Origin of the sequence: Stenotrophomonas sp. OVS01A, from assembly GCF_019969775.1 — a bacterium.
Classification (GTDB): domain Bacteria; phylum Pseudomonadota; class Gammaproteobacteria; order Xanthomonadales; family Xanthomonadaceae; genus Stenotrophomonas; species Stenotrophomonas indicatrix.
Map to the genome: position 1 here is coordinate 566207 of NZ_JAHXYV010000001.1, position 114748 is coordinate 680954.

A 114748-nucleotide genomic window follows, 5' to 3' on the forward strand; every position below is an offset into this window, starting at 1 on the left:
GGTTTCGAGGTCTGCCGCCGGCTGCGGGCCCTGCCGGGGCCGGTGGCGCAGGTGCCGGTGATCTTCCTGACCGCCCGCAACGACGAACTCGACCGCGTACTGGGCCTGGAGCTGGGGGCGGACGACTACATGGCCAAGCCGTTCTCGCCGCGCGAGCTGGTGGCGCGGGTGCGTGCCCGGCTGCGGCGTGCCACGCCCGCTGCGGTGGCGCCGTCCGTCGAGAGCGGCTGGCAGGAACACGGTGCCTTCGCCATCGATCGCGATGGCCGCCGCATCCGCTTCCAGGGCCATCCGCTGGACCTGACCCGCTACGAATATGCGTTGCTGGAGGCGCTGCTGCAGCGCCCCGGCGCGATCCTCAGCCGTGCCCAGTTGATGGACCGTGGCTGGGACAGCGCCGCCGACAGCGCCGACCGCACCGTCGACACCCACGTCAAGACGCTGCGCGCCAAGCTGCGTGCGGCCGGCGCCAGCGGTGAGCCGATCCGCACCCATCGCGGCCTCGGCTACGCCCTGGAGGTCTGACGCGTGCGTCTGGTCCTGAAACTATTCCTGGGGTTCTTCCTGATCGTTGGCATCGCCGCGTTCTTCGTGATGCGCGTGTTCGTCAACGAAGTGAAGCCGGGCGTGCGCCAGGCGATGGAATCGACCCTGGTGGATGCGGCCAACGTGCTGGCGGAAATGGCCGCCGCCGACGTCAAGGCCGGCACCATCCGCAACGGCACCTTCACCCGCAACCTGGCGAAGGCCCGGCAGCGCGACCTGAAGGCGATGGTCTGGCGCTTCCCCAAGCGTGCGCTGGACTACCGGGTGACGATCACCGACGCCAAGGGCATCGTGATCTACGATTCGCTGGGCCGCGACGTGGGCCGCGACAATTCGCGCTGGAACGATGTCTACCGCACCCTGCGCGGCGAATACGGTGCGCGCTCCAGCCCGGAAACGCCGGGCGATGACAGCAACACGGTGATGCACGTGGCCGCGCCGGTGTACGACCCGGTCGACGGCAGCACGCTGATCGGCGTGCTCAGCCTGGCCCAGCCCAACCGCAGCATCGATCCGTTCATCGCCGCCAGCCAGCGCGCCATCATCGAGCGCGGTGCGTGGCTGATCGGCCTGTCGGCGCTGGTGGGCGTGCTGGTGACGATGTGGCTGACCAACGGCCTGGGCCAGCTCAGCCGCTATGCGCGTGCGGTCAGCGCCGGTGAACCGGTGCCGCCGCCGAAGCGGCGCAGCGACGAGATCGGCGATCTTGGCCAGGCGCTGGAGACCATGCGGCGCAAGCTGGAAGGCAAGGCGTACGTCGAGCAGTACGTGCAATCGCTGACCCACGAGATGAAAAGCCCGTTGGCGGCGATCCGCGGTGCCGCCGAACTGCTGCAGGAGCCGATGGCCGACGCCGACCGTGCGCATTTCGCACGCAGCATCGTCGACCAGCAGGAACGGCTGACTGAAACCATCGACAAGCTGCTGGCGCTGGCCGAGGTCGAGCAGCACGGCTGGTTGCAGACCCGTGATCCGATCGCCTTGCCGGTGCTGCTGCAGGAAGCCGCGGCGGCGGCGCAGGTACGCGCGCAGGCCGCAGGTGTCCAGCTGCATATCGAGCAGGTCCCCGACCTGCGCGTGCAGGGCGATGGCTATCTGCTGCGGCAAGCGCTGCACAACCTGATCGACAACGCCATTGCGTTCTCGCCGCCCGGGGCACAGGTGCAACTGGATGCCCAACTGGACGGGCAGGGCGTACGCCTGCAGGTTGCCGACCGTGGCGCGGGCATTCCCGACTACGCACGCGAGCGCGTGTTCGAGCGCTTCTATTCGCTGGCCCGACCCGGCACCGGCCGCCGCAGTTCCGGCCTCGGCCTGCCCTTCGTGCAGGAAGTCGTGCGCCTGCATGACGGCCGTGCCAGCCTGCAGCCGCGCGAAGGCGGCGGCACCGTGGCCAGCCTGTGGCTGCCGCTGGCGATACCGGGCCAACGTCTGCGGCGCTGACTTCACACCCGCTTCAAATTCGCCACAAACCCTGCTCACCGCAGCCGTCCATCCTGCAGTCCTCTCCAACGAGGACGGACGATGAAATCCCTGAAGATGCTGCTGCGGTTCGCCATTGTCGGCGGCCTGATCCTGCTGCTGCTGATCCCGCTGTTCCTGATCCGCAGCGTCATCACCGAGCGCAGCGCCTATCGCGAAGAGGCCTACTCGCGGGTGGCCGAAAGCCGTGCCGGTACCCAGCGCGTGGTCGGGCCGGTGCGCGTGGTGCCGTGGTCCAAGCGCGAGCAGGTGGAAGTGGTCGATGCGCAGGGCAACAAGAAGACCGAGCTGCAGACCACCCAGGGTTACTGGTTGCAGCCGCCGGCCACCCTGCAGATCAGTGGCGAGCTGCTGCCCAGCCAGCGCTCGGTCGGCTTGTTCAAGGTGCCGGTGTACAGCTGGAATGGCCAGCTCAAGGCGACCTTCAGCGAGGACGACTACCCGGAGCACGATGGCATGACCTATGGCGAGGCCTACATCGCGCTGGGCGTGTCCGATGCACGTGGCCTGGTTGGTACGCCGAACCTGCGGGTTGATGGACAGCAGGTCAAGCTGCTGCCGGGCGTGGCCGGCGCATCCGCACTGGGACGTGGGCTGCATGCACCGATCGCGGGCATCGCCCGCACCGGAGGCACCCTGGCGGCCAGCAGCGTGGAACTGGAACTGCAGCTCGATGGCAGCCGCTCGCTGTCGGTGGTGCCGGTGGGCGATGACAACCAGATCGCGCTGCGGTCAAGCTGGCCGCACCCGTCGTTTGCCGGTGCGTTCCTGCCGAACGAGCGGCGTGTGGATGCACAGGGCTTCGATGCACGCTGGGCAGTGTCCTCGCTGGCATCGGACGCACAGCAGCGACTGCGCGAGGGCGATGACCTGGATGCGCAGGCGGTGCAGGTTTCGCTGGTCGACCCGGTCGATACCTATACCCAGGCCGACCGCGCGTCCAAGTACGGCGTGCTGTTCGTGGTGCTGACGTTCGTTGGTTTCATCCTGTTCGAACTGATCAAGTCGCTGCGCATCCATCCGCTGCAGTACCTGATGGTCGGCCTGGCGCTGGCGATCTTCTTCCTGCTGCTGATCAGCCTGTCCGAGCACATCGCCTTCTGGCAGGCCTACCTGGTTTCCGCGCTGGCCTGCATCAGCCTGCAGGCGGTGTACCTGGCCAATGTGCTGGGTCACTGGAAGCGGGGCCTGGGCTTCGCCGCGATGCTGACGGTGCTGTACGGCGCGCTGTATGGGCTGCTGGTCTCGGAAAACAATGCACTGCTGATGGGCTCGCTGCTGCTGTTCGTGATCCTCGCGCTGGCGATGTGGGTGACCCGTCGGGTTGACTGGTACGCCCTGGCCGAGCAGAAGTAAGGAGCACGCCATGGGCTGGCGCCAAGGATTGCAGCAACGGGCACGACAGGGCATTCCCGCGCTGTTGGAGGTGGATGCACTGCTGCAGGCCCATGGGGTACTGGCGGCCTTGCCGGGGGCACGGATCGCGCCCGGCCTGGTCCGCTTCCAGCTGGCCGCCGTCACCTGCGAAGGATTGCAGCGGCGCGGGCTGGACTGGTTGCGGGAGGCGCGGCACGGACGCGGCGCGCTCGCCGGCAAGGTGCCCCGTTACCGGCCATGGAAGGCCGGGGCGGGGGCATTGTCGGAGATCGGCATCGATGGGCTGCCGGCAGACTGGCCGGAACATGCGGCGGTGTTTGGTTGCAGCAGCATCGACCAGCGGCACTGGCTGCTGCTGTTGCCCGAACGCGCGCAGCTGTGGCTGGGGTGGAAGGGGTGACAGCGGAAGGCCCATCCACGCGTGGCGTGGTTCTACGGGGCCTCTGCTGGGTGCGGACCTTGGTCCGCACCGCTCTTCGGTGGGAAGGCGCCATCCACGCATGGCATGGATCTACCAGATGCCCATGACCGATGGGACGGGGGCCGGGCGCCGCGGCTGGCTAGACTCGAGCGGATGATGATCGAGCCGAAGGGCAGGGGTGCGGCGTGTTGACGTGGAGCGGGCTGAAGTGGGGCGTGCTGGCAGTAGCGCTGGCGATGGGTGGCAATGCGGTGGCGCAGCAGCGCGAGCCGGTGGACCTGGACATGGTCGGCAAGATCCGCCAGCAGGCGTTCCACAAGTCGCAGGTGATGGATACCTTCAGCTACCTCACCGAACGCATCGGGCCGCGCCTGACCAATTCGCCGGCGATGGGGCGTGCCAACGCCTGGACCCGCGGCAAGTTCAGCGAATGGAAGCTGGACAATGTCCATGACGAAGCCTTCGACGAATTCGGCCGTGGCTGGGAATTCACCTCGGCCAGCGTGGAGATGCTGGGCGATCGCGTGCAGCCACTGCATGCGCTGCCCAAGGCGTGGACGCCGGGCACCAATGGCCCGGTCGAGGGCGACCTGCTGCAGGTGGACATCAAGAAGCCCGAAGACATCGAGAAATATCGCGGCAAGCTGCGTGGAAAGATCCTGCTGCTGGGCGAGGCACGCGAATACAAGCGCGGCACCGACGCCGATTCGCACCGGCACGACGCCACCTCGCTGGAAGGCCTGCAGGAATTCACCCTGCCCAAGGACAAGGACGTGGCCGCCGACCGCGCCAAGCGGGTCAAGGAATACCAGGAGAAGCAGGCGCTGGCGGCGAAGGTCAACGCATTCTTCGTTGAAGAAGGCGCGCTGGCCTCGATCAGCATCAGCAGCTGGGACAACGGCATCATCCGCGTGGCCGGTGGCGGCTCGCGCAAGGCCGGTGAAGCGGTCGGCATTCCCGAACTGGCGATGATCGCCGAGCACTTCAATCCGCTGGTACGCGCGCTGGAAGCCAAGCAGAGCGTGCGCCTGCGCGTGGATGTGGCCGCACGCTTCACCGACGAGGCCGACCAGCCCGGCTACAACACCCTGGCCGAGATCCGTGGCAGCAGCAGGCCGGACGAGGTGGTGATGATCGGCGCGCACCTGGATTCCTGGCACAGCGGCACCGGCGCGGCCGACAACGCCGCCGGCGTGGCGGTGATGATGGAGGCCATGCGCATCCTCAAGGCCAGCGGCGCCAAGCCCAAGCGCACCATCCGGGTTGCGCTGTGGAGTGGCGAGGAACAGGGACTGATCGGTTCGCAGGCGTACGTGGCCAAGCACTTCGGTCGATTCCCCGAGCCCACCGACCCGGCGCAGAAGGCGCTGCCGGCCTCGCTGCGCGAACCGACCGGTGCCCTGCAGAAGACCCGCGACTACGGCAAGTTCCAGGTCTATTTCAACATGGACAACGGCTCGGGCCGCTTCCGTGGCATCTACGCACAGGAAAACCTGGCGGCGATGCCGATCTTCGAAGCCTGGCTCGCCCCGTTCCATGACGTGGGTGCAACCACCGTGGCCACCCGCAACACCGGCAGCACCGACCACATCAGCTTCGACCGCATCGGCCTGCCGGGCTTCCAGTTCATCCAGGACAAGCTGGACTATTTCAGCAACGTCCACCACAGCCACCTGGACACCTGGGACCACGCCGAACCGGAAGACCTGAAGCAGGCCGCGGCCATCGTTGCCTCCTTCGCCTACCACGCTGCCATGCGCGAGCAGCCGTTCCCGCGCAAGCCCGAGCCCTGAAGAAGGGACGGAGGGGATCAAGTCGTGTTTCCCCTCCGCTGCATCGGCGTTCTCCCGGGAGCGCGGCAATAGTGACTTGCCCCCCTCCGTCCCCTTTTTCCGCAGGGGGCGGAGGGCTGGTAAAATCGGGGGATACCCGTTCCTCGAGCCCTCCATGACCTGCCGCACCCGCTTCGCCCCCAGTCCCACCGGCTACCTGCATATCGGTGGCGCCCGCACCGCGCTGTACTGCTGGCTGGAGGCCCGCCATCGTGGCGGCGAGTTCGTGCTGCGCATCGAGGACACCGACCGTGAACGCAGCACCCAGGGTGCGATCGATGCGATCCTGGAGGCGATGGAGTGGCTGGGCCTGGACTACGACGAAGGCCCGTTCTACCAGACCGAGCGCGTCGCCCGGTACAAGGAAGTGGCCGAGCAGCTGATCGCCGACGGCAAGGCGTACTACGCCTACGAAACCCGCGAAGAGCTGGACGCGATGCGCGAGGCCGCGATGGCCAGGCAGGAAAAGCCGCGTTACAACGGCGCTGCCCGCGAGCAGGGCCTGCCGTACAGGGACGACCCGAACCGCGTCATCCGCTTCAAGAACCCGCTTGAAGGCACGGTGGTGTTCGATGATCTGATCAAGGGCCGCATCGAGATCGCCAACAGCGAGCTGGATGACATGGTCATCTTCCGTCCGGACGGCTACCCCACCTACAACTTCGCGGTGGTGGTGGACGACTGGGACATGAAGATCTCCGAAGTCATCCGTGGCGACGACCACATCAACAACACCCCGCGCCAGATCAACCTGTACGAAGGCATCGGCGCACCGGTGCCGAAGTTCGGCCACATGCCGATGATCCTGGACGAGCAGGGCGCCAAGCTGTCCAAGCGCACCGGCGCGGCCGACGTGATGCAGTACAAGGACGCCGGCTACCTGCCTGATGCGCTGCTGAGCTATCTGGCCCGTCTGGGCTGGTCGCACGGTGACCAGGAACTGTTCAGCCGCCAGGAACTGATCGACCTGTTCGATGTGAAGGACTGCAATTCCAAGGCCTCGCGCCTGGACATGGCCAAGCTCGGCTGGGTCAACCAGCACTTCCTGAAGACCGAGGAGCCGGCCGCGATCGTGCCGCACCTGGTCTACCAGCTGCAGAAGCTGGGCCTGGATGTGGCCGCTGGCCCGGCGCCGGTGGACGTGGTGATCGCCCTCCGCGAGCGCGTGCAGACCCTGAAGGAAATGGCCGAGAAGGCCGTGGTCTGGTACCAGCCGCTGAACGAATACGATGAAGCGGCCGTGGCCAAGCACTTCAAGGCCGGTGCGGAACTGCCGCTGGGCAAGGCCCGCGAGCTGCTGGCGGCCCTGCCGGAGTGGACCGCCGAGGCCGTTGGCGTGGCCCTGCACGATGCAGCCGCCGCGCTGGAAATGGGCATGGGCAAGGTCGCCCAGCCGCTGCGCGTGGCCATCACCGGCACCCAGGTCAGCCCTGACATTTCCCATACCGTGTACCTGGCCGGCCGCGAGCAGGCCTTGAAACGCATCGATGTGGCCATCACCAAGGTAGCAACGGCCTGAGCCCTGCGGCCCACGCCCGAACTGGAGAACGCGCATGTCCGCCAAAACCGCCTGTACGGCCCCGCACCACCATGTCCACGACGCTTCTGATTTCGTGGCGGTGGTCGAGCGTGTCTCGCGCGAGCGCGGGCTGCGCCTTACCCCCATCCGCGCCAACGTGCTCAAGCTGATCGCCGAGGCCGGCAAGCCGGTCAAGGCCTACGAGCTGCTGGAGTGGGTGCGCAACGGCAAGGGTGTGGGCGCTGACGCCCCGCCCACCGTGTACCGCGCGCTCGACTTCCTCATGGCCAATGGCTTCGTGCACAAGCTGGAATCGGTCAATGCCTTCGTGGCCTGCCACCACCCCAGCAGTGCGGCCCATTCGGTGCCGTTCCTGATCTGCAACAGCTGCCACAGCGCGGTGGAACTGGAAGACCGTGAGATCGTGACCCAGCTCGAAAAGCGGGCCAAGGAGCTCGGCTTCCAACCGCAGGCACAGACATTGGAAGTACACGGACTCTGCGCCCGCTGCGCAGGCTGATGCGAGGGTAGTGCCGGCCGCTGGCCGGCTTCCTCGGGAATGGGGTCAGATCCCTTTGCCAGTGGCAAAGGGATCTGACCCCATGTCACAACAACGCAGCCGAGCTTGGCTCGACTCCACCGGGCCGGCGCCCTAGTCCATCGGCTTGGTCGCGGTATCCACCCGCACGATCACCGACATGCCCGGCCGCAACCGCGCCGCCAGTTCCTGGTCCCCGTTGATCGAGATACGCACCGGCAGCCGCTGCACCACCTTGGTGAAATTGCCGCTGGCATTGTCCGGGCGCAGCACGCTGAACTCCGACCCGGTGGCCGGCGCGATCTGCTCCACGCGTCCGCGCAGCACCTGGCCCTGGAACGCATCCACCGAGAACGAGGCGGGCTGCCCGATCTTCATCTGCCAGGTCTGGCCTTCCTTGTAGTTGGCCACCACCCACAATGCATCGGGCACCAGGAACAGCAGCTGCGAACCGGCGGCTACGTACTGTCCCACGCGCACGCTGGCTTCGCTGATCTGCCCGTCGCGCGGCGCATGGATCACCGTATTGGCCAGGTCGATGCGGGCCAGTTCGAGCTGTGCCTGCGCACTTTCCACCTGCGCTTCCAGGCTCTTGCGCGAGACCTGGGTCGAGACCAGGGTTTCTTCGGCGATGCGGATCTGCGCCTGCGACTGCTGCACGCTGGCCTGCGCCGAGGCCTGGCTGGTGCGGAACTTGTCGCGGTCGTTGATGGACACCAGCTGCTGCGCCGCCAGTTCCTCGTAGCGCTTGGCCTCGTTGCGCGAGCGCTGCAGCTCGGCCTGGCCGGCCGACAGCGTGGCCTGCGCCGCAGCGATCTGCGCGCGGTTCTGCGCCTGCGACTGGTCCGAATTGGCCAGGGCCGCGCGCGCGCTGTCCAGAGTGGCCTGCGCCTGCGCCACCCGCTGCGCGTAGATGCGGTCGTCGATACGCAGCAGTGGCTCGCCCTGCTTCACGTGCTGGAAGTCCTTCACCAGCACGTCGGTCACATAGCCGTTCACCTGCGGCGCCATCACCGTGATCTGCCCGCGCACGTAAGCGTTGTCGGTCACCATCACGCTGCTGGTGAACGGCCACAGGTGCCAGGCGCGCAGGATCAGCGCGATGCCCAGCAGGGCCACCACCACCATCACCACCACGCTGCGCGAACTTGGTTTGAGGTACTTCGGCGCGGCGGCGGGCGCGGCAGGCGTCGCCGCCGGTGCCGCATCGGTGGGCGGCGGCGGGGTGACGTTCTCGGCAGCGTCGGTGTCGTCTGGACGGGGCGGGACGGGAGGCATGACGGTGGACTCAGCGCGGTGCCGCGGTCGCAGCCGCAGCGGGGGAGGAAGGATGGCGCTTGCGCCATTGTTTGCGTACGGCGGTACGCAGCGACAGCAGCAGCAACCAGCACAGGAAACCGATTGCCAGCCAGCCGCTCAGGGTGAACACATCGTTGAAGCCTCGCACGTTGGCTTCGCGGCGGGTGGTCTGCGCCAGCTGCGCGCTGCCCTGGGCACTGCGCAGCACCGGGTCGGTGATCTGCGCTGCGTACAGCTGCTGCTGGATGCGCAGGCGCTGTGCCACCACCGGGTCGGCTGGATCGAGCTGGCTGGTCAGCGCGCTGGAATACAGCTGCTCGCGATGCAGCTGGAACGTTCCCAGTACGGCCGAGCCGGCCAGTCCGCCCAGCGTCTGCGTGATCGACAATGTCACCAGGAAGGTGATCATGTGGTCCACGCCCTGTTTCAACGCGGCGGAAATGCCGAGCATGATCAGCGGGCCCATGAACATGCCGGCGCCCACCGACGCCAGGAACTGGCTGATGTAGAAGTCGTGCGGGCGATCCAGGCTGGTGCGGTGCTGGTCGAAGAACGCGGCGGCACCCAGCAGCAGGATCGCCATCAGCAGCTGCGCAATCAGGCGCTTCGGGCCGAAGGTCAGTGACGCACCGGCGATGCCGGTGACCACGCCGGCCAGGATCACCACGAACAGCGGCCGCATCTGGTCCGGTCCCATGCCCAGCGTGCGCATCAGGTTGACCACGCCGTAGGACTGTTCAGTGGTCAGGAAGCGGATCAGGAAGGCGCCGACGATGAAGTGCATCACCGGCAGGGTCGACAGCCAACGGATCTGCAGCAGCGGGTTGCGCCGGTAGTGTTCGATGATCAGTGCGGTGGTGGTCAGCACGATGGAGGCGATCAGCGCCCAGCCCAGCCACGGCGTGTTCAACCACCAGCGCGTGTAGCCCTGGGCCAGCACCACCACCAGCAGGGCGACGGCAGGCGCGAGCAGGGCGAAGGTGAGGAAATCCAGCGGTTCGAAGGCCTTGACCTGGATGCCCGGCGGCAACTTCAGCACGACCACGGCGGCAAACGCGCACAGCGCCAGCCCCGCTTCGAACGAATACAGCTGGTGCCATTGGCCGGTATCGACCAGGCCGGGCGAGACGATCCAGGCAATCGGCACCGCCAGCTGCGACAGGCCGACGCCGATCACCAGCAGGTTGCCGGTGAATCGCCGCGGCAGCGCCTGCAGCATGTACAGCGTCCCCAGCGTCGAACAGGCCGCGCCGGCGAAACCGCTGGCGGCGCGGGTCAGCATGGTGGTCTCGAAACTGCCGACGAACAGGTGCAGCACCGCCAGCGCCGCGTACAGCCCCAGGCCGATCTCGGCAAACAGGCGGATGCCGTATTGCTGGCGGAACTTGAAGGCCAGCAGGTTGGCGGTCACGTTGACCATGGCGTAGGCAGCCACCAGCCAGCTGCCCTGGGTGGGGGTGAGCGCAAGCTGCCCCTGCAGGAAGGGCAGGTTGGCCGTTACCAGCGCGTTGCCAAGGCCGCCGGTGATGGCCACCAGCAGCGACACCAGTGCATAGGCTGCACGCCGATAAGGCGGGTGCCAGGGCATCGACGCCGAACCAGGCATGGTCGGCTTCTCGTGCTCCTCCCAATCCGGAACCGGCTTGAGGTACGGCTGCACCATCAGCGTTCCCCGCTGGCTGCTCCCTGGAGTCCCCCGCGCAGCAGCTGCAGGGCACGCCCGGCCAGCTGGGCGCGCTCATCGCGGGTCTTGCCGCGCAGGGCCGCGCCCAGCATGCCCGAGATCAGTGAAATATCCGTCTTCTCCAGGTCGGGCCGGCACAGGCCAGCGGCCTTGGCGCGGGCGATGGGGGCTTCCAGCAGGTCGCGCACGGTCTCGCGTGCGGTGCGCATGGCTGGGACGTCCGAATCGACCGCGCGCCAGTAATCGGCCAGTGCCGGCGAATCGACGATGCGCTGGGCCATGCCTTCAAACACCTCGAACAGGGCGTCGTCGCGGTCGCCAAGCTGCTCGACCTGGCGGCGGATGCGGTCGACCGTGCGCTGCAGCAGCGCCTGGATCAGCGCGGTGCGGTCAGGGAAATTCCGATACAGGGTGGCGCGGCCGACTTCGGCACGCTCGACCACCAGGTCCAGCGGCGCGGTGACGCCGTGTTGGCCGAACACATGGTCGGCAGCATCGAGGATGAGGGCTCGGCGGGCAGCGGCATCGGCACGTTGGGTGGTCATGGCTTCATTTTCGGACACAAATGTCCGGATGGCGAGAGACAGATGGCGACGGGATTGTCCGCTTGTTGTCGTACGCACATCTTTGTGACGGATGCGTGAGGGTCGATCGAGGTCATCAAAAAAGACGGGGGGCCAACCTGGCCCCCCGGGAGAGAACGACAGCATGCCGCCGTCAAAGTCAGTAGATCCACACCATGCGTGGATGCACGTCAGTAGATCCACGCCATGCGTGGATGCACTTCAGTAGATCCACGCCATGCGTGGATGCCTCATCAGAAGAACGCGCGGATCCCGAAGGCGACACCACGACCCGGCAGCGGCGAGTAATCCTTCAGCAGCGAGGTATGCGGACGCACTTCGCGGTTGGTCAGGTTGCTGCCATCCAGGAACAACTCGTAGCTGTTGCTGTCGCTGCGGTCCCAGCGGTAGGCCAGGTGCGCATCGACCAGGGTGTAGCCGTTGCTCGGCTCCTCGTTCTGCGCAACGTCCTTCTGCCGGCTGTAACGCACCGCGCCCACCGAGGCACGCCAGCCATCCTTCGCCCAGCGCAGGTCGGCGCCGACACGGGCCGGGGCGATGCGCGGCAGGTAACCGGTGTTGGCCAGTTCCACGCTGTAGTTGTGGTTGTGGTCACCGTGCGGCACGGCGATGTCCAGGGTACGGCTGCCGTTGCCGTCCAGCTTGGCCTGCACGTAGTCGCCGAACACGCGCAGGTCCCAATCACCGGCGCCGCCTTCGAACAGGTGCACCAGCGCTTCGGCTTCGGCGCCCTTGAACACCGCGTCCTGCTGGGTCCAGGTGCGCACCGGCAGGCTCTCGGTGATGCCGGTGTCGGCCAGGTAGATGAAGTCCTTGAACCTGGTCTGGTAGATCGCGGCAGAGAAGTCCAGGCGCTCGCTGTGGGTGTGGATGCCCAGTTCGATGCGTTGGCCGCGCTCGGTCTTCAGGTTGGCATCACCGATTTCCAGCGAACGGGTGGCGATGTGCGCACCGGCGGCGTACAGCTCCTCATTGGTCGGTGCACGCTCGGAGCTGTCCACGCCGATGCGCAGGTCGACCGCATCGTTGAGCTTCCAGATACCGGCGGCCGACAGGTTGGTGGCGTCGAACTTGCGGCGGCGGTAGTCGCCGGTCGGGTCCAGCTTGACCTGGTCGTGGCGACCGCCCAGTTCCAGCTTGAACGGGCCGAACTGCTTTTCCTGCAGAACGAACAGGCCGATGTTCTTGGTTCCGGTATCGGGCACGAACGCTTCTTCGCCCTTTGCGCCGAAATCGCTGTTGCCGAACTGCAGGCCGAAGGCGCCGTCCCAGCCGCCGATCTGCTGCTGCACCGCTTCCAGGCGGCCTTCGATGCCGCGGTTGGTGAAGCGGGTGGACGGCGTGCCGGCTTCCAGCTCCACGTGTTCGTAGTCGGTGTAGGCCACGCGCGCGTTGACGTTCTTCAGGAACGCTACCGGGTTGTAGATGCCGGCCTTGGTCTCGAAACGGTTCTGCACCATGTCGATGCGCACGTCGTGCTCTTCACCTTCCTCCTCCTCGCCATGGTCGTGGTCGTGACCATGGTCGTGGCCATCGCCGTCGGCATGCACGTGGGCGCCGTTGGGGATGCCGTAGTTGGTGCGGTAGGTGCTGGCCGAGGCGCCGAAGTAGCCGCCTTCGCCCAGCCAGGTGGCGCCGACGCCACCGGCGCGGGTGCGGATGGAACTGTTGTCCAGGCGGCCGCGACGCGGCTCTTCGCCTTCCTCGCCCGCGTGGTCGTGGTCATCGTGGTGGTCTTCCAGGCCGTCGATCACCGCGTAGCCGGGAATGCGGAAATCATCGCCATTGCGCACCAGACCATCCACGTGCAGCACGACATTGCCGCTCACGCCGTCCAGGCGGAACATGCCGCTGCGTTCGTCGTTGACCGAATTGCCACGCAGCTCGGCACGGCCGCTGAGCGGACGATCCGGCAGTTCGCGCGCAATGCGCCCATCGACCACGTTCACCGCACCGCCGATCGCGCCGCTGCCGAACAGCAGGGTAGCCGGGCCTTTCAGTACTTCGATCTGGTCGGCCAGGAACGGCTCGATGCTGGTGGCATGGTCGGCGCTGACGGTGGAGGCGTCCATGTTGCCCATGCCGTTGGACAGCACGGCCACGCGCGGACCTTCCTGGCCACGGATGATCGGGCGGCCGACGCCGGGGCCGAAGAAGGTGCTCTGCACGCCGGGCAGCTTGGCGACGGTGTCACCGAGGGTGCCGGCCTTCTGCTCATCGAGGCGCTCACCGGCCAGCACTTCAACCGGCCGCGCCAGCGATTCGGCATCACCCTGCAGCGGCGATGCCGTGACCTGCACCGAGGACAGCTCGGTCAGGTGGCGGTCACGATGCGAATCATCGTCGGAGGCCGCAAAGGCGACGGAGGGCAGCAGCGCAGCAAGCGCCAGGGCCAGGGAATGCGGCTTGAGGCGAGGGTGACGGGAGGGCATGGGCGGTCCTTTGTTACATTGTATCAATCGGGTGGCGCACGAATCCCGTCGGCGGGACAGGGGGAGGGGAACCGTGCGGGTCGGGAAACGATGTTATATTATTCCATAACGATTCGCCGCCCTGCTGGAAGTCATGCCCTTGCCCTCACGCCTGCGCCACCTGCTCGATCGCTTCGGCGCCACCGGTTCGATGCTGTGCGCGGTGCACTGCGCGGTCATTCCGCTGCTGCTGGCCGCTGCCCCCTCGCTTGGCCTGTCCTTCTGGCTCAGCGATGGCGTGGAGAAGGCGCTGGTGGTGTTCGTGACCCTGCTGGGCTTGTTCAGCCTGGTCTGGGGCTATCGGCGGCACGGTGCGCTGCGTGCGCTGGCGTTCCTGATTCCCGGCTTGGTCGCGTTGTGGGCCGGCGTGCTGTACGACCCGCTGCACCACAACGCGGTGCCGCATGCGGTGGTGATGACCTTGGGCGGCCTGCTGGTCGGCATCGCACACCTGGTCAACCTGCGCCTGAACCACGGCCACGTGCATGACGCCAGCTGCGCGCACTAGGCGCTCCGTGGTAGGCTTTCCGATCGTGCGCGGGGGCGCCCAGCAAGGCGGCCCCGCCGAACCCGTGTCAGTACGGGGTAACCAGATTTCACATTTGAGGAGTTGAAGACATGGGTAAGGGTGACCGCAAGACCGCCAAGGGCAAGCGCTACAACGCCAGCTACGGCAACGCCCGTTCGCACACCGCGAGCAAGGTCGCCGTAGGCGCCGCCGCCCCGGTTGCCAAGAAGACCGTGGCCAAGGCTCCGGCGAAGAAGGCTGTGGCCAAGAAGGCAGTGGCCAAGGCCGGCTGATCCGCCGACCGACCGGTCCAAAGAAAAACGCGGCGCTCGGCGCCGCGTTTTTTTTTGACCATGGCCAGGGCATGGCGCCGCGATCAGCGCAGGGTTTTCTGCAGCGTCTGCGCGTTGCCATCGTTGGCCGCTTCCGGCACCTGCAGCAGGTGTGCCAGCAGCGGGTAGACGTCGACATTGTCGAAACCGTCGATCACCAGGCCTTGCCGGAATGAAGGGCCACGGGCGACGAACACCGCGCGCATCGACGGCAATGCGTTGTCGTAGCCATGTGAGCCGCGATCGGCGTGCTCGCGCTTGGCGATCTTCTCGCGCGTCAGCGCGTCCCAGCCTTCATCCATCTGGCAGACGATGGCCGGCACGCGCGGATGGGTGCCGTAATGCCAGCGGGCCGGCAGATTCTCCTTCTTCCAGCATTCGTAGTGTGCGTGGCGACCGAGCAGGGCACGCTCGGCCTCTGCTTCGCGTCCCACCTCCGGCGTGAAGCCGACCGACTGGCCTGCGCTGACGTTGCGCGCGATGGCAGGGTCAACCATCGATTCGAGGGCGATCACCTGGCCCTCCGGCACCGACGCCATGCCGTGATCGGAGACCACGATCACGTTGGTGCTGTCGGCCAGGCCTTGCTGCTGCAGGCCATCGAGCACCTGGCCGATGACCTGGTCGGCATGCACGATGGCCTCGGTGTACTGCCTGGATTCGGGGCCAAAGTTGTGGCCGGCCTTGTCCACGTGCTCCATGTACAGCGTGGTCAGGCGCGGCGCATCGGCATCGGTCTGCGACAGCCAGTCGAGCACTGTCTGCGCACGCTGCTCCAGCGGTTCCTTGGCATCGTAAATGCGCCACTGGCTGGGCCGTGTACCCTGGATCTCGGCTTCGCTGCCCGGCCATGAGGTGGTGGCGGTGCGCACACCGACCTTCTCGGCACCGACCCAGATCGGTTCGCCGCCCCACCATCCGCTGGTGGTCACCGCAGCGCGGTCGTGCAGCGCGAAGCGACCGAGCGCGGCATCGTCCATGCTGTTGTTGATGATGCCGTGGTGGTCCGGACGCAGGCCGGTGACCAGTGTGTAGTGGTTGGGGAAGGTGAGCGAGGGATAGGAGGGCGTCATCCAGCGCGCACGCACACCACCGTCGATGATCCGCTGAAGGTTCGGGGTTAGGCCGCGATCCAACGCATCGGCGCGCAGGCCGTCGATGGAGATCAACAGCAGCTTCGGCGGGCTGGCGGGCGGCGTATTCGCCTCCGCAGCAGGTGCAGCGATGGTTGTCGAAGGCGAAGGCGTGGTGGTGCATGCGGCCAGGGGCAGCAGCAGCGCCAGCGTGCAGGTCAGGCGTACGGAAGTCATCCGGCCATGATAATCCGCAGCAATGACGTACCCAAGACACGCCAGCGCGCCTGTGGCGCGCTGGCGTGTCCGCGCATTTCACCTTATCCCCGCGCCCTTGAACAACAAGGGGGCTCTTCTCCAAGCAGATTACGGATGCTTCCATCCACGCATGGCGTGGATCTACCGGAACGAATCAAACCGTCACCGGGAACCTGTCGAAGGCGGGGCGGTGTCGGATTGCGGGGTGTCCGCGGCATGGATGCCGCGGCCAAGCCTACAAGGACGTACTTGCGGCGACCCCGCAATCCGACACCGCCCGACCACCCACGGATAGCCCGCTTTGGACGTTGATGTTGATGTTGACGTTGATGTTGCTCTGGCTTGTAGCGGGTGCAGGGCGCAGCCCTGCCTCCAACCCTCATGCAAACAGCGGTGCCTGTCGCTGCTCCAGCCGCAACAACGCCGCTTTGGTTTCCAGGCCGCCACCGAAACCGGTCAACGTACCGTTGCTGCCGATCACGCGATGGCACGGCAGCACGATCGGCAACGGATTGCGGCCATTGGCCGCGCCGACCGCACGGGTCGCCGTCGGCTGACCCAGCTGCTGCGCCAGCTGCAGGTAGCTCCAGGTCTGGCCGAAGGGAATCAACGCCAGCGCGTGCCAGACGCGCAGCTGGAACGGCGTGCCATGCGGTGCCAGCGCCAGGTCGAAACCGCTGCGCTCACCGTGCAGGTACTGCAGCAACTGTTCGCGCGCCTCCGGCAATGCGCCGGGCGCGTAATGCCAGTGCTCGCGGCCGCGCGCAGGATGGCGGTTTTCCGGGAACAGAACGTGGGCCAGGCCATTCTCATCCCCGGCGATGGTCAGTTCACCGATCGGTGTATCGAAGCGATCGAACAAGAGGTTCATGAGGGTTCTCCAACGAAAGTGCCGGACAGGTGCCACAGATGCAGCACGGCATAGGCGCGCCATGGTCGCCATGATTGCGAACGGGCCTCGGTGGCACGTTCGCTGAGGCGCTGGCCCTGTGCATGGCCCAGCACCTGCTGCAGCACCAGGTCACCGGCGGGGAAGGCATCAGGCTGGCCCAGCCCGCGCAGGGCAATGTACTGCGCCGTCCACGGGCCGATGCCGGGCAGGGCCACGCAGCGGGCGACGAATTCCTCCAGTGCCTGCCCCGGCCCGAAGTCCAGCTGGCCGCTGGCGCAGGCTGCGGCGAGGGCGCGCACGGTGGCGGCGCGGCTGCGTGGCAGGCCGATCAATTCCAGCGGCGCGTCGGCCAGTACGTCCGGCGCTGGAAACTGACGGTCGAATTCGGACGGCATGCCGGGCAGGTGCGCACCGTAGGCATCGACCAGCCGGCGCGCGAACGTGGTGGCCGCGGCCACGCTGACCTGCTGGCCCAGTACCGCGCGCACGCCCACCTCGAAGCCGTCCCATCCGCCTGGCACGCGCAGGCCGGGGCGCTCGGCGATGCCGCGCGCCAACAGCGGTTCATCGCCCAGCGCTGCGTGCACCTGCTGCAGGTCGGCGTCCAGGTCGAACACACGGCGCACGCGGCGCACGATGTCCGGAATCAGGCGTGGGTCGACCGCGCCCAGTTGCAGGCGCAGCTCGGGCCGCTTCGGGTCGGCGGTGACGCGCAGCAGGGCGGGGCGCTCGGCTGTGCCCAACACGCGCTGGTAACTGTCTTCCCCGATCAGTTCGATGCCGGGCAGGCTGCGCTTGCGCAGGAAGGCCAGCATGCGGGGGAAATCCAGCGGCGGTCGATAGCCCAGGCGCAGCACCAGCCCGCCATCGTCGGCGGCCAGGGGATGGTGTTGGCGGCGAAGTACGGTGGGCGCCATGCCGCAGCCCTGCAGGAATGCCGTATTGAAGCGGCGCAGGCTGTTGTAACCAGCGGCCAGTGCCACGTCGGTCACCGGCAGCGTGGTTTCGGTCAGCAGCTGCTTGGCCAGCAGCAGGCGATGGGTTGCGTGGATCTGCCCTGGCGTTGCGCCCAGCCGTTCGACGAACAGGCGTTGCAGCTGGCGTGCGCTGAGGCCGATCTTTCCTGCCAGCTCGGCCACCGGCTGGTCCTGCAGGAAGCCGGCATGGATCAGCGCCAGGGCACGCTGCACGGCCTGTCCGGCCAGCGCCTGTTGTGCCAGCGGGGCCAGCTCGGGGCGGCAGCGCAGGCAGGGGCGATAGCCGGCGGACGCAGCGGCCGCTGCCGTGGGGAAATAGGTGATGTTGCGCGGCTTCGGTGGCGGCGCCGGGCACACCGGCCGGCAGTAGATGCCGGTGCTGCGCACGGCGGTGAAGAATACGCCGTCGAAGCGCGCATCGCGGGCCAAGCGGGCGCGATCGCAGGCGGCAGTGTCGAGGGCGAGTGCGGTATCCATGGCGCCAGTCTAGGCGCCTGCGGGCGGTAGTACTCGCCATATTCGGACATGGATGCTGGAGGGGCTTGGCCGGGCTGCGCCCGGCACCCTCAACAGCAACAGCAACAGCGGGCTATCCGTGGGATGGCGGGGTGGGTCCGGTTGCAGGGGACGCTGCAAGTACGTCCCTGTAAGCTCGGTCGCGCCATCCATGGCGCTCACGCCCCCGCAACCGGACCCACCCCGCCTTCGACAGACTTCCGCGAACTGTCGAAATGGCATGGCCTGCTCTTGGTGGGTGTCGACCTTGGTCGACATGTAGATCCACGCCATGCGTGGATGGGAAGGTGGAAGACACTGGAATGGGAAATGACGGTGCGTGAGGGTCAGAACAGGTTCAGTGGCGGGCGCTGAATGCGCGTCGTGGACGGGTAGACTGTGGTTCTTGCCTGTCTGAATCCGGTTGCCCGATGTCCGCCAAATTCCGCTGGTTGCCCCTGTTATTCCTGGCCCTGGCGGGCTGCAGCCAGTTGGAGAACCCGGGCAACGTCACCGCGGCCGACAAGGCCACGCGGGCTCCGGCCAGCGATGGCGAAAACATGGTGTCGATCAATGCCGCCGATGCGCCGCCACCGCCGGCACAGGCGCGCAGCCGGGCTGATCGGCCCTGGCCGCAGGCGCAGCTGGAAAACGGCAAGGCCTGGGTCAGCTGCACCACCGATTACGCCGGCGACGGCGGCGATGGCATTGAACTGGAAGGCCTGCAGCGCGAACAGCTGAAGCAGGCGCTGGCGCCGTGCGCCGTGCGTGGCCTGCTGCGCGTGCGTTACAACGGCAAGATCAACCCCGGGTTTGCCGAGATGATGTGGCGGCTGGCCGTGGTCGCCGACGAGCTGCAGATCCACAAGCGCATCCTGGATCTGGATTCCAGCGGTGGCCAGGTGGAATCGGCCATCGTTGCCGGCGACAGCATCGGCGAATCCGGCTGGACCATCTGGGTGCGCGAGGGCTCGATCTGCCACAGCGCCTGCGTGTTCGTGCTGGCTGCCGGCGACAACCGCCTGTTGACCGGCAAGGTCGGCATCCACCGCATGATGCGCATCAGTTCCAAGGCCACTTCGCGCGCGGAACTCAACCGCGAGCTGCACGAGGTCTATGACAACGTGAAGGATTATCTGCAGCGCAATGGTGTGGCGGTGGGTGTGGCCGACCTGATGATGACCGTGCCCAACCGCAGCCTGCGCCTGCTGACGGCCGAAGAGCTTCGCCAGTACGGCCTGGACGGGACCAACGCCGTGCAGGACGACCTGGAACGGATCAAGCAGATGCGTACCTGCGGCGACGACTTCGTGCAGCGCAAGGATGCGTTCCTGGTGGCGTTCGACCAGCAGTGCAAGCGCGACGGTGCCGACATGGAATCGATCAACAGCTGTGGCCAGTCGCTGAAGCAGCGCTTCGGCTTCCCCGACCCGGTGTGCCCGGAGGAAAGCCCGCTGTCGGAGATCGACGTGGCTACGCTGCCACCGGCACCGCCGGAGCAGCCGCCGGTGGCCGAGCAGCTGCCCGCGGCATCGGCGGCACCGGCGGCGCAGGCCGAGGCGGGTGCGGTGGAAGGCAGCGTCCAGGCGCGCTGACGGCCCACTCACTGCGCTGGCGTAGACTGCGGTTCTTTCCATCGAACCGGCGGTGTCCATGAAGCGCGTGCTCCTGCTGCTGTCCCTGTTGCCCCTGGCTGCACTGGCGCAAACGCCGGCGCCGGCCACGCCCGCACCGGCCCCGGCTCGCCCCGCGCCGAGCGCACCGACGGCCGCGAAGCCGGCGACCGCTGCCACGCCGGCGCTGAGCCCGGCCCAGCAGGCGCAGGTGCAGAAACAGGACGCGGAAATGGGCAGTGCCGCATTGAAGGCCGCGCAACTGGTCGACGCCAATCGGGCCGGTGAGTTGTGGGACGGCGCCTCGGCGGTTGCCCGCCGCGCAGTGCCCAAGGCGGCCTTCGTCAGCCAGCTTGCGGCAGACCGCACGCGTCTTGGCGCGTTGGCCGGGCGTGGCCAGCCGACCATCACCCGCGTGAAATACGCTGCAGGTGCTGCCGTGCCCGAGGGCCTGTACATCAACGTCAGCTTCCCGACCCGTTTCGCCAACAGCGCGCAGCCGGTACGCGAGCTGGTGTCGTTCCGCTTCGACGAAGACCAGACCTGGCGCTTGGCCGGCTACAGCCTGCGCGCATCCAGCCCCTGACGGAGATCGACGATGGCTACCGAACTGACGATGCTGGCGTGGGCGATGCTGCTGGGTTTCGTCTACATCTTTGCCGCCTCCACCGTGGTCACCCACGAGCGCGGGATGAAATGGAACGCTTCTGCACGAGACGATTCGTCCAAGCCGCTGAGTCCACTGGCTGGACGACTGCAGCGGGCGCAATCCAACTTCTTCGAGACCTTCCCGTTCTTCGCCGCCGCTGCGATTGCGGTGGTGCTGGCCGGGCGTGGCAGCGACACCACCGCGCTGGCGGCGCAGGTCTACTTCTGGGCGCGCGTTGTCTACCTGCCGCTGTACGCAGCCGGCGTGCCCTATGTGCGCAGCCTGGTCTGGCTGGTGTCGATCGTGGCGATCCTGGCGATGGTGTTCGCGCTGCTGTGACGCGCAGCTGATCCAGATCAAGGCCGGTCAGGCACGCAGCGCTATGCTGGCCGCGACTGGATCAACGGCAGGAGGCGCGCATGCGCAGGATGGATGTGGTGGTGGTCGGTGCCGGACCGGCCGGGCTGTGCTTTGCGCGCGCGCTGGCCAGCACTGGCCTGCAGGTGGGGCTGGTCGAGGCACAGCCGCGCCAGGCCCTGGCCGAGGCGGCCTTCGACGGCCGCGAAATCGCCCTGACCCATGCCTCGCGGCAAAGCCTGGAACAGCTTGGCCTGTGGCAGCGCCTGCCCGAAGCCGAGGTTGCCGAACTGCGCGACGCGCGGGTGCTGAACGGAGGTTCGCCCTTCGCGCTGACCTTCGCCAGCAGCCAGGTAGATGGCCAGCCGCTGGGCTGGCTGGTGCCCAACCATTTGATCCGCCGTGCGGCCTGGCAGGCGGTGCAGGGCCAGAACGGGCTGGAATTGTTTGATGGCCGCAAGGTGCAGGCGGTACGCGCCGACAGCCAGGGCCACGTGGTGCGCCTGGACGATGGCAGCGAGCTGCATGCGCGGCTGCTGGTATGTGCCGACAGTCGCTTCTCCGGCACCCGCCGCATGCTCGGCATCGGTGCGCAGATGCGTGACTTCGGCAAATCGATGCTGGTCTGCAGGATGCAGGTCGAGCGCGATCATCACCACACAGCATGGGAGTGGTTCGGCTATGGCCGCACGATGGCGCTGCTGCCGCTCAACGAAGGCCAGGCATCGGCGGTGATCACCCTGCCGCCGCGGCAGATCGAAGCGCTGCTGGCGATGGATGAGATCGCTTTCGGGGAGGCCATCAGCGGCTTCTTCGAACACCGCCTGGGACGCATGCAGCCGGTGGCCACGCCACAGGCCTATCCCCTGGTCGGGGTGTATGCGCACCGCTTTGTCGGCGAACGTTCGGCACTGATCGGTGATGCCGCAGTGGGCATGCACCCGGTCACCGCACACGGTTTCAACCTGGGCCTGGCCAGCGCGCAGCGGCTGGCGCAGGGCATCGCCGAGCAGCAGCGGCGTGGAGCGGACATCGCCGCGGCCGGCATGCTGGGCCGCTACCAGCGGGGGCATCGGCTGGCGGCGCGGCCGCTGTATGAAGCGACCAATGCGATTGCCAGCCTGTATACCGACGACCGCCGTCCGGCGCGCCTGTTGCGGGCGGCCGGGTTGCGGGTGGCGCAGGGGGTGGCACCGTTCCGGCAGTTGATTGCCGCCCACCTGACCCAGCGCGTGGCCTGACGGCCACGCGGTGACTTACGCGGCGGCCAGGACGCGGATCTGGCTGTCGTTGAACTCGACCACCTGGCCTGCGCGGATCTTGCAGGCCTTGCGCAGCTCGACCTCGCCATCGACCAGCACCAGGCCTTCGCTGATGACCATCTTGGCTTCGCCGCCGCTGGTGACCAGGTCGGCAAGCTTCAGCAACTGCTTGAGTTCGACGTAATCGCCGTCGAGGTCGAATTCGAGGATCTGCATGGAACGGGTTTCCTGGGGCAGGCGCTGCAGGACAGGGGCCCGCGGCGGTAAAATGGGCGCCTATTGTGCGCCACGGCGGGCCGTAACGGCATGCCGTTGGCTTCCTGTACACCTTGTTCAGGCACAGTGCGGTATCATTCCGCTCTGAGCGAGTAAAACCTCAGCTCCAACCGAGCAGCGCCAGGGCACGCGATAAGAAGGGCGCCCAAAGCGCGGAATCCCCCTTTTTTTTCGCCTGCCATGCTCGTGGCAGTGCCTTCGGAGTTCCCCATGTCCCAAGAAACCCAAGCGCAGCTGCAGTTCGCGCAGCTCGGCCTGTCCGATTCTGTCATGCAGGCTGTCACTGCCATCGGCTACGAAACGCCGTCGCCGATCCAGGCTGCCACCATCCCGGCGATGCTGGAAGGCCGCGACGTGCTGGGCCAGGCCCAGACCGGTACCGGCAAGACCGCGGCCTTCGCGCTGCCGGTGCTGTCCAACATCGACCTGCAGCAGATCAAGCCGCAGGCCCTGGTGCTGGCCCCGACCCGCGAGCTGGCCATCCAGGTTGCCGAGGCGTTCCAGTCCTATTCCTCCAAGATCCCCGGTTTCCGCGTGCTGCCGGTGTACGGCGGCCAGCCGTACGGCCAGCAGCTGACGGCCCTGCGCCGCGGCGTGCACATCGTGGTCGGTACCCCCGGCCGCGTCATCGACCATCTGAACCGCAGCACGCTGGACCTGTCCGAGCTGAAGACGCTGGTGCTGGACGAAGCTGATGAAATGCTGCGCATGGGTTTCATCGACGACGTCGAAGCGGTGCTGAAGAAGCTGCCGGAGAAGCGCCAGGTGGCGCTGTTCTCGGCCACCATGCCGCCGGCCATCCGTCGTATCGCGCAGACCTACCTGAAGGACCCGGTCGAAGTCACCATCGCGACCAAGACCACCACCTCGGCCAACATCCGCCAGCGCTACTGGTGGGTGAGCGGCATGCACAAGCTGGACGCGCTGACCCGCATCCTCGAAGTCGAGCCGTTCGACGCGATGATCGTCTTCGCGCGCACCAAGGCCGGCACCGAAGAGCTGGCCAGCAAGCTGCAGGCCCGTGGCCTGGCCGCTGCCGCCATCAACGGTGACATGCAGCAGGCCCAGCGTGAGCGCACCATCGCCATGCTGAAGGAAGGCAAGCTGGACATCCTGGTCGCCACCGACGTGGCCGCTCGTGGCCTGGACGTGGAACGCATCAGCCACGTGCTGAACTACGACATCCCGTACGACACCGAAAGCTACGTGCACCGCATCGGCCGTACCGGCCGTGCCGGCCGCAGCGGTGAAGCAATCCTGTTCGCCACCCCGCGCGAAAAGGGCATGCTGCGCCAGATCGAGCGTGCGACCCGCCAGCCGATCGAAGAAATGCAGCTGCCGAGCGTGGAAGCGGTCAACGACAACCGCATCAACAAGTTCACCTCGCGCATCACCGAGACGCTGGGCCAGGGCGGCCTGGACTTCTACCGCCAGCTGCTGGAGCGTTTCGAGTCCGAACAGAACGTGCCGGCCATCGAAGTGGCCGCCGCACTGGCGAAGATGATGCAGGGCGATACCCCGTTCCTGCTGCAGCCGCCGGTGCGTGCACCGCGCGAAGAGCGTGCGCCGCGCGAGCGTTTCGAGCGCACCGAGCGCCCGGAACGTGGCGACCGCAACGAGCGCGGCCCGCGCTTCGAGCGTGGCCCGCGTCGTGACGATGCCGAGGGTGGCTTCGAGCAGCGCCCGCGCCGTGACGTGCCGCCGCGCGGTGCACCGGAGCAGGGCATGGAGACCTACCGCATTTCGGTCGGCCACCAGCATGGCGTGAAGCCGGCCAACATCGTCGGCGCCATCGCCAACGAAGCCGGCCTGGAAAGCCGCTTCATCGGTCGTATCGACATCCACGACGACTTCTCGCTGCTGGATCTGCCGGCACAGATGCCGTCGGACGTGCTTACCCACCTGCAGAAGGTCTGGGTGTCCGGCCAGCAGCTGCAGATGCGCCCGTTGGCGGCCGGTGAAGAGGTCAATCCGGCGCCGCGTCCGTTCAAGCCGCGCTTCGACAAGCGTGGTCCGGGCGGTCCGGGTGGCCCGGGAGCTCCGCGTCGCAGCGGTCCGGGTGGCCCCGGCGGCGACCGCGACAGCCGTCCGCCGCGTCGTGATGGCTTCAACAAGCCACGTGGCCCGCGCAGCTTCTAAGCCGCGCTGAAGTAGACGAACAACGCCAGCCTCCGGGCTGGCGTTGTTGTTTGCATGGCGCCAGGGCGGCTCGGCCGCCGCTGCCGATCACCGGCCGGGTCCGGTTTCGCATGGCCCACACATCTGCGGTTCTAGGCTGGCGCGGTTCCGTAGGAGATTGTCACCGCAGCACATTCGGGGGATCCAGGATGGGTAGAAGTGGCATGGACCAACAGCGTCGACGGGTACCGATGACCCGCGGGCTGGGACTGCGATTTGCGCTGTTGACGGGCATGGCGATCGGCTTGGTCGCGCTGTCGGCTGTGATCCAGGAGCTGCAGGCGGCATCGACCGCATGGATCGCAGGGCAGGGCTACTGGTCGCGGGGGCAGCAGGACGCCACCGCAGCGCTCAGCCGTTACCTGGCGCGTGGCCATCTGCAGGATCTGCAGGATGCCCAACGGGCACTGCAGGTTCCGTTGGGTGACCTGCAGGCCCGCAAGGCGCTGGAGCAACCCGAACCGGACGAGGCGACAGCCCGCGCCGGTTTTCTGCGTGGGGGCAATGCCCGCGCCGACATTCCGCGGCTGATCTTCTCGTTCCGCCATGCGCGCAACGTCGGAGCCTTCCGCGAAGCCACCTGGTTGTGGCGGCAGACCGACGCAAACCTGCTGGCCATGCAGTCGCTGGCGGAGGAACTGCAACGGCGCCATGGCTCGGGGCCGCTGGACGAGGCGACCGTGGATGACTACCTGCATCGGCTGCGTGGCATCGACCACCAGCTGCGCGGGCAGGCGCAGGCGTTCTCGCAGGCACTGCTGCGCATGGCCCGCGCGGTGCGCATCGCGACCCTGGCCGTGGGCGGCCTGTCGGTCCTGCTGATCAGCCTGATGGCGGTGGCCCTGGCGCGCCGGGTGGGCAAGGACCTGACCGAGCATGAGAGCCGCTTCCGGGCTGCCTTCTACCAAGCCAACGTCGGCATGCTCAAGCTGGATGCCGGCGGCCGGGTGGTGGAGGCCAACCAGGCGATGGCCGACATTCTCGACCATCGTCGGGACGTGCTGCTGCAGATGTCGCTGGCCGAGCTGCTGATGGAGGGCGAGCTGGTGATCGATGAGAGTGGCCACATCGACTGGGAGCGCCAGCTGCGACCGGGCGAGCTGCGCTTCCGGCGCCGCGATGGCAGCCTGGTGTGGGGGCGCTGGAGTGGTACCGGCGTGCGCACTGCCAGCGGCCGCCTGTCGGTGTTCGCCATCGTCGAGGATGTCAGCCAGAACCATGCCCTGGCACGTGAGATAGAGCACCACGCCAGCCATGACCCCCTGACCGGCCTGATCAATCGTCGGGAGATCGAGCGCCTGCTGGAAAAATCGCTGCTGCAGGTCCGCTCCGACGGTGGGACCCATGCTCTGGGCTACATCAACCTGGACCACTTCAAGCTGGTCAACGACAGCTTCGGCCACGCGGCCGGCGACCAGATGCTGCGCAGTTTCGCCGAGTACCTGGTCGGCGCGGTGCGCGATGGCGACTGGGTCGGCCGCCTGGGGGCGGACGAGTTCGCGGTGTTCCTTGCCCGCGCCAACCAGGATGAAGCCAAGCGCGTGTTGCAGCGGCTGATCCGCAACCTGGGCCAGGCCACGTTCCCGGTCAGCGAGGGCAGCCCCCAGTTGAGCTGCAGTGTCGGCGTGGTCGAAGTGACAGCCGAGGCGCCGGACGTGAACTGGTTGATGAGCGCGGCCGACAGCGCGTGCTATGCGGCCAAGCAGGCCGGTCGCAACCGCGTGCATTGCTTCAACGAAAACCGGCTGGCGCTGGAGGAGCGACGGCTGGAGGCCGAACGCCTGCAGGGCGTCAGTCGCGCCATGGCCGAGAACCGGATGCTGTTGTATGCGCAGCGCATCGCCAAGGTCGGCGATCCGTCCTACCTGCACTACGAGGTGCTGGTGCGCATGCGTGACAGTGAAGGCGTACTGCACCTGCCGGGCCAGTTCATGCCTGCGGTGGAGCGCTACGGCATGGCGGTGGTGCTGGACCGGCACGTGCTCGGCCTGCTGTTCCGCCACTTGCAGGTGTGCCCGGCGCACGTACGGCAGCTGGGCCTGTGCAACGTCAATGTATCGGCCCAGTCGATCGCCGAGCCGGGATTCCTGGCCTTCGTCTGCGACCTGCTGGAGCGCAACCGCGCGCTGGCGTCCAAGCTCTGTTTCGAGATCACCGAAACCGCGGCCATCGGTAACCTGAGCCAGGCGCGTGCCTTCATCGACGCGGTCAAGGCGCGCGGCTGCCGGGTGGCGCTGGACGATTTCGGCTCGGGGCTGTCCTCGTTCGGTTATCTGCGGCAGCTGTCGGCGGACATGCTGAAGATCGATGGGGCGTTCGTGCGCGACATGGACACCGATCCGGTCAGCCGTGCCAGCGTGCGCGCGATCAGCGAGCTGGGCCGCGAACTGCAGATGGAGGTGGTGGCCGAGTGGGTGGAGACCACCGAAATTGCCGAGGCGCTGGCCGGGATGGGCGTGCAGGGGCTGCAGGGTTATGCCATCGAACGGCCGCAGCCGCTGGAACGGCTGACCCTGGCTGACCTGCGACCGATGCGGTTGGCCGGTACGCAGGGGCCATCGGCTGTCGGCTGAAGGTGCTGCGGCCGGGCGGCGCCCGGCACCCGCTGTAGTGCCGGCCGCTGGCCGGCAACCTCAACAGCAACAGCAACAGCTGCATTCCGTGGGATGGCGGGGTGGGTCCGGTTGCGGGGGACGCCGCAAGTACGTCCCTGTAGGCTCGGTCGCGCCATCCATGGCGCTCACGCCCCCGCAACCGGACCCACCCCGCCTTCGACAGATTCCGGCTGCTGTTGGTGGGTGTCGACCTTGGTCGACACGTAGATCCACGCCATGCGTGGATGACATCCAATCCATTCATTGATTTCGAAACGGTATGAACATCCATCCACGCACAGCGTGGATCTACCAGATGGCGGGACACTGTCAGGGGTGGGGCGGTATGGGCAGGCAGGACCGTTGGCGCCATGGGCCCGAGGCATGCCCTCGGGCGGGTTGGGCAGGACGCCCAACCCCGGTCTTGCCGTGTGCGCAGGACGGCGCACACGAGCAAGGCGCCATCGAGCCCCCATGGATGGGTTTACGGCGTGTCCTGCCTGCCCATACCGCCCCGCCCACCTCGGTAGCCCGCAGTTGCTGTTGCTGTTGAGGTTGCCGGCCAGCGGCCGGCACTACAGCGGGTGCCGGGCGGCAGCCCGGCCAATACCCCCGCCACTTTGGTCTACACATCGGTGGTGCATTCCGCTGCGATAATGCCGCCAGGGGCGACGCGCAGTGGGCGCGGACGTAAGCAGGAACAGGACGTGGCGTGGGCGGCAGGCAGGTGCGTTTGGAAACAGGGGCGGTGCTTGTCCTGCTGCTGGTGTGGTTGGCGTTGCCGTGGCTGGGCCATGCGCGCAGCGTCGACGCTGGCCGCGATTACCTTCTGGTCGGCACCGCGACAGCCGAACCTACGCCACATCGCGCGTGCACGCCGGAGATGCTGGCCGGGCCGCGCCAGCAGACACGGGTGAATGCACCCCCAGAAGGCTGGTCCGGCGAGCCGCAGGCGCTGGATGTCTTCAACATCTTTGCCGGCGAAGTGCGGCTGCAGCACGGTGATCGCGAGATCTGCGGCAACATGCAGGATGCGCGCACCCGCGATTCGCGCTTTCGTGCGGGCATCGGCATGGTGGCGGTACCCGCTGCCGGCAGCCACGAACCCTTCCTGGTCTCCTGGCAGACGCCGCTGAAGGCGCGCTGGGTTCCCACATTGCAGCTGGGTGCGCCCAGCCCGGTGCAGCAGAACGACACTGCCCGGCTGCTGGTGCGCGCCGCATGCATCGCCGTGGCAATCGCGCTGGCGCTGTCGGCGCTGATGGCCTACCTGACCACCCGCGACCGCAGCTTCCTGATGTATATCGGTGCCACCCTGGTGCTGGTGCTGTGGCAGTCGATCCTTGGCGGCCTCAGCGGCTATCCCGAGCCCTGGCTGCGCGTCGGCGGGCGCGGTGACTGGTGGCTGCTGGCGCTGACTGCAGCGACCCAGGCACTGGTGTTGCCGGCGCTGTGGCGCCTGAACGGCGGTGACCGCGTGCTGCCACGTTCGCGCGCGGGCCAGCAGCTGGTGTTGTGGTCCCTGCTCACGCTGGCGGCACTGGTGCCGTGGTTGCAGCGCGATGGACTGGTCGTGGTCGCACAGGTCCTGCAGTGGAGCTTCATTGCCGGCTGCGCGCTGTCGTTGGCGATGGGCATCTGGGCCCGGTTGCGCGGCGATGTCTGGTCGCTGGCCGGACTGGCCGCACTGGCGCCGATGCTGGTGCTGATCGTGGCCGACGCCGCCAGCGCGCATTGGTTGATGGAATACCGGGTGGAGGCCCTGCAGCTGGCGGTCACCTGGCTGCTGATGATGGCGGCCTATGCGCTCAACCTGCGCCTGGGCCGGCTGCGCCAGCAGCGCGATGAAATGCGCCAGCTCGCCGAGACCGACATGCTGACCGGCCTGCCCAACCGCCGTGCCGGCCTGCAGCAGCTGGCCCAGCATCTGCAGGGCGGCGAGCGTGAGAGGGGGCCGCTGGTGATCGGCTTCCTCGATATCGATCTGTTCAAGGACATCAATGATCGCCATGGCCACGAGATCGGCGACCAGGTGCTGGTGGCCGTGGCCCGCGCGCTTCGCGCCGCTGTCCGCAGCGAGGACCAGGTGGTGCGGATGGGGGGCGAGGAGTTCCTGCTGCTGTTGCCGGGCATGCCGCGTGAGGTTGCGGCCACCCGCCTGGAACGCCTGCGCCAGCGCATCACCGAGACCTGCCGGGACCTGCAGGTGCCCGCTCTGGAGGTGACCGCGAGCATCGGCATGGCACAGTGGCGACCGGCCGAAGATGACCTGGCCGCGCTGCTGCGGCGCGCCGACCACGCCATGTACGTGGCCAAGCGCAGTGGCCGCAACCGGGTGTTCGATGGCGAAACCGAAGATCCGTTGACCACGGCATGAGGCGGGAAGGGCGGTGATGCCGGATAATGGGGCGATGACCAGCCGACTCAACAAATACATCGCCGACACCGGCTTCTGCTCCCGACGCGAGGCCGATCGCCTGATCGCCGCCCGCCGGGTCACCGTCAATGGCCATGCCGCCGGCACCGGCGCGGTGGTCGGCGAGGATGACAAGGTGCTGGTCGACGGCCAGCCCCTGCGCGTGCGCACTGCCCGCAAGCCGGGCGCCCGCCGCCACGTGTACATCGTGCTGAACAAGCCGGTGGGCGTGACCTGCACCACCGAAAGCACGGTGAAGGGCAACATCGTCGACTTCGTCGGCCATGAACAGCGCATCTTCCCGATCGGCCGCCTGGACAAGGAGTCCGAAGGCCTGATCCTGATGACCAGCAACGGCGACATCGTCAACCAGATCCTGCGCGCCGAGAACGGCCACCAGAAGGAATACCTGGTGGCGGTTAACAAGCCGGTCACCGACGAATTCCTGCGCGCGATGGCCCGTGGCGTGCGCATCCATGACCAGATGACGCTGCCGTGCAAGACCTCGCGGATCGCCAAGTTCGGTTTCCGCATCATCCTGCAGCAGGGCCTGAACCGGCAGATCCGACTGATGGCGGCCGAGTTCGGCTACCGCGTGACCCAGCTGCGCCGCGTACGTATCGACAACATCAAGATCGGTGCACTGAAGCCGGGCCAGTGGCGCAACCTGACCGAGCAGGAGCTTCACGGCCTGTTGCCTCAGCAGCAGGACTGGTAAGCAACGGCCGGTAGTGCCGGCCGCTGGCCGGCAACTGCACGGTGCTGGCAATGAACATCAGGGAGCCGACCAACGGCCGGCACTACCGGAATGCAGATTGGCCGCCCGCATCCGCTAGACTTTGCGGCGCCCTGCCGGAACGTGACGCTGCATGATCAAGCCCGACAAGCCCGCCAACGAAGCGCTGCGCCTGGAGGCGCTGTACCGCTACCGGATACTCGATTCCGAGCGCGAACGCTCGTTCGATGACCTGGTGGCCATCGCCAAGGCGGTGTGTGGCACGACCATGGCGGCCGTGACTCTGATCGACGTCGAGCGCCAGTGGTTCAAGTCGATGCAGGGCATCGACGCGACCGAGAACCTGCGCAGCGAGTCGATGTGCGGCCACGCGATCCTGCAACCGCAGGAAATCATGGTGGTCGAGGATGCATTGCAGGACGTCCGCTTCCACGACAATCCGGTGGTGACCGGCGACCCGCATGTGCGCTTCTATGCCGGTGCGCCGTTGATCAGCAGCGACGGCCTGCCGCTGGGAACCCTGTGCGTGTTCGACGCGCGGCCGCAGCAGCTGGCGACCGACAAGGCCGAAGCGCTGGCCGCGCTGTCGCGGCAGGTGATGGTGGTGATGGAGCTGCGCCGTTTCGCCCTGGATATCCAGCGGCACATGCTTGAGCGCAACGATTACGAACGCCTGCTGTCGGAGTATCACGATGTGCTGCTGGCCCAGAATGCCGATCTGGCCGAACAGAGCCGTACCGACGCCCTGACCGGCCTGCCCAACCGGCGGGCACTGGCAGCGGCGCTGGACGAGGCGGTGATTGCCGTCGATGGCCGCGACCGGCAGACCTGCGTGGCCCTGCTGGACATCGATCATTTCAAGCACATCAATGATTTCCAGGGCCACGCGACCGGCGACCGGGTGCTGGCCGAACTGGGGGCGCTGCTGCGCTCGCACTTCGCCGGTGGGGGTCTGGCCGCGCGCTATGGCGGCGAGGAATTCGTGGCACTGATGCCGGACGCTGACCTGCGTACCGCCGAACTGCAATGCGAGTTCCTGCGGGTAGCCGTGTCCAACCTGCCGCTGGGCTTCCCGGTGACCATCAGCATCGGTGTGGCACAGCACCAGCCCGGTGAAACGTCTGACCAGACCCTGGCCCGTGCCGATGCCGCGCTGTACCGGGCCAAGGGCGCCGGCCGCAACCGGGTGGAAGTGGCGCCCTGACCGCCCGCGCGGCTGCGGTGGATCCACGCCATGCGTGGATGGCCCGGGCCTTTGCGTGCAGTCGCAGCCATTGCGATATCCATACGGCACCCTCAACGTCTCACCGCAAGGACGTCGACCATGCTGCAGACCCTGGCCATCGCCAATTACCGATCGCTGCATGCGCTGGTGCTGCCGATGCAGCGGCTCAACGTGGTCACCGGCGACAACGGCAGTGGCAAATCCAGCCTGTACCGCGCGCTGCGCCTGCTGGCGGAAACCGCCCAGGGCGGTGTTGCAGCGGTACTGGCGCGGGAGGGTGGATTGGGCTCGGCGCTGTGGGCAGGTCCGGAAAAGATCGACCGCCGCGTGCTGTCCGGTGAGATCCCGCTGCAGGGCGGGCCGCGCCAGGAATCGGTGGGGCTCAAGCTGGGCTTCGCCACCGATGAATTCGGCTACGCCATCGACCTCGGATATCCGCCACCGAGCCGATCAGCTTTCGCGCTGGACCCGCAGATCAAGGCTGAAGCGATCTGGGCAGGGCCGTTCCTGCGCAGCGCCAATCTGCTGGTCGACCGCCGCGGTGCGCTGGTGCGGCAGCGGCACGCACGCGGCTGGGACCTGGTGGATGATCGTCTTTCACTGTTCGACAGCCTGTTCACCCAGGTGGGCGATCCGCAGCGCATGCCGGAAGCCATCACCTTGCGCGAGTACATCCGCCGTTGGCGCTTCTACGACCACTTCCGCAGCGATGCCGATGCACCGGCGCGACAACCGGCGATGGCGACCCGTACCCCGGTGCTGCACCACGACGGCCGCGACCTCGCCGCCGCCTGGGTGACGATCCTGGAAATCGGCGATCCGCAGGCGCTGGCACGGACGATCGAGGATGCATTTCCGGGAGCGACGGTCAGCTTCGAGGAACTGGATGGCCGACTCGCGCTGCGCTTCCACCAGCCCGGTCTGCTGCGGCCATTGTCGATGGCCGAATTGTCCGACGGCACGCTGCGGTTCCTGTTGCTGGCCGCGGCCCTGCACACGCCACGGCCGCCGCCGCTGCTGGTGCTCAACGAGCCGGAGACCAGCCTGCATCCGGACCTGCTGCCGGCGCTCGCACGGTTGATCATCGCCGCCAGTGCACGCAGCCAGGTCTGGGTGGTATCGCACGCCACGCGCTTGATTGCCGCGCTGGAACAGGCACCGCAGTGCCATTCAATGCACCTGCACAAGGAACACGGGCGTACGCTGCTGAGCGGGCAGGGCCTGCTGGATGCACCGGCCTGGCATTGGCCGCAGCGCTGAGACGGGTGCCGGGAAGATCCACGCAATGCGCGGACGCGCTCAATCGGCGATGTTGCGCGCTTCGGATGTTCCGAGGATTTCCGGATGCTGCACGCGCTTGCGGCGGTTGAGCAGCGGATGCAGGAACACGGCACCGACGATGATCGCCACGCCCAGGTAGAACCACGGGGTGACTTCATGCTGCTCGCGCAGCAGCACCACGGCCAGCAACACGGCGTAGACCGGTTCCAGGTTGGTGACCAGCTGCACGGTGTAGGCGCTGAGGTGGCGCAGCGCGACCAGGGCCAGGGCGAACGGCAGCAGCGTGCAGACACCGGCCAGCACCAGCAGCAGGATGCCGTCGTGCAGGTCGGGAACGATCCACAACGGGCTGGCCAGCGCTGGCAGCAGGTACGGCATCAGCGGTGCCAGCAGGGTCAGGGTGATGGTGCCGGCGCCCAGCTCCAGCGCGGTGACCGTCAGCGGATCGGCATGGCTGACCATGCGCTTGTTGAGCGAGCCGAACACTGCCACCAGCAGGGCCGAGAGCGCGCCGATCAACACGCCCAGGCGCATGCCGTCGGGCACGCCACCCACCACCAGCGCCACACCGGGCAGCACCGCCAGGCCGAAGGCCAGTTCGCGCAGCTGGAAGGGACGCTTGGCCACCCAGGGCTCGATGATCGAGGTGAACACCGGTGCCAGGGCGATGCAGGTGGCGGCAACCGAGGCATTGGCCAGCTTCACCGCGCCGTAGAAGGTCAGCCAGTGCAGGGCCACCAGCGCGCCGATACCGGCATAGCCGGCGACCAGCCGCAGCGGCAACGTGCGCAACCCGCGCCAGACCCGCGGCAGCAACGCCAGCATCGCCACCACCAGCAGCATCCGCCACCACACCAGCGGCAGCGCCGGCAGGGTGATCAACTTGCCGAGGATGGCGGTGACGCCCCACAGCAGGACACAGAAGTGGATCTGCCAAAGCGCTTTGCGGGTGTCGGGTGTGCTCATCGGCGTATTGTGAGGCAAGCCGCATCGGCGGGCGATGCCTGTGGCATGCTCGCGGCGTTGCCACGAGGGAGCCGTGCATGCCTGCTGCCCGTTTTCTTCTGCTGCGCGGCTGGGCGCTGTTGACCGCGCTGGTCGCGGCAGCATCGCTGCTGCTGCAGTTTGCCCTGCTGATGCGCGGCATCGGCGCCAGCCTGGGACCCGGCGTGGCGAGCCTGCGCTTCTTCAGCTACTTCACCATCCTCAGCAATCTGGCCGTGTGCCTGGGCTGCCTCTGGCTCTGCAGCGGCCGCGCACTGCGACCTACGGTAGCCGCCACCCTGGCACTGTGCATCGGCGTGACCGGCCTGATCTATCTGCTGGTGCTGCAGGGGCTGTGGCAGCCAACTGGCCTGCAATGGTGGGCCGATGCCGGCTTGCACTACGTGGTGCCGCTGCTGTATCTGGCCGGTTGGGCGGGGCTGCTGCCACATGGTGGCCTGCGCTGGCGTGCGTTGGGTGTGGTCCTGCTGGTGCCGCTGGCCTACCTGGGCTGGGCGATGCTCACGGCCTCGTGGCTGGGCAGCGCACCGTATCCGTTCCTGGAAGTACAGCGGATCGGTTCGCGTGCATTCGGCCTCAGCGTGCTGCGCGTCGGCGGGGTGTTCGTGCTGGGCTGGACACTGCTGTGGGCAGTGGACCGCTGGCGCCGTCGATGACCCGCTGCAGTGCCATCGCCGCCGCCGGATTGCGCACCTTGCCGGCGCCGATGCACAGCAGGTAGACCTCGCGCGGCGCGGCCGGGGACGGTGCGGCCAGGCAGGGCAGGTCGTCCACCGCCTCACCCCGGGCCCAGCACCGCGCGCGCGTGGCCCAGCGCTGCTGCATCGGCTGGGGAAGACCTTCGGCCAGTCGGGCCTGGCTGCGTTTGATCCGTGCATAGACGAAGCCCGCGGTGATGTCGCCATGCAGTGGCGATTCGTCGCTGTCTTCGATCACCAGGGCCACGCCATGCCGGCGCGCCGCTTCCACCAGTTCCGGCCCATGGACGCTGGCGTTGCGCACCTCCAACGCATGCTGCAACCCCGTTCCATCCAGCTGCCTGGGCAGCTGTGCCATGAAGGCATCCAGCGCTGCGGCATCCGCCGGGTGTTGCGGGTCGAACTGCCAGAGCAACGGGCCCAGCCGGTCGCCCAGCGCGACGGCCGCCTGCAGGAACGCGCTGGCCGCCTCGATCGTGGACGACAGGTCGCGACGCTGCACCAGATGACGCGGGGCCTTCATCGAGAACCGGAAACCTTCCGGCGTCTGCGCTGCCCACTGCGCGCACTGGGCCGCTGTCGGGGTGCGGTAGAAGGTGCCGTTGATCTCGATGCAGCGCAACGCACGACTGGCATAGGCCAGCTCTTCGCGCTGGATCAGTCCTGGCGGATAGAAGGCGCCCCCACGCCATTGCGGGAACACCCAGCCGCCGATACCGCAGCGGACCGGCGCCACAGACGCTTGCCGTGCCGTCATTGCGTGTGTTCCGCCCGCCACGGATCGTAACTGCCGAACCACCACAGGTAGCCTTCCGGGTCGGCGCAGGCATAGCCACGTCCACCGTAGGCCTGGTCGGCAATGTCGATGACGATGCGCGCACCGGCAGCCTTGGCCCGGGCATAGTGGGCGTCGACATCGGTGACGATCACGCAGGCACTCTGGGTCTGCCGGCCGCCGACTTCATCGGGCATCACCGCCAGCTTGGCCCATTCGCCGCTGTTGCTGGCAGATCCGAGCATGATCATGCCCTGGCCGAATACCAGCTGCGCGTGATGCACCGTATCGCCGTCGGCATGCACGGCCTGCGCGTGGAAACCGAACGCGCGCTGCAGCCAGTCGATGGCCGCCAGCGCATCGCGGTAGCGCAGGCACGGAATGATGGTGGAGCCGCTGCTGCTCTGGCCGTTCGCACCCATGGCACCCCTCCTATGGCACAGGGCAGGCTGCACCCGGGGCCGTTACCATCGCGCGAAACCCCGGTGACGGCCTGCACATGGCCGCTACCCCTGTTCGGAGATGGTGCTGGATGAAAACCTGGATCGGAGGAGCCGTGCTGCTTGCGTGCACGACCATGGCCAATGCGGCGACCCCGCAGCAGCTGCAGGACCTGGATGCGACCGTGGAGCGCGTGCGCGCGCAGTTCGACGTGCCCGGTATCGCCGTGGCCGTGGTCAAGGACGGGCAGGTGGTGCTGGAACGCGGCTGGGGCGTGCGTGAGCTGGGCAAGCCGGCGCCGGTCGAGGCCGATACCCTGTTCGCCATCGCCTCCAACACCAAGGCCTTCACTGCCACCTCGCTGAACCTGCTGGCCGAGGACGGCAAGCTGAAGATGGACGACAAGGTGATCGACCACCTGCCATCGTTCCGCATGTCCGATCCGTTCGTGACCGGGCAGATGACGATCCGAGACCTGCTTTCCCACCGCAGTGGCCTGAGCCTGGGCGCAGGCGACCTGCTGTTCTGGCCGACCACCTCCTACAGCAATGCCGAAGTCGTGCAGCGCCTCGGCCAGGTGCCGCTGAAGGGCGGTTTCCGCGAGCGCTATGCCTACGACAACATCCTGTATGCAGTCGCCCAGCAGGTGATCGAGCACGTCTCGGGCATGAGCTACCAGCAGTTCCTGCAGACACGCATCTTCGACAAGGTCGGCATGGCCGGCACGCGCTACAACGCCGATCACCTCAAGGCCGGCGACAACGCTGCGGTCGGCCACGCCAAGTACGATTTCAAGGACCTGCGCACCGTTGCACCGTTGACCTGGTCGAACAATGCCGGTGCCGGTGGCATCTATTCCAGCGCCCGCGACATGGCGCGCTGGATGCAGGTGCAGCTGGCCGAAGGCAAGCTGGCCGATGGCACTGCGCTGTTCACCGCCAAGAGCCAGCAGCAGATGTGGCAGATGATCACGCCGCAGACGATCCCGGCGCCGAGCGTGCCGGAGCTGGCACCGGCGCGGGCGAACTTCGCCGGCTATGGCGAGGGCTGGAGCCTGAGCGACTATCGCGGGCAGAAGCTGGTCTGGCACACCGGTGGCTGGCCGGGCATGGTTTCGCGGCTGACCCTGGTGCCGGGCGAGAAGCTGGGCGTGGTGGTGCTGACCAACCAGGAAGTGGGTGCGGCCTTCAATGCGATCACGCTGAGCGTGCTCGATGCCTACCTTGGCGGTGAAAAGCACGACTGGGTGGATGCCTATGCCAAGGGCGTGGCCAAGGGCCAGGACAAGGCCGACGAAGCGTGGGCCAAGCACCAGGCCGAGCGTGACAAGGGCAGCAGGCCGTCGTTGCCGCTGGCCGGGTATGCGGCCACCTACCGCGACCGCTGGTACGGCGACATGGTGGTGATGGCGGAAGGCAAGGGCCTGCGCCTGCGCTTTGCAAAGACCGCGCAGCTGAGCGGCCGTCTGGAGCACTGGCAGCACGACACCTTCATCGTGCGCTGGGACGACCGCTCGCTCAATGCCGATGCGTTCGTCAATTTCAGCCTGGACCCGGACGGAAAAGTGCGCGAGGTGCGCATGCAGCCGATCTCGGACCTGACCGATTTCAGCTTTGATTTCCAGGACCTGCTGTTCACGCCGGTGAAATGACGCCGCCGGGCGCGGCGCTACCGTTTGGCCGAGCGGACGGGTAGCGCCGGACCACGTCCGGCGAGCGCGTAGCGCGGTTGCAGGCGATCCGCCGGGCATGGCCCGGCGCTACGCGGAACCGGTGGTGATCGTCGGCCGGCGTACACACGCGGCGTGGGATACTCCGCCGGCTATCGATGGCGAGGGAATGCGATGTTCCGTTGGTTTGAATCCCTGATTCCGGTGTTTCCGCCCATTGACGGGCGCATGCCGCCGCGCACCGTGGTGCCGTTCTACCTGCACTACCTGCGGCCGGTGTGGCCGGTGCTGCTGGCCACCCTGGTCGCCGGCCTGCTGCTGGCGCTGGTGGAAGTGGCGATGTTCGATTTCCTCGGTCGCATCGTCGACATGGTTGCCGAGCAGCCCGGCGCGGACTTCTTCCAGCGCCATGCCGATACGCTCGGCTGGATGCTGTTCATCACCGTCATCGCGCGCCCGATCCTGGTCGGCCTGCACAACCTGCTGGTCAACCAGGCCATCGTGCCGGGGCTGAGCAATCGATCGCGCTGGCTGATGCACAACTACGTGGTGCGGCAGAGCCTGAGCTTCTTCCAGAACGACTTCGCCGGCAGCATGGCCAACCGGGTCATGCAGACCGGTACCTCGCTGCGCGAGTCGGCGGTGCAGATGGTCGATTCGCTGTGGTACATCGTGGTCTATACCGGCACCGCGCTGTACCTGTTCGCGCAGGCCGACTGGCGGTTGATGGTGCCGCTGATCCTGTGGCTGCTGGCCTACGTGGTGATCATGATCTACTTCGTGCCGCGCGCGAAGGAACGGGCCTGGATCGCCTCGGAGGCGCGCTCCAAGGCGATGGGACGCATCGTTGATGGCTACACCAACATTCCCACGCTGAAGCTGTTCGCCCATGGCGGCCGCGAGCAGGCCTATGTCGCCGATTCGATCCAGGAGCTGGCGGTCAAGCACCGCGCGCAGACCCGGATCACCACCGGCATGGACCTGACCATCGCCATCGTCAATGGTTTCCTCATCGCCGGCACCTGTGGCCTGGCACTGTGGCTGTGGAACGGCGGACACATCACCGTCGGCGCGATCACCCTGGCAACCGGCCTGGTGATCCGCATCCACAACATGTCCGGCTGGATCATGTGGACCATCAATGGCATCTTCGAAGACATCGGTACCGTGCAGGATGGCATCACCACCATCGCCCAGCCGCTGACCGTGCAGGACCGCGAGGATGCGGTGCCGCTGCAGGTGACTCGTGGCGGTGTGCACTTCCAGGATGTCCATTTCCACTACGGCAAGAAGGGCGGCGTGATTGCCGGCCTGGACCTGGTGGTGAAGCCGGGCGAGAAGATCGGCCTGGTCGGCCCCTCCGGTGCCGGCAAGTCGACGCTGGTGAACGTACTGCTGCGGCTGTATGACCTGGAAAGTGGTCGCATCCTGATCGATGATCAGGACATCGCCTACGTCACCCAGGAAAGCCTGCGCCAGCAGATCGGCGTGGTCACCCAGGACACCTCGCTGCTGCACCGTTCGATCCGCGACAACCTGCTGTACGGCCGTCCCGATGCGACCGACGCGCAGCTGCGCGCGGCCGTGGCCAAGGCGCGCGCGGAGGCCTTCATCGACACGCTGGTCGACGGGGAAGGGCGTCGTGGCTACGACGCACACGTCGGCGAGCGCGGGGTGAAGCTGTCCGGTGGCCAGCGCCAGCGCATCGCCATTGCCCGTGTGCTGCTGAAGGACGCCCCGATCCTGGTGCTGGACGAGGCGACCTCGGCACTGGACTCGGAAGTGGAAGCGGCCATCCAGGACAACCTGGACGAGCTGATGGGCGGCAAGACGGTGATCGCGATCGCCCATCGCCTGTCGACCATCGCGCGCATGGACCGGCTGGTGGTGATGGACCAGGGCCGGATCGTCGAGACCGGTAGCCATGCCGAGCTGATCGAGGCCGGTGGACTGTACGCGCGGTTGTGGGCACGGCAGACCGGTGGTTTTGTCGCCGCGGAGCAATGACCAACACCGCACGGTGGATGCGCAACAGATGCGTGGATGCATCGGTGGGAAGGCGATGTTCCGCAGGGGCGTATGAAAGGAAACGGGGCTGATTTCTTGCTGCCAACACCACGAAGAGGTGCGCCTTGAACATTACCGGCTTTCTTCTGATGGACCATGAAGGTGAGGAAATCGAAGCGGATGCGCATGGCAGCAACATCGCATTCCTCTGCTTCGACTGCGGGTATCCAGTCCTGGCCAGCACATTGGATGAGCAGCGCGGCAGCGACGAGGAACATCCATCCAGATGCCGCAGCTGTGGTGCCGGCTATTTTCTCGATGTCCGGCTGCACGCAGAAAAGCTCTACATCCACATGCTCTGAGGCGACGAGCATCCACGCATGGCGTGGATCTACTGCAGGATCCGGGTGGATGGGATGCGCCTGCACACATGGAAATGAAAACGGCCCGGGTCTCCCCGGGCCGTTTCCATTCAACTCACACCCGATCCATCACTCGATCGGCTGGTCCAGCATCAGCTGGCGTGCGAAGCGCACCGGCGGTGCGCCGTAGGACAGCATCTGGTCGTGGTAGGCCTTCAGGTTGAACTTGTCACCCTGCTTGTCCTGCATCGCCTTGCGGGTGTCGAAGTGTTCCTGCGCACCGACGAAGTAGGTCGGCAGCTGAGCCGAGGTCAGCTGCGCGCGCACCCACTTGCCCGAGGCTTCGCTTTCCTGCTGGAAGGCGTCGTGGGTCATCAGGTGCATCGCCTTCTCGCGATCCCAGTTGTCCACGTGCACACCCTGGTCGAGGATCGCGTTGGAAATCGTGCGCAGGTAGAACTTCAGCTGCACCAGGTGGAACAGCGGGTCGTTGTTGAGGTACCCCTGCTCCTGCATCATGCGCTCGGTGTAGACCGCCCAGCCTTCGGCGAACAGGCCCGAGCGCAGCACCGCGCGCAGGGTGGAGGGGAACTTGGCCGAATGCCAGCCTTCCAGATAGTGTCCCGGGGTGCCCTCGTGGATGCTCAGCAGGTGGATCATGCGCGAGTTGTATTCGCGCAGGAACGAATCAACCTGCTTGTCGTTCCAGTCGTCCGGAATCGGCGAAACCGCGTAGAAGGTCTTCAGGTTCTTGTCCAGCGGGCCCGGCGAATCGCAATAGGCCACGGCCACGCCACGCTGGAATTCCGGCATCAGGATGATGTCCACCGGCGCGTCGGGCAGGGTCATCAGGTCGTGCTCGCGGACGAACGCAGTGGACTGCTCCAGTGCGGCCTTGGCGTCGTCGACCACCTTGTCGCGCGCCGGCTTGTCAGCGTAGGCCAGCTCCAGCGCGGCCTCGATCGCCTTCTGCTGCTGTTCGTCGGTCGGCTGCGCCGGCATTTCCGGTGCGCCCGGCTTGTCCTTCAGCACGGTCTGCGCGATGCCGTACATGTCCTCGCGCACGCGCTTGAGTTCGGCGCGTGCACGCTCACCGATCTCCTGCCGCGACAGCGAGGAATTCAGCGCGAACTTGAGCTTCTGGTCGTACTTTTCCGCACCGATGCGGAAGTCGCCCTTTGCGTTCGGCACCAGGGTCTTGTCCAGCCAGGTCTGCTGTTCGTCCACTGCCTTCTTCAGGCCGTCGATGGCGGCCTGCAGGCGCTGCTGGTCGGCCTGCGGCAGCTCGCCGATGTGCGGGGTGATGAAGGTATCGACGATGCTGAGGATGCCCTTGTTCTGCTTGGCCACGGTCTCGGCATGGATCTTCGGCACGCGCGCCGGATCCAGGTTTTCGCGGGCCTGGGCGAAGATCGCCGGCAGTTTCTCCATGCGCGCGGTGGCGGCCTTCAGGCGCTCGGGCAACGGCGCGAACTCGCGTGCCATCAGGCCGTAGATCGCGCTGCCGGCAACGCCGTTGTACAGCTGCGGATCCCACTTGCCGGACTGCATGACCTCGGCATTCCAGATTTCCGACTGCAGCTGGTTGCGCAGGATCGCTGCATCCACCTGGTTTTCGCGGCCCAGCTTGGCCACCTCGATCTTGTCCAGCTCGCCCAGCAGGCCCTTGTAGGCGTCCACGGTCTTCTGCTGGCCGGCCGCGCTCAGGTCGTCGATCTCGCTGTCATAGCGGTGGTCGCCGATCTGGGTGGCGCTGACCGGGGACAGCTGCATCCAGGTATCCAGGGCACGCTTGGACAGGTCGGCGAAGGCGGCGTCGACCGCCGCATCTCCGGCCTGCTGGCTGGCGGCCGGGGTGGAACCGTTGGTCGGGGCATCGGCCGGCTGGCAACCGGCGAGGGCGGCGACGAGGGCGAGGGCAAGAAGATGCGGGCGCATCGGCATTCCTGTACGGGGTCAATCCTCGAGCATAGGCCCCCGGGGCTGCTTTGTCCCCGTGCCATAGGATTACCATGGGCGCATACAAGGACTCTCCAGCGGAGCGCGGGACATGGAATACCAGGGAAGCTGCCATTGCGGCAGGATCGCATTCACCGTGCAGGCCGACGCCCCCATCAAGGACGTCATCGACTGCAACTGCTCGATGTGCCGCCGCCGCGGCAGCCTGCTCTGGTTCGCCCCGCGCGAGGCGTTCCAGCTGGGCACCGATATCGCCGACGTGGCGACCTACCAGTTCAATACCCATAACATCGATCACCATCACTGCCGCGAGTGCGGCACCGCGCCGTACAGCGAGGCGGTGGATCCGCGCAGCGGCCTGCCGATGGTGGCGATCAACGTGCGCTGCCTGCCACAGGTGGAGCTGGGTGGATTGTCGATCACCGCGTTCGACGGAGCCTCGCGATGACGGCGCCTCGCGTGTGGACGCGCGTGGTTATCGTGCCGGCATTGCTGCTGGCGTTGGCGGCCTGTGCCAAGAACGGTGAGCGAGCGCAGGAGGCCGGCGCAGTCGCTGCCGATGCCGATGCCGCTGTCGCTTCGCCGGAAGGCGCTTTCCTGGCCTACGAGCACGATGTGCAGGTGCAGCTGGAAGCAGCGCAGATCGCCCCGCGCATCCAGCAGGTCGCGCAGGCGTGCCAGAACGCGAAGTTCGGTGAGTGCGCGGTGCTGCAGGTGGATCAGCGCAGTGGCGAACAGCCCAGTGGCGAAGTCAAGGTACGCATCGCGCCGAAGGGCGTGGAATCGCTGATCGGCCTGGCCGGCGAGGGCGGCAAGCTGCAGGCGCGCAACACGCGTGCCGAGGACCTGGCCCAGCAGGTGGCCGACACCGCGCTGACCAAGGCTCGGCTGGAGAAGGAGCACGCGCGGCTGCTGTCCTACCAGGACCGCGGCGATCTGAAGATCGAGGATCTGATGGCGATCACCACGCGCCTGTCGGAGATCGAGGCGGGGGTGGAGCAGGCCACCAAGGATGCCGCCCAGCAGCGTAGGCGCATCGATACCCAGCTGGTGACGATGCATTTCGACACCACCTCGGGCCAGCGCAGCCGCAGCGAGATCGGCGAAGCACTGAGCGAGTCGGGCAGCATCCTCAGCACCAGCGTGGCATTCCTGATCCGTGCTGCGGCGGCATTGCTGCCGGTGGGTCTGGTGGCGCTGGTGATGGCCTGGATCGTCCGTGCGCTGATCCGTCGCCGACGCCGCAAGCCCTGATCGAACCGCGCCGCGTATTCGCCGGGCATGGCCCGGCGCTACTGGCACAGACGGCGCATGGCCGGCGTTACCGTGGTGCCTCGAGCATCGGGTAGCGCCGGGCCATGCCCGGCGGACGCTCAGCCTTCGTCGGTCTCGTATTCGACGAACACATCCAGTTCCAGTGCCAGTTCCTGCACCGCATCGCGCACTTTCTGCGCGGTGCTCTCGTTGCCTACTTCCACTTCCAGTTCGTGGGTGCCCGGGCCGATGTCGTCGGACAGGCCGGCCGAGCTGGAATCATCGTCATCCATGTGCGGCATCAGGTCGTCGGTCTCTTCGACGTGTTCGATGCCTTCCAGGCCGAGCAGCAGGTCGCTGATCGCGCGGGCATCATCTTCGGTTCCGGTAATTCTCAGTCGCAGCAGGGCCATGGCGGAAGCACGTTGTGGGGTTCGCCTGCAGCCTAGCCAGCGCTGGGCAAAGATCGGGTGAGGGCGCAGTCAGCCGGATGTGCTCGGGCGGCCCAGCAGGCTGTCCGGCAACGCAGGCACCGGCGTGCGCTCATCCGCTGCCTGGCCCAGCAGCCAGTCGATGAACAGCCGTGCGGCGGGGCTGGGCGGTCGCCCTTCGGCATGCACCACGTAATAGGCATAGCGTGCCTTCAGTGCAGGGCCAGGCAGGCGTACCAGCTCATAGCGCTGCAGGTACGGCTGGGCGACGTGGGTGCGCGCCAGCACCGCGCCCATGCCGTACACCGCCGCGCGCATCGCATCGGTACTGTCGGCAAAGGTGTGCATTGCCGGCAACGGCGACGGCGGACGCACGCCGGCATGGCGGAACCAATCGCGCCAGCCTTGTGTTGACAGATCGCTCAGCAGCGGCAGCTCGGCGATGCGTGCCGGGTCCTGCAGTGCTTCGACTCCCGGCAGCGCTGGGGACGCGACGGGAAACAGGTTGTCGTCCATCAGGTGCTGCGCGTGCAGTCCGGGCCATTGGCCCAGTCCGTAGCGGATGCCGACCTCCGGGCCGTTCTCGTCGTAACGGTCCAGGCCACTGCCGGTGTGCAGCTCGATGCGGATGTGTGGATGGGCCTGGGTGAAACGCGGTAGCCGTGGCAGCAGCCAGCAGTACGACAGCGAGCGCAGCGTCGCGATCCGCAGCGGCACGCTGTCCGCGTCCGGCTGCAGATGGTGGGCGACGGCGGCGACATCGGTGAACGCGGCGCTGGCGGCATCGGCCAACTGCCGGCCTTCGGCGGTCAGGCGTACCCCGCGTGCATGGCGCAGGAACAGGCGCGTGGCCAGCACCTCTTCCAGGCGTCGCACATGGTGGCTGACCGCGCTGGCGGTCAGATGCAGTTCCTGCGCGGCCTGGGCGAAGTTCTGATGGCGCGCAGCGACCGCGAAAACGGCCAGGGCGGGAAGCAGGGAAGGGCGTAGCAGCATGTCCAGCCTCAAACCATATTTGTGGCTGGCAGCGATACTACGCGCTTGTGCAGCGGGCGTCTGCGGCTGATCCTGTGTGGCCGGAACAGCGCCACGATGACGAACGGACAGAGCACATGAATGCGATACCCCAAGCGACCGAGCGTGATTGGCGCACACCGCTGGAATTGACCCTGCTCGGCGCGATCTGGGGCTGCTCGTTCCTGTTCATGCGGGTGGCGGTGCCTTCATTCGGGCCGTTCGCCCTGGTCGAGGTACGGCTGGTGCTGGGCGCACTGGTGTTGCTGCCGTTCCTGTGGCGCGCACGCGCGCAGTTCCCACCGCGCCGCTGGTTGTGGTTGGCGCCGATCGGCCTGGTCAATTCGGCGTTGCCGTTCGTGCTGTTCGCTTACGCCGCAGAGCGTGCGCCGGCTGCGATCGGTGCGATCTGCAATGCGATGACGGTGCTGTTTGCCGCACTGATCGCCTTCCTGTTCTTCGGCGAGAAGATCGGTGTACGCCGTGCCGGCGCGCTGCTGGTCGGTTTTGCCGGCGTGGTGGTGCTGGCCACGGCCAAGATCTCGGGGCTGAGCATCGGCACGGCCGTACTGGCCGGTGCCGCCGCCTCGCTGCTGTACGGCTTGGGCGTGAACCTGGTGAAGCGGCACATGACCGGTCTGCCTTCGGCTGCTGCCGCCGCTGCCACGTTGTCGTGCGCCTCATTGTGGTTGTTGCCGATGGCGCTCACTCATCTGCCGCAGGGTCCGATCCCAGGCAAGGCCTGGGGCGCGGCGATCGCGCTGGGCGTGGTCTGCACCGGATTCGCCTTCCTGATGTTCTATCGCCTGATCGGCCGCATCGGCCCGTCGCGTGCGTCAACGGTGACCTACCTTGTTCCGTTGTTCGGTGCTGCGTTCGCCTGGTTGTTCCTGGGCGAGCCGGTGACGCTGCAGATGCTGATTGCGGGTGCGTTGATTCTCGGTAGCGTGGCGGTGAGTCAGAAGGGCTGAGGGCGCCGACGCACCGTCGTCCGACACACTGGTAGTGCCGGGCGCTGCCCGGCAGCCTTTTCCCGCGCCTGCGGGGAGGCGTCACTTTCTTTGCTCGTGCAAAGAAAGTAACCAAAGAAACACGCCGCCAGGTCGCGAGCCGGTGCTGCGCACCGGTGCCCTGCGCTCCTCGGCCCGTCGAGGGACGGCGCGCAGAAGTCAGCCGACTAACAGTCGGCTCTACAGGACATCGGCGCCTCTTCGCCCTCGCCGGACCTGCGGTGCTCGGCTCGCTCAAGGCGGACTGGAAGGTCAAGACCAACAGCAAGAGCATCCACGCATGGCGTGGATCTACTGGGTGCAGCTGCGGCCTTTGATCTGGGTCCGCCTTGAGCGAGCCGAGCATCGCAGGGGACCGACGTGCGAAGCACGGCGGCTCGCGACCGGCGGAACGTTTCTTTTGGTTACTTTTCTTTGCGTACAAAGAAAAGTAACGCCCATGAACGGTGAAGCACCTTCAGCACGCGTCACGCGAGGAAAGCATCACCGCACCGGCACCGGAATATTGCACAGGTCGATATGCCCGGCCGGGCGCTTGTAGAAATCATCCACGCGGTTGCGCCGCGCCTCCACCGTATCGGTGAAGGTCTTTGAATCCGTGCGCAGCACCTGGATCGGCGTGCGCTCGGCCGCGGGCACGTCACTGGCGCGGCGGATCGACACGATCGGTGTGCGCAGCTTCGGGTCGGTGTAGAAACCCATCGGTGCCGGTCCACGCTGGATCGCACTGAGCAGTTCCATGCCCTTCAGCACGCGGCCGACCAGGGTGATGTTGCGGTCCAGCTGGCGCGGCGACTGGCCAGTCACCACGTAGAGTTCTGCACCGATACTGCTGTCTTCCTCGTTGCTGCGGCCCGCACCCAGCATGCCGTAGCAATGCGCCAGCCAAGCCTTGCCGGCCTGCGGGTCCTGGCCGACCGGGAAGCCGTCGACGAAGCCGGTCTGTGCTGCCCATCCATCGCGGTCGGGTAGCATGCTCACCTTCAGGCCGGCGCTGGCACGCTCGAACTCGGCCGGCAGCTTGCGCTGCGCGCTGCCGAACGGCTTGGCCTTGGCGGCATCGTCGGCTTCGGCATCGCCGAACTGCACCACGAAGTTGTCCTGCGAACGGTAGATGCTGGTGCCGTCCCAGAAGTGTTCGTGGGCGAAGGTCTGGATGTTGGCGACATGGCGCGGGGCGAACTGCGGCGCCAGCTCGATGATCACCCGCCCGGCCGGCAGATCCATGTACAGCAGGTTGGCCGGGTCCGGCGTGCGCCAGTCGCTGGCCGCGGAGGCATCGAGGATCTGCTGCGGGCTGCGGTAGGGCGTGGCTGCGCTGGCCATTGCGGGCAGCAGGCAGGCCAGGGCAAGGGCGGTCAGGGCAAGGCGTCGACGGTGCGGCATGGGATCCCCGGAACATGAACGAGGTCTCGATTCTGCGCGAGAGTGCGTGCCTGCGCCACGGTCGCGTGCTGGCCGTGTCCATGTACGTGCGGCACGATGGTCATTCTCCTTAATGGAAGCAGATGATGTTGATACCGCATCCGGAGGCCCCCGAAGCCGCACTGAGCGCCAGAATCGACCAGATCCTGAAGGCGTTCGTCGATGAAGGGGGGAATCGTGTGCATTGGTTGCAGACGTTGTCGCCACGTGGGCTGTTCGATCTTGATGAGCGTCGGCGCAGTTGGTGGGCTGCCAACGATGATGGCCTGCTCGCCTGCCTGAAAGCCTGTGCTGCGGCGCCGGTTACTGTGCAGACGGCGGCACTGTTCCTTGCGGGCTCGGATGGCAATGGCCGCACGCGTGAGGCCGCGTTGCAGATGATGCGCTCGGTGCCCAGCCATTTGACGTTGTCCTGTGCCTTGCTCCGCTGCAATGACTGGGTGGCTGAAGTGCGTGCGGCGGCGCAGGATTGCGTGATGTCCCTGCTCGGGCAGTGCGCGGTGCAGCACGTACTGGCGGCCTGGCCGGTCGCCGTGCGCCTGCGCCATTCCCAGCGCGTTGACCGGGCGTGGCTCGAGGGCACCCTGTTCGCCTGGTTGTCATCGCCCTCCAGCCGCATAGTGCTTGAAGGACTGCTGGGCCATCCCGACGCACGCACCCGGCTGATGGCCTACGCCGTCGCCCTGCACAGTCATCCGGATCGGGCAGCGTTGCGCGTGCGCGCGATTCTGGACAGTGATCCGCACATCTCGCACCTGGCACTTGCCGATCTTCTGCACCACGGTGAGCCTGCGGATGTCGAGGCGAAGTGCGCGCTGGCATTGTCCGCGCCTGCGAGCGGGGTACGTAGTGCCGCGTTGCGTGCGCTGGTCGAGCGCGAGGTGGCCGGCTTGGATGCGCACATCGAAACCGCGGCATTCGACCGTTCGAGAGGCGTGCGCCGGTTGGCGATGTGGCTGCTCCAGCAGCGGCAGGCCACGCCGGCCATCGCGTTGTGGCGAGACGAGCTCAAGCACCGTCGACGCGCGCGATGGCGCGAAGCATTGGAAGCGCTGGCCGATCACGCCGAGGCAGAGGATATGCCTGCATTGCGCGCCTTGTTGCCTCAGGTATCGGCGCGCCATCAGCGCAACTGCCTGCGCGGCTGGGTGCGGGCCGAGGGCGGTGCCCGTCTGGCATTGCTGCGCGAGGCACTGGAAAAGCCGGGGCGGACCGTGAATGCGTTGCTGGCCAGCGCCACCGTGCTATGGGCGGCAGAGCTGGACCCGCCGCGCCTGCTCGCCTTCTGCCACGACGGTCCTTCGCCGGTGGCACAGGCTGGCCTGCTCGGGCAGCTGACCCGGCTGCCCTTGTGGCAACACCTCGACCTGCTGCTGGATGCGGTACCGCAGCGCGAGGATGAACGTGCCTGGCACCTGCGGCTCGTGCATGGCTGGCTTCGGGTGAGCGGGCAGTACTCGCCGCTCGGGGCCGCCCGTCGGCAGGCCCTGCTCAGCCGGCTTGAAGAGGGCAGGCACGCTTTGCCGCAGAACGTTGCGGCCCAAGTGCGGGCGGCCGTCCATCATGCCTGAAGGCCCCCTTCCGCACGGCAGGATGACTAACGACACATTCGCTATACCGAACTTCGCACTACTGTGGACTTCAACGTAGTGGAGGGCCGGTCATGTCCGAGGACGATGTCCACCTGAAGAAGTTCCAGAAGGAGCTCAGCGCCGGCACCGTGTCGCTGGCCCTGCTCGCAGTGCTGGCCCGCGCAGGTGAGCCGCTGTACGGCTACCTGATCGCCAAGGAGCTGGAACGGGTGGGCGAGGGCGTGCTCAGTGGCAAGCAGAGCGCGCTGTACCCGGTGCTGCGCAACCTGGAGGGCGCCGGCCTGCTGGAGAGCCATGTGGAGCCGTCCAGCAGCGGGCCGCCGCGCCGCTACTACCGCATCAACGCGCGTGGCCGGGAGGTGCTGCAGCAATGGCGCCAGGCCTGGCGCGACACCCGTGATTCCGTCGATTCCGTGTTGGAGGGGATACCGCAATGAACGACCTGGACCTGGCAGGCAACCGTCTGCCCAGCACCATCCCGCAGTACCTGGCGCAGCTGCGTGCGGCGCTGGACGGTGCCGATCCGGCGATGGTGCAGGACGCCCTGTACGACGCCGAGGAATACCTGCGCTCTGAACTGGCGGCGCAACCCGGCCGCAGCGAAGCCGAGGTCATCGCCGACGTCGCCGGCAGCTACGGCGCACCGGACGAGGTGGCGGAGATCTACCGCGAAACCGAGCTCACGGTGAACCGCGCGCTGCGCACGCCGCGGGCTGACACGGGCCCGGTGCTGCGTGCAGCGGCCGAGGCCAGCGGTGCTGCACCGGCGGCACAGCCCGCAGCGCCCGTGCAACGCTCGCTGCTGGCGCGCTTCTTCGGCGTAGTGACGGACCCGCACACCTACGGCGCGCTGTTCTACATGCTGTTGTCGCTGGCCACCGGCATCTTCTTCTTCACCTGGGTGGTCACCGGCCTGTCGCTGTCGCTGGGCCTGCTGATCCTGATCATTGGCGTCCCGCTGACGGTGCTGTTCTTCGGCTCGGTGCGTGGACTGGCGTTGCTGGAAGGGCGGCTGGTGGAAGCGCTGCTGGGCGAGCGCATGCCGCGCCGGCCGCAGTACACCGACCGCAGCCGCAGCTGGCTGCAGCGTATCGGCGACATGTTCACCGATGGCCGCACCTGGCTGACCCTGCTGTACTTCGTGCTGATGCTGCCGCTGGGCATCGTCTACTTCACCATCGCGGTGACCCTGCTGTCGCTATCGCTGGGCTTGATCTGGGCGCCGGTGGCGGCGATCTTCAGCGGCGACATTCCCGGCATCTACATCAACGACGTGAACGTGCTGCCGATGGCAGCCTCGCCGCTGGTGGCGATCGTGGTAGCAGCGGTGGGTGTGTTGCTGCTGCTGCTGACGATGCACCTGGCACGCGGCATCGGCAAGCTGCACGGCATGCTGGCCAAGAACCTGCTGGTGCGCCTGTAAGGCAGCGATTTTTTCTCTGGTGGGTGCCGACCTCGGTCGGCACTTCGCCATGGTAGGTGCCAACCTTGGTTGGCACGAACCATCAGGTGTCAGTACGCTTGAAAGAGCGCCAACCAAGGTTGGCATCCACCAGGGACGTGCTACCCCGCCTTGCGGCGCAGCGGGGTGACGTTGCTCTTCTTCTTCGTGGCCTTCGCTGCCGGGGCTTCGGCATGCGCGGCGAAGAAGTCACGCACCTTCGGGTACACCACCTCGCGCCAGCGGCGGCCGCTGAAGATGCCGTAATGGCCTGCACCATCCACGATGAAGTGTTCACGGCGTTCGGCCGGTATACCGCTGCACAGTGCCTGCGCCGCTTCGGTCTGGCCGAGGCCGGCGATATCGTCCAGCTCGCCTTCGATGCTCAGCAGCGCGGTATCGCGGATTGCCGACGGGTCGACCTTTTCGCCGTTGACCACCCACTCGCCACGCGGCAGCAGGAAGTCCTGGAACACCACGGAGATGGTGTCCAAGTAGTACTTGGCCGGCATGTCCAGCACCGCGTTGTACTCGTCGTAGAAGCGACGGTGCGCGTCGGCATCTTCCAGGTCGCCCTTCACCAGGTCGGTGTAGAAATCCCAGTGCGAGCTGAAGTGGCGGCTGGGATTCATCGACAGGAAGCCGGCGTGCTGCAAGAAACCGGGATACACGCGGCGGCCGGCACCGGGATAGCTGGCCGGCACGGTGTGGATGACATTGTTCTCGAACCACGACAGCGGGTTCTGCGTCGCCAGGTTGTTGACCGCGGTCGGGCTGCAGCGCGCATCGATCGGCCCACCCATCATCACCAGCGTGCGCGGCGTCGGTTCGCCGCGGCTGGCCATCAATGAAACCGCGGCCAGCACCGGTACGGTCGGCTGGCAGACACTCACCACGTGCAGGCGCTCCACGCCAAGATGGCGGATGAACTCTTGGATGTAGGCGATGTAGTCGTCCAGCCCGAATTCACCTTCGCTGCCGGGCACCATGCGCGCGTCGACCCAGTCGGTCACGTACACGCGGTGGTCGCGCAGCAGCGTGCGCACGGTATCGCGCAGCAGCGTGGCGTGATGGCCCGACAACGGCGCCACCACCAGCACGAACGGCTGGTTGAGCATGGTGTGCAGCTGGTCGGCTTCATTGCTGTGGCGCTTGAAGCGCAGCAGCTTGCAGAACGGCTTGCTGAGTTCCTCGTGCACCACGATCGGCACGCGCTCGCCCTCGACCTCGATTTCGTTGATGCCCCATTCGGGCTTCTCGTAATCCTTGCCGATGCGATGGAACAGCTCATTGACCGCCGCCAAGCGATCAGCGCCGGGCATCTGCGACCACCAGTGTCCCTGATTGGCGAAGAACTTGGCGTTGGCCTGGGCCTGGTGCACCCAGGGGGCGAGCAGGTTGCGGGTCAGTTCGTGCAGTTGATAGAGCATGCCGACCGAATATGTATGGTCTTATGTTGCCGCGCAGCATAGCGCATCCGACTGTCCCGGACGTTAAGCAGACTCACTGATCGTATTCAGCGGGCCGCCTGCTCCAGTGCGGCCGCTTCACCGGCCAGTGCTGGCCCCAGCCAGAGGTGGGACCCGACTGCCTGCAGGCCTTGGCGCGTCAGCTCGCGCCGGTACCAGCGAGCCGGACGCGACTGGAAGCCGTCATGGTCGCCCTCGAATTCATCTTCGGCGGCGAAGGTCTCCAGGAACGCCACGCCTGCGGTCAGCTCGGCGACACCGGCCAGGCCTGCGCGCAGTTCGCGGTTGGGCACGTAATGCATCACGTCCGAACAGACCAGCAGGTCGACCGGGGCGCAGGGCCGCAGCCAGGCGAAATCGCCGAAGCTGGCCAGGTGCAGGTTGCGGGTGCGGCCGTAGCGGCGCACAGCGTACTCGCTGCTGTCGAAACCGAGGTATTCGACCTTCGGACGCAGTTTCAGCAGCGGTGCGCGCCACGCACCTTCGCCGCAGCCGATATCCAGCACGCTGCGGATCGGTCGTTCCAGGTAGTACTCGGCCGTCGCCACGGCGAGGGCGACCTTGCGCGCCAGGCGCGCGCTGCCGCCGATGTCGGCGTGCCGGTACCAGCGCTGGAAGTAGGCGGCGTCGTAGGTCTTGTCCATGGCGGTCCGGTGCAGTCGTGAAATCGGCGCCTATCGTACGGCGTTGCAGCACGTCATGCGTCGATGTGTCGCGGCGGTTGCACGTGAGGTGGCCTCGTCAGCGCATGCGAGAATGGCGGACATCCACGCCAGCCGCCGGAGCGAGCGCATGCAGAGCTATTACTGGGTCAAGACCTTCCACATCGTGTTCGTGGTGGCATGGATGGCCACGGTGTTCTACCTGCCGCGCATCCTGGTGAACCTGTCCGAGACCGCGGGGCAGCCGGCGGTGGTCGAGCGCCTGCAGCTGATGGGCATGCGCCTGTATCGCTTCGGCCATTCGATGTTCGGCCTGGCGTTCGTGCTCGGCCTGGTGCTGTGGCTGGGCTACAAGGTGATTCCGGATTTCCCGACCATGGTCGCCCCGGGTGGCGCGGGATGGCTGCACGCCAAGCTGGGCCTGGTGGTGGTGCTGCTGGCGTACTTCATCTGGATCGGGCGGCTGCTGAAAGGCGTGGCCAAGGGCAGGGCGCTGCCGTCGTCGCGCGCGCTGCGCTGGATCAACGAGATCCCGCTGCTGGCCTTCATCCCGATCGTCTGGCTGGTGCTGGCCAAGCCGTTCTGAGGGGGCATCATTTGCCTCTGGTAGATCCACGCCATGCGTGGATGCCGCGCGAGGCACAAACAAAAAGAGCCGGGCATCTGCCCGGCTCTTTCGTTTCTGTAATCCCCTGCATGTTGCCGGCCAGCGGCCGGCACTACCAAGCTTGTCTAGCGGCTGGCAGCACGGGGCTTACGCCGCTTCGTAAGTACCGTAGCTGCGCAGGCGCTTGTAGCGCTGGTCCAGCAGCTCTTCGGTGGACAGCGCATCCAGCGCGTCCAGCTCGTTCAGCAGCACGGCCTTCAGCCGCTTGGCCATCTGCGTCGGGTTGCGGTGGGCGCCGCCGGTCGGCTCGCGCACGACCTTGTCGACCAGGCCCAGGCCCTTCAGGCGCGGCGCGGTCAGGCCCAGCTGCTCGGCAGCATCCTTGGCCTTGCCGGCATCCTTCCACAGGATCGAAGCACAGCCTTCCGGGGTGATGGTCGAGTACACCGCGTATTCCAGCATCACGGTACGGTCGCCCACGCCCAGCGCCAGTGCGCCGCCCGAGCCGCCTTCACCGATCACGGTGCAGATGATCGGCACCTTCAGTTCGGCCATTTCGATCAGGTTGCGCGCGATCGCTTCGGACTGGCCGCGCGACTCGGCATCGATGCCCGGCCAGGCGCCGGCGGTGTCGATCAGGGTCAGCACCGGCAGGCCGAAACGCTCGGCCATCTTCATCAGGCGCAGCGCCTTGCGGTAGCCCTCGGGCTTGGGCATGCCGAAGTTGCGCTTGATCTTTTCCTTGGTGTCGCGGCCCTTCTGGTGGCCGATGACCATCACCGAGCGGCCATTGATGCGGGCCAGGCCGCCCATGATCGCCTTGTCGTCGGCGAAGGCACGGTCGCCGGCCAGTTCCTGGAACTCATCGCAGATGATGCGGATGTAGTCGGCGGTGTACGGGCGCGACGGATGGCGGGCCAGCTGCAGCACCTGCCACGAGGTCAGGTTGCGGAAGATCTGTGCGGTGCGCACGCGCAGCTTGTCCTGCAGCGCATGCACTTCGGCCTCGACATTGACCGCCGGCCCGGCACTGGCGTTGCGCAGTTCCTGGATCTTGGCTTCCAGGTCGGCGATGGGTTGCTCGAAGTCGAGGTAGTTCGGATTCATCGGAAGCCGTCGTGTAAAGAAGAGGGGAATTCTAGCCGAATGCGCAGGAACGGCCCGTACGCCTTCGTCTGGAAGCCGACGGTAGCGCAGTGGGGGCCGGCGGCGCCAGTCGGTCCGCCGGCCGCCGGTTCAGGGCAGGACCAGCGCGCTGCGGGCCATTTCGGTACTGCGGATCGTCACGAAGTCGTTGTAGGCCTGGTTGGCCGCCACCGGCAGCTTCGCGCCGAGCGTCATGGTGGCCTGGGTGAAGGCCATCTGCGCCTGGAAGTCTTCCTTGCGCAGGGCCTTCTGCTCGCTGGCCGTGCTGGCCTTCAGCCAGCGGGCATAGATGTCGCGCACCGGACCGGCATGGGCCTCGAAGGCCGGGTCCAGCGCGGGCAGCGCCGGCGCCGGTTCCAGCGTGTAGGCCGGGGCCACGTAGCCGGCGGGCTGCTCGCGCTTGTAGGCACCGGGTTCGCCCATGCTGGCCTCGATGTAGGTGATGAACTCGGGCGCGGTGAAGATCTTGGTGCTGATCCGGCCGCCGGTCGAGTCCACGTGCGCAACCACCTGCTCCTCGGGGAACGGCTCGCGCACGCCGAAGTTCCAGGTCTTGTCGATGAACAGGCCGTGGTGCTTTTCGAACGGTCCCTTGAACTCGACACCGCCCAGCTCGATGCCCAGGCCGCTGACGCCGAAGTTCTTCAGCTTGTCCTCGCCGGTCACATAGATCTCGCGCGCCGTCACGTACTCGCTGAGGCTGGGATTGATCAGGCCGCCGCGGCCGTCGGCGTAGACGATGAAGCGCACATCGCCCAGGCGGTCGGTATGCAGGTGATGCTCACCGGCAGCCAGGCTGATCGGTCGCGACGCGTGCGCGGCCACCGGCAGGTCCTTGCCATCGATGCTGATCGCCAGCGGCGCATCGGTCGGGTTGTCGATCTCGAAATCGACCTTGGAGGAACAGCCGGCCAGCGCGAGCGCGGCCATCATCGGCAACAGCAGGTTCTTCATTACGGGCAATCGTCCTTGACGTATGCAGCGGGAAAGCGGAAACGGGGTGGGGCCAGCCTCAGCTGGCCCATGGCGGGCTGTAGCGCACCTTCAGCGTGCGCACTGCCGGTTCGGCGCGCAGCGCCTCCATCAGCTTGGAATCGACGCGCACCGCGCTCTGCCCGGAAACATCGAGCATGCCGGCGATGCCGCCATCGGGGCCCTTCAGCAGCAGGTCCAGGCGCAGGGGCGTGCGGCCGGGGCGATGGCGGTCGAGCAGGGCGTCGATGCGCTCCCACACCGGCCGCTGATGGCGCAGGTCCAGCCGCAGCGACAGGCGCGTGGCGTAGTTCGCACAGACCTCGTCGAAGTCCCAGCACTGGCGGATGCGCAGTGCGAAGCCGCCATTGAATTCGTCTTCGCGCAGGCCGCCCTTGACCACCAGGATACGGTCCTTGGTCATCAGGTGGCCGAACTCGGCCATGGCATCGGAGAACGCGCTGCATTCGACGCGGCCACGGCCATCTTCCAGCTGGATGAAGATCTGGCTCTCGCCCTTGCGGCGCACGCCGACCACCTGGCCGGCAAGCACGGTCTGCACTTCCGGACGCCAGCGCTTCTCGCCGCCACCACTGTTGCTGTTGGCACTCCAGATCTTTTCCACCGAGCCGAGGTCGGTACCGACCAGATCGCGCACGTCATCGCGCCACGGGTCGAACGGGTGGCCGCTGAGGTAGAAGCCCAGCGTGTCGCGCTCGCCGTTGAGGCGCTGCAGCAACGGCCATTCGTCGGTTTCCTGCAGCTCCAGGTGGATGGCCTGCACGCCCGGCTCGGGGCCGCCGAACAGCGAGTTCTGGCCGGACGCACGCTCGCGCGCCATCTGTTCGGTGGCCTTGATCACTTCCGGCAGCTGCAGCATCAGCGAGGCACGGTTGTGGCCCAGCTCATCCAGCGCACCGCAGTTGATCATTGCTTCCAGCGTGCGCCGGTTGAGCTTGGCCGAACCGATGCGGGTGCAGAAATCGAGCAGATCGGTGTAGTCGCCGCCGCGAAGGCGTTCGTCCACCACCGCTTCGCAGGCACCCTGGCCGACGCCCTTGATCGCCCCCAGGCCGTACTGGATCGTGTCCGGCGTAGACGCTTCAAACATGAAGGCGGACTGGTTCACCTTCGGCGGCAGCACGGTCAGGCCGAGGTTGCGCACCTCGTCCAGGAAGCCGACCACCTTTTCGGTGTTGTCCATGTCCGAAGACAGCGTCGCGGCCATGAACTCGGCCGGGTAATGGCGCTTGAGCCAGGCCGTCTGGTAACTCACCAGCGCGTAGGCGGCGGCATGCGACTTGTTGAAGCCGTAGCCGGCGAACTTCTCCATCAGGTCGAAGATCGCATCGGCCTTGGCTTCGCCGACGCCGTCCTTGGCCGCACCTTCGCGGAAGATCTCGCGGTGCTTGGCCATTTCCGCCGGCACCTTCTTGCCCATCGCACGGCGCAGCAGGTCGGCGCCGCCCAGCGAGTAGCCGCCGACGATCTGCGCCATCTGCATCACCTGCTCCTGGTACACCATGATGCCGTAGGTGTCGCGCAGGATGCGCTCGGTGCGCGGATCGGGATACTCCACGTCTTCGCGCCCGTGCTTGCGGTCGACGAAGGAGGGAATCAGGTCCATCGGGCCGGGTCGGTACAGCGACACCAGCGCGATCAGGTCTTCGAAACGGTCGGGCTTGGCGTCCTTCAGCAGGCGGCGCATGCCCGAGGATTCGAACTGGAACACCGCGCCGGTATTGCCCGAGGCGAAGATGTCCTTGTAGGTGGGCGCATCGTCCAGCGGCAGCTGGGTGATGTCCACCGGCGGAATGCCGGCGCGCTCATGGCGCTTGTTGATCGCCTTCACCGCCCAGTCGATGATCGTCAGCGTGCGCAGGCCGAGGAAGTCGAACTTCACCAGGCCGACTTCTTCAACGTCGTTCTTGTCGAACTGGGTGACCGGATTCTTGCCGCGGCCGTCTTCATCGTGTTCGGCAAACAGCGGGCAGAACTCGCTCAACGGCTCGGGCGCGATCACCACGCCACCGGCGTGCTTGCCGGCGTTGCGGGTCAGGTCTTCCAGCTGCCGCGCCAGGTCGATCAGGTCGCGGACGTCGTCCTCGCTCTGGTAGCGCTGGATCAGCTCGGGCGAAGCCATCTCGCTGTCCTTGCCCTCACCCATCGCATCCTTCAGCGAGATGCCGAGGATGTTCGGGATCAGCTTGGCGACGCCGTCGACCAGGCCGTAGGGGAAGCCGAGCACGCGGCCGGAATCGCGCACCACCGCCTTGGCTGCCATGGTGCCGTAGGTGATGATCTGGCTGACCCGCTCGCGGCCATACTTGCGCGCAACGTAGTCGATGACTTCGTCGCGGCGGTCCATGCAGAAGTCGATGTCGAAGTCGGGCATCGACACGCGTTCGGGGTTGAGGAAGCGCTCGAACAGCAGGTTGTACGGCAGCGGGTCCAGATCGGTGATCTGCAGCGCCCATGCCACCAGCGAACCCGCACCCGAACCACGGCCCGGGCCGATCGGAATGCCCTGCGCCTTGCCCCACTGGATGAAGTCGGCCACGATCAGGAAGTAGCCGGGGAAGCCCATCTTGATGATGGTGTCCAGCTCGAACTCGAGGCGGTCGCTGTAATCCTGCGCGGTCATGCCGGGCGCGATGGGATTCTTTTCCAGGCGTGCGGCCAGGCCCTTGCGCGACTCGCTGCGGATCCAGCTGTCCAGCGTCTCCTCGTCGGGCACCGGATAGTCGGGCAGGAAGTAGGTGCCCAAGCGCATCTCGATGTTGCAGCGCTCGGCCAGCGCCAGCGTGTTGTCGATCGCATCGGGGATGTCGGCGAACAGCGCGCACATCTCTTCGGCCGACTTCAGGTACTGCTGGTCGCTGTACTCGCGTGGGCGCTTGGGGTCATCCAGCACGCGGCCGGTGGAGATGCACACGCGGGCTTCGTGCGCGCTGAAATCGGACGGTGACAGGAAGCGTACGTCGTTGCTGGCGATCACCGGCAGGCCACGCTGGCCGGCGGCCATCAGCGCGAACTGGTTGAAGCTCTCTTCGCCATCGCGGCCGGTGCGGGTCAGCTCCAGGTGCAGGCCGTCGCCGAACACGCGCTGCCAGTCGGCCAGCTGCTGCTCGGCCAGATCGTGCTTGCCATCCAGGGCCAGGCGCCCGGCCAGGCTGTCACGGCCGGCCAGGGCGAACAGGTTGGCGTTGCCGGCCTTCAGCCAGTCCGGATGCACCGCCACGCCGCCCTCGGGGCGATGGCCTTCCATCCATGCCCGGGTCAGCAGACGCGACAGGCTCAGGTAGCCCTCGCGGTCGCGGCACAGCAGGGTCATCCGCCACGGGTCCTGGCCTTCTTCGGCGATCATCACGTCGGCGCCGGCGATGGGCTTGATGCCCACGCCTTCGGCGGCCTTGTAGAACTTGACCAGGGCGAACAGGTTGTTGAGGTCGGTCACCGCCAGCGCAGGCAGGCCGAGTTCTACCGAGCGCGACAGCAGGTTGGCCTGCTTGGCCTTCTTCGGGTCAGCCTGGTCCGGCTTGGCCGGCACGCGGATGGTGGAGTCCGCCAGCGAGAACTCGGTGTGGACGTGGAGATGTACGAAGCGGGAGTTGGACATGCCGGACCAGGTTGGAGCGCGCAGGCCCCGGGTGCAGACGCGGGAATCGTCGCCGGGGTCGGGAAGCGCTGGAGTGCCCGGTCAGGGTAGCGAGGGCAGGGGGTTGCGACAAGGACTTGACGGTGCGCGATATCGCCAATGCCGTCGGGCATGGCACGGCGCTACCGGGGACGTTCATGTTGCCGTGGTAGCGCCGGGCCATGCCCGGCGAACGTTCAGGCGACCGCGATGGCGGCCGCCACAGCCGGCGGCGCCTCCAGGCACTCGCGCACCGGGGCGAAGCTGCGCCGGTGCTCCGCGCACGGGCCGTGTTCACGCAGGGCGGCCAGATGCGCCGGGGTGCCGTAGCCCTTGTGCTGGTCGAAGCCGTACTGCGGGTGGCGTGCGTGCAGGTCCAGCATGTAGCGGTCGCGCGAGACCTTGGCCAGGATCGAGGCTGCCATGATCGCGCGGTCGATGCCATCGCCGCCGACCAGCGCCTGCGCCGGCAGCACCAGCCCCTTGGGCACCACGTTGCCGTCGATGCGGGCGAAGCCGGCCACGTGGGCCACCGCCGCGACGACATCGCGCATGCCCTGCAGGGTGGCCTGATAGATGTTCAGGCGGTCAATGGCTTCCACGTCCACCAGCACCACGTGCCAGGCCAGGGCGCGGTCGAGGATGCGGTCATGCAGCTGCTCGCGGCGGGCCGCGGTCAGCTGCTTGGAATCATCCAGGCCGTTCAGTCGTGGCCGCTGTGGATCGAACACCACTGCTGCCACCGCGACGGGGCCGGCCAGCGGTCCGCGTCCGGCTTCGTCGACACCGGCGATGCGGTGGCCGGGGTCGATCACCGCGGCACCATCGAACAAGGCCAGGCTGGCGGCTGCGGCGTGGCGGCGGCTCATGCCTTTTCCTGGCCGCGCACCAGCAGCTCGCCAACGGCATCGGCTGCGCGCGCCGATGCATTGCGGCGCAGTCGTTCATGCAGGCGCGCGTAGGTGCCCTGCAGGTCGGCGATCCGCTGCGGATGGTCGAACCACTGCTGGATGGCGGCGGCCAGTTTTTCCGGCGTGCAGTCGTGCTGCATCAGCTCTGGCGCCAGGTCCTGGCCGGCCAGGATGTTGGGCAGGGCGAAGCGGTCGACCTTGATCAACCCCAGCGCCTTCACCAGGCGGTACGTCAGTTCGTTGACCCGGTAGCCGACCACCATCGGACGCTTCACCAGCATCGCCTCCAGGGTGGCGGTACCGGAGGCCAGAACCACGACGTCGGCGGCGATCATCGCGTTGCGTGCCTGGCCGTCCAGTACATGCGAATAGGCCACCGGCAGCGCCGAGCGTGACAGCTGCTCTTCGATCAGGCGCCGGCAGGCCGCGTTGGCCGCCGGCACCACCACGTGCAGGCCGGGAATGCGCTCGGATACCTGCCAGGCGGCCTCGAAGAAGGCTTCGCCGAGCTTGGATATCTCGCCCAGGCGGCTGCCGGGAAGCACGGCCAGCACCTTGGCCGAGGCGGGCAGGCCGAGCTCGATCCGGGCCGCTTCCCGGTCGACGTGCAGCGGGATGTCATCGGCCATCGGATGGCCGACGAAGCGCGCGTCGATGCCGTGCTTGGCGTAGATCGGCGGTTCCATCGGGAACAGGCACAGCACCAGGTCGGCGCTGCTGCCGATCTTCTCGGCACGCTTCTCGCGCCATGCCCATACCGAAGGGCTGACGTAGTGCACGGTGCGCACGCCACGCTGTTTCAGCCAGCGTTCGATGCCCAGATTGAAGTCCGGAGCGTCGATGCCGATGAACACATCCGGTTGCCACTCCAGCGCACGCTGGCGGAAGGCCGAACGCAGCTTGAGCAGCCGCGGCAGATGGCGCAGGACTTCGGTCAGGCCCATCACCGCCAGTTCGCTGGCATCGTGCCAGGTCTGGCAGCCGGCGCTGCGCATGGCATCGCCGCCGATGCCGGCGAATTCGGCATGCGGGAAGCGGGCCTTCAGTTCGCGCACCAGGCCTGCGCCTAGCAGGTCGCCGGAGGCTTCACCGGCGACGAGGGCGATCCGCAACGGGCGCTCGCTGAGCACCCGGTGTGCAGGCACGCTGCCGGCCATCGAGGCCAGCGAAATCACCTCGGCGCCGGCCGGCGCCTGGCCGGTCGCGCTGCTCATCGCAGCAGGTGCCTCTCGGTGTGCTCGATGAAGTCCAGCATCGACTTGACGTCGTCACTGTCGCGCGCCTGCTCGGCCAGCTGTGCCTTGGCTTCGGCCAGCGGCAGGCCCGCCACGTACAGCGTGCGGTAGGCACGCTTGATGGCGGTGATGCGTTCGGGATCGAAGCCGCGACGCTTCAGGCCCTCGCTGTTGATGCCGCGCGGGCGGCCCAGCGAGTCGGTGCCGACCATGGTGAACGGCGGGACGTCGCCATTGGTCAGCGCGCCCATGCCGAGGAAGGCATGTGCACCGATGCGGCAGAACTGGTGCGCACCAGCGAAGCCGCTGATGATCACGTAGTCACCCACGGTCACGTGCCCGGCCAGGGTGGTGTTGTTGGAGAACACGCAGAAGTTGCCGACGTGGCAATCGTGGGCCACGTGCGTGTAGGCCAGCATCCAGTTGTCATCGCCGATGGTGGTGATGCCACCGCCGCCGCCAGTGCCACGGTTGAGGGTGACGAACTCGCGGAACACGTTGCGGTCGCCGATCACCAGTTCGGTGCGTTCACCGCCGTACTTCTTGTCCTGCGGTTCGCCGCCGACCGCGACATGGCCGATGAAACGGTTGTCGCGGCCGATCCGGGTCGGGCCATGGATGCTGCAGTGCGGACCGACCTCGGTGCCGGCACCGATCTCGACGTCCGGCCCGATGATCGTGAACGCGCCCACGCGGACATCGTCGGCCAGGCGCGCCGACGGATCGATCACGGCAGTAGGGTGGATCAGGGGGGCGTTGTCGCTCATCTCGGACCTCCAGCCAGGGTCATTCGCGGGTGCCGGCGCACAGCACCTCGGCGCAGGCGACGACTTCGCCGTCGACCTTGGCCACACAGTCGTACACGGCCATGTTGCGGATCACGCGCTTGATCTCCACGTGCATCTCCAGCACGTCACCGGGCACCACCTGCTTGGTGAAGCGGGCCTTGTCGACCTTGACCATGTAGAACAGCTTGGACTGCGCATCGCGGCCCAGCGTCAACTGGGTCAGCACGCCGCCGGCCTGGGCCATGGCTTCGATGATCAGCACGCCAGGCATGATCGGCTGGCCCGGGAAGTGGCCCTGGAAGAACGGCTCGTTGATGCTGACGTTCTTGGTCGCGACGATCGTGCGCTTCTCGTAGTCGATCGACACCACCTTGTCCACCAGCAGGAACGGGTAGCGGTGCGGAAGCAGCGTCTGGATCTGCGCCATGTCCGGCAGGGTCTGGGTGTGGCTCATTCTTTCTCCTTGCTCACAGACAGGATGCGACGGGCCAGTGCATCGAGCTGCTTGAAGCGCGCGGCATTCTTGCGCCACGTGCGGTTGTCGGTCAGGGGCGTGCCGGAGGAATACTCGCCCGGCTCGGTGATGGAGTTGCGGACCACCGATTTGCCGGTGATCACGACCTTGTCGCAGATTTCAAGATGACCGACGACGCCAACGGCGCCGCCGAGCAGGCAGTAACGGCCGATCTTGGCGCTGCCGGCAATGCCGGTGCAGCCGGCGATGGCCGAGTGCGCGCCGATCTGCACGTTGTGTGCGATCTGTACCAGGTTGTCCAGGCGGACGTCCTCGGCCAGCACGGTGTCTTCCAGCGCGCCACGGTCGACACAGGTGTTGGCGCCGATCTCGCAGTCGTCGCCGATGCGCACGCCGCCAAGCTGCGGCACCTTGATCCATTTGCCAGCGTCCATGGCCAGGCCGAAGCCATCGGCGCCCAGCACGGCGCCGGGATGGATGCGCACGCGCTTGCCCAGCTTGACGCGGGTGACCAGGGTGACGCGGGCGATCAGTTCACAGCCGCTGTCGAGGGTGCAGTCTTCGCCGATGATGCTGCCGGCGCCGATGATGCAGTTCTCGCCGATGACGCTGCGTGCGCCGATGGTGACGAACGGACCGACGTGGGCGCTGGCGGCGACCTGCGCCTGCGGGTCGATCACTGCGCTGGGATGGATGCCGGGCGGGCGGGTCGGGGCGATGTCGAACAGCGCGCCGATCTTGGCAAAGGTGGTGTAAGGGTCCTTGGCAACCAGCGCGGTGCCGGGAGCCGCGTCGGCATCCTCGGCGCGCAGCACCACGATGCCGGCCTGGCTGTCGGCCAGCTGGGCGCGGTAGCGCGGATTGGCAAGGAAGGTCAGCTGGCCGGCACCGGCATGGGCGAGGGTGGCCACGCCATGGATGGCGGTGCCTGGGTCGCCATGGACCTGCAGGCCGAACTGATCGGCGAGTTGCTGGGCGGTGTAGGTAGGAGTATTCACGGCGGGAGTTTAACGTGTGACGCCATTGCGGTCATGCGGGAGCGGTTCTGCGGCCAACGGCGGGGCCCCTCGTGGCTGGCAGAGTGAGGCCCGAGGGCCGGGTCGGACGGGTGGGGCCCGCGAGGGACGGCGCAAGTACGTCCCTGTAGCCTTGGTCGCCGCATCCATGCGGCTCACACCCTCGCGGGCCCCACCCATCCGCCCTTCGACGGTCTGGCGCGAGTGCCAGCCACGGAAAAACAGAAAAAATCAAAAGCAGTTCGGCTGCCGCGCCCGCGCGGGCGCCCGAAAACGAAAACGCCGGGCAGAGCCCGGCGATTCGTACCCCGTCTGGGGGCCAGTTAGAACTGGCCACCAAACGTAAATTGCAGACGTTCGATCTCGTCGCCGTCCTTCTTCTTCAGCGGGAACGCGTAGCTGATCGAGATCGGGCCGACCGGGGCGCGCCACAGCAGGGCTACACCAGTGGAGACGCGCAGCTCGTTGGCCTTGAAGTTGTCGGTGCCGTTGTAGACGTTGCCGAAGTCGACGAAGGCCGACACACGGGCCGACGGGCTGTCGAACAGGCGCGGGAAGTAGGCTTCGACCGAACCGACGGTCTTCAGCGAACCACCCAGCGGCTGGCCGTTCGGGTAGCCGTTGGTGACTTCGCGCGGGCCGAGCGTGTTGTCCTCGAAGCCACGAACCGAGTTGGTACCACCGGCGTAGAAGTTCTCGTAGAACGGCAGGCCCGACGCGGTCACCGAGCGCAGGTTGCCATCCTTGTCCGGCACCATCGCGGTCTTGTCATTGCCATAGCTGTCGCCGTAGCCAACTTCCGCGCGGGTGTTGATGACCAGCGAGGGGATGATCGGCCAGTATTTGCTGATCTGGTAGTTGAGCTTGTAGTACTCGACGGTCGAGCCGGGCAGCGTGGTTTCCAGGCCCACGCGCTGGTAGGTACCGCGGGTCGGCATGAAGTAGTCGTTGCGCGAGTCGCGGGCCCAGCCCAGCTCAGTGCGCCAGGAGTGGAACGTGCGGCGCCCGATCACATTGATGTAGTCGATGATGGACTGCGGGGTCGAGCCCGCGTACGTGGTGATCTGGTTGCTGTCGATGCCGAACATCAGCGAGACGGTGTCGGTCTCGGTGATCGGCACGCCGAATACCACCTGCGCCGAACCGTTGGTGCTGTTGTACTGCGCGGTGTTGAAGTCGGAGTAGTCCAGTTCGCGCCAGGACAGGTTGTAACCCAGCGAGACGCCGTCATCGGTGAAGTACGGGTTGGTGTAGCTGAAGCCGTAGCGCTGCAGGTAGCTGCTGCGCGAGGCTTCGACCGACACGCGGTTGCCGCCGCCCAGGAAGTTGTTCTGCGACAGCTGCACCGAGGTGGTCATGCCGTAGGACTGCGAATAGCCCAGGCCGAACACGAAGCTGCCCGAGGTGGTTTCCTTGACGTTGTAGACGACGTCGACCTGGTCGTTGCTGCCGCTGACGGGCGGGGTTTCCACTTCCACCGCCTCGAAGTAACCCAGGCGCTGCAGGCGGATCTTGGAACGGTCGATCGCGGCCTGCGAGTACCAGCTGTTCTCGAACTGGCGCATTTCGCGGCGCATCACCTCATCGGAGGTGCGGGTATTGCCCTTGAAGATGATGCGGCGGACGGTCACGCGCGGGCCGGGCACGACCTGCATGTTGACCGCCACGGTCTGCTCGGCGCGGTTGGTGGTCGGAATCGGGTTCACCTTGGCGAAGGCATAACCGATGTTGGACAGCGAGTTGGTGATCGAGTCTGAGCTGAATTCCAGCAGGGCACGCGAGAACGTGTCGCCGGACTTCTGCACGACCATGCGCTCGACGTCTTCCTGCGGCAGGATCGTATCGCCGCTGACCTTGATCTCGGAGATCTTGTACTGGTCGCCTTCGGTCACGCCGGCGGTGATGAACATGTCGCGCTTGTCGGGGCTGATCGACACCTGCGTCGAGTCGATGCTGAAGTCGACATAGCCGCGGTCCAGGTACCAGGAGTTGAGCTTTTCCAGGTCGCCGGACAGCTTTTCCTTGGAGTACTGGTCGTCACGGCGGTACCACGACGCCCAGTTGTGCTCCTTGGACTCCCAGTACTCCAGGATGTCCTTGCTGTCGTACTTCTCGGTGCCGACGATGTTGACGTGGCGGATCTTGGCCGCCTTGCCTTCCTTGATCGCGATGGCGATGTCGACGCGATTACGGTCCAGCGGGCTCACGGTCGGGGTGATGTCGACGGTGTATTTGCCACGATCGTTGTACTGGCGGCGAAGTTCCTGGGTCACGCGATCCAGGCTCAGGCGATCGAAGGTGCCGCCTTCGGTCAGGCCGATGTCGGACAGGCCCTTGAGCAGCTGGTCGGACTTGATGTCCTTGTTGCCGGTGACGGTCAGCTTGTTGATCGCCGGACGTTCCTTGACGGTCACCACCAGGATGCTGCCCTGGCGATCCAGCTGCACGTCTTCGAAGAAGCCGGTCTTGTACAGGGCGCGGATGGTCTCGCCGACCTTGCTGTCGGTGACGGTCTCGCCACGCTCGACCGGCAGGTAGGTGAACACCGTACCGGAGCTGATGCGCTGCAGGCCGTCGACGCGGATGTCGCTGACAGTGAAGGGCTCGGCTGCCTGGGCCAGGGCGGGAGCGCCGGTGACGGCGGCGAGGGCGAGGGCCAGCAGGCGGCGATTGGGGAGTCGCGTCATGTCACGTCCGGTAGGAAGGTCGATTTCATTGGTAAGGGATGCCGACGCTGTAGACGGCAAAAACATGGAAAAGTTCATCGCGGGACCAGGCCGAGGATGTCGTTGTAGAACGCCAATCCCATCAGCCCGGCCAGCAACGCCAGGCCGATGTATTGGCCGGCGGCGACGGCACGCTCGCTCAGCGGGCTGCCCTTGACCAACTCGATAAGGTAATACAGCAGGTGGCCGCCGTCCAAGATGGGGATCGGCAGCAGGTTGATGATGCACAGGCTCAGCGACAGCAGGGCGAGGAACTGGATGAACCAGTCCACGCCGCGTTTGGCCGAAATATTGGCGACCCGGGCAATGGTGACCGGGCCGGAAACGTTCTGCAGCGAGGCTTTGCCGGTCACGATCCGGCCCATCATGGCCAATGAATCGGCGGCCATCCTGCCGGTTTCGCGCACCGCGACCGTGACCGACTGCAGCGGGCCGAACTTGAGCAGGGTGTCGTAGGCGGGGCTGTAGCTCTGGGCAAAGCCGGCGCCGATCTGCCAGATGGGCTGGCCCTTGCCGTCCTTGCCCTGGCGCGGGGTGATCTCCAGCGCCAGGCGCTCGCCACCACGCAGCACCTCGATCATCGCCGGGCCACCGCGGCGGCCGAGGCTGCCCACTTCGCTGATGGCCTGCTCGACGCTGTCGATGCGCTGGCCGTCGATCGCCACGATCAGATCGCCGGCCTGCAGGTGACCCTCTGCAGCCGAACCCTTCACGATGTTGTCCACCAGCGGCGGCTGCAGCCACGCACGCCAGTACACGCCGGCCAGGATCGGAACCCGGCGTTCATCGAAACCGGCCGGCAGCTGCGACAGCGGCAGGGTGCGCGAGCGCAGCTGGTCTGCGGGGTCGAGCACCTCCAGGGTCACATCGCGACGGTCCATCGCCGCCGCGGTCAGGGCCATGCTGGCCTCACCCAGGGTGATCACATCGCGGCCGTCCACGCGCAGCAGGCGGTCACCACTGCCGAGCCCGGCCGTGGCGGCCATGCCGGTAGCGCGGCCGACGGTTGCCGAATAGTCCTGCTTGCCGATCACGAACATCGCCCACAGCAGCAGGATGCACAGCAGCAGGTTGGCGATCGGGCCGGCCGCGACGATGGCGATGCGCTGCCACACGGTCTTGTGGTTGAAGGCCTGGCCGCGCTCGTGCGGATGGACCTCGACTTCGCGTTCGTCGAGGAATTTCACATAGCCGCCCAGCGGGATGGCGGCAATGGCGAACTCGGTGCCATGGCGGTCGCGGCGCGACCACAGCGGACGGCCGAAGCCCACCGAGAAGCGCAGCACCTTGACCCCGCACAGGCGCCCGACCCAGTAGTGCCCGAATTCGTGGAAGGTGACCAGCAGCCCAAGGCTGACGATCATCCACCAGACCGATCCGATGAAGTCAGTCATGCAGGTTCACATTGGCGGACACGGGCGGCGGCGTCATACGGGATGGGTGCGCTGTTCAGGTGGCGGCGATGGCGTTCAGGGTCAGCTGGCGGGCCCGCTGGTCGGCGGACAACAGAACCTCAAGTGTATCGGCTGGTTCGGTCGGCAGTGTTGAAAGAGCGTTAGCAACCAGCGTCGGAATGGTCAGGAAGCCTATGCGGCCCTGAAGAAACGCTGAAACAGCCTCTTCGTTGGCGGCGTTCAGCACCGCCGGGGCGGTGCCACCGGCGCGCATCGCTTGCCACGCCAAGGCCAGGCAGGGGAAGGCGTCGGTGTCGGGGGCCTCGAAATCCAGCCGGCCCTGGGCGAGCAGGTCCAGCCCGGACACGCCCGATTCGATCCGTTGCGGCCAGCCCAGGCCTACGGCCAGGGTGGTGCGCATGTCCGGCAGCCCCATCTGCGCCAGCGTGGAGCCATCAACGAACTCCACCAGCGAATGCACCAGGCTCTGCGGATGCACCAGCACCTCGATGCGCTCGCCGGGGATGCCGAACAGGTGGTGGGCCTCGATCACTTCCAGGCCTTTGTTCATCAACGTCGCCGAATCGACCGAGATCTTCGGCCCCATCGACCACTTCGGATGCGCCACGGCCTGGGCCGGGGTGACCTGCTGCAGTTCGGCGCGGCTGCGCCCGCGGAATGGGCCACCCGAGGCGGTCAGCAGAATGCGGCGCACGCCGGCACCGTCGAGGCTGGCATCCCGTGAACGCAGGCACTGGAAGATCGCACTGTGCTCGCTGTCGATCGGGATGATCTCGGCGCCGGCACGTTCGGCGGTGCGGGTCAGCAGTTCACCGGCCAGTACCAGCGATTCCTTGTTGGCCAGCAGGATGCGCTTGCCGGCCGCAGCGGCGGCCAGGGTCGAGGACAGGCCGGCGGCGCCGACGATCGCGGCAACCACGGTGTCGCAGGCGTCGCTGGCCGCCAGCTGGTCCAGCGCGGCATGGCCAGCGTGGGCCTGGGTGGCCAGGCCGGCTTCGCGCAGGCCGTCGCGCAGTTCGGCATACAGGGTTTCATCGGCGATCACCGCATGCGCGGGCCGGTGCTGCCGGCACAGGGCCAGCAGCGCCTGTACCTGGCGGCCGGCGGCAAGCACGGTGGCCTGGTACCGCAGCGGATGGCGGGCGATCACGTCAAGCGTGGAGGCACCAATCGAGCCGGTGGCGCCGAATACGGCGACCCGGCGCAGGTCTGCAGCAGCTTCCATGGTCAGAACCCGAAGATTTCCTTGCCCAGTGCGAACACCGGGATGGCCGCCAGCACGCCGTCGACGCGGTCGAGCACGCCGCCGTGGCCGGGGATCAGGTGGCCTGAATCCTTGGCGCCGGCATGGCGCTTGATCAGGCTTTCGAACAGGTCGCCCAGTACCGAGGCGAATACGGCCACCACCGAGGTAACCAGCAGGCCGGGCAGGTGCGCGGCATCGATGCCGGCCAGCCAGCCCAGGCCGACGGCCACCGCAACGCCGGCGATCAGCCCGCCGACGAGGCCTTCCCAGGTCTTGTTCGGGCTGATCCGCGGCGCCAGCTTGTGCTTGCCGAAGTGACGGCCAGCGAAGTAGGCGCCCGAATCAGCGGCCCAGACCAGTGCCAGTGCGGCCAGCAGCCACAGGTGGCCCTGATGGCCGGGCGGGTCGCCGCCGGCATGGATCAGCACCAGCGCAGCCCACGCCGGCACGATGGCCAGGGTGCCGGCCAGCAGCTTGAGGATGCGCGCCGGACTGCCAGGCTGCGCGCCGAAGTTGAAGAAGCGCAGCCACACCAGCGCGCCCAGCCACCATGCCACGCCCACCAGGGTCGCGATCTGGAACAGCACCAGGGTGCCGGCATCGGCCCACACCAGCAGCACCATCAGCACCAGGTTGAGGACCAGCAGCACGGTGCGGGCGAGGGTGTCTTCGACGTCCGCCAGCTTCAGCCATTCCCACAGGCCGATCAGCAGCACGGCAGCGGCGGCGGCGGCCAGCCATTGCGTGGGCAGCAACAGGATCGCCGCAATGGCGACCGGCGCCATGATCAGCGCGGCGAGGACTCGGGTCTTGGTCATGGGCTGGACGTCTCGGTGGCCAGGGCGGCGATCTGGGCGCTGGTCAGGCCGAAGCGGCGCTCACGGCTGGCGTAGGCATCCAGCGCCAGCTGCAGCTGCGCGGCATCGAAATCCGGCCACAGCGCTTCGGTGAACCACAGCTCGGTATACGCCAGCTGCCACAGCAGGAAATTGCTGATGCGGGTATCGCCGCCGGTGCGGATGAACAGGTCCGGTGGCGGCAGGTCGGCCAGGGCCACCTGTCGCCCCAGCAGGGATTCGTCGATCTGCTCGGGAAGCAGGCGGCCGGCTGCAACTTCAACGGCCAGTGCGCGTGCGGCACGGGCGATGTCCTGACGGCCACCATAGCTGGCGGCGATCGACAGGGTCAGGGCGCGGTTGTCAGCGGTGCGCTGTTCGGCCAGCTGCATGCGGCTGACCAGGGCAGCACCGAAGCGCTCGCGTTCGCCGATGAAGCGCACGCGCACGCCGCGCCGATGCAGCTCGTCCACTTCGCGGTCGAGCGCGCCGAGGAACAGCTTCATCAACGCATCGACTTCTTCCTGCGGCCGGCCCCAGTTCTCGCTGGAGAACGCGAACAGGGTCAGCGCCGGAATGCCCAGTTCCAGGCAGCGCTCGATGGTGCGGTTTACCGCGCGCGCGCCGGCTCGATGGCCGATCACGCGGGGGCGACGGCGCTGCTGTGCCCAACGCCCGTTGCCATCCATGATGATGGCGACGTGGCGCGGGAGGGCGGACGGCAGGGGAGGCGGGACTGAAGGCATCGACTTCAGACCGACATCAGTTCCTTTTCCTTGTCGGCGACGACCTTGTCGATATCCTTGATGTTGGCATCGGTCAACTTCTGGATATCGTCTTCGCCGCGCTTCTTGTCGTCTTCGCTGATCGCCTTGTCCTTAAGCAGCTTGGCGATTTCCTTGTTCGCATCCTGGCGGATGTTGCGCACGGCGATCTTGGCGCCTTCGCCTTCCTTCTGTACCTGCTTGGCCAGTTCCTTGCGGCGCTCTTCGGTCGGCGGCGGCAGGTTGACGCGGATCGAGGTGCCGATGGTGTTCGGGGTCAGCTCGATGTTGTACAGGCCCTTTTCGATCTCCTTGATCATGCTCTTGTCGAAGGGCGTGACCAGCAGGGAGTGGGCGTCGGCGTTGGAGACGGACGCTACCTGGTTCAGCGGCGTGCTGGCGTTGCCGTAAGCATTGACCGTGACACGGTCCAGCAGGGCCGGCGTTGCGCGGCCGGTGCGGATCGAAGTGAGGGTGTGCTTAAGAGCGTCGATGCTCTTGGCCATGCGCGTCTGCGCGTTGTTCTTGATGTCGTTGAGCATCGCCAGGGTCCTGGATGTAACTGGAATCGGGCGATTATAGGCGAATACGGGACGCCGCCGGGCCTGAATCGGCCCGGAGGTCGCCTTGCGCTCAGCCTCAGGCCGGATCGCGGCCCTGGACGAGGGTGCCGATGTTCTCGCCGTGCAGGATCTTCAGCAGCTCGCCCGGCTGGCCCATGTCGAACACGCGCATCGGCAGGTCGCTGTCACGGGCCAGGGCGAAGGCGGCGGTATCCATCACTTCCAGGCCACGGCGGATCACTTCGTCGTAGCTCAGGCTGTCGAAGCGGACAGCATCGCTGTACTTGTTCGGATCCTTGTCGTACACGCCATCGACCTTGGTTGCCTTCAGCAGCAGGTCGGCGCCGATCTCGATCGCGCGCAGGGCGGCGCCCGAGTCGGTGGTGAAGAACGGGCTGCCGACGCCTGCGGCGAAGATCACCAGGCGGCCCTTTTCCAGGTGGCGGATGGCGCGGCGGCGGATGTAGTCCTCGCACACGTCGTTGATCTTGATCGCGCTCATCACGCGGGCCTTTGCGCCCACTTTTTCCAGCGCATCCTGCATGGCCAGCGCGTTGATGACCGTGGCCAGCATGCCCATCTGGTCGCCGGTGACGCGGTCCATGCCGCCAGCGGCCAGGCCTGCACCGCGGAAGATGTTGCCACCACCGATGACCAGGGCGACTTCGGCGCCGGCCTGCTGGGCCTCGACGACTTCACGGGCCAGGCGGTTGATGATCTTGGGGTCGATGCCGTAGTCCTCATCTCCCATCAGCGCCTCCCCGGAAAGTTTCAACAGGATGCGGCGATAGGCGAGCTTGGACATAGGGACCTCGGGTGCGTGGAAATCGCGGGCGATTCTACGCGCAAGCGGCGCGCGGCCAAAGCGTTTTGTGCACTGCGGCGCAAAATACCGGTGTGCCCCGTGCATCCGGGGCGCACCATTCAGCCCAGCTCGGCGCCAGCGGTGGCAGACAGTTCATCATGCCCCAGTTCGCCGGGAGAGCGTGCGATGACCCGGTTGCGACCCAGGTTCTTGGAGCGGTAGAGCACGTCATCGGCGGCGCGCAGCAGGTCCTGCACGCCGGCAAAGCGCTCGTAGCCGCCCTGGGTGGCCACGCCGGCCGAGAAGGTGATGAACAGCGGGCCACCTTCCAGTTCCGCCATCGGGGTGGCGACGATGTTCGCCAGTACCCGGCGGATCACGTCCAAGGCCACCGATTCACTGGTATTGGGCAGCAGCGCGACGAACTCCTCGCCGCCGAAGCGGGCCACGGTGTCGCTGTTGCGCAGCTGCCCCTGCAGCTTGCCGGCAAAGGCGCGCAGCACCTCGTCGCCGGTCAGGTGGCCGTGCGCATCGTTGATCTTCTTGAAATCGTCCAGGTCGATGAAGGCCACCGACAACGGCCAGCCATGGCGGCCGGCGCGCAGGAATTCCTGTTCCAGCACGGCTTCGAGCTGGCGGCGGTTGAGGACGCCGGTCAACGCGTCGCGATGGGCCTGGTCGGCCAGGCGCTTGGCGCGGGCCTCGAATTCATCGGCGCGGCGGCGGGCCTGGTCGGCATCCTGCAGTTCGCGCAGGTTGCGCAGGGTGGCCAGTTCCTGGGCGTGGTCGATCAGTTCACGCACGCGTGCCGGCGAGTTCAGGCCGTTTTCGAACAGGCTGGCGATGTCCGGCAGCGCTTCGCTGATCCGCGCCAGCACCTGGTCGAAGCGGGCGCTGTCCATCTGCAGGCGGTCGTGGACCTGCTGCAGGGCGCGTTCGCGTGCGCCATCGGCGTCTTCATCCAGCCAGATGTCGGCGACCGCGCCAGACAGCTGTACGCAGGCCTGGAACGGATTTTCGGCGGTGCCTTCGTCTTCGCTGTGGCGGATGCTGTCCACCAGGTAGCGCGGCAGGCCCCACTCCTCGGCCACCCATGCACCGACGTCGGCGTGGCTGCAGCCGAGTTCCTGGCGCTCGCGCGCGATCAGGTCGGGGTTGTCGCGCGCTTCGCGCAGCAAGGGCAGGTAGCGTTCGGATTCGGCCTGGGCCAGGCACAGCACGCCCATGTCCTGCAGCAGTCCGGCCAGCATCAGCTCCTCCAGCCTGCGCAGGCCGCGCGCTTGGCCGAGCTGGCTGGCCGCCAGCGCGCTGAGGATGCTGCGCTTCCAGGCGCGTTGGCGCAGATCGTGGTCGGCGCCGCCTTTGCCGGTCAGGCCCTGGGTGACAGTGAAGCCCAGGGCGAGGCTGATCGTAGCGTTGAGCCCGAGCATGGTCAGCGCCTGGCCGAGGTTCTCGATCCGGCGCCGGCTGGCATACAGCGGTGAATTGGCGATACGCAGCATGCGCGCACTCAGCGCCATGTCGATGGCGATGATGTCCGCAGCGGTTGCGATGTCCGCCTCCGGGTCCTGGGCCAGTTCGATGATGCGCAGGGCAATACCGGGCGGCGAGGGGAGGTTGCGGCAAAGCGCCAGTGCAGCTGTCAGCTCGGGAGGCATGTCGGGTCGTTCAATTCCATTAGGACAAGAATACCTAGGAATGCATCACAGTCTGCGAATTTCGTTCCTGTTATGTGACTGCAGGTTCCCTTTGCCGAGTATCGGCTTGATTCGCTTGCAACGCAAAGGTGTCGGTGTGCGCACCAACGGTGCGCACCCACAGATTCGGCCACCTACAGGTGAAGGGCACCCACAGGCCCACCGGCATAAAAAAAGAGCCGCGGTTTCCCGCGGCTCCTTCTGGTTTCATCACAGCCGTGAGGCTGGAATCAGACCTGCATCGCCTTGGCAACTTCGGCGGCGTAGTCTTCCACCACCTTCTCGATGCCTTCGCCAACGACCAGCAGCTGGAAGCCAGCCACGTCGGCGCCGGCAGCCTTGACCACCTGCTCGACGGTCTTGTCGCCGTCCAGAACGTAGCTCTGGCCGTACAGGGTCACTTCGCTGACGATCTTGTTGATCTTGCCGCTGATGATCTTTTCCAGGATGTCGGCCGGCTTGGACTTGTCCTTCTCGGACATCTTGGCCAGTTCGATTTCCTTTTCCTTTTCCACGAACTCGGCCGGCACATCGGCAGCCTTGTTGTGCGGCGGCTTCAGCGCGGCCACGTGCATGGCCAGGCCGCGAGCCAGTTCGGCGTCGCCGCCGATCAGGTCGACCAGCACGCCGACCTTGCCGTTGGTGTGGACGTAGGAACCGACGTTGCCAGTGGTGTCCAGCTTGACCAGGCGACGGATCTGGATGTTCTCACCCAGGGTCTGCACGGCGGTCGCGCGGGTTTCTTCGACGGTCTGGCCGGTCGGCAGGGTGGCCGACTTCAGGGCTTCCACGTCGGCGGCGCCCGATGCCAGTGCAGCGGCAGCGACGGAATCGACGAAGTTCTTGAAGTTGATGTCGTTGGCGACGAAGTCGGTTTCCGAGTTGATCTCGACCAGCACGGCCTTGCCACCGTCCTGGGCCAGGCCCAGACGACCTTCGGCGGCCACGCGGTCAGCCTTCTTGTCGGCCTTGGCAGCGCCGGACTTGCGCAGCGCTTCAGCAGCGGCGTCGATGTTGCCGCCGGCCTCGGTGAGCGCCTTCTTGCATTCCATCATGCCGGCGCCAGTGCGCTCGCGCAGTTCCTTGACCAGGGAAGCAGTGATTTCCACGGGATTACCTCACGAAAGAAAGGGGTTGGGCCGGCATGGTGGCCGGCCCGTGTGACAGTTTCCTGTCGTCGCGCCATCGGCAGCGGACAGGAAAGGTGGGCGCGTGGCGCCCACCGGGGCCTGGATCAGGCCTGGGCTTCGCCCTTGTCGGCAGCAGCCTTCTTGGCCGGAGCGCGGCGAGCCGGCTTGCCTTCTTCGGCCGGAGCGTCGGCGAACTCTTCTTCACGGACGGTGGCGGCGTGCGGTGCAGCAGCCTTGCCTTCCAGCACGGCGTCAGCAGCGGCGCGTGCGTACAGCTGCACGGCACGGATGGCGTCGTCGTTGCCCGGGATCGCGTAATCCACCAGCTCCGGGTTGTAGTTGGTATCGACGACGGCGATCACCGGGATGCCGAGCTTCTTGGCTTCCTTGATGGCGATGTCTTCGTGGCCGATGTCGATGACGAAGATCGCGTCCGGCAGACGGTTCATGTCCTTGATGCCGCCCAGCGAGGCTTCCAGCTTGTCGCGCTCGCGACGCAGGCCCAGCACTTCGTGCTTGACCAGCTTCTCGAAGGTGCCGTCGGATTCACCGGCTTCCAGTTCCTTCAGGCGGGCAACCGACTGCTTGACGGTACGGAAGTTGGTCAGGGTGCCGCCAAGCCAACGCTGGTTCATGAACGGCATGCCGCAACGCTCGGCTTCTTCGCGGATCGACTCACGCGCGCTGCGCTTGGTGCCCAGGAACAGGATGGTGCCGCGCTTCTGGGCAACCGACGAGATGAAGTTCATCGCGTCGTTGAACAGCGGGACGGTCTTTTCCAGGTTGATGATGTGGATCTTGCCGCGGGCGCCGAAGATGTACGGAGCCATTTTCGGGTTCCAGTAGCGGGTCTGGTGGCCGAAGTGGACGCCGGCTTCCAGCATCTGACGCATGGTGACCTGAGGCATTGCAGAACTCCTGATGGGGAACCGGCGATTCCGCCCGCGGGATAGGTATGCGGGACGCGTGGAAGCGCTGAAGGTTCCGGGGTTGGGCTTCCCTGTTGCCTCCGTGGCCGAACTCCTTGCGGAGCACCCCGGCACGGATGGGGGCAGCAGGTGTGGATTCACCGGTGACGTCCGGTGTGGACGGTGTCCCGCGCACGGGGCGGCAGGACATCCGGGCAATTATAGCCCGCTTGGCTGGCTCGCTGCAATTGCGGGTGCCCGCGCCGCCAGGATGACCTCCGTTCCGTCCTGCAGGCGGGCATGGAACCTGCCGCCTGCATAGCCATCGGCGCGCGGCGGCAGCTGCCACTGGCGCTGGCGCGCCGCCAGTACGTAGCCGACAAGACCGGGCAGCAGCAGGCTGCGCTGGCCGCCAGCGGTCTCATAGGCAAGGTCGCTCAAGCGCGCGTGCCGGGTGCCACTGTTCAACAGTCTCAGAATGAATTGCGACCCGTTGACCATCAGCTCTGCCTGCAGGCAGGGGGACGCTGGGCCGACCGGTTCGCTGCGGAACAGGGGCAGTGAATAGCGCGGCATGGCCGGTTCTGCCGGTGCCAGGATGATACGGAATGCCTGTTCAGCGGCCACAGGCGCGGACGACGCTGGCAGCAACCACACGCGCTGGCGGGCGCCGGCCGGCAGGTCCAGCAAGGTCGGACTGGCCAGCACCTGCGCACTGCGTTGCAGGTGTTCGGCGCCCGGTTGCTGGTCCCACGCCCAGATCTGCACCTGGCCGCGCCAATGCCCGGGGCCAGGATTGTGCAGCCACAGCTCGGACCGCCCCTGTGCAGCAGGCAGGTGCAGCGTGGTCGGCATCAGGTCCAGCGCCTGCAAGGGCATGGGCAGCAGTGCCATCAACAGGGGCAGCAGCCGGCGCATCAGTAGTAAGTGGTGGGCGGTTCGGGCAGCGAATGCCCCTGTTCGTCCTGCGCTGGCGGGGCCAGTTCACGGACCTGGGGCGGCAGGTGACCGCCGTCGCTGTGCTGCTGTGGCACCGGGCAACGTGGGCCGCCCTCCGTGCCGACGCAGCCTTCAACCACGGTCAGGCGGATCTGCATTGGGACGGGCGCCGGGTCGGCCCACGCTGTCGTGCTGGCGATGGACATCACTCCGATCAGTACTGCCCGAACCACCTGCGATCCACCGTGTTGTCGACTTGATGCGCGGTATCGGCCGACAGGGGGAATTCTGTAGAGCGGGCTCCCCTCAGTAGGTGATCGTCACCTGCACCAGGTCGTTGTAGGTGCCCGCCGGAGGCTGTCCGGCAACGGGAGGCACACGCCCGAATATGTTCAGTGTCTGCGCGCTGCCAGTGCCGACGCCGCTGAAGGTGTCCACGGTGAGCGTATTGCCCCAGCGCTGGCTGCGCGCAGCGTCCCGGTACAGCTCGTAGGTCAGGTAATAGCTGTTGCCGCCGATGGTGGTGCGCATGCGCCGGGTGGCGGTAAGGGCCGGATTGTTCTGACCGTTGTTCAGGCCGACCTGGTAGGCGGTGCGCTTGAGGCAGGTCAGGGTGAGGGTGGCGGTCTGGTCGATGTTGGCGGGAATGCCGCCGGTGACGTTGCCGAAATTCATGGTGGTGGTGAGGTAGCTGCCGCATTGCGGCAGCACGGTGGCAGTGGCATTGAAAGTGAAGGCATTGCTGGCGGTGTTGGTGCCGGTAGCACCGCCATTGCAGGTGGCCGGCACGGTGGCGGTGCCCAGCAGCACCTCGTTCCAGGCCCAGGTGAGCACCACGTTGGCACCGGTGAAGGTGCTGCTGTAGTTGCCGGAGGCCAGCACCTGGTTGGCCGGAATCTGTGCGAACAACTGCGTGGTACGGCTTCCGGAGCCGCCGATCAGCGGCACGTTGTAGGTCATCGTCAGTTCCTGTGCAGGCGGTGTACCGCGCGGTGCCAGGCCGGTGACTTCGCTGTAGTTGGCGACGTTGTAGATCTGGAAATTGAGCGGATCACTGCTGCCGTTGACCATTGTCCGCCACGGCGAAGTACTGGTGCCGCCGGTGCCATTGCCCAGGCCGATGCAGACGCGGATGCCGGTGGTGGCGATCAGGCTGAGTGCGGCGGTGGAGCAGTTCACGGTGATGTTCAAGGTGCCGGTGGTGGCGCCTGCCGCACCGCTGCTGACGTTGCCGAAGGGCAGCAGCGCGTCGGCGGTGGCGGTGCAGGTCGCGGCCGCGCGTGTCGGTGCACTGGCGATCAGGCCGGCCAGAAGCAGCAGGCCGAGCAGCAGCATCCTCATGGCGCAACCTCCGGCACGCATTGCAGCGGGGCCGGGCGCGCGCTGGCCCCGACGGCGACCACCTGCGGTGCCGGCACGCGGACCCGGCACTGGCCACCGCTGCTGGTGATGTACAGCACGCTGCCGGGTGCAACGTCCTCCAGGTACAGCAGGCCGTCGTAGCCGACGGTGGCCTGGCGGCCATCGGGCAGCTGCACTTCGCTGCCCACCTCCAGCGGTTGCCCCCGCATGTCCTGCAGGATCAGCCGCAATGACGCGCGCGAACGCAGGTTGAAGGTCAGGCCGGTGCCGGCGCGCTGGCGGGGTGTCACCCAGTCCTCGATGCGATCAGCGCGCATGTCCGCCGGCAGGTCCAGGGTGTCGATGGAGACGCGGTTGCGCTGCCAGGACAGCAGCGGGCTGATCAGCAGCAGGCCACGCTCGTCGGTGGCACCGATCAGGCGGTTCTCAAGCCGCACCGGCACACCGCCAACGCCATTCGTGCTGACCACGGCGAAGGCATCGGCGACTTCGCGGGCGGCGAAGGTGTGCCCGGCCATCCACACCAGGCTGCCGCTGGCGCTGCCATAGGCGTAGTTGAGGCCCGCCTGGCGGGAGGCACCGAAGGCGTAGCGGCCGACATCGTTGAGGATGCCGACTTCGGCCAGGCCGCCGCTGCCGCCGTCGCCGTGGCGGACCTGCGCGCGCCAACCGATACCGCCTGCGCTGCCGTCGCCCGGGACCGGCTGGGTGACATCGGCGACCCAGCTCTGGCGGTCGCCATTGCGCTGGCTGGACAGGCTGGCCTGGCGGTTGTTGCCCAGGCTTGCGGTCAGCGACAGGTAGACGCTGCGGTCATCACTGTCGTCCAGGTTCTGGTTGACCGACAGGTAGGCCGACCAGCGCGGGCTCCAGCTGCGTGACCAGAACAGGCTGGCATAACGGTTGTCATCGCCATCGGGGTAGCGCAGGCGAAGGAAACTGGCGCTGAGGGTGCCCAAGCGCAACAGGTCCAGGCCGACCGTGGCCTGCTCGCTGATGCTGGGCGGCAGGTTGGCCTGCAGCGCGCCCAGGTCGCGGTAGTCGCCGTGGCTGCGCACGCTGCGCAGGTTGAAATTGAAGCGCCGGTTGTTCCAGCTGTACCCCAGCGCCCACTGTCCACCCTGCAGGCCCTGGTAGCGGCTGTGGGCATAGGCGGCATTGAGCACGCCGGCGCCGCCCAGCAGCCACCAGCCACCCACGCCGGCCTGCGCCAGGCCGCCGCCGCCCTCGGCATGTGCTTCACCGGTGAATGTGTCGCTGACGCCGCCGCGCCAGCTGGCGCTTGCCACGGTACGGTCGTCGTAGGCGAAGGAGCGTTCGCCGAACTGCTCGCGCAGCTGGCCGACGCCGAGCGACCAGTCCGACAGGCCCTTGGCCAGCAGCTGCTGGGTGCCGTAGAAGCTGAAATCCAGGGTCTGCATGCGGCCGAAGGCATCGGTAACCACCACCTGCGCGCTGCCGGTGCCGCTGATGCCCGGTTGCGCCGCCAGCTGGAACGGCCCGACCGGTACCTGGCCGCTGTACTGGCGCAGGCCATCGACATACAGCTCGACCGTCGATGGCACCACCGCCTGGCCGAGGAAGGCCGGAGTCGGGGTAAGAACGCGATACGGCTGCAGCCCGTAGTTGCGGCCGATCTGGATGCCGCCCAGGCGTACCGGCCGGCTCCAGTCGACAAACCCGCTGTAGAAATCGCCCACCTCCAAAGTCAGCGCCTTGTCCGGGAAGTCCAGCGTCCAGCGCGTATCGAGGCGTACGCTTTCGCTGCGCCAGTGGCGGTCGCCGGTCTGGTAGCGACGGCTGACGGCGGTGTTCTCGAAGGTGCCGGTACCGATGCCGAACATTCGCAGTTCAGAGCTCAGGGTAAGGTTGCCGAGGCTGTCGACACGGCTGCCGTACAGGTCGTAATTGAGCAGGACGCCGGGCGAGGCGCTGCCGCGCGGGGCACGGACCTGCGGGCGGCTGAGCACGGTCGTGGGCAGGGTCAACTGGTCCAGTGGCACGTCCAGCGCGAGGGTCTGCAGGTGCGCGTCATAGCGCACCACCGCACCGCTGATCTGGTCGAGGTACACCGGGGCATCGCCGCTGGCGTTGAAGCCAAGCTGGCGCAGGATTTCGGGGCTGGCCTGCAGGCGGCCACGGTTGTCGGTGAAGGGCAGCAGGCCGCGCGGCGTGCTGTTGAGGGTCACGTCCAGGTACAGCGTCTGGTTGGCCGTGAGTGGGGTTGGTGGCGGCAGCAGGGCATCGGCGGAGACCCCGGAGACATCGGCTGCATGAGCCGCCGGGGACAGGGCCGCACCGAGCGCTGCGCTCATCAGCGCCTCAGCGAGCCGGTGGTGGCGGCAGCGACGTCTGTTCCGACTCGCCATTGAGCTTGGCCGTGATCTGGTCGTTGTCGCGGTCGATCGCCGTGCGCTCCAGCGGCCAGCGCATGACCTGGCCGGGCAGCACATAGCCCAGCAGGCCGGGATGGACGATGCGCGGCCGCTCCGGGCTACCCAGGGCGAGGTCAGCGATCTGCGCGTAGCTGTTGCCGGTATTGCCTACTTCCACGCCGTTGCGACCGTCGTCCAGCCGGACCAGGCGGGCGTGCAGCTGCGGTGCCAGCCGGCTGCCAGCGCCGGGTTGCACGAATACCGGGATGGAATAGCGCAGCACGAACTGCATGCCTTCGGTGCGCGTGGCCAGATCGGGCACCTCGTCGACGATCAACCGGTAGTACTGCTGCGCAGCCGGTGCGTCGGCCACGGCGCGCATGACCCGTACCAGCTGCTGCTGGCCGGCGGCCAACTCCTGCATCGGTGGCGTGGCCAGCAGATCTTCGGTGGGCAGCAGCTGTTCGTTGCCGTCCTGCTGCACCCAACGGAATACCCGGACCTGCAGCTTCACCGGCGAGGTGCCGCTGTTGGTCAACCACAGTTCGCCGGCGCGCTGGCGTGCCTCCAGCTGCAGGCTGGTGGGCGCGACCTGCAGGCTGGTCGCCGAGGCCGCGGTGACCCAAAGCAGCAGGCTGAGAACGATCAGCGCCACGCCGGTGGCGCGCCACGGGCGGGATCCGGCCATGCGGGCGTGCTCCATCAATAGGTGATCGTGGCGGTAACGGTATCCAGGTAGTTGCCGGTCGCAGCGTTGGCCGTGCTCAGGTTGAGGATCTGGCCGTAGACGATGTAGGGCACCGCCAGGCCGGTGCCGATACCGGCCTGGGTGTTGGTGCCCGTGGTGGCGCCCCACACCAGGGTATGCGCGGCATCCTGGTAGAGCTGGTAGCCCACGTAGTTGTTGGCCGTCACTGCCGCGTTGGTGTTCTTCATCCGCCGCGTGGTGACGTCATTGGCCGTACCGGCATTGGCACCGGCGTTGAGCGAGATGGTGTACGGGGTCAGCGCCGAACACTGTGCGGTTACGGTGCCCTGGCCCAGGGTCGGGGTGGCGGTGGTGGAGGCGGCGGTACCGAAATCGACGTTGGTGGCGGCGGCCGCAGTGATGGTGCAGGCCTTGGTGACCACCAGGGTGACGTTGAACGTAGTGGTGTCGGCGGCGGCGGCCGGGCCAGCCACCAGCAGGGCCAAGGCCCAAGCCCAGGGGGAACGAACGGTGGATCGCATGGACAACCTCCCTGACCCGAAGGTCCGTTGAACAGCGCGAAGTCGGCACGTTCGGCGCCGATTTGACGACAGTGGGGCCAGCGTAGGCACCGCAAGTGTCTGTATTCCGTGAGAAACATGCGGTCGAAAGGGTGTGGCCCATCACGCTTTCACGTTCCTTGCCGGATCCGTGCATGCCCCGGATCGCCAGTTGGGTGGCGTTCGTTCAGATTGCGGCCGGATCGGCGATAATGGGAGCCATGAGCGTGAATATCAAAACCCCGCAGGAAATCGAGATGATGCGCATCGCCGGCCGCCTGGCCAGCGAAGTGCTCGACATCGTCACCCCCCACGTCAAGCCCGGTGTCACGACCGAGGAACTGGACCGCATCTGCCACGACCACATCGTGAACGTGCAGGGCGCCATTCCGGCCAACGTCGGCTACCGCGGCTTCCCCAAGACCGTGTGCACCTCGGTCAACAATGTCATCTGCCACGGCATTCCCAGCGAAGGGAAGGTCCTCAAGGATGGCGACATCATCAATATCGACGTCACCGTCATCAAGGACGGCTGGCATGGCGACACCAGCCGCATGTACTTCGTCGGCACCCCGTCGGTGATGGCCAAGCGCCTGGTCGACGCCACCTATGAAGCGATGTGGCGCGGCATCCGCGCGGTGCGTCCGGGCGCAACCCTGGGCGACGTCGGCCATGCGATCCAGAGCTACGCCGAAGGCGAGCGTTTCAGCGTGGTGCGCGAGTACTGCGGCCACGGCATCGGCAAGGTCTACCACGATGAACCGCAGGTGGTGCATTACGGCCGTCCGGGCCAGGGCCTGGTGCTGCAGCCGGGCATGACCTTCACCATCGAGCCGATGATCAACGAGGGCACCCGCTACAACAAGGTGCTGCCCGATGGCTGGACCGTGGTGACCAAGGACCGCAAGCTGTCGGCGCAGTGGGAGCACATGATCGCGGTCACCGAGACCGGCGTGGACGTGCTGACCCTGTCGCCGGGCGAGTCGCAGGTCTCCTGACGATGCTGCCGGCGAGTTCGCTGCTGGACACGCCGGCCGCGTCGCTCAACGACCCGGACTGGGCTGCTGCCGCGCGCGATGCGCTGCAGCAGGCCGATACGCGCCTGTACCGCCGCTTTGACCAGGGCGACAACATCGAGCGCCTGCTGGCATTGCGCGCGCGCGCGGCCGATCACCTCATCCGCCATGCGTGGCAGCGCTGCCTGCCGGCCGACAGTGGCCTGTCGCTGTTTGCGGTCGGTGGCTATGGGCGCGGTGAGCTGTTCCCGCGCTCGGACATCGACCTGCTGGTGTTCGGCGATCCGCAGGCGCAGCTGGCCCATGAGGAGGCGCTCTCGCGCCTGTTCGCGCTGCTGTGGGATTGCGGCCTGGCGGTCAGCCACGCGGTGCGTTCGGGCGGGCAGTGCAGCGAGGCTGCGGCCGACCAGACCGTGCTGACGGCGTTGATCGAAGCGCGCCCGCTGATGGCCGATGAGGCGGCGCGGCGTGCGCTGCGTGCGGCAGTGGATGACCGCGAACTGTGGCCGCCGCGTGCGTTCTTCCTGGCCAAGCTGGAGGAACTGCGCAACCGCCACCAGCGTTTCGGCGACACCGCCGACAACCTGGAGCCGGACCTGAAGGATGGCCCCGGCGGCCTGCGCGATCTCAACACGCTGGGCTGGATGGCGCTGCGTGCGTTTGGCGTGCGCGATCTGGAAGCGCTGGTCGGCCTGGGCCACCTGGGCGCTGACGAGGCCGCGGCGCTGAAGCGCGAACGTGCGGTGCTGGCGCGACTGCGCTTCGGCCTGCACCTGGTGGCGCGACGCCCGGAAGAGCGCCTGCGCTTCGATTACCAGAAGACCCTGGCCGCGCGCCTGGGCTTTGAGGACGATGCCGAGAGCCTGGGCGTCGAGAAGATGATGCAGGGCTTCTACCGCGCCGCTTCGGTGGTGCGGCGGATCAGTGATCGTCTCCTGCAACGTTTCGAGGAACAGTTCGATGGCGAGGCACAGCCTGAGCCGCTGACCGTGGGGTTCGCGCTGCGCCGTGGCTATCTGGCGGCCAACGATGCCGACTGGCCGAATGCTGACATCGGCCAGGTCTTCGCGTTGTTCGCCAGCTGGGCGAACAATCCGCAGATCCGTGGCCTGCATTCGTTGACTGCGCGCGCGCTGGCCGAATCGCTGCCGTTGCTGCCTGCCTATGACCAGGCAGACCCTGACGCGCGCGAACAGTTCATGGCTCTGCTGCGTGGCCAGCGCCCGGTCGACACGCTTTCGCGCATGGCGCGGCTGGGCGTGCTCGGGCAGTGGATTCCCGCATTCGCCCAGGTCAGCGGGCGCATGCAGTTCGACCTGTTCCATGTCTACACCGTCGACCAGCACACGCTGATGGTCCTGCGCAACATGGGGCTGTTTGCCAGCAGTCGCGCCGATGAACGTTTCTCCATAGCCCACGAAGTCTGGCCGCGCCTGCGCAAGCCCGAACTGCTGCTGCTGGCCGGCCTGTTCCACGACATCGCCAAGGGGCGCGGCGGCGATCATTCCGAACTGGGCGCGGTCGATGCACGGGCGTTCTGCCACGCGCAGGGGCTGAGTGGTTCGGATACCGAACTGGTGGCCTGGCTGGTCGAACAGCACCTGCGGATGTCGGTGACCGCGCAGAAGCAGGACATCGCCGATGCCGACGTGATTCATCGCTTCGCGACCCTGGTCGGCAGCCGCGACCGCCTGGATTACCTCTATCTGCTGACCTGCGCCGACATCGCCGGCACCAGCCCGAAGTTGTGGAACGCGTGGAAGGACCGGCTGCTGGCCGATCTGTATTTCGCTACCCGCCGCGCGCTGCGCGAGGGCCTTGAGCATCCGGTGCCGGCCGCCGAGCGCGTGGCCGAAGCGCGCGACAGCGTGCGTGCGCTGGTGCGCGAGCAGGGCTACGACGATGCCACCATCGACCGCCAGTTCGCGGTGATGCCTGACGAAGGTTTCATCCGCCTGCGCCCGGAACAGTTGGCCTGGCAGGCTGCCGCACTGGTGCCGATCAAGCAGGGCCAGACGCTGGTGAAGGTACGCCGGATCAGCGTTGACGACCCGGCGCTGGAAGTGTTCGTGCACTCGCCGGACCGTGATGGCCTGTTTGCCGCGATCGTGATGACCCTGGACCGCAAGGGTTACGGCATCCACCGCGCACGCGTGCTGGATGGTCCGTCCGAGACGATTTTCGATAATTTTGAAGTCAGCCCGGCCGATACGTTTGCCGATGGCAGCAGCGCCAACCTGGAAGCTGCACTGCGCGAGGCGCTCAGTGGCGACCTTGCGCGGCTGCGTCCCTCGCGCCGGGTGGTGCCACGCCAGCTGCGCCACTTCCGTTTCGCCCCACGCATCGAGTTCCGCGATGAACCCGGCGCGACCCGCTTTGCCCTGGTCGCGCCCGACCGCCCCGGCCTGCTGGCCGACGTGGCGTTCGTGCTGCGCAACCAGGGACTGCGCGTGCAGGACGCGCGCATTGCCACATTCGGCGAACGCGCCGAAGACACCTTCGTGATCAGTGACGAACACGACCTCCCCCTGACTGAATCCGCCCGGCAGCAGCTGCATGACGCAATGCTGGCCTGCCTGGACCCTGATCGAAACGCCGGAGACCCCGCCTGATGGCCACCAAGCCTGCAAAGAAGACTGCCGCGACTGCCAAGAGCGCAGCGGCCAGAAAGACTACTGCCGCTGCCCCGGCTGCGAAGAAAGCTGCACAACAGCCGAAGGCGGGCCAGACCGCAGCGGTGAAGAAGGCCGCCGTGCCGAAACAGGCTGCAGCGAAGAAGGCGCCGGCAAAGAAGGTCCCGGCCAAGACCGCCGAAGCTGCGCGCGCCGAGAACATCGCACGCAAGTCGCTGCGCAAGCCGGCCGGGCCGGGCGTGGAAGAACTGAAGTTCGGCATCGAAAGCGCCTTCGAGCGCCGCGCCACGCTGACCCTGCACGAACTGGAAGGCTCGACCCGGCCGCTGGTCAACCGCGTGATCGATGGCCTGGAAAGCGGCGAGTTCCGCGTCGCCGAACCCGATGGCCATGGTGGCTGGAAGGTCAACGAATGGCTGAAGAAGGCGGTGCTGCTGTATTTCCGCGTCAACGACATGGCCGTGGTCGATGCACGCCCGGCACCGTTCTGGGACAAGGTCGAATCGCGCTTTGCCGGCTATGACGAGGCGAAGTTCCGCCGTGGCGGCGTGCGCGTGGTGCCGGGGGCGATCGCCCGTCGCGGCACGTATTTCGGCAAGGACGTGGTGCTGATGCCGAGCTTCACCAACATCGGTGCCTACGTCGGTGAAGGCACCATGGTCGACACCTGGGCCACCGTCGGTTCCTGCGCGCAGATCGGCCAGCACTGCCACCTGTCCGGTGGTGCCGGCATCGGTGGCGTGCTCGAGCCGCTGCAGGCCAGCCCGACCATCATCGAAGACCATTGCTTCATCGGCGCGCGTTCGGAAGTGGTGGAAGGCGTGGTCGTCGGCCATCACAGCGTGATCGGCATGGGCGTGTTCCTCAGCCAGAGCACCCGCATCTACAACCGCGCCACCGGCGAAATCAGCTACGGCTACATTCCGCCGTACAGCGTGGTGGTGTCCGGCTCGCTGCCGAGCAAGGACGGTACCCACTCGCTGTACTGCGCGGTGATCGTCAAGCAGGTCGATGCCCGCACCCGCAGCAAGACCAGCGTCAACGACCTGCTGCGCGGCCTGGCCGACTGACGGGGCCGCACGCATGAGCACCACCGTCTACGGTCTGAAGAACTGCGATACCTGCAAGAAGGCGACCAAGTGGCTGGACCGCTTCGGCGTGCCGTACACCTTCGTCGACTACCGCGACAACAAACCCAGCCCGGAAACGCTGCTGGAATGGGCCGCCCAGCTGGGTGGCCTGGCGGCGATGGTCAACCGGTCCTCCACCACCTGGCGGCAGCTGCCGGACAACCGCAAGGCCGCCGATTCGGAGGCGGAATGGAAGCTGCTGCTGCGCGAGTACCCGCAGTTGATCAAGCGGCCGCTGGTGGTGACTGCCGACGGCAAGGTCAGCCAGGGTTTCAGCGACAACGGTTTCAAGGCGCGCTTCGGCGTGGGCGGCGCGTGAGCGCCGTCCTCGACCTGGCCTGCGATCTGATTGCACGGCCGTCGGTGACCCCGGACGATGCCGGTTGCCAGGCGCTGATTGGTGAACGTCTGCAGGCGGCCGGTTTCACTTGTGAGCACCTGCGGCTGGGCGAGGTCGACAACCTGTGGGCCACGCACGGCAGCGGCGCGCCGGTGCTGGTCCTGCTGGGCCATACCGACGTGGTGCCGCCGGGCCCGCGCGAGGCGTGGCAGAGCGATCCGTTCGCGCCACAGATCCGCGATGGCGTGCTGTACGGTCGCGGCACCGCCGACATGAAAGGCAGCGTGGCCGCGTTCGTGATCGCTGCCGAACAGTTCGTTGCGGCCCATCCGCAGCACGCCGGTACGCTGGCGGTGCTGCTGACCAGCGATGAGGAAGGCGATGCGATCGATGGTGTGCGCCATGTCGCGCGGCTGTTCGCCGAGCGTGGCCAGCGCATCGACTGGTGCATCACCGGCGAGCCGTCCTCCACCGCCACGCTGGGTGACCTGCTGCGCGTGGGACGTCGCGGCAGCCTGTCGGCCAAGCTGCGCGTGCAGGGCGTGCAGGGCCACGTGGCCTACCCGGACAAGGCACGCAATCCGATTCATCTTGCCGCGCCCATGCTGGCCGAACTGAGCGCACGGCGCTGGGACGAGGGCTATGAGAGCTTCCCGTCGACCAGCCTGCAGATCTCCAACATCCATGCCGGCACCGGTGCCAACAACGTGATTCCCGGTGAGCTGGAGGTGGATTTCAACATCCGCTACAACCCGCACTGGGATGCAGCGAAGCTGGAAGCGGACATCACCGCGCTGCTGGACCGCCATGGCCTGCAGTACACGCTGAAGTGGCACCGCAGTGGCGAGCCGTTCTACACCCCGGAAGGTACGTTGCGTGCAGCGGCGCGCGCGGTACTGGCCGAGCACACCGGTCGCGCACCGGAAGAGAGCACCGGTGGCGGCACCTCCGATGCGCGCTTCATCGCACCCCTGGGCGCGCAGTGCATCGAAGTCGGCCCGGTCAACGCCAGCATCCACCAGGTGGATGAGAACGTGCGCGTGGACGAGCTGGAAGCACTGCCGGGGCTGTACCAGCGACTGGTGGAGCGGTTGCTGGTGTGATCCGCGTCGCCGGGCATGGCCCGGCGCTACCGGGTGAGCGTGCGGATGCTGGTGTGATCCGCGTCGCCGGGCATGGCCCGGCGCTACCGGGTGAGCGTGCGGTTGCTGGTGTGATCCGCGTCGCCGGGCATGGCCCGGCGCTACCGGGGTGAGCGTGCGGTTGCTGGTGTGATCCGCGTCGCCGGGCCATGCCCGGCGAGCGCAGCGGCGCGCGTTACTCCGAAAAACTGAAGAACGGCGGCTTGATCGCTTCGCGCCAGTAGCTCGGCGCCGCCATGTAGAACTGCTGTGCTTCCGCCTTGGCAAACCAGGCGGCAGCAGCGTCAGGGTTCTTGTCCAGGCCCGGCGCACCGCGGCCCAGCAGCAGCCCGGCGAAGTATTGGCCGAACACATTGCCCTTCTCGCCGGCGCGCTGGTACAGCTGCAGCGCACGCGCCGGATCGCGCGGCAGTCCCACGCCCTTCTCCAGCAGCGCGCCCAGGTCCACCTGCGCTTCGGCATCGCCGCGCTCGGCGCGACGCTGGATCTGCGCAACCAGCGGATGCACGCTGTCGCCCTGCGCGGCCACCGCATCCGGCAGTCGCGACGATGAACTCGGGTAGCGCTGGTAGATCATTCCGCGCAGGTCCCAGCGCAGCGCCTGTTGCGCGTCGCCACGCTGGCGATAGGCCTTGGCGAGTTCGTAGAACGCATAGGGATTGCCGTGGTAGGCCGCCGCCAGATAGGCGCGTTCGCCACGCCGCCAGGACGCGCGCAGCACCGGCCCAGGGTTGATGTGGGGGCTGTCGGCATACCGCAGCGTGCCGGAGATCCAGATCCGGCCCAGGGCTTCTTCCGCCTTGGTGTTGTGGAAGGTCCAGGGGGTGACCGCTGCGGCACGCTCGTAATAGGCGATGGCGCGCGGATCGTTGAAGCGCTCGAAGGTTTCCGCGGTATCAAAGGCCCCCTTGAAGCTGCCGTCGGTTCCGCGTTGTTCCAGGCTCTGCTGCTGAGCCGGCGGAAGGAGCGAGGGTGGGGGCAGGGTCTGGCAGGCGGCCAGGCCCAGGCAGATCAGGGCGGCCAGAGCCGCGTTGCGTCCGTTGCGGTGTTGCATTTCCATTGCACGTTTCACGGCGGGCCATTATGCGCTCTGCGGAGTGGTTGCCAACGCAACGGTTGCGCCGTGCCGGAAAGCGGGGTAGGGTCGATGCCATGTCGATCCGCCTGGCCACCGCCGTCAACAACACCAACCGCAATAATCTGCGTGCGAATAATCGTGCGCGGCCGATGCGGGACTGCGCCCTGGGTAGATAGACAGCAACATACGCCCGGACACCAGAAAACCCGCATCGGCCGATGCGGGTTTTTTTGTGCCCGGGCGCAGCCCCACCCGGGCCTGGATGGCCGGTCGAACACCTTCCCCCCGTGTACTTCCCCACAACAGGAGTTCCACCCATGTGTTCGATCTTCGGTATTTTCGGCCTGCAGGCCGGTGACGATCTTCCTTCCCTGCGCCGCCATGCGCTGGAGCTGTCGCAGCGCCAGCGTCATCGTGGCCCGGACTGGAGCGGTGTGTACCTGGACGAGGGCGCGCTGCTGGTGCACGAGCGCCTGGCCATCGTTGATCCGGCAGGCGGCTCGCAGCCGCTGCTGTCCGAAGACGGGCAGCTGGCGCTGGCGGTCAACGGCGAGATCTACAACCACCAGCAGCTCAAGGCCGGACTTGCCCAGGCCTATGCCTTCCAGACCGGCTCGGACTGTGAGGTGATCAACGCGCTGTACCGCCAGGGCGGGTCGCCGGCGCAGTGGCTGGAGCAGCTCAACGGCATCTTCGCTTTCGCTTTGTGGGATCGCAGTGCGGGTCGTGTACTGATCGCGCGCGACCCGGTCGGCGTGGTGCCGCTGTACTGGGGCCATGATGCGCAGGGGCGGTTGCGCGTCGCCTCTGAAATGAAGGCGTTGGTCGATACCTGCGCCGACGTGGCCCAGTTCCCGCCCGGCCATTACTACGACAGCGCCAGCGGTGAGCTGGTGCGCTACTACCAGCAGCCGTGGCGCGAGTACGACGACGTGCAGGGCCGCTCGGCCGATCTCGCCGAGCTGCGCCAGGCCTTCGAACATGCGGTCGAACGCCAGTTGATGAGTGACGTGCCGTACGGCGTGCTGCTGTCGGGCGGGCTGGATTCGTCGCTGGTTGCCGCCGTGGCAGCACGTTATGCGCGTCGTCGCATCGAAGATGGCGGGCAGAGCGAAGCGTGGTGGCCGCGCCTGCATTCGTTCGCCATCGGCCTGAAGGGCTCGCCGGATCTGGCCGCTGCTGCGGTGGCCGCCGAAGCACTGGGCACGGTCCACCACGGCTTCGAATACACCTTCGAAGAAGGCCTGGACGTGCTGCCGGAGGTGATCCGCCATATTGAAACCTACGACGTCACCACCATCCGCGCCTCCACGCCGATGTTCCTGCTGGCGCGCCGGATCAAGGCGATGGGGGTGAAGATGGTGTTGTCCGGCGAAGGCAGCGACGAGATCTTCGGCGGCTATCTGTACTTCCACAAGGCGCCGGACGCGCGCGAATTCCACCAGGAACTGGTGCGCAAGCTCGATGCCCTGCACAACTACGATTGCCTGCGCGCCAACAAGTCGATGATGGCCTGGGGCGTGGAGCCGCGCGTGCCGTTCCTGGACCGCGAGTTCCTCGACGTGGCGATGCGATTCGATGCCGCGCACAAGATGGTCGGCGCCGGTTTTGGTGGTCGCCGCATCGAGAAGGCGGTATTGCGGGAAGCCTTCCAGGGCTACCTGCCGGACAGCATCCTGTGGCGGCAGAAAGAGCAGTTCAGCGATGGCGTCGGCTACGGCTGGATCGATGGCCTGAAGGCGCACGCCGAAGCACAGGTCAGCGACCGCGTGTTGGCTGCGGCCGACAAGCGCTTCCCGCACAACCCGCCGCAGACCAAGGAGGCGTACTACTACCGTCACCTGTTCGAGCAGTTCTTCCCCAGCCATGCGGCGGCTGAAACCGTGCCGGGCGGCAAGTCGATCGCCTGTTCCTCGCCGGCAGCGATCGCCTGGGATGCCAGCTTTGCCGCCGCCGCCGACCCGTCGGGCCGCGCCATCGCCGGCGTGCACGAGCAGGCGTTGGCCTGATCGGCCGCGCCGAGCGGCAGCCACACGGGGAGCGCCGGGCCATGCCCGGCGAGCCCTGCAGCGCATGGGCGGCGAGGGACGTATCATCAGCCCCCTGCACATTGGGGAATGTTCATGGACGTACAGACCGGAGGTCCCGTGAGGCCGACGAAGTGGGCTTGGCGCTACCTGGTGTGGGCCGGCGTGCCGCTGCTGGTCGGCCTGCTGCTGGCCCGCTATGCGGGCCCCGGGCTACCGACGGTGGCCAGCAAGGCCGAAGACGTGGTCGGCAGTGACTGGGCACATCACCTGGCCTCGCCGCTCGGCCTGTTCCTGCTGCAGCTGCTGGTGTTGCTGCTGGTCGCCAAGGGCGCCGGTGCGCTGTTGAAGCGCTTCGGCCAGCCGGCCGTGATCGGCGAAATGGCCGCCGGCCTGATGATGGGGCCGCTGTTGCTGGGCAGCCTGCTGCCGCAGGTGCACGGTGCACTGTTCCCGGCCGCTTCGCTCGGGCCGCTGGGTATGCTCAGCCAGCTGGGTGTGCTGATGTTCCTGCTGGTGGCTGGTGCCGAACTGGATCTGGGCGCGCTGCGTGGGCGCCGTCGATTCGCCTTCACCGTCAGCCACGCAGGCATCGCGGTGCCGTTCGTGCTTGGTGTGGTCCTGGCCATCTGGCTGTACCCGCAGCATGGCCCGCAGGGCGTGGGTTTCACCGCGTTCGCGCTGTTCGTCGGTATTTCGATGAGCATCACCGCTTTCCCAGTGCTGCTGCGCATCCTCGCTGATCGCGGCATCACCCACACCCCGCTGGGGCAGACCGCCATCGCCTGCGCGGCGCTGGGCGATGCGACCGCGTGGTGCCTGCTGGCGCTGATCGTGGCGGCAGCGCAGGCCACCGGCTGGTTGCCGGCCAGCCTCAACCTGCTGTGCGTGGTGGCGTTCATCGCGCTGATGCTGGGACTGGTGAAGCCGTGGTTCGCTCGCCAGACCATCGCGCCGGGTCGCGAAGGGCGCTGGCTGCTGGGCATCCTGCTGCTGTCGCTGGCCAGTGCGCTGGTCACCGAAGTGCTCGGCATCCATGCGCTGTTCGGCGCCTTCGCTGCAGGCGTGGCGGTGTCGTCCAACGCGCAGCTGCGGCACCTGCTGGTGGCCAGGGTCGAACCGTTCGCGGTGACGCTGCTGCTGCCGCTGTTCTTCGCCATGACCGGCCTGCGCATGCGCGCCGACGCGTTGCAGACCAGTGACATCGCGTTGTGCGTGGTGGTGATCGCCGTGGCCACGGTGGGCAAGCTGTTGGGCACCTGGAGCGCGGCGCGCAGTACCGGCATGGCCTCGCGCGAAGCGTGGCGACTGGGTGCGCTGATGAATACCCGCGGGTTGATGGAGCTGATCGTGCTCAACCTCGGCTACGAGCTGGGCCTGCTGGGCGACCGCCTGTTTGCGGTGCTGGTGATCATGGCACTGGTGACCACTGCGATGACCGGGCCGCTGTTGAACCTGATCGAGCGCCGCCACCTCCGTTAATGGGGTCGTTAATGGGGTCAGATCCCTTTTCCACAGGAAAAGGGATCTGACCCCGGGCATCATACCGTGGCCGGCCAGCGCTATCGCGCCGGTAGCAGCGTCAACGTGTGCTGCGCCTTGCCGGGAAGGAACGGGGTGGGGCGGCCATGCACCCAGTCCTCATGTCCGGCGCCCCAGTACGGCGACAGCGGATGGCCGCTCTGCCCACCCGGCATGTGCACGATGCCATCGGCCTCGTGGCCGGGCGAGACCACCATGCGCTGCGAGGCGCCGAACGCTGGCGTCTGTACACGCGGCATGTCACGGTCGCCGGGCAGGGGATCGGCCGGCATGCACAACCAGCGGCTGGCGAAGGCGGGCAGGGCGCGCGCGACCGGATGGCAGATCGCTGCGGTATTGCGCTCGCCCCAGCTGCGGTGCGCCAGCGGCCCCTGCGCGGACAACTCCGCTTCGGTACGGCGCGCCGCATCGGCCAGCAGCGCATCCCAGCTCGTGTAAGCGGGCGGCAGCAGGTTGGCGGGGCGCTGTTGCAGCATCGGCCAGGCCACGCCTTCCAGCTGCGCCAGGCGCGGTGCCAGGAAATCCTCGCCCAGCGGTGCCCGCGCCGGTGCCAGCAGCGCATCGGTCAACGTGTCGAGTACCTGTGTGCGGAACTCGCGCACCACCCGGTAGCTGACCGAATCGATCGCGGCGCGCCCGTCCCAATGGCTGCTGACCGTGCCCAACCGCTTCAGTGCCGGATCGTCGCTGTGCTCGACCACCTGGTGCAGCAGCACCCACCAGCGCTGCAGGAACACCGCGCGGTCGTCGAGCTGGATCGCCAGCAGGTCGTGCTCGTCGAAATGCTCCTGCGTGGCCAGCAGGTCGCGGATCTGCCGTCCGCGCGCGCCGAGGTCGTAGCCGCCATTGCCGACCGTGGCCAGCGTCGCCTCGTCCACCACGCGGCTGTTGGCCGTCCACAGCCGATGCGAGGCGGGGTCGACCAGGCTCGGCGCGGCGTCGCTGCGGATCGGCCACGGCGCGCAGCCCGGGTTGCGGTGATTGTCATTGAAGCCCAGCGGTGTACAGCCCGGGCCACGGTCAGGCCGCGCGCCGATCAGGCGCCACGCGATACGCCCGCTGCGGTCGCCGATCACCAGATTCTGCGCGGGAATGCCGGCATGGTCGGCAATCTGCAGGGCCTGGTCCAGATCGGCGGCCCGTGCCATGTCGGCGAAGTCCATGCGCACCGCGCCCGGCAACTGCGCGACCCAGCGCAGGGCGTCGCCGCTGCCATCGGCGTGGGTGTGCAGGATCGGTCCCCACGCGGTTTCGCGTACCGGGAAACGCACGTCGGCACCGCCGGCCACGACGATCCGTTCCTCGTGCACGGTCACTGCAGCGTCCGCTGGCTCGGTGCGGAAGTCGGCAGTGTCGATGTAGCTGTTGGTGAAGCCCCAGGCCACGTGGCCGTTGCTGCCGACGATCACCGCCGGCACGCCCGGCAGCGAGAATCCGCTGACGTCGACCTGGCCACCCGCGGCCTGTGGATCGGGGTAGCGCAGGCGCACACGGAACCACAGGCTGGGAGCGCGCAGGCCCAGGTGCATGTCGTCGGCGACGATCGCACGGCCATCGGCGGTCAGCGCGCCGGCCACGGCGAAATTGTTGCTGCCGACCGCGTCGGCATCCTCGGCAGCCGCGCCGGTCGCGGCCTTCAGCGTGCGCAGGTCCAGCTGGCTGGCATCAGGCAGGGGGGCGTTGCCACGGGCAGCGCCGGCCAGCGGCGCATCCCACTCGCTGCCGTCGTTTGCCAGCAGCGCATACAGTGCTGGCGGCACCACCGCGCGGATGCGCTCCAGGGCCAGTTCGGACTGGTTGCTGGGGTCCTGCAGGTCGGCGTACATGGCCAGGCCTGCCAGCACGCTGTCGCTGGCCTGCCACGGTTGGGGCGCCTGCCGCAGCAGCAGGTAGGCCCATGGCCGTACCGCCAGGCTGCCCAGGCCCTGGTTGACCCCGTCCACATAGGCGCGCACGGCCGCAGGGTCGCTGCCCAGTGCGTCCTGCAGATGGGCCTCGGTGCGCGCGCGCAGGCGGTGTACGCGCATGCGCTTGTCGGCTTCGATCGCCTTCGCCCCGAACAGGGCGGACAGTTCACCTGCGGCACTGCGCCGCATCAGGTCCATTTCGAAATAACGTTCCTGCGCGTGAACACGGCCGAGCGCCCGCAGGGCATCAGTCTTGTTGCCGGCGGTGATGGTGACCACCCCCAGCGCATCGCGCTCCACGGTGACCTTGGTGGCCAGCCCGGGCAACGGGCGCTCGCCGTCCAGTTCGGCCAGGCTGCCGCGCAGCAGCAACCACAGGACCAGCACCGCGAGCAGCACGATTGCCACCAGCACACCCAGAATCCACCGCCACGTACGACGCATTGCAGGTCCTTTCCGAGCAGGTCGGCCGATTGTAGCCGCAGGCGCAACTGCGACTGATTCCGATTAGATCACCGTATTTCCAGATGGGGCACCATGGGCGCCATCGATTCACAGGAGCTCCCCCCATGAAAGGCAACCCGGACGTCATCGCCTGCCTGAAGGAACTGCTGCGCGGCGAACTCGCCGCCCGCGACCAGTACTTCATCCACTCCCGCCGCTACGAGGACCAGGGCCTGTTCGCGCTGTACGAACGCCTGAACCACGAGATGGAGGAAGAGACCCAGCATGCCGACGCGCTGCTGCGCCGGATCCTGTTCCTGGGCGGCGACCCGGACATGCGCCCGCATGCCACCGAGCCCGGCAAGACCGTGGAGGAGATGCTGCGCAAGGACCTGGACACCGAATACGCGGTGCGCAACAACCTCGCCGCCGGCATGAAGCTGTGCGAGGAGAAGGGCGACTACGTGAGCCGCGACATGCTGCTGGCGCAGTTGAAGGACACCGAGGAAGACCACGCCTGGTGGCTGGAGCAGCAGCTGGGCCTGATCAAGCGCATCGGCCTGGAGCTGTACCAGCTGAGCAAGATCGACGGCAGCGGCGCCCCGGCGCACTGATCCCGATTGTCGTAGCGCCGGGTCATGCCCGGCTCTACCAGGAGCGCAATGCAACGTCGCCCGCCAGCACCGGAGCACCGCCAGCCAGCCTTCGCCCGCCAGCTGCTCCACCGCCCGCCAGCCGACAAACAAAGAAGCCGGGGAATGCCCCGGCTTTTTTGTGTCTGATGCTCCGTTCCCGGTAGCGCCGGGCCATGCCCGGCGGGTTCCCGGTTGCCGGGCAAGGCGTGTCAACCAAGGTTGACACCTACCGTCACTCGACCGACAACCCTTCCACCTTCTGCCAGCCACGCGGCAGCAGATGGCCACGGGTGGCGCGGGCGCCCAGATAGGCGTCGAGCTCGTTGAACTTCAGCCCCATGGTGCGCTGGCCGCTGCGGACCTGCAGGGTCTGGCCGGGGCTGATTGCCACGATGGCGACCACGCGTTCGGTGGCGAGCTTGGCCTTGGGGATCTCGATGATCTTGTTGCCCTTGCCCTTGTCCAGTTCCGGCAGGTCGTTGGCGGCGATCGCCAGCAGGTTGCCCGAACTGGTCACCGCGACGATGCGGTCGGTAGCGACGTTGGCCACCACCGATGGGGTCAGTACCGATGAGCCCGCCGACAGGTTCAGCATCGCCTTGCCGGCCTTGTTGCGACCGATCAGGTTCTCGAAACGGGTGACGAAACCATAGCCGTGGGTCGAGGCCAGCACGAAGCGGGTATCCGGTTCGGCGCTGGCCAGGGTCACGAAGCTGGTGCCTGCGGCCGGCGAGAAGCGGCCGGTCAGCGGCTCACCGTTGCCGCGTGCCGAGGGCAGGGTATGCACCGGCGTGGAGTAAGCGCGGCCTTCGCTGTCCAGGAACGCGACCTGCTGGGTGCTGCGCGCACGCACTGCACCCTGCAGCGCATCGCCATCGCGGTAGGACAGGGTCGAGGCATCGATGTCGTGGCCCTTGGCGGCGCGGATCCAGCCCTTCTCGGACATCACCACCGTCATCGGCTCGCTCGGTACCAGCTCGGTCTCGTCGATGGCTTGGGCGGCCTGGCGCTGCACCAGCGGCGAGCGGCGCTCGTCGCCGAACTTCTTCGCATCGGCCTGCAGCTCGTCGCGGATCAGCTTCTTCAGCTTGGCCTTGCTGTCGAGGATGCTGAGGATCTTGTCGCGCTCCTTGGCCAGTTCGTCCTGCTCGCCGCGGATCTTCATTTCTTCCAGGCGGGCCAGCTGCTTCAGCTTGGTTTCCAGGATGTACTCGGCCTGGTCTTCGGACAGGCCGAAGCGTGCGATCAGCGCCGCCTTCGGTTCGTCCTCGGTACGGATGATGTGGATCACCTCGTCCAGGTTGAGGAACGCCACCAGCAGGCCTTCCAACAGGTGCAGGCGACGCTCGACCTTCTGCAGGCGGTGCTGCAGGCGGCGGGTGACGGTGCTGCTGCGGAATGCCAGCCATTCGCTGAGCAGCGTCTTCAGGTTCTTCACCTGCGGACGGCCGTCCAGCCCGATCACGTTGAGGTTGACGCGGTAGCTGCGCTCCATGTCGGTGGTGGCGAACAGGTGCCCCATCAACTGCTCGGCGTCGACGCGGTTCGAGCGCGGCACCAGCACCACGCGCACCGGGTTGGCGTGGTCGGACTCATCGCGGATGTCTTCCAGCCACGGCAGCTTCTTGGCGCGCATCTGCGCGGCGATCTGCTCGATCACCTTCGACGGCGACACCTGGAACGGCAACGCGGTGACCACCACGTTGTGCGCTTCCTTGATGTAGGTGGCACGCGCACGCACGCTGCCGTTGCCGGTCTCGTACATGTTCCGCAGATCGTTGGCCGGGGTGATGATCTCGGCGTTGGACGGATAATCCGGACCCTTCACGTGCTCGCACAGGTCGCGCACGCTGGCATCCGGATCGTCCAGCAGGTGCAGCAGCGCGCTGACGATCTCGTTGAGGTTGTGCGGCGGCACATCGGTGGCCATGCCCACGGCGATGCCGGTGGTGCCGTTCAGCAGCAGATGCGGCAGGCGTGCCGGCATCCAGGTCGGTTCCTGCAGGGTGCCGTCGAAGTTCGGTGCCCAGTCGGTGGTGCCCTGGCCCAGTTCGCCCAGCAGTACTTCGGCGATCGGGGTCAGCTTGGATTCGGTGTAACGCATCGCCGCGAACGACTTCGGGTCGTCGCTGGAACCGAAGTTGCCCTGGCCTTCGATCAGCGGATAACGGTACGAGAACGGCTGTGCCATCAGCACCAGCGCTTCGTAGCACGCGCTGTCGCCATGCGGGTGGTACTTACCGATGACGTCACCGACGGTGCGCGCGGACTTCTTCGGCTTGGACGCGGCATTCAGGCCCAGCTCGCTCATCGAATAGATGATGCGGCGCTGCACGGGCTTCAGGCCGTCGCCAATGAACGGCAGGGCGCGATCCAGGACCACGTACATCGAGTAGTCGAGGTAGGCGCGTTCGGCGTACTCGCGCAGCGGCAGTTGTTCGAAACCGTGGAACACGGGGCGGGCAAGATCGGTCATGCGGCGTTGTTACCTATGTCGGGAGGCGGTGACGGCGGTCGCCGCTCTCAATCCAGTGATTATCCGGATGCGGCGGGGGATGCCAAGCCGCGTGCAGGGTCAAGGCCCGGTTCCAGGCCGTGGCCGGCCCGTGCCAGGTAGCGTCCGGGCGGTAGCCCGAAGTGTCGCCGGAACACGGTGACGAAGGCGCTGGCGCTGCTGAAGCCCAGTGCGTGGGCGATGTCGGCCACGCTGCGGCCCTCGCTGAGCTGCCGCAGCGCCTCGGCCAACCGCGCCTGCTGGCGCCATTGCGCGAAGCTGAGGGTGGTCTCGTCGCGGAAATGGCGGGTCAGGCTGCGCGGCGACAGGCCGGCCCAATGCGCCCACTGCGCCAGGCCGCGCTCGTCGGCCGGGTCGGCCAGCAGCTGCGAGGCGATCTTCAGCAGGCGCCGGTCGCGCGGCATCGGCAGGTGCATGCGCTGGCGCGGCGCGGCGCGTATCTCGTCCAGCAGCACGTTGATGATGTGCTGCCGTTCGCTGGTGCTTTCGTAGTCCTGCGGCCAGTCACAGATGCGTTCGGCCACTGCCTGCGCCAACCGCGAGATGCCCAGCACGCACGGGTCGGCGGGCAGTTCGGCGCACAGCGGTGCGGCCAGCACCATGCCCCAGCCGCGCAGGGGGCCATCGATGTGGACCGTATGCGGCTCGGCCGGCGGCATCCAGCCCGCCGAGCCTGGCGCCAGCGACCAGGTGCCATGCGAGGTGCGGGTGGTCAGCAGGCCGCGTTCGACGCAGATCAGCTGCGCGCGGACGTGGTGATGCCAGTCCACTTCGCGGGCCAGCCCCTGCGGGCTGTCGAAGCGGAAGGCGATGACCGGCGGGCCGTCATTGCGCTCGAACCAGTCCAGTGCTTCTTCGCGCAGCAGGGTGGCAGGGCCGGGTTCGCCCGCCTTCACGTGGGCCGGGGGTGGCTTGAATGTGACATTCATTGGCTGGATTGTACTACCGGGCCAGTTGGGAGCGCCATTAAGGTGGCGCCTTCACCTGATCCAGCCCACTGCTGCAACACAGCATTTGATGCCAGATCGAATATTTCCATTGAGAAATATTTTTTTTGGAAGAGAATGCTCCCCCATGATCTGTCCTGCAACCACTCCCCCCAGCTTCGGCCTGCTGCTGCGCCAGGTGCGCGACGGCCTGGTCCGCCAGCTCGACGCGTCCATGGCCGAAGAAGACCTCGGCATCGGCTTCACCCACTACATCGGGCTGAAGGTGCTCTCGAACATGGCGCCGTGCACGGCCAACGAGCTGGCCCAGGCCATCGACCAGGTGCCCAGCGCGGTCACCCGCCTGCTGGACAAGCTGGAAGCGCTCGGTTGCGTGCGCCGTGAGCCGCATGCGCAGGACCGGCGTGCACTGCAGATCGTATTGACCGATGAAGGCCGCGCGCTGTGGGCGCGGTTGAAGCTGCGCGGCGACGCGGTGATGGATTACGCCCTGCGCGATCTGTCCGCCGACGAACGCACGCAGCTGCTGTCCCTCCTGACCCGAATCCGCGATTCCCTGACAACCCCATGAACCCGATCCCGCATCCCACTCTCCGCCGCTCCGGGCGCGCGCTGCTGCTGTCGGCGCTGGCCCTGGCGCTGGCCGCCTGCGCAAGCAGCCGTGGCCTTGACCCGCAGGGCCACGTGCTCGACGTGGACAGCCTGCACAGCGAACGTACCCTGGCCGACAGCGACCTGAGCGCAGCCGGTTTTCCTGCCCAGGACTGGTGGAAGGCACTGGGCGATGCGCAACTGGATGCGCTGATCGCCGAAGGCCTGGCCGGCCATCCGAGCCTGGACGCCGCCGACGCGCGCCTGCGCCAGGCACAGTCGCAGGTCGGCACCGCGCGCGCCGATCGCCTGCCCAGCCTCTCCGTGTCCGGTGGCTACACCGGCCTGCGCCTGCCCGAATCGATGGCTGGCGATGAAATCGGCGGCCACTACGCTGGCAGCAGCCAGATCGCGTTCGACTTCAGCTACGGCATCGACCTCTGGGGCGGCAAGCGCGCCGCCTGGGAGGCTGCCGTGGATGGCGCCCACGCCGCGACTGTCGAAGCCCAGGCCGCGCGCCTGAACCTGTCCACCGGCATCGCCCAGGCCTATACCGACCTGGCCTACGCCTGGCAGCTCAACGACGTGGCCGAAGAAGAACTGGCGCGCTCGCAGAAGTCGCTGCAGCTGACCCGGCAGCGTCGTAGTGCCGGCATCGACAGCGATCTGCAGGTGCGCCAGGCCGAAGCCCGCGTGCCGGCCGCACAGCAGCAGTTGCTGGCGGCGCAGCAGCGCATCGATGCCGGGCGCACGGCGCTGGCCGCGCTGGTCGGCAAGGGCCCGGACCGCGGCCTGTCGATCGAACGCCCGCGGGCGATGAACCCGCTGGCCCTGCAGCTGCCGGGCGTGGTGCCCAGTGAACTGCTCGGCCGTCGCCCCGACATCGTCGCCGCGCGCTGGCGGGTGGAAGCGGCCGACAAGCAGATCAAGGTCGCCAAGACCCGGTTCTACCCGAGCCTCAACCTGACCGCGCTGGCCGGCGTGGTCGCACCGAATGTCGGCGACCTGCTGCAGAGCAGTTCCAGCTTCGCCTACATCGGCCCGGCGCTGAGCCTACCGATCTTCGAAGGCGGCAAGCTGCGGGCCAACCTGGCCAACACCGATGCGCAGTACGACCTGGCCGTGGCGAACTACAACCAGGCGGTGCTCGATGCACTGCGCGACGTGGCCGACCAGGTCAACGCGGTGCGCTCACTGGCGCAGCAGGCGCAGTCGCAGCAGCAGGCGGTGGATACCGCACGCGCTGCGTTCGACCTGGCCCAGCAGCGCTATCGCGCTGGCATCGGCAGCTACCTGGACGTGTTGACCGCGCAGTCCACCCTGCTGCAATCGCAGCAGCAGCTGGCCGGCCTGCAGTCGCAGCAGCTGCAGACCTCGGTGCGCCTGAGCAAGGCGCTCGGCGGTGGTTTCCAGCCCAGTGACGCTGATGCCGCACCGCTTGCTTCCCATTCCGATTCCTCGCATTCCTGAAGACGCCTGCCATGAGCCAGACCCAAGACACTGCGGCCCCCGCCGCCCCCAACCGCCGCGGCAAGCTGTTGCGCGGCCTGTTCGTGATCGTCGTGCTGCTGCTGGCGGCACTGGCGCTGTGGTACTTCATGTTCGGCCGTTGGTTCGAAGAGACCGACGACGCCTACGTGCAGGGCAACCAGGTGCAGATCACCCCGCTGGTGGCCGGTACCGTGGTCGCCATCAACGCCGATGACGGCATGCGCGTGGAGCGCGGCCAGCTGCTGGTGCAGCTGGACCCGGCCGATACCTCGGTGGCCCTGCAGCAGGCCGAAGCCAACCTGGCCAAGACCGTGCGCCAGACCCGCGGCCTGTACCGCAGCGTCGAAGGTGCGCAGGCGGACTTGAACGCACGCCAGGTGACCCTGAAGCGCGTGCGCGACGACTTCGCACGCCGCAAGGGCCTGGCCGCCACCGGCGCCATCTCCAACGAAGAACTGGCCCACGCCCGCGATGAGCTGGCAGCTGCCGAAGCGGCCGTGGCCGGTTCGCGCGAGACCGTCGAGCGCAACCGCGCACTGGTTGATGACACCGTGATCGCCACCCAGCCGGATGTGCAGGCTGCCGCCGCGCAGCTGCGCCAGGCCTTCCTCAACAATGCACGTTCGGGCATCGTCGCGCCGGTCACCGGCTATGTCGCCCGTCGTTCGGTGCAGGTTGGCCAGCGCGTGCAGCCGGGCAATGCGCTGATGGCGGTGGTGCCGACCGAGCAGATGTGGGTCGAAGCCAACTTCAAGGAAACCCAGCTGCGGCACATGCGCCTGGGCCAGGAAGTGGAGCTGAAGTCGGACCTGTATGCCGGCGACGTCAAGTACAAGGGCCGCATCGACAGCCTGGGCCTGGGCACCGGCTCGGCGTTCTCGCTGCTGCCGGCGCAGAACGCCAGCGGCAACTGGATCAAGATCGTGCAGCGCGTGCCGGTGCGCATCGCCATCGATGCCAAGCAGCTGGCCGAACACCCGCTGCGCATCGGCCTGTCGATGAAGGCCGAGGTGAGCCTGCGCGACCAGAAGGGCGAAGTGCTGCCGAGCGCAGCCGCCAAGGGCACGGTGTTCGACACCGACGTGTACGCCAAGCAGCTGCACGATGCCGATGAGGTGATCCACACGATCATCCAGGGCAACCTGCCGCAGCAGTCCAAGGCGAGCTGAGGTCGGCCATGTCCGCACAAGCTCCAGCTGCGCCCGGCTCTCCGGGCGCACCGGCGGCGCCGGGTGCGGCCGCTGGATTCCTGCCACCCAGTGTGGCCCTGTGCACCGTGGGCCTGGCGATGGCCTCGTTCATGCAGGTGCTCGACACCACCATCGCCAACGTCTCGCTGCCGACCATCGCCGGTAATCTTGGCGCCAGTTCGCAGCAGGCGACGTGGGTCATCACCTCGTTCGCGGTCAGCACCGCGATCGCGCTGCCGCTGACCGGTTGGCTCAGCCGTCGCTTCGGCGAGCGCAAGCTGTTCGTGTGGGCCACGCTGGCCTTCGTGATCACCTCGCTGCTGTGCGGCTTGGCCCAGAGCATGGGCATGCTGGTGCTGTCGCGTGCGCTGCAGGGCTTCGTCGCCGGCCCGATGTACCCGATCACCCAGTCGCTGCTGGTCTCGATCTATCCACGGGAGAAACGCGGGCAGGCGCTGGCGCTGCTGGCGATGATCACCGTGGTGGCGCCGATCTGCGGGCCGATCCTCGGTGGCTGGATCACCGACAACTACAGCTGGGAATGGATCTTCCTGATCAACGTGCCGCTGGGCATCTTCGCTGCGCTGGTGGTGGGCAACCAGTTGAAGGGGCGCCCCGAGCACGTCGAGAAGCCGAAGATGGACTACGTCGGCCTGGTCACCCTGGTGATCGGCGTGGGCGCATTGCAGCTGGTACTCGACCTGGGCAACGACGAAGACTGGTTCTCGTCGATGAAGATCGTGGTACTGGCCTGCGTTGCCGTGGTGGCGCTGACCGTGTTCCTGATCTGGGAGCTGACCGACAAGGACCCGATCGTCGACCTGAAGCTGTTCCGGCACCGCAACTTCCGTGCCGGTACGCTGGCGATGGTGGTGGCCTACGCGGCGTTCTTCAGCGTGGCCCTGCTGATTCCGCAGTGGCTGCAGCGCGACATGGGTTACACCGCGATCTGGGCCGGCCTGGCGACGGCACCGATCGGTGTACTGCCGGTGATCATGACCCCGTTCGTGGGCAAGTACGCATCGCGTTTCGACATGCGCATGCTGGCCACCATCGCGTTCGTGGTGCTGTCGATGACCAGCTTCCTGCGCTCGGGTTTCAACCTGCAGGTGGACTTCCATCATGTGGCCGGCGTGCAGCTGATCATGGGCATCGGCGTGGCACTGTTCTTCATGCCGGTGCTGCAGATCCTGCTGTCGGACCTGGATGGTCGTGAGATCGCGGCCGGCTCGGGCCTGGCCACCTTCCTGCGTACGCTGGGCGGCAGCTTCGCGGCGTCGCTGACCACCTGGCTGTGGGCACGTCGCACGCAGGTGCATCACGCGGACCTGACCGAACACATTTCGGCCTATCAGCCGGGCATGCAGGACCAGGTGGCGGCGATGGGGCAGGGCGACCTGCAACATGGCGCGGCGGTGCTGAACAACATGATCAACCACCAGGCATCGCAGATGGGCTTCAACGACATCTTCTTCCTGCTGGGCTGGATCTTCCTGGCGATCATCTCGTTCCTGTGGCTGGCCAAGCCGCCCTTCGGTGCGGGCGCGGGTGCCGCCGCCGGTGGCGGGCACTGATCGATCGCTGTTGCTGAAAAACAAAACCCCGCCGGAAGGCGGGGTTTTTGTTTGCAGTGCATCCACGCATGCATGCGAATTCCAGTAGATCCACGCCATGCGTGGACGCCACAATCGCGTGATTCCGGCAAACGCTGGACATGAAAAAACCCGCTTGCGCGGGTTTGATCATTGTCTGAGTCATGGTGCCCAGGAGAGGACTCGAACCTCCACGAAGTTGCCCCCGCTAGCACCTGAAGCTAGTGCGTCTACCAATTCCGCCACCTGGGCGACTCAGGAGGAGAATTTTGCAGGAAGGCTGGATATGTGTCAACACCATTTCACACATTTTTTTCTGCACCGGCTTCCGCGTCCACATCCAGATGCAGCAGCAGGCTGCGCATCGGTGGCGAGAGCGATTTCCAGTCGGCGAACGCGGCGCACAGCCGGCGTTGTGCCCATGCGTTGCCGAGTGCAACGGCGAGGATGCCGGTGGCCCGCCGATGCTGCCGCGCGATCGTGCGCGGCGCGATGCCCACGCCGATGCCATGGCCCACCATCGTGCACAGGCCTTCAAAGGTTTTCATGCGGATGCGCACGTCGAGCGTGCGTCCGGCCTCTGCCGCCAGCTCTTCGATATAGGTCTGCAGCGCATTGCCGTCGGCCAGGGCAACGAAGGTCTCGCCCAGCACATCGCTGAAGTCGAGAGAGCGCCGCGCGGCGAAGCGGTGGCCGGCCGGCAGCAGCATCATCAGCGGGTCTTCGGCAACGACATGGCGGTGCAGTCCATCGGCGGGAACGGCGTCACTGATGATGCCGGCCTCTGCCTGGCCGGCACGGATCGCGCGCACGACTTCATTGCTGGTGCGTTCGTGCAGTTCCACGCGCAGGCGAGGGCGCTCTGCCAGCCATGGGGCCAGCCGCGCGGGCAGGTAGTTGGTCAATGCCGCGGTGTTGGCGTACAGGTGCAGCGTGCCGCGCGCACCGTGGGCGAACGCCTGCAGTTCGCCGCGCAGCTGCGCCTGCTGCTGCAGGATCAGGCGTGCGTGATGGGCCAGTGCGGCACCCGCTTCGGTGAGGCTGATGCCGCGCGGGTGACGGGTCAGCAGCGCGGTGCCAGCGTCGGTTTCGATGGCGCGCAGGCGTTCGCTGGCCGATCCCAGTGCCAGATTCGCCTCTGCAGCGCCGGCGGTGATGCTGCCGGCTTCGGCCACCGCCAGGAACAGGCGCAGATCGGCAATGTCCAGACGCATGTCGTTTGCTCCGCTCGGCCCTGCCTTCGGCTGGTCCGAAGGCGCAGGCAGGAAGACCGCATTGTGCGCGCCTGCGGCGCCGGCTCCAATGGCGGCATGAACGAGACGACATACTTCTATGGGTTGCTGGTGGTGGTGTTCGTGCTGGCCGGGGTGGTCAAGGGCGTGACCGGCATGGGCCTGCCGACGGTGGCGATGGGACTGCTGGGCGGCGCGTTGTCGCCGGTGGCGGCGGCCTCGATGCTGTTCATTCCCACCTTCGTCACCAATGCCTGGCAGTTGCTGTCCGGGCCATCACTGGGCCGCACCCTGCGGCGGCTGTGGCCGATGATGCTGGCCGTGGTGGTGGTGACGCTGGGCTCGGCCGCGCTGCTGGTACGGGTGGATCGTGATGCCTCGCGCGCCGCGTTGGGCGTGGCGCTGGTGGTGTATGCGCTGTACGCACTGGTGGCGCCGGTGTTCCGCGTACCGCAGCGGCGCGAGCGCTGGCTGGGGCCGCTGGTCGGGGCGGTGTCCGGCGTGGTCACCGGCGCCACCGGCGTGTTCGTCATGCCGGCGGTGCCGTACCTGCAGTCGCTGGGCTTGCAGCGCGAGGAGCTGGTGCAGGCACTGGGCCTGGCGTTCACCGTCTCGACGATCTCGCTGACCACCGGGCTGGTGCTCAACGGTGCGTTTGGCGTGCAGCAACTGGGATTGAGCGCGCTGGCGGTGCTGCCGGCGCTGCTGGGCATGTGGCTGGGGCAGGTGATCCGCCAGCGCATCAGTGCGCGCGTGTTCCGTGCCTGCTTCCTCGGCTTCCTGCTGCTGCTGGGCCTGGAGCTGATGCTGCGTTCGTGGTGGTGATGCCGACCGGACGCCAGACAAGAAAAAACCCGCTTTCGCGGGTGTTTTTCATTCTCGACATGGTGCCCAGGAGAGGACTCGAACCTCCACGAAGTTGCCCCCGCTAGCACCTGAAGCTAGTGCGTCTACCAATTCCGCCACCTGGGCGTCGAGGAGGAGAATTATGGGGTGCCGTGACGGAGGTGTCAACACCCTTTGCGGATCCGGGATCGGATCCTGTTTCGCATGCGAAACGGGCTCTGACCCCATGGGTCTCGCGCTGGGGTCAGAGCCCTTTCCCGTGGAAAGGGATCCGACCCCACTGCCGGATGGGTGCGGCAGCCGGATTACAGGCAAAAAAAATCCCCGCCGAAGCGAGGAGTTTTTCGTTGGTGCCCAGAAGAGGACTCGAACCTCCACGGTTTTACCCGCTAGTACCTGAAACTAGTGCGTCTACCAATTCCGCCATCTGGGCGTTCCAGAGGCGCAATTGTGAAGATGAACACGCAGGCTGTCAACGATTTTGTGGACGTTTTTCACCCGATTGTTCAAAGATGGGCGCTGACCCGTTCTGCACGCCCACAGCGGCTACCATGGAGGGCGATGACTACCAAAAAACCAAGCAAGGGCGGGAGCAAGTCCCGCAGTGAAGCCCCCAACAAGGGCACCAAGCAGGGCACTGCCCGCAACAACAAGCCGGGCAAGCCGTTGCCGGGCTGGCTCCCCGCACTGGCCGAAGGCGGTGCACCGCCTCCAGGACGTGGCCGCCGCAACGCCGAGCCGCCGGGCCCGGCAACGGGTCGCAAGCTGCCACCGGCGGGCAAGGTGATCGATGATCCCTACGCTTCCCGCGAAGCGGAAAAGTACGAACAACCCATTGCCAGCCGCGAGGCCATCCTGGCCCTGCTGGAACGCTGCGAAGGGCCGCAGACGGCTGAGGAACTCGGCGCACGCCTGGGCCTGACCGCACCGGACCGTGCCGAAGCGCTGTCGCGCCGGCTCGGCGCCATGGTCCGCGACGGCCAGCTGGTGCAGAACCGCCGCGGCGGCTTCGCGCCCATCCAGACGTTGAACCTGGTCACCGGCGTGGTGATCGCCAATCCAGAAGGGTTCGGCTTCCTGCGCCCGGTCGAGGGCGGTGACGATCTGTTCCTGCCGCCCTATGAAATGCGCAAGGTGATGCACGGCGACAAGGTGCTGGCACGTGTCACCGGCATTGACCACCGCGGCCGTCGCGAAGGCAGCATCGCCCGCGTGCTCGAGCGCGGCATGACGCGCCTGATCGGCCGCTTCAGCGTCGAGATGGGCATCAACTACGTGGTGCCCGATGACAAGCGCATCCAGCGCAACGTGCAGGTGCCGCCGGACCAGACCGGCGGCGCGAACGATGGCCAGCTGGTCGTCTGCGAACTGACCCAGGCACCGGACAGCCGCCGTCCGCCGATCGGTCGCATCATCGCCGTGCTCGGCGACAAGCTGACTGCCTCGCTGGTGGTGGAAACCGCGATCCACGGCCACGAGCTGCCGTTCGAGTTCCCGCAGGAGGTGCTGGACGAAGCCGCCTCGGTACCGCTGGTGGTCGAGCCGGCGATGATCGGCGGCCGCGTCGACCTGCGCAGCACGCCGCTGGTGACCATCGATGGCGAGGACGCCAAGGACTTCGACGACGCGGTGTACTGCGAACCGAACGCCGATGGCTTTCGCCTGGTGGTGGCCATTGCCGATGTCTCCAACTATGTCCGTCCGGGCACGCCGCTGGACGATGAAGCACAGAAGCGCGCCACCTCGGTGTACTTCCCGGGCTTCGTCGTGCCGATGCTGCCCGAAACGCTGTCCAACGGCATCTGCTCGCTGATGCCGAAGGTCGACCGCATGTGCTTCGTCTGCGACATGCAGATCGACCGCGAGGGCCAGGTGACCGGCTCGCGCTTCTACGAAGCGGTGATGAATTCGCATGCGCGCCTGACCTACACCCAGGTGTGGCAGGCGGTGGGCGAGGACGATGCCGGTGCGAAGGCCTTCATCGGCGACCTGCTGCCGCAGGTGCAGCGCCTGCACCAGCTGTACAAGGTGCTGTCGAAGGCGCGCAGCAAGCGTGGCGCGATCGAGTTTGAAAGCAGCGAAGTCCGCTTCGTGCTCGACAACCGCGGTGAAGTCACCCAGGCCGGCATGCTGGTGCGCAACGATGCGCACAAGCTGATCGAGGAATGCATGATCGCGGCCAACGTGGAGGCGGCCAAGTACCTGCTGTCGCGCCATGTGCCGGCGCCTTACCGCGTGCATGAGAAGCCGCCGGAGACCAAGTACGCCGATCTGCTGGAATTCCTCAAGGAGTTCAAGCTGAGCCTGCCGCCGTGGTCGAAGGTGCGCCCTGGCGATTACACCAAGCTGCTGAAGAAGATCCGCGACCGTCCCGATGCCACGCTGCTGGAATCGGTGCTGCTGCGCAGCCAGAGCCTGGCCGTGTACAGCCCCGACAACAACGGCCACTTCGGCCTGGCGCTGGAAGCGTATGCGCACTTCACCTCGCCGATCCGTCGTTACCCGGATCTGCTGGTGCACCGGGCGATCAAGCATGCGCTGTCGGGCAAGCCGCTGGACAAGTTCACCTACACCGCCCGCGAGATGGCAGCACTGGCACTGCAGTGTTCCGAGCGTGAGCGTCGCGCCGATGAGGCCGAGCGTGAAGTGGATGAGCGTTACCGCGCGGCGTGGATGGAAAAACACGTCGGTGGCCAGTTCGACGGCGTGATCAGCGGCGTGACCAGCTTCGGCCTGTTCGTGGAGTTGGCCGACTCGAAGGTGCAGGGCCTGGTGCACGTGACCCAGTTGCCGCAGGACTATTACAAGTTCGACGCGACCCGCAAGACGCTGACCGGCGAGCGCCGCGGCAGCAGTTACCGGCTGGGTGACCAGGTGCGCATCCTGGTGCTGAAGGCCAGCATGGAAGAACGCAAGATCGACTTCCGCCTGGTCGAGCACAAGGGCGAGGAAGAGGAAGCAGGCCCGGCCCCGCTGCCCGAGCGCGGCAAGCCGGCCAAGCGCGCGAAGAAGAAGTACTGAACGGTGTGCCGACCAACGGTCGGCACCCACCTCGCCCGGTAGGTGCCAACCGTTGGTTGGCACGACGTTTCGGAGGAAAGCAGCAATGCAGGGCCAACCCGAGTACAGCGGCGGCTGCCAGTGCGGCGCGATCCGCTTCCAGGCGCGGGGCGAGCTGACCGACAGCTCGATCTGCCACTGCCGGATGTGCCAGAAAGCCTTCGGCGCCTACTACGCGCCGCTGGTGTCGGTGCGCGGTGTGCAGTTCAGCTGGACCCGTGGCCAACCGCGCTATTTCCAGTCGTCCAACGTAGTGCGGCGCGGCTTCTGCGCCGACTGCGGCACGCCGTTGACCTATGAAGCCCCCGATGGCGTGGCGGTGGCCGCCGGTGCGTTCGACCAGCCTGAACGACTGCCGCCGACCCTTCAGTATGGCGTCGAGCGCAAGCTGCCCTTCGTCGATGGGCTGGGCCGACTGCCGGCACGCCGTACGGAACAGGACATGGCCGCGCTGGAATTCCTGGCCACGGTCGTTTCCCACCAGCATCCCGACCACGACACCCCGCACTGGCCGCCGCGCACGCGCGGGTAGCGCCGGGCCATGCCCGGCGGGGGCGACGGACAACGGTCGCCGGGCATGTCCCGGCGCTACCGGCCAGCCGCCGCAGCGCCGCGTCCGCCGATGCTCTACCATAGCCACCCCCTTTCCGGTCCTGCCCGCATGAGCAAGAACAGCCAGTGGATCGTCGGCGTCAACGCCGTCGCCTCCTCCATCGAGAACGACGCCGAGAACGTCCGCGAAGTGCTGGTCGAGGCCGGTGCGAAGAACCCGCGCCTGGTCGAAATCGAGGAAAACGCCCGCCGCAAGGGCATCGACGTGCGCAAGGTCAACAGCCAGGCGCTGGACGGCGTGGGCGGTTCGGTGCGCCACCAGGGCGTGGCCGCACGCTATGCCGCCGCCCGCACCTACAACGAGAACGAGCTGGAAGGCCTGGTCACGGCGGCGGAAGGCAAGGCCCTGCTGCTGGTGCTGGACGAGGTGCAGGACCCGCACAATCTCGGCGCCTGCCTGCGCTCGGCCGCCGCTGCCGGCGCCACCGCCGTGATCATTCCCAAGGACAAGTCGGCCACGGTCAACGCCACCGTGCGCAAGACCTCGGCCGGTGCTGCCGACCTTATTCCGGTGGTGGCGGTGACCAACCTGTCGCGCTGCCTGAAGGACCTGCAGAAGCAGGGCGTGTGGATCTACGGCCTGGCCGGTGAGGCGACTGCGTCGCTGTACCAGCTGGACCTGAAGGGCAACATCGCACTGGTGCTGGGCGGCGAAGCCGACGGCCTGCGCCGCCTGACCCGCGAAAACTGCGATGGCCTGGTCAAGATTCCGATGCCGGGCGAGATCGAGAGCCTGAACGTCTCGGTTGCTGCCGGCGTCAGCCTGTTCGAGGCCGTGCGCCAGCGCGGTTGATCGACAGCTGCGGAGACCCGATCGGGGTCAGATCCCTTTCCCACGGGAAAGGGATCTGACCCTTTTTTCTGATCCGCCTTGTCGACCAAGGGCGACACCTACCGGGCAGGCGGTAGTCGCCAACCTTGGTTGGCGCTCCGGATGCCTTACCCCGCGCTGCCTCCCAGCGCCTTGAACAGCGTCACGTCGTTGTTCAACTGGCTCTGCCGCACCCGTGCCAGTGACAGTTCCGCGTCGCGCCGGGTCTGCTGTGCTTCCAGCCAGGTGCGCAGATCGGTGGCGCCCACGCGATAGCGCACTTCCTGCGCACGTTCCACTTCCACCGCTTCATCGTAGGACGCCTGCGACGCGGTTACCTGGCGCAGCAGCTGCTCGCGTGCGGACAAGGCGTTGTCCACCTCCGACAGCGCGGTGTACAGCGTCTTGCGGAAGTTGGCGGCGGCGATCTGGTAGTTGGTGCCGGCCACGTCCGTATCCAGCTGCGCGCGCTGCAGGTTGAGGAAGGGAAGCGACAGCCCAGCCCCCAGCGTCGCCACCGGATTGCGCAGCACATCGCCCAGCGAGGTGGCGCTGGAACCCAGGCTGCCGGTAAGACTCAGTGCCGGGTAGTACTGGGTGGCGGTCACCCGGATCGTCTTCAGGCTGTTGCGCAGCCGCAGTTCGGCCGCGCGCAGGTCGGGCCGGCGGCCGAGCAGGTCGGCGGGCAGGCCTTCGGCAATGCTCGGGCTCTGCGCCTCCAGCAGGTTCTGCGGTTCGTCCTGCTGCGGCCACGGCGTGCCATCCAGCAGCACGGTCAGTGCGTTGCGCACCTCCACCCGCTGTTGTTCCAGCGCGCTCTGCGCCGAACGCTGCGACTGCAGGTTCTGCAGTGCCTGGCGTACTTCCAGGCGCGAAACCGCACCGGCATCGAAGCGCGCCTGTACCAGTTCGTGCGTGCGCTGCAGCCGCTCAAGGTTGGCCTGGCCGGTGGCGATGGACTGGTTGAGGTAGGCCAGTGCCCAGTACTGGTTGATGACATCGCCGATCACCAGCAGGGCGGTGTTCTGCCGGTCTTCTTCGCTGGCGTTGGCCTCCCAGCGGGCGATGTCGCGCTGGGTGCGCAGGCGGCCCCACAGATCGATCTCCCACCCCAGCGACACGCCGGTGGAATAGCTGCGGCGCCAGTCGTCGGCCTGGTCGGTGGCGCGGCTGCCGCTGCCGCTCACGCCGGACGACGAAGGCTGCGGCCACAGCGCGTTGCTGGCCAGCCCGGCCTGCAGGCGTGCACGCTGCACCGCCAGCCCGGCCGCACCGAGGTCGCTGTTGGCGGCAAGCGCCTGCGCGACGAGGCGGTCGAGGCGCTCGTCGCCGAAGCCGGTCCACCAGTTGTCCTGGCGGACGTCACGGGCCGGGGTGTCCAGGCCGCTGCGCGGGTCGTCGGCCGGTGCGTTGAGGGTCGCATCGCCACGACCATAGGTGGCGGCAACGCTGGGGTCTTCGACCGGATAGCGGCCCACGGAAGCGCAGGCGGAGAGTGCAAGCAGCACGGCGCCGGACAGCAGCAGGCGCGAGGGAGCGGGGAAGGGCAGTCGGGTCATCATCTTCATTCGCGGGCCAGGGCCTCCACCGGGTCGAGCTGGGCGGCACTGCGTGCCGGCAGGAAGCCGAACGCCACGCCGATCAGGGTCGAGCAGGCGAAGGCGGCAATGATGGAAGCGGTGGAGAACAGCACCTGGAAATCACTGGCGAACCGGCCGATCAACACGCCCATCAGCAGTGCCAGGCCGATGCCAAGCAATCCGCCGAGCAGGCATACCAGCACCGCTTCGATCAGGAACTGCTGGCGGATGTCGCTCTGCCGCGCCCCCACCGCCATGCGCACGCCGATCTCGCGGGTGCGCTCGGTCACCGAGACCAGCATGATGTTCATCACGCCGATGCCACCGACCAGCAGGGCGATGGCGGCAATGGCGCCGATCAGCAGGGTCATCGTGCGCGTGGTCTGTTCGATGGTGTCGCGGATCTCGGCGCTGTTGCTGAGGAAGAAGTCCTCGGTGCCGTGGCGCATGGTCAGCAGCCGGGTGATCGCTTCCTGTGCCGCATCCATCGGCGTTTCATCGTTCACCCGCACGGTGATGCTGGAAACGTGGCTCTGCCCGAGCATGCGCGACATCACCGTGGTGTAGGGCACGAACACGCTCAGGCTGGTGCTGCCGCCGAAACCGAAGCTCTGCTTCTTGGCCACGCCGACCACCCGAACCGGCACGTTGCCAAGCAGGATCACCTGGCCGATCGGGTCGCTGTCGGGGAAGAACTGGGTCCGGGTGTTCTCATCGATCACCGCCACCTGGCCCAGCCCCTTCACCGCGTCGGTGTCGAAGAAACTGCCGCTGAGCAGGCTCACGCCCTTCACCCGGAAGTACTGCTCGCCGACGCCGCTGATCTGCGCGGTGGCCGACTGGTTGCGGTAGCGCGCGGTGACCGAACTGGACACGCTGGGGGTGGCGCTGTCGACGTAGCTCTGCCGTGACAGGGCATCGGCATCGCTGGCCTTGAGGGTCTGCACCCGCGCCGAACGCATGTCGCCGAAGCCGCGACCGGGGTAGACGTCGATGGTGTTGGTACCCAGCGCGCTGATGTTCTGCAGGATCTGCTGCTGCGAACCGTTGCCCAGTGCCACCACCGAGACCACCGAAGCGATGCCGATGATGATGCCGAGCATGGTCAGGAAGGTGCGCAGGCGATGGGCGTTCATCGCCAGCAGGGCCATCCGGAACGCTTCGGTGAAGCGGTCGCGGGCGGCCTGCCAGCTGCTGCCATGGGCCACGCCGGTGCTCGGCTCGCGTTGCGCACGGTAGCTGGGCGCGGCCGGATTGGCACGGTCGGCGATGATCTCGCCGTCGCGGATCTCGATGATGCGCTGTGCGTGCTCGGCCACGCTCATGTCGTGGGTGACGATGATGATGGTGTGGCCTTCGGCATGCAGTTCGCCGAGGATGGCCATCACCTCTTCGCCGGATTTCGTGTCCAGGGCGCCGGTCGGTTCGTCGGCCAGGATCACCTCGCCACCGTTCATCAACGCGCGCGCGATCGACACGCGCTGCTGCTGGCCACCGGACAGCTGCCCGGGTTTGTGGTGCATGCGGTCGGCCAGGCCCAGCCGTTGCAGCAGCTGCTCGGCACGGGCGGTGCGCACCGGGCCGGGGCTGCCGGCATACACCGCCGGCACGGCCACATTGCCGCGTGCGTCGAGATCACCCAGCAGGTGGTAGCGCTGGAAGATGAAACCGAAGTGCTCGCGGCGCAGCTCGGCCAGCTCGTCGGGCGCCATTTTCCCGGTCTCGCGGCCCGCCACCTGGTAGCTGCCACGGGTCGGGCGGTCCAGGCAGCCGAGGATGTTCATCAACGTGGACTTGCCCGACCCGGATTGGCCGACGATCGCCACCATCTCCCCGGCATGGATGTCCAGGTTGACGTCGCGCAGCACGGCGATGACATCTTCACCGGCCGGGAATTCGCGTCGAAGGTCGCGCAGGCGCAGCAGTGGCGCCGTCATGCTCATCGGCGCCCCATGCCCGGGCCGCCGACCCGCATCTGCATGCCGCCACGGTTGCCGCCGCCAGCGGCTGCCGCAGCGCCGCCTTCGCCGACCACCACGCGCTCGCCTTCCTTCAGCCCGGACAGGACCTCGACGTTGGCGCCGTTGTTGATGCCGACCTTGATCTTGCGCGGCTGCGGCTGGCCCTTGTCGTCGACCACCCGCACGATGCGCTCGCCATCGCGCGACTTCGGTCCCAGTGCCACGGCCGGCACCATCAGCACGCCCTTGGCCTGCTTGAGCAGCACCGATACCTGTGCGGTCATGTCGATGCGCAGGGTGCCATCGGGGTTTTCGACGTCGAACAACGCGTTGTAGTAGACCGCGCTGCTGGAGCTGGAACTGGACGAGCTGCTGGAACTGGACGAGCTTTCGTTGGCGATCGACGCCGGTGCCGGATTGATCTGCCGCAGCGTGGCGTGGTACTTGCGGTCCGGGTCACCCAGCGTGGTGAAGTACACCGGCATGCCGGCCTTGATCTTGACCACGTCGGCCTCGGACACCTCGGCATTGACGGTCACCACGTCCAGCCGTGCCAGCATCACGATGGTCGGCGCGGTCTGGTTGGCGTTCACCGTGCGGCCTTCCTCGGCCACTACCGCCACCACGGTGCCGTCCATCGGCGCGACGATGCGGGTATAGGCCAGGTTGGCACGGGCAGTGCCCAGTTCGGTTTCGCGGCCCTTGATCTGCGCCTCGTAGGACTGCAGCTGCGCACGCGCAGTCTTCAGCTGGGCCTCGGCGGCGTCGTATTCCTGACGCGAGGTGGCTTCGGCAGCCAGCATCTGCTGCTGGCGTGCGAACTCCAGTTCGGCCTGGCGCAGGGTGGCCTGCTGCACTGCGCGCTGCGCGGTCACCTGGTCCAGCGAGGCCTGCGCGTTGAGCACCTGGTTCTGCTGGGTGGTGGCGTCGATCTCGGCGATCAGGTCGCCTTCCTTCACCGTATCGCCCAGCTGCACCTTCAGCGACTTGATCTGGCCGGAGGCCTGCGCGCCGACGCTGACCAGCTTGTAGGCGTCGATCACGCCGGTGGCTTCCACCGTCTGCTCGATGTCGCCGCGGCTGACCGGGGTGGTCGCCAGCGCCGGTGCGGCAGGCTTGCGCAGCAGCCACCAGGCGGATACAGCGGCGATCAGGACAATCAGGGCGATCAACATCAGGCGACCCTTGCGGGTCGCGGGCAACAGGCGGGAGATCACGTGGCGGCTTCACTCTGGGGGCCGCAGTGGCGGCGTTGGTGGGCATTGTGAAGATCGAGCGACGCTGTGCTCAATCCTCGGGGTGTGTCTCTATGTAACACTGTCTGCGAGACTGCGTATCGGCAGGTATCCCGCACTGCGGGGGATACAGTGGTACGCATTGGCCTGGATGCGGTTCAGCTGCCGACACGGGATGATTCGCGACATGGAGACTGAAAACCCGATGCACCGTTTGCTGATCGTCGATGACGACAACGATATCCGCACCCTGCTGGCCGAGCAGCTCGGCCGTGCTGGCTACCAGGTCAGCACCGCCGCC

At 67.0% G+C, this 114748-nt stretch carries 97 protein-coding genes and 3 tRNA genes (2 of these 100 cut by a window edge); 47 read left to right on the forward strand and 53 right to left on the reverse strand.

All coding sequences use genetic code 11. The features are described 5' to 3' along the window. From creB to LC407_RS02715, 7 genes are all read left to right on the forward strand, one after another. Window positions 1-525 carry the 3' portion of a two-component system response regulator CreB gene (creB, locus tag LC407_RS02685; protein WP_080149366.1) on the forward strand. The gene continues 201 nt to the left of window position 1, outside the view, so 525 of the gene's 726 nt are visible here — the last part of the coding sequence; its start codon lies off the left edge, out of view; the stop codon is at window positions 523-525. A 3-nt stretch (window positions 526-528) separates the two neighbouring features. After that, complete coding sequence (gene creC, locus LC407_RS02690) at window positions 529-1989, forward strand: two-component system sensor histidine kinase CreC (RefSeq protein WP_099842172.1); 1461 nt, start codon at window positions 529-531, stop codon at window positions 1987-1989. An 81-nt stretch (window positions 1990-2070) separates the two neighbouring features. After that, window positions 2071-3384 (forward strand): cell envelope integrity protein CreD, encoded by a 1314-nt coding sequence (gene creD / locus LC407_RS02695; RefSeq protein ID WP_025879329.1) that lies wholly within the window; start codon window positions 2071-2073, stop codon window positions 3382-3384. A gap of 10 nt (window positions 3385-3394) precedes the next feature. Continuing rightward, on the forward strand, window positions 3395-3805 hold the full coding sequence (locus LC407_RS02700) for a hypothetical protein (RefSeq protein WP_080149363.1): 411 nt from the start codon (window positions 3395-3397) through the stop codon (window positions 3803-3805). A 257-nt stretch (window positions 3806-4062) separates the two neighbouring features. Continuing rightward, window positions 4063-5619, forward strand: coding sequence for a M20/M25/M40 family metallo-hydrolase (locus tag LC407_RS02705; RefSeq protein WP_051562478.1), 1557 nt, complete (start codon window positions 4063-4065; stop codon window positions 5617-5619). Window positions 5620-5773: 154 nt separating this feature from the next. Next, window positions 5774-7177, forward strand: coding sequence for a glutamate--tRNA ligase (gltX, locus tag LC407_RS02710; RefSeq protein WP_033830686.1), 1404 nt, complete (start codon window positions 5774-5776; stop codon window positions 7175-7177). Between the two features lie 34 nt (window positions 7178-7211). Continuing rightward, window positions 7212-7697 carry a Fur family transcriptional regulator gene (locus tag LC407_RS02715; RefSeq protein WP_025879333.1) on the forward strand — a complete coding sequence of 162 codons (486 nt, stop codon included), beginning with the start codon at window positions 7212-7214 and terminating at the stop codon, window positions 7695-7697. Window positions 7698-7829: 132 nt separating this feature from the next. Here the strand turns inward: LC407_RS02715 and LC407_RS02720 are convergent, their stop codons facing one another. From LC407_RS02720 to LC407_RS02735, 4 genes are all read right to left on the reverse strand, one after another. Continuing rightward, window positions 7830-8993 (reverse strand): HlyD family secretion protein, encoded by a 1164-nt coding sequence (locus LC407_RS02720; RefSeq protein ID WP_059063548.1) that lies wholly within the window; start codon window positions 8991-8993, stop codon window positions 7830-7832. Window positions 8994-9003: 10 nt separating this feature from the next. Beyond that, a complete protein-coding gene (locus LC407_RS02725; protein ID WP_025879335.1) occupies window positions 9004-10677 on the reverse strand; it encodes an MFS transporter in 1674 nt (557 codons plus the stop codon). After that, window positions 10677-11243: a TetR/AcrR family transcriptional regulator gene (locus LC407_RS02730; RefSeq protein WP_025879336.1), complete on the reverse strand. Its 567-nt coding sequence runs from the start codon at window positions 11241-11243 to the stop codon at window positions 10677-10679. The genes LC407_RS02725 and LC407_RS02730 overlap by 1 nt, the downstream gene beginning before the upstream one ends. 272 nt (window positions 11244-11515) lie before the next feature. Next, a complete protein-coding gene (locus LC407_RS02735; RefSeq protein ID WP_223482159.1) occupies window positions 11516-13714 on the reverse strand; it encodes a TonB-dependent receptor in 2199 nt (732 codons plus the stop codon). Between the two features lie 133 nt (window positions 13715-13847). Between LC407_RS02735 and LC407_RS02740 the strand changes: the two genes are divergently transcribed. Both LC407_RS02740 and LC407_RS02745 read left to right on the forward strand, forming a co-directional pair. Next, entirely contained in the window at window positions 13848-14261 is a 414-nt protein-coding gene (locus LC407_RS02740; protein WP_025879338.1) for a MerC domain-containing protein, read from the forward strand. Window positions 14262-14371: 110 nt separating this feature from the next. Further along, window positions 14372-14554, forward strand: a complete 183-nt coding sequence (locus LC407_RS02745) for a 30S ribosomal protein THX (RefSeq protein ID WP_025879339.1) — start codon at window positions 14372-14374, stop codon at window positions 14552-14554. Window positions 14555-14637: 83 nt separating this feature from the next. Here the strand turns inward: LC407_RS02745 and LC407_RS02750 are convergent, their stop codons facing one another. The 3 genes from LC407_RS02750 to LC407_RS02760 all read right to left on the reverse strand — a co-directional run bounded on the left by LC407_RS02750 (window position 14638) and on the right by LC407_RS02760 (window position 18270). Further along, on the reverse strand, window positions 14638-15903 hold the full coding sequence (locus tag LC407_RS02750; RefSeq protein WP_223482160.1) for an ectonucleotide pyrophosphatase/phosphodiesterase: 1266 nt from the start codon (window positions 15901-15903) through the stop codon (window positions 14638-14640). Between the two features lie 400 nt (window positions 15904-16303). Then, a complete protein-coding gene (locus tag LC407_RS02755; RefSeq protein WP_025877732.1) occupies window positions 16304-16795 on the reverse strand; it encodes a methylated-DNA--[protein]-cysteine S-methyltransferase in 492 nt (163 codons plus the stop codon). Then, window positions 16792-18270: a DNA-3-methyladenine glycosylase 2 gene (locus LC407_RS02760; RefSeq protein ID WP_223482161.1), complete on the reverse strand. Its 1479-nt coding sequence runs from the start codon at window positions 18268-18270 to the stop codon at window positions 16792-16794. The genes LC407_RS02755 and LC407_RS02760 overlap by 4 nt, the downstream gene beginning before the upstream one ends. A gap of 449 nt (window positions 18271-18719) precedes the next feature. On the opposite strand from LC407_RS02760, the gene LC407_RS02765 reads away from it, so the two are divergent. The 4 genes from LC407_RS02765 to ubiM all read left to right on the forward strand — a co-directional run bounded on the left by LC407_RS02765 (window position 18720) and on the right by ubiM (window position 22148). After that, a complete protein-coding gene (locus tag LC407_RS02765) occupies window positions 18720-19883 on the forward strand; it encodes a hypothetical protein (protein ID WP_223482162.1) in 1164 nt (387 codons plus the stop codon). A 58-nt stretch (window positions 19884-19941) separates the two neighbouring features. Continuing rightward, window positions 19942-20487, forward strand: a complete 546-nt coding sequence (locus LC407_RS02770; protein WP_025877727.1) for a DUF4019 domain-containing protein — start codon at window positions 19942-19944, stop codon at window positions 20485-20487. A 12-nt stretch (window positions 20488-20499) separates the two neighbouring features. Then, window positions 20500-20889: an MAPEG family protein gene (locus LC407_RS02775; protein ID WP_223482163.1), complete on the forward strand. Its 390-nt coding sequence runs from the start codon at window positions 20500-20502 to the stop codon at window positions 20887-20889. An 80-nt stretch (window positions 20890-20969) separates the two neighbouring features. Beyond that, window positions 20970-22148, forward strand: coding sequence for a 5-demethoxyubiquinol-8 5-hydroxylase UbiM (gene ubiM, locus LC407_RS02780; protein ID WP_140227494.1), 1179 nt, complete (start codon window positions 20970-20972; stop codon window positions 22146-22148). 15 nt (window positions 22149-22163) lie between these two features. Here ubiM and LC407_RS02785 read toward each other — a convergent pair whose 3' ends face one another. Continuing rightward, window positions 22164-22385 (reverse strand): RNA-binding S4 domain-containing protein, encoded by a 222-nt coding sequence (locus tag LC407_RS02785; RefSeq protein ID WP_025877723.1) that lies wholly within the window; start codon window positions 22383-22385, stop codon window positions 22164-22166. Between the two features lie 270 nt (window positions 22386-22655). On the opposite strand from LC407_RS02785, the gene LC407_RS02790 reads away from it, so the two are divergent. The 6 genes from LC407_RS02790 to LC407_RS02815 all read left to right on the forward strand — a co-directional run bounded on the left by LC407_RS02790 (window position 22656) and on the right by LC407_RS02815 (window position 32854). Further along, window positions 22656-24584, forward strand: a complete 1929-nt coding sequence (locus LC407_RS02790; RefSeq protein ID WP_025877722.1) for a DEAD/DEAH box helicase — start codon at window positions 22656-22658, stop codon at window positions 24582-24584. A 188-nt stretch (window positions 24585-24772) separates the two neighbouring features. Further along, complete coding sequence (locus LC407_RS02795) at window positions 24773-27196, forward strand: EAL domain-containing protein (RefSeq protein WP_025877721.1); 2424 nt, start codon at window positions 24773-24775, stop codon at window positions 27194-27196. Between the two features lie 733 nt (window positions 27197-27929). Continuing rightward, complete coding sequence (locus LC407_RS02800) at window positions 27930-29594, forward strand: diguanylate cyclase (protein WP_059063561.1); 1665 nt, start codon at window positions 27930-27932, stop codon at window positions 29592-29594. Between the two features lie 34 nt (window positions 29595-29628). Continuing rightward, window positions 29629-30351, forward strand: coding sequence for a pseudouridine synthase (locus tag LC407_RS02805; protein ID WP_033830696.1), 723 nt, complete (start codon window positions 29629-29631; stop codon window positions 30349-30351). Between the two features lie 151 nt (window positions 30352-30502). Next, entirely contained in the window at window positions 30503-31573 is a 1071-nt protein-coding gene (locus tag LC407_RS02810; RefSeq protein ID WP_025877715.1) for a sensor domain-containing diguanylate cyclase, read from the forward strand. A 120-nt stretch (window positions 31574-31693) separates the two neighbouring features. Then, window positions 31694-32854 (forward strand): AAA family ATPase, encoded by a 1161-nt coding sequence (locus tag LC407_RS02815; protein ID WP_223482164.1) that lies wholly within the window; start codon window positions 31694-31696, stop codon window positions 32852-32854. Between the two features lie 39 nt (window positions 32855-32893). On the opposite strand, the gene LC407_RS02820 is transcribed toward LC407_RS02815, so the two are convergent. Then, window positions 32894-33841 carry a DMT family transporter gene (locus LC407_RS02820; RefSeq protein ID WP_059063568.1) on the reverse strand — a complete coding sequence of 316 codons (948 nt, stop codon included), beginning with the start codon at window positions 33839-33841 and terminating at the stop codon, window positions 32894-32896. A gap of 77 nt (window positions 33842-33918) precedes the next feature. Here LC407_RS02820 and LC407_RS02825 point away from each other — a divergent pair, with 77 nt between their 5' ends. Further along, window positions 33919-34536, forward strand: a complete 618-nt coding sequence (locus LC407_RS02825; protein WP_223482165.1) for a Pr6Pr family membrane protein — start codon at window positions 33919-33921, stop codon at window positions 34534-34536. Here LC407_RS02825 and LC407_RS02830 read toward each other — a convergent pair. Further along, a complete protein-coding gene (locus LC407_RS02830; RefSeq protein WP_223482166.1) occupies window positions 34457-35335 on the reverse strand; it encodes a DUF72 domain-containing protein in 879 nt (292 codons plus the stop codon). The genes LC407_RS02825 and LC407_RS02830 overlap by 80 nt on opposite strands. Then, window positions 35332-35775, reverse strand: a complete 444-nt coding sequence (locus tag LC407_RS02835) for a VOC family protein (protein ID WP_223482167.1) — start codon at window positions 35773-35775, stop codon at window positions 35332-35334. The genes LC407_RS02830 and LC407_RS02835 overlap by 4 nt, the downstream gene beginning before the upstream one ends. 110 nt (window positions 35776-35885) lie before the next feature. Between LC407_RS02835 and LC407_RS02840 the strand changes: the two genes are divergently transcribed. The 3 genes from LC407_RS02840 to LC407_RS02850 all read left to right on the forward strand — a co-directional run bounded on the left by LC407_RS02840 (window position 35886) and on the right by LC407_RS02850 (window position 39832). Next, a complete protein-coding gene (locus tag LC407_RS02840; protein ID WP_223482168.1) occupies window positions 35886-37445 on the forward strand; it encodes a serine hydrolase in 1560 nt (519 codons plus the stop codon). Window positions 37446-37637: 192 nt separating this feature from the next. Further along, the gene (gene smrA, locus LC407_RS02845; protein WP_025877703.1) at window positions 37638-39470 is read left to right on the forward strand and encodes a multidrug efflux ABC transporter SmrA; all 1833 of its coding nucleotides are present in this window, start codon (window positions 37638-37640) and stop codon (window positions 39468-39470) included. Window positions 39471-39595: 125 nt separating this feature from the next. Continuing rightward, window positions 39596-39832, forward strand: a complete 237-nt coding sequence (locus LC407_RS02850; RefSeq protein ID WP_223482169.1) for a hypothetical protein — start codon at window positions 39596-39598, stop codon at window positions 39830-39832. A 129-nt stretch (window positions 39833-39961) separates the two neighbouring features. Here LC407_RS02850 and LC407_RS02855 read toward each other — a convergent pair whose 3' ends face one another. Continuing rightward, window positions 39962-41770: a DUF885 domain-containing protein gene (locus tag LC407_RS02855; RefSeq protein ID WP_223482170.1), complete on the reverse strand. Its 1809-nt coding sequence runs from the start codon at window positions 41768-41770 to the stop codon at window positions 39962-39964. A 112-nt stretch (window positions 41771-41882) separates the two neighbouring features. Here LC407_RS02855 and LC407_RS02860 point away from each other — a divergent pair, with 112 nt between their 5' ends. Continuing rightward, the gene (locus LC407_RS02860; RefSeq protein ID WP_025877700.1) at window positions 41883-42239 is read left to right on the forward strand and encodes a GFA family protein; all 357 of its coding nucleotides are present in this window, start codon (window positions 41883-41885) and stop codon (window positions 42237-42239) included. Further along, window positions 42236-43045 (forward strand): DUF4349 domain-containing protein, encoded by an 810-nt coding sequence (locus LC407_RS02865; protein WP_223482171.1) that lies wholly within the window; start codon window positions 42236-42238, stop codon window positions 43043-43045. Before LC407_RS02860 ends, LC407_RS02865 begins: the two co-directional genes overlap by 4 nt. Window positions 43046-43164: 119 nt before the next feature. Here the strand turns inward: LC407_RS02865 and LC407_RS02870 are convergent, their stop codons facing one another. Both LC407_RS02870 and LC407_RS02875 read right to left on the reverse strand, forming a co-directional pair. Beyond that, window positions 43165-43458 carry a hypothetical protein gene (locus LC407_RS02870; protein ID WP_025877698.1) on the reverse strand — a complete coding sequence of 98 codons (294 nt, stop codon included), beginning with the start codon at window positions 43456-43458 and terminating at the stop codon, window positions 43165-43167. 69 nt (window positions 43459-43527) lie between these two features. Beyond that, a complete protein-coding gene (locus LC407_RS02875; protein ID WP_223482172.1) occupies window positions 43528-44472 on the reverse strand; it encodes a LysR substrate-binding domain-containing protein in 945 nt (314 codons plus the stop codon). Between the two features lie 116 nt (window positions 44473-44588). Between LC407_RS02875 and LC407_RS02880 the strand changes: the two genes are divergently transcribed. Next, the gene (locus tag LC407_RS02880) at window positions 44589-45461 is read left to right on the forward strand and encodes a DMT family transporter (RefSeq protein WP_025877696.1); all 873 of its coding nucleotides are present in this window, start codon (window positions 44589-44591) and stop codon (window positions 45459-45461) included. Window positions 45462-45983: 522 nt separating this feature from the next. On the opposite strand, the gene LC407_RS02885 is transcribed toward LC407_RS02880, so the two are convergent. Further along, entirely contained in the window at window positions 45984-46886 is a 903-nt protein-coding gene (locus tag LC407_RS02885) for a peptidylprolyl isomerase (protein WP_223482173.1), read from the reverse strand. After that, on the reverse strand, window positions 46859-47473 hold the full coding sequence (locus tag LC407_RS02890) for a hypothetical protein (RefSeq protein ID WP_223482174.1): 615 nt from the start codon (window positions 47471-47473) through the stop codon (window positions 46859-46861). Before LC407_RS02890 ends, LC407_RS02885 begins: the two co-directional genes overlap by 28 nt. On the opposite strand from LC407_RS02890, the gene LC407_RS02895 reads away from it, so the two are divergent. From LC407_RS02895 to LC407_RS02905, 3 genes are all read left to right on the forward strand, one after another. Next, window positions 47459-48496, forward strand: a complete 1038-nt coding sequence (locus tag LC407_RS02895) for a hypothetical protein (protein WP_154879749.1) — start codon at window positions 47459-47461, stop codon at window positions 48494-48496. The genes LC407_RS02890 and LC407_RS02895 overlap by 15 nt on opposite strands. 92 nt (window positions 48497-48588) lie before the next feature. Further along, window positions 48589-48954 carry a PadR family transcriptional regulator gene (locus LC407_RS02900; protein ID WP_033830706.1) on the forward strand — a complete coding sequence of 122 codons (366 nt, stop codon included), beginning with the start codon at window positions 48589-48591 and terminating at the stop codon, window positions 48952-48954. Then, on the forward strand, window positions 48951-49940 hold the full coding sequence (locus LC407_RS02905) for a sensor domain-containing protein (RefSeq protein WP_025877692.1): 990 nt from the start codon (window positions 48951-48953) through the stop codon (window positions 49938-49940). The genes LC407_RS02900 and LC407_RS02905 overlap by 4 nt, the downstream gene beginning before the upstream one ends. 140 nt (window positions 49941-50080) lie before the next feature. Here the strand turns inward: LC407_RS02905 and phaZ are convergent, their stop codons facing one another. Then, complete coding sequence (gene phaZ / locus LC407_RS02910; RefSeq protein ID WP_025877691.1) at window positions 50081-51388, reverse strand: polyhydroxyalkanoate depolymerase; 1308 nt, start codon at window positions 51386-51388, stop codon at window positions 50081-50083. Window positions 51389-51474: 86 nt separating this feature from the next. After that, window positions 51475-52071, reverse strand: a complete 597-nt coding sequence (locus LC407_RS02915; RefSeq protein WP_223482175.1) for a class I SAM-dependent methyltransferase — start codon at window positions 52069-52071, stop codon at window positions 51475-51477. A gap of 148 nt (window positions 52072-52219) precedes the next feature. Here LC407_RS02915 and LC407_RS02920 point away from each other — a divergent pair, with 148 nt between their 5' ends. Continuing rightward, entirely contained in the window at window positions 52220-52675 is a 456-nt protein-coding gene (locus LC407_RS02920) for a CopD family protein (protein WP_025877688.1), read from the forward strand. A 168-nt stretch (window positions 52676-52843) separates the two neighbouring features. On the opposite strand, the gene LC407_RS02925 is transcribed toward LC407_RS02920, so the two are convergent. The 24 genes from LC407_RS02925 to LC407_RS03040 all read right to left on the reverse strand — a co-directional run bounded on the left by LC407_RS02925 (window position 52844) and on the right by LC407_RS03040 (window position 80872). Next, on the reverse strand, window positions 52844-53803 hold the full coding sequence (locus LC407_RS02925; RefSeq protein ID WP_025877686.1) for an acetyl-CoA carboxylase carboxyltransferase subunit alpha: 960 nt from the start codon (window positions 53801-53803) through the stop codon (window positions 52844-52846). Between the two features lie 129 nt (window positions 53804-53932). Beyond that, window positions 53933-54796 carry a hypothetical protein gene (locus LC407_RS02930; RefSeq protein ID WP_059063584.1) on the reverse strand — a complete coding sequence of 288 codons (864 nt, stop codon included), beginning with the start codon at window positions 54794-54796 and terminating at the stop codon, window positions 53933-53935. Window positions 54797-54854: 58 nt separating this feature from the next. Beyond that, window positions 54855-58433: a DNA polymerase III subunit alpha gene (gene dnaE, locus LC407_RS02935; RefSeq protein ID WP_134832224.1), complete on the reverse strand. Its 3579-nt coding sequence runs from the start codon at window positions 58431-58433 to the stop codon at window positions 54855-54857. A gap of 215 nt (window positions 58434-58648) precedes the next feature. Further along, window positions 58649-59320 carry a ribonuclease HII gene (locus LC407_RS02940; RefSeq protein ID WP_140226669.1) on the reverse strand — a complete coding sequence of 224 codons (672 nt, stop codon included), beginning with the start codon at window positions 59318-59320 and terminating at the stop codon, window positions 58649-58651. Beyond that, window positions 59317-60519 carry a lipid-A-disaccharide synthase gene (gene lpxB / locus LC407_RS02945; protein ID WP_223482669.1) on the reverse strand — a complete coding sequence of 401 codons (1203 nt, stop codon included), beginning with the start codon at window positions 60517-60519 and terminating at the stop codon, window positions 59317-59319. The genes LC407_RS02940 and lpxB overlap by 4 nt, the downstream gene beginning before the upstream one ends. A 53-nt stretch (window positions 60520-60572) precedes the next feature. Next, window positions 60573-61364 carry an acyl-ACP--UDP-N-acetylglucosamine O-acyltransferase gene (lpxA, locus tag LC407_RS02950; RefSeq protein WP_025877677.1) on the reverse strand — a complete coding sequence of 264 codons (792 nt, stop codon included), beginning with the start codon at window positions 61362-61364 and terminating at the stop codon, window positions 60573-60575. A 19-nt stretch (window positions 61365-61383) separates the two neighbouring features. Then, complete coding sequence (gene fabZ / locus LC407_RS02955; protein WP_025877675.1) at window positions 61384-61839, reverse strand: 3-hydroxyacyl-ACP dehydratase FabZ; 456 nt, start codon at window positions 61837-61839, stop codon at window positions 61384-61386. Then, a complete protein-coding gene (lpxD, locus tag LC407_RS02960; protein WP_025877673.1) occupies window positions 61836-62858 on the reverse strand; it encodes a UDP-3-O-(3-hydroxymyristoyl)glucosamine N-acyltransferase in 1023 nt (340 codons plus the stop codon). Before lpxD ends, fabZ begins: the two co-directional genes overlap by 4 nt. Before the next feature lie 341 nt (window positions 62859-63199). Further along, entirely contained in the window at window positions 63200-65563 is a 2364-nt protein-coding gene (gene bamA, locus LC407_RS02965) for an outer membrane protein assembly factor BamA (protein WP_025877671.1), read from the reverse strand. A gap of 74 nt (window positions 65564-65637) precedes the next feature. Beyond that, the gene (gene rseP, locus LC407_RS02970) at window positions 65638-66996 is read right to left on the reverse strand and encodes an RIP metalloprotease RseP (protein WP_025877670.1); all 1359 of its coding nucleotides are present in this window, start codon (window positions 66994-66996) and stop codon (window positions 65638-65640) included. A 55-nt stretch (window positions 66997-67051) separates the two neighbouring features. Next, window positions 67052-68242 carry a 1-deoxy-D-xylulose-5-phosphate reductoisomerase gene (locus LC407_RS02975; RefSeq protein ID WP_033830714.1) on the reverse strand — a complete coding sequence of 397 codons (1191 nt, stop codon included), beginning with the start codon at window positions 68240-68242 and terminating at the stop codon, window positions 67052-67054. A gap of 2 nt (window positions 68243-68244) precedes the next feature. Further along, window positions 68245-69081 carry a phosphatidate cytidylyltransferase gene (locus tag LC407_RS02980; protein ID WP_025877667.1) on the reverse strand — a complete coding sequence of 279 codons (837 nt, stop codon included), beginning with the start codon at window positions 69079-69081 and terminating at the stop codon, window positions 68245-68247. After that, the gene (gene uppS, locus LC407_RS02985; RefSeq protein WP_025877665.1) at window positions 69078-69845 is read right to left on the reverse strand and encodes a polyprenyl diphosphate synthase; all 768 of its coding nucleotides are present in this window, start codon (window positions 69843-69845) and stop codon (window positions 69078-69080) included. The genes LC407_RS02980 and uppS overlap by 4 nt, the downstream gene beginning before the upstream one ends. Before the next feature lie 5 nt (window positions 69846-69850). Beyond that, entirely contained in the window at window positions 69851-70405 is a 555-nt protein-coding gene (gene frr, locus LC407_RS02990; protein ID WP_025877664.1) for a ribosome recycling factor, read from the reverse strand. Window positions 70406-70502: 97 nt separating this feature from the next. Continuing rightward, window positions 70503-71231, reverse strand: a complete 729-nt coding sequence (gene pyrH / locus LC407_RS02995) for a UMP kinase (RefSeq protein WP_025877663.1) — start codon at window positions 71229-71231, stop codon at window positions 70503-70505. Between the two features lie 119 nt (window positions 71232-71350). Continuing rightward, window positions 71351-72889 carry a GGDEF domain-containing protein gene (locus LC407_RS03000; protein ID WP_025877660.1) on the reverse strand — a complete coding sequence of 513 codons (1539 nt, stop codon included), beginning with the start codon at window positions 72887-72889 and terminating at the stop codon, window positions 71351-71353. A gap of 269 nt (window positions 72890-73158) precedes the next feature. Continuing rightward, a complete protein-coding gene (gene tsf / locus LC407_RS03005) occupies window positions 73159-74037 on the reverse strand; it encodes a translation elongation factor Ts (RefSeq protein WP_032975792.1) in 879 nt (292 codons plus the stop codon). A 125-nt stretch (window positions 74038-74162) separates the two neighbouring features. Continuing rightward, on the reverse strand, window positions 74163-74966 hold the full coding sequence (gene rpsB, locus LC407_RS03010; protein ID WP_025877657.1) for a 30S ribosomal protein S2: 804 nt from the start codon (window positions 74964-74966) through the stop codon (window positions 74163-74165). A gap of 219 nt (window positions 74967-75185) precedes the next feature. Further along, window positions 75186-75884 (reverse strand): fimbria/pilus periplasmic chaperone, encoded by a 699-nt coding sequence (locus LC407_RS03015; RefSeq protein WP_223482176.1) that lies wholly within the window; start codon window positions 75882-75884, stop codon window positions 75186-75188. Then, the gene (locus tag LC407_RS03020; protein ID WP_223482177.1) at window positions 75884-76063 is read right to left on the reverse strand and encodes a hypothetical protein; all 180 of its coding nucleotides are present in this window, start codon (window positions 76061-76063) and stop codon (window positions 75884-75886) included. Before LC407_RS03020 ends, LC407_RS03015 begins: the two co-directional genes overlap by 1 nt. Window positions 76064-76211: 148 nt before the next feature. Further along, complete coding sequence (locus LC407_RS03025) at window positions 76212-77246, reverse strand: spore coat U domain-containing protein (protein ID WP_223482178.1); 1035 nt, start codon at window positions 77244-77246, stop codon at window positions 76212-76214. Further along, a complete protein-coding gene (locus LC407_RS03030; protein WP_223482179.1) occupies window positions 77243-79582 on the reverse strand; it encodes a fimbria/pilus outer membrane usher protein in 2340 nt (779 codons plus the stop codon). Before LC407_RS03030 ends, LC407_RS03025 begins: the two co-directional genes overlap by 4 nt. A gap of 7 nt (window positions 79583-79589) precedes the next feature. Further along, window positions 79590-80345, reverse strand: coding sequence for a molecular chaperone (locus LC407_RS03035; protein WP_223482180.1), 756 nt, complete (start codon window positions 80343-80345; stop codon window positions 79590-79592). Then, window positions 80345-80872 carry a spore coat U domain-containing protein gene (locus LC407_RS03040; protein ID WP_025877648.1) on the reverse strand — a complete coding sequence of 176 codons (528 nt, stop codon included), beginning with the start codon at window positions 80870-80872 and terminating at the stop codon, window positions 80345-80347. Before LC407_RS03040 ends, LC407_RS03035 begins: the two co-directional genes overlap by 1 nt. Before the next feature lie 173 nt (window positions 80873-81045). Between LC407_RS03040 and map the strand changes: the two genes are divergently transcribed. Genes map through dapE form a run of 5 tightly spaced genes read left to right on the forward strand, consistent with a single transcriptional unit; the run spans window position 81046 to window position 87112 of the window. Then, entirely contained in the window at window positions 81046-81888 is an 843-nt protein-coding gene (gene map, locus LC407_RS03045; protein WP_080277585.1) for a type I methionyl aminopeptidase, read from the forward strand. 2 nt (window positions 81889-81890) lie between these two features. Further along, window positions 81891-84518 (forward strand): [protein-PII] uridylyltransferase, encoded by a 2628-nt coding sequence (locus LC407_RS03050; protein WP_223482181.1) that lies wholly within the window; start codon window positions 81891-81893, stop codon window positions 84516-84518. Then, entirely contained in the window at window positions 84518-85609 is a 1092-nt protein-coding gene (gene dapD, locus LC407_RS03055) for a 2,3,4,5-tetrahydropyridine-2,6-dicarboxylate N-succinyltransferase (protein ID WP_025877642.1), read from the forward strand. Before LC407_RS03050 ends, dapD begins: the two co-directional genes overlap by 1 nt. Window positions 85610-85622: 13 nt before the next feature. Then, complete coding sequence (locus tag LC407_RS03060) at window positions 85623-85988, forward strand: arsenate reductase (protein ID WP_025877641.1); 366 nt, start codon at window positions 85623-85625, stop codon at window positions 85986-85988. Further along, on the forward strand, window positions 85985-87112 hold the full coding sequence (dapE, locus tag LC407_RS03065; RefSeq protein ID WP_025877640.1) for a succinyl-diaminopimelate desuccinylase: 1128 nt from the start codon (window positions 85985-85987) through the stop codon (window positions 87110-87112). Before LC407_RS03060 ends, dapE begins: the two co-directional genes overlap by 4 nt. 214 nt (window positions 87113-87326) lie before the next feature. Here dapE and LC407_RS03070 read toward each other — a convergent pair whose 3' ends face one another. Beyond that, window positions 87327-88205, reverse strand: a complete 879-nt coding sequence (locus tag LC407_RS03070) for an SEL1-like repeat protein (protein ID WP_025877638.1) — start codon at window positions 88203-88205, stop codon at window positions 87327-87329. Between the two features lie 341 nt (window positions 88206-88546). Here LC407_RS03070 and asnB point away from each other — a divergent pair, with 341 nt between their 5' ends. Next, the gene (asnB, locus tag LC407_RS03075) at window positions 88547-90238 is read left to right on the forward strand and encodes an asparagine synthase B (RefSeq protein ID WP_033830725.1); all 1692 of its coding nucleotides are present in this window, start codon (window positions 88547-88549) and stop codon (window positions 90236-90238) included. Window positions 90239-90346: 108 nt separating this feature from the next. Next, a complete protein-coding gene (locus tag LC407_RS03080; protein WP_223482182.1) occupies window positions 90347-91738 on the forward strand; it encodes a cation:proton antiporter in 1392 nt (463 codons plus the stop codon). Between the two features lie 80 nt (window positions 91739-91818). Here the strand turns inward: LC407_RS03080 and LC407_RS03085 are convergent, their stop codons facing one another. Then, window positions 91819-94149, reverse strand: a complete 2331-nt coding sequence (locus tag LC407_RS03085) for a penicillin acylase family protein (RefSeq protein ID WP_223482183.1) — start codon at window positions 94147-94149, stop codon at window positions 91819-91821. A gap of 125 nt (window positions 94150-94274) precedes the next feature. Here LC407_RS03085 and bfr point away from each other — a divergent pair, with 125 nt between their 5' ends. Further along, the gene (gene bfr / locus LC407_RS03090) at window positions 94275-94763 is read left to right on the forward strand and encodes a bacterioferritin (protein WP_025877631.1); all 489 of its coding nucleotides are present in this window, start codon (window positions 94275-94277) and stop codon (window positions 94761-94763) included. 253 nt (window positions 94764-95016) lie between these two features. Here bfr and parC read toward each other — a convergent pair whose 3' ends face one another. Beyond that, window positions 95017-97260: a DNA topoisomerase IV subunit A gene (gene parC / locus LC407_RS03095; RefSeq protein ID WP_032975808.1), complete on the reverse strand. Its 2244-nt coding sequence runs from the start codon at window positions 97258-97260 to the stop codon at window positions 95017-95019. Window positions 97261-97319: 59 nt separating this feature from the next. Beyond that, window positions 97320-98228 carry a helix-turn-helix transcriptional regulator gene (locus LC407_RS03100; protein WP_032975809.1) on the reverse strand — a complete coding sequence of 303 codons (909 nt, stop codon included), beginning with the start codon at window positions 98226-98228 and terminating at the stop codon, window positions 97320-97322. Window positions 98229-98373: 145 nt separating this feature from the next. Here LC407_RS03100 and emrR point away from each other — a divergent pair, with 145 nt between their 5' ends. Genes emrR through emrB form a run of 4 tightly spaced genes read left to right on the forward strand, consistent with a single transcriptional unit; the run spans window position 98374 to window position 103092 of the window. Further along, a complete protein-coding gene (emrR, locus tag LC407_RS03105; RefSeq protein WP_025877626.1) occupies window positions 98374-98817 on the forward strand; it encodes a multidrug efflux system transcriptional regulator EmrR in 444 nt (147 codons plus the stop codon). Next, window positions 98814-100307 (forward strand): multidrug efflux transporter outer membrane subunit EmrC, encoded by a 1494-nt coding sequence (gene emrC / locus LC407_RS03110; protein ID WP_025877625.1) that lies wholly within the window; start codon window positions 98814-98816, stop codon window positions 100305-100307. The genes emrR and emrC overlap by 4 nt, the downstream gene beginning before the upstream one ends. Before the next feature lie 11 nt (window positions 100308-100318). Further along, complete coding sequence (emrA, locus tag LC407_RS03115) at window positions 100319-101497, forward strand: multidrug efflux MFS transporter periplasmic adaptor subunit EmrA (protein WP_025877623.1); 1179 nt, start codon at window positions 100319-100321, stop codon at window positions 101495-101497. Window positions 101498-101505: 8 nt separating this feature from the next. After that, window positions 101506-103092, forward strand: a complete 1587-nt coding sequence (gene emrB / locus LC407_RS03120; protein WP_025877622.1) for a multidrug efflux MFS transporter permease subunit EmrB — start codon at window positions 101506-101508, stop codon at window positions 103090-103092. A 183-nt stretch (window positions 103093-103275) separates the two neighbouring features. Here the strand turns inward: emrB and LC407_RS03125 are convergent. After that, window positions 103276-103362, reverse strand: a tRNA-Leu gene (locus LC407_RS03125). A gap of 50 nt (window positions 103363-103412) precedes the next feature. Continuing rightward, window positions 103413-104324 carry a LysR substrate-binding domain-containing protein gene (locus LC407_RS03130; protein WP_223482184.1) on the reverse strand — a complete coding sequence of 304 codons (912 nt, stop codon included), beginning with the start codon at window positions 104322-104324 and terminating at the stop codon, window positions 103413-103415. A 96-nt stretch (window positions 104325-104420) separates the two neighbouring features. Between LC407_RS03130 and LC407_RS03135 the strand changes: the two genes are divergently transcribed. Next, complete coding sequence (locus tag LC407_RS03135) at window positions 104421-105167, forward strand: sulfite exporter TauE/SafE family protein (protein WP_025877620.1); 747 nt, start codon at window positions 104421-104423, stop codon at window positions 105165-105167. Between the two features lie 60 nt (window positions 105168-105227). Here LC407_RS03135 and LC407_RS03140 read toward each other — a convergent pair. Together LC407_RS03140 and LC407_RS03145 are read right to left on the reverse strand one after the other, a co-directional pair. Continuing rightward, a tRNA-Leu gene (locus LC407_RS03140) sits at window positions 105228-105314 on the reverse strand. Between the two features lie 222 nt (window positions 105315-105536). Beyond that, window positions 105537-105621: transfer RNA gene (locus LC407_RS03145), tRNA-Leu, on the reverse strand. 128 nt (window positions 105622-105749) lie between these two features. On the opposite strand from LC407_RS03145, the gene rnr reads away from it, so the two are divergent. The 3 genes from rnr (at window position 105750) to rlmB (ending at window position 109653) form a co-directional block, all read left to right on the forward strand. Then, on the forward strand, window positions 105750-108209 hold the full coding sequence (gene rnr / locus LC407_RS03150) for a ribonuclease R (protein WP_025875411.1): 2460 nt from the start codon (window positions 105750-105752) through the stop codon (window positions 108207-108209). Window positions 108210-108294: 85 nt separating this feature from the next. After that, window positions 108295-108780, forward strand: coding sequence for a GFA family protein (locus LC407_RS03155; protein ID WP_025875409.1), 486 nt, complete (start codon window positions 108295-108297; stop codon window positions 108778-108780). A gap of 129 nt (window positions 108781-108909) precedes the next feature. Continuing rightward, the gene (gene rlmB, locus LC407_RS03160; protein ID WP_025875407.1) at window positions 108910-109653 is read left to right on the forward strand and encodes a 23S rRNA (guanosine(2251)-2'-O)-methyltransferase RlmB; all 744 of its coding nucleotides are present in this window, start codon (window positions 108910-108912) and stop codon (window positions 109651-109653) included. Window positions 109654-109799: 146 nt separating this feature from the next. Here the strand turns inward: rlmB and LC407_RS03165 are convergent, their stop codons facing one another. From LC407_RS03165 to LC407_RS03175, 3 genes are read right to left on the reverse strand one after another with little or no spacing between them, the layout of a single operon-like run. Next, entirely contained in the window at window positions 109800-111239 is a 1440-nt protein-coding gene (locus tag LC407_RS03165) for an efflux transporter outer membrane subunit (protein ID WP_317850702.1), read from the reverse strand. Next, entirely contained in the window at window positions 111236-113194 is a 1959-nt protein-coding gene (locus LC407_RS03170) for a MacB family efflux pump subunit (RefSeq protein WP_025875403.1), read from the reverse strand. Before LC407_RS03170 ends, LC407_RS03165 begins: the two co-directional genes overlap by 4 nt. Beyond that, window positions 113191-114429, reverse strand: coding sequence for an efflux RND transporter periplasmic adaptor subunit (locus LC407_RS03175; protein ID WP_025875401.1), 1239 nt, complete (start codon window positions 114427-114429; stop codon window positions 113191-113193). Before LC407_RS03175 ends, LC407_RS03170 begins: the two co-directional genes overlap by 4 nt. Window positions 114430-114634: 205 nt before the next feature. Between LC407_RS03175 and LC407_RS03180 the strand changes: the two genes are divergently transcribed. After that, window positions 114635-114748 carry the 5' end (the start) of a response regulator gene (locus LC407_RS03180; protein ID WP_025875399.1) on the forward strand. 615 nt of this gene lie beyond the right edge of the window, so 114 of the gene's 729 nt are visible here — the first part of the coding sequence; the start codon lies at window positions 114635-114637; its stop codon lies beyond the right edge, outside the window.

Bases quoted from the DNA above. Each gene is read 5' to 3' on its own strand.
- creD (WP_025879329.1), top strand. From the start codon at position 2,071: ATGAAATCCCTGAAGATGCTGCTGCGGTTCGCCATTGTCGGCGGCCTG.
- LC407_RS02700 (WP_080149363.1), top strand. From the start codon at position 3,395: ATGGGCTGGCGCCAAGGATTGCAGCAACGGGCACGACAGGGCATTCCC.
- LC407_RS02705 (WP_051562478.1), top strand. From the start codon at position 4,063: ATGGGTGGCAATGCGGTGGCGCAGCAGCGCGAGCCGGTGGACCTGGAC.
- gltX (WP_033830686.1), top strand. From the start codon at position 5,774: ATGACCTGCCGCACCCGCTTCGCCCCCAGTCCCACCGGCTACCTGCAT.
- LC407_RS02715 (WP_025879333.1), top strand. From the start codon at position 7,212: ATGTCCGCCAAAACCGCCTGTACGGCCCCGCACCACCATGTCCACGAC.
- LC407_RS02720 (WP_059063548.1), bottom strand. From the start codon at position 8,993: ATGCCTCCCGTCCCGCCCCGTCCAGACGACACCGACGCTGCCGAGAAC.
- LC407_RS02725 (WP_025879335.1), bottom strand. From the start codon at position 10,677: ATGGTGCAGCCGTACCTCAAGCCGGTTCCGGATTGGGAGGAGCACGAG.
- LC407_RS02730 (WP_025879336.1), bottom strand. From the start codon at position 11,243: ATGACCACCCAACGTGCCGATGCCGCTGCCCGCCGAGCCCTCATCCTC.
- LC407_RS02735 (WP_223482159.1), bottom strand. From the start codon at position 13,714: ATGCCCTCCCGTCACCCTCGCCTCAAGCCGCATTCCCTGGCCCTGGCG.
- LC407_RS02740 (WP_025879338.1), top strand. From the start codon at position 13,848: ATGCCCTTGCCCTCACGCCTGCGCCACCTGCTCGATCGCTTCGGCGCC.
- LC407_RS02745 (WP_025879339.1), top strand. From the start codon at position 14,372: ATGGGTAAGGGTGACCGCAAGACCGCCAAGGGCAAGCGCTACAACGCC.
- LC407_RS02750 (WP_223482160.1), bottom strand. From the start codon at position 15,903: ATGACTTCCGTACGCCTGACCTGCACGCTGGCGCTGCTGCTGCCCCTG.
- LC407_RS02755 (WP_025877732.1), bottom strand. From the start codon at position 16,795: ATGAACCTCTTGTTCGATCGCTTCGATACACCGATCGGTGAACTGACC.
- LC407_RS02760 (WP_223482161.1), bottom strand. From the start codon at position 18,270: ATGGATACCGCACTCGCCCTCGACACTGCCGCCTGCGATCGCGCCCGC.
- LC407_RS02765 (WP_223482162.1), top strand. From the start codon at position 18,720: ATGTCCGCCAAATTCCGCTGGTTGCCCCTGTTATTCCTGGCCCTGGCG.
- LC407_RS02770 (WP_025877727.1), top strand. From the start codon at position 19,942: ATGAAGCGCGTGCTCCTGCTGCTGTCCCTGTTGCCCCTGGCTGCACTG.
- LC407_RS02775 (WP_223482163.1), top strand. From the start codon at position 20,500: ATGGCTACCGAACTGACGATGCTGGCGTGGGCGATGCTGCTGGGTTTC.
- ubiM (WP_140227494.1), top strand. From the start codon at position 20,970: ATGCGCAGGATGGATGTGGTGGTGGTCGGTGCCGGACCGGCCGGGCTG.
- LC407_RS02785 (WP_025877723.1), bottom strand. From the start codon at position 22,385: ATGCAGATCCTCGAATTCGACCTCGACGGCGATTACGTCGAACTCAAG.
- LC407_RS02790 (WP_025877722.1), top strand. From the start codon at position 22,656: ATGTCCCAAGAAACCCAAGCGCAGCTGCAGTTCGCGCAGCTCGGCCTG.
- LC407_RS02795 (WP_025877721.1), top strand. From the start codon at position 24,773: ATGGGTAGAAGTGGCATGGACCAACAGCGTCGACGGGTACCGATGACC.
- LC407_RS02805 (WP_033830696.1), top strand. From the start codon at position 29,629: ATGACCAGCCGACTCAACAAATACATCGCCGACACCGGCTTCTGCTCC.
- LC407_RS02810 (WP_025877715.1), top strand. From the start codon at position 30,503: ATGATCAAGCCCGACAAGCCCGCCAACGAAGCGCTGCGCCTGGAGGCG.
- LC407_RS02815 (WP_223482164.1), top strand. From the start codon at position 31,694: ATGCTGCAGACCCTGGCCATCGCCAATTACCGATCGCTGCATGCGCTG.
- LC407_RS02820 (WP_059063568.1), bottom strand. From the start codon at position 33,841: ATGAGCACACCCGACACCCGCAAAGCGCTTTGGCAGATCCACTTCTGT.
- LC407_RS02825 (WP_223482165.1), top strand. From the start codon at position 33,919: ATGCCTGCTGCCCGTTTTCTTCTGCTGCGCGGCTGGGCGCTGTTGACC.
- LC407_RS02830 (WP_223482166.1), bottom strand. From the start codon at position 35,335: ATGACGGCACGGCAAGCGTCTGTGGCGCCGGTCCGCTGCGGTATCGGC.
- LC407_RS02835 (WP_223482167.1), bottom strand. From the start codon at position 35,775: ATGGGTGCGAACGGCCAGAGCAGCAGCGGCTCCACCATCATTCCGTGC.
- LC407_RS02840 (WP_223482168.1), top strand. From the start codon at position 35,886: ATGAAAACCTGGATCGGAGGAGCCGTGCTGCTTGCGTGCACGACCATG.
- smrA (WP_025877703.1), top strand. From the start codon at position 37,638: ATGTTCCGTTGGTTTGAATCCCTGATTCCGGTGTTTCCGCCCATTGAC.
- LC407_RS02855 (WP_223482170.1), bottom strand. From the start codon at position 41,770: ATGCGCCCGCATCTTCTTGCCCTCGCCCTCGTCGCCGCCCTCGCCGGT.
- LC407_RS02860 (WP_025877700.1), top strand. From the start codon at position 41,883: ATGGAATACCAGGGAAGCTGCCATTGCGGCAGGATCGCATTCACCGTG.
- LC407_RS02865 (WP_223482171.1), top strand. From the start codon at position 42,236: ATGACGGCGCCTCGCGTGTGGACGCGCGTGGTTATCGTGCCGGCATTG.
- LC407_RS02870 (WP_025877698.1), bottom strand. From the start codon at position 43,458: ATGGCCCTGCTGCGACTGAGAATTACCGGAACCGAAGATGATGCCCGC.
- LC407_RS02875 (WP_223482172.1), bottom strand. From the start codon at position 44,472: ATGCTGCTACGCCCTTCCCTGCTTCCCGCCCTGGCCGTTTTCGCGGTC.
- LC407_RS02880 (WP_025877696.1), top strand. From the start codon at position 44,589: ATGAATGCGATACCCCAAGCGACCGAGCGTGATTGGCGCACACCGCTG.
- LC407_RS02885 (WP_223482173.1), bottom strand. From the start codon at position 46,886: ATGCCGCACCGTCGACGCCTTGCCCTGACCGCCCTTGCCCTGGCCTGC.
- LC407_RS02890 (WP_223482174.1), bottom strand. From the start codon at position 47,473: ATGGCGCAGGCGCACGGCGACCGGCCAGGCCGCCAGTACGTGCTGCAC.
- LC407_RS02900 (WP_033830706.1), top strand. From the start codon at position 48,589: ATGTCCGAGGACGATGTCCACCTGAAGAAGTTCCAGAAGGAGCTCAGC.
- LC407_RS02905 (WP_025877692.1), top strand. From the start codon at position 48,951: ATGAACGACCTGGACCTGGCAGGCAACCGTCTGCCCAGCACCATCCCG.
- phaZ (WP_025877691.1), bottom strand. From the start codon at position 51,388: ATGCTCTATCAACTGCACGAACTGACCCGCAACCTGCTCGCCCCCTGG.
- LC407_RS02915 (WP_223482175.1), bottom strand. From the start codon at position 52,071: ATGGACAAGACCTACGACGCCGCCTACTTCCAGCGCTGGTACCGGCAC.
- LC407_RS02920 (WP_025877688.1), top strand. From the start codon at position 52,220: ATGCAGAGCTATTACTGGGTCAAGACCTTCCACATCGTGTTCGTGGTG.
- LC407_RS02925 (WP_025877686.1), bottom strand. From the start codon at position 53,803: ATGAATCCGAACTACCTCGACTTCGAGCAACCCATCGCCGACCTGGAA.
- LC407_RS02930 (WP_059063584.1), bottom strand. From the start codon at position 54,796: ATGAAGAACCTGCTGTTGCCGATGATGGCCGCGCTCGCGCTGGCCGGC.
- dnaE (WP_134832224.1), bottom strand. From the start codon at position 58,433: ATGTCCAACTCCCGCTTCGTACATCTCCACGTCCACACCGAGTTCTCG.
- LC407_RS02940 (WP_140226669.1), bottom strand. From the start codon at position 59,320: ATGAGCCGCCGCCACGCCGCAGCCGCCAGCCTGGCCTTGTTCGATGGT.
- lpxB (WP_223482669.1), bottom strand. From the start codon at position 60,519: ATGGCCGGCAGCGTGCCTGCACACCGGGTGCTCAGCGAGCGCCCGTTG.
- lpxA (WP_025877677.1), bottom strand. From the start codon at position 61,364: ATGAGCGACAACGCCCCCCTGATCCACCCTACTGCCGTGATCGATCCG.
- fabZ (WP_025877675.1), bottom strand. From the start codon at position 61,839: ATGAGCCACACCCAGACCCTGCCGGACATGGCGCAGATCCAGACGCTG.
- bamA (WP_025877671.1), bottom strand. From the start codon at position 65,563: ATGACGCGACTCCCCAATCGCCGCCTGCTGGCCCTCGCCCTCGCCGCC.
- rseP (WP_025877670.1), bottom strand. From the start codon at position 66,996: ATGACTGACTTCATCGGATCGGTCTGGTGGATGATCGTCAGCCTTGGG.
- LC407_RS02975 (WP_033830714.1), bottom strand. From the start codon at position 68,242: ATGGAAGCTGCTGCAGACCTGCGCCGGGTCGCCGTATTCGGCGCCACC.
- LC407_RS02980 (WP_025877667.1), bottom strand. From the start codon at position 69,081: ATGACCAAGACCCGAGTCCTCGCCGCGCTGATCATGGCGCCGGTCGCC.
- uppS (WP_025877665.1), bottom strand. From the start codon at position 69,845: ATGCCTTCAGTCCCGCCTCCCCTGCCGTCCGCCCTCCCGCGCCACGTC.
- frr (WP_025877664.1), bottom strand. From the start codon at position 70,405: ATGCTCAACGACATCAAGAACAACGCGCAGACGCGCATGGCCAAGAGC.
- pyrH (WP_025877663.1), bottom strand. From the start codon at position 71,231: ATGTCCAAGCTCGCCTATCGCCGCATCCTGTTGAAACTTTCCGGGGAG.
- LC407_RS03000 (WP_025877660.1), bottom strand. From the start codon at position 72,889: ATGCCTCCCGAGCTGACAGCTGCACTGGCGCTTTGCCGCAACCTCCCC.
- rpsB (WP_025877657.1), bottom strand. From the start codon at position 74,966: ATGCCTCAGGTCACCATGCGTCAGATGCTGGAAGCCGGCGTCCACTTC.
- LC407_RS03015 (WP_223482176.1), bottom strand. From the start codon at position 75,884: ATGCGCCGGCTGCTGCCCCTGTTGATGGCACTGCTGCCCATGCCCTTG.
- LC407_RS03020 (WP_223482177.1), bottom strand. From the start codon at position 76,063: ATGCAGATCCGCCTGACCGTGGTTGAAGGCTGCGTCGGCACGGAGGGC.
- LC407_RS03025 (WP_223482178.1), bottom strand. From the start codon at position 77,246: ATGAGGATGCTGCTGCTCGGCCTGCTGCTTCTGGCCGGCCTGATCGCC.
- LC407_RS03030 (WP_223482179.1), bottom strand. From the start codon at position 79,582: ATGAGCGCAGCGCTCGGTGCGGCCCTGTCCCCGGCGGCTCATGCAGCC.
- LC407_RS03035 (WP_223482180.1), bottom strand. From the start codon at position 80,345: ATGGAGCACGCCCGCATGGCCGGATCCCGCCCGTGGCGCGCCACCGGC.
- LC407_RS03040 (WP_025877648.1), bottom strand. From the start codon at position 80,872: ATGCGATCCACCGTTCGTTCCCCCTGGGCTTGGGCCTTGGCCCTGCTG.
- map (WP_080277585.1), top strand. From the start codon at position 81,046: ATGCCCCGGATCGCCAGTTGGGTGGCGTTCGTTCAGATTGCGGCCGGA.
- LC407_RS03050 (WP_223482181.1), top strand. From the start codon at position 81,891: ATGCTGCCGGCGAGTTCGCTGCTGGACACGCCGGCCGCGTCGCTCAAC.
- dapD (WP_025877642.1), top strand. From the start codon at position 84,518: ATGGCCACCAAGCCTGCAAAGAAGACTGCCGCGACTGCCAAGAGCGCA.
- LC407_RS03060 (WP_025877641.1), top strand. From the start codon at position 85,623: ATGAGCACCACCGTCTACGGTCTGAAGAACTGCGATACCTGCAAGAAG.
- LC407_RS03070 (WP_025877638.1), bottom strand. From the start codon at position 88,205: ATGCAACACCGCAACGGACGCAACGCGGCTCTGGCCGCCCTGATCTGC.
- asnB (WP_033830725.1), top strand. From the start codon at position 88,547: ATGTGTTCGATCTTCGGTATTTTCGGCCTGCAGGCCGGTGACGATCTT.
- LC407_RS03080 (WP_223482182.1), top strand. From the start codon at position 90,347: ATGTTCATGGACGTACAGACCGGAGGTCCCGTGAGGCCGACGAAGTGG.
- LC407_RS03085 (WP_223482183.1), bottom strand. From the start codon at position 94,149: ATGCGTCGTACGTGGCGGTGGATTCTGGGTGTGCTGGTGGCAATCGTG.
- bfr (WP_025877631.1), top strand. From the start codon at position 94,275: ATGAAAGGCAACCCGGACGTCATCGCCTGCCTGAAGGAACTGCTGCGC.
- parC (WP_032975808.1), bottom strand. From the start codon at position 97,260: ATGACCGATCTTGCCCGCCCCGTGTTCCACGGTTTCGAACAACTGCCG.
- LC407_RS03100 (WP_032975809.1), bottom strand. From the start codon at position 98,228: ATGAATGTCACATTCAAGCCACCCCCGGCCCACGTGAAGGCGGGCGAA.
- emrR (WP_025877626.1), top strand. From the start codon at position 98,374: ATGATCTGTCCTGCAACCACTCCCCCCAGCTTCGGCCTGCTGCTGCGC.
- emrC (WP_025877625.1), top strand. From the start codon at position 98,814: ATGAACCCGATCCCGCATCCCACTCTCCGCCGCTCCGGGCGCGCGCTG.
- emrA (WP_025877623.1), top strand. From the start codon at position 100,319: ATGAGCCAGACCCAAGACACTGCGGCCCCCGCCGCCCCCAACCGCCGC.
- emrB (WP_025877622.1), top strand. From the start codon at position 101,506: ATGTCCGCACAAGCTCCAGCTGCGCCCGGCTCTCCGGGCGCACCGGCG.
- LC407_RS03130 (WP_223482184.1), bottom strand. From the start codon at position 104,324: ATGCGTCTGGACATTGCCGATCTGCGCCTGTTCCTGGCGGTGGCCGAA.
- LC407_RS03135 (WP_025877620.1), top strand. From the start codon at position 104,421: ATGAACGAGACGACATACTTCTATGGGTTGCTGGTGGTGGTGTTCGTG.
- rnr (WP_025875411.1), top strand. From the start codon at position 105,750: ATGACTACCAAAAAACCAAGCAAGGGCGGGAGCAAGTCCCGCAGTGAA.
- LC407_RS03155 (WP_025875409.1), top strand. From the start codon at position 108,295: ATGCAGGGCCAACCCGAGTACAGCGGCGGCTGCCAGTGCGGCGCGATC.
- rlmB (WP_025875407.1), top strand. From the start codon at position 108,910: ATGAGCAAGAACAGCCAGTGGATCGTCGGCGTCAACGCCGTCGCCTCC.
- LC407_RS03165 (WP_317850702.1), bottom strand. From the start codon at position 111,239: ATGAAGATGATGACCCGACTGCCCTTCCCCGCTCCCTCGCGCCTGCTG.
- LC407_RS03170 (WP_025875403.1), bottom strand. From the start codon at position 113,194: ATGAGCATGACGGCGCCACTGCTGCGCCTGCGCGACCTTCGACGCGAA.